The organism is Marivita sp. GX14005 (assembly GCF_023370775.1).
In the GTDB taxonomy this organism is placed as follows: domain Bacteria; phylum Pseudomonadota; class Alphaproteobacteria; order Rhodobacterales; family Rhodobacteraceae; genus Marivita.
This window is the reverse complement of record NZ_JAMCCQ010000001.1, coordinates 836,950-950,626: the sequence shown is the minus strand read 5'-3', so window position 1 is coordinate 950,626 and position 113,677 is coordinate 836,950. Positions and strand designations below refer to the sequence as shown.

Annotated in this window: 102 protein-coding genes and 1 tRNA gene (2 of these 103 running past the window's edge); 51 read left to right on the top strand and 52 right to left on the bottom strand. The window is 62.5% G+C overall.

Annotated elements, in window-relative coordinates:
* The 3 genes from M3465_RS04790 to M3465_RS04780 form a co-directional block, all read left to right on the top strand.
* A protein-coding gene (locus M3465_RS04790) for a ComF family protein (protein WP_249500558.1) crosses the window boundary here: on the top strand, nt 1-600 show its 3' portion. Its footprint begins 129 nt before the window's first position; only the last 600 of its 729 coding nucleotides appear in the window; its start codon lies off the left edge, out of view; it ends in the stop codon at nt 598-600.
* Between the two features lie 30 nt (nt 601-630).
* Entirely contained in the window at nt 631-888 is a 258-nt protein-coding gene (grxC, locus tag M3465_RS04785) for a glutaredoxin 3 (RefSeq protein ID WP_249500557.1), read from the top strand.
* Between the two features lie 75 nt (nt 889-963).
* Nucleotides 964-1,410 (top strand): MarR family winged helix-turn-helix transcriptional regulator, encoded by a 447-nt coding sequence (locus M3465_RS04780; protein ID WP_249500556.1) that lies wholly within the window; start codon nt 964-966, stop codon nt 1,408-1,410.
* Here the strand turns inward: M3465_RS04780 and ubiG are convergent.
* On the bottom strand, nt 1,407-2,150 hold the full coding sequence (gene ubiG / locus M3465_RS04775) for a bifunctional 2-polyprenyl-6-hydroxyphenol methylase/3-demethylubiquinol 3-O-methyltransferase UbiG (RefSeq protein ID WP_249500555.1): 744 nt from the start codon (nt 2,148-2,150) through the stop codon (nt 1,407-1,409). The two genes, M3465_RS04780 and ubiG, sit on opposite strands and share 4 nt — an antisense overlap.
* A gap of 49 nt (nt 2,151-2,199) precedes the next feature.
* Here ubiG and pip point away from each other — a divergent pair, with 49 nt between their 5' ends.
* The gene (pip, locus tag M3465_RS04770; RefSeq protein ID WP_249500554.1) at nt 2,200-3,171 is read left to right on the top strand and encodes a prolyl aminopeptidase; all 972 of its coding nucleotides are present in this window, start codon (nt 2,200-2,202) and stop codon (nt 3,169-3,171) included.
* A 73-nt stretch (nt 3,172-3,244) separates the two neighbouring features.
* Here the strand turns inward: pip and hslU are convergent, their stop codons facing one another.
* From hslU to regB, 10 genes are all read right to left on the bottom strand, one after another.
* Complete coding sequence (hslU, locus tag M3465_RS04765; RefSeq protein ID WP_249500553.1) at nt 3,245-4,555, bottom strand: ATP-dependent protease ATPase subunit HslU; 1,311 nt, start codon at nt 4,553-4,555, stop codon at nt 3,245-3,247.
* 14 nt (nt 4,556-4,569) lie between these two features.
* Nucleotides 4,570-5,127: an ATP-dependent protease subunit HslV gene (hslV, locus tag M3465_RS04760; RefSeq protein ID WP_249500552.1), complete on the bottom strand. Its 558-nt coding sequence runs from the start codon at nt 5,125-5,127 to the stop codon at nt 4,570-4,572.
* Between the two features lie 115 nt (nt 5,128-5,242).
* Nucleotides 5,243-5,563: a thioredoxin gene (gene trxA / locus M3465_RS04755; protein ID WP_249500551.1), complete on the bottom strand. Its 321-nt coding sequence runs from the start codon at nt 5,561-5,563 to the stop codon at nt 5,243-5,245.
* A 47-nt stretch (nt 5,564-5,610) separates the two neighbouring features.
* Nucleotides 5,611-9,000 carry a double-strand break repair helicase AddA gene (gene addA, locus M3465_RS04750; RefSeq protein WP_249500550.1) on the bottom strand — a complete coding sequence of 1,130 codons (3,390 nt, stop codon included), beginning with the start codon at nt 8,998-9,000 and terminating at the stop codon, nt 5,611-5,613.
* On the bottom strand, nt 8,997-11,942 hold the full coding sequence (gene addB, locus M3465_RS04745; protein ID WP_249500549.1) for a double-strand break repair protein AddB: 2,946 nt from the start codon (nt 11,940-11,942) through the stop codon (nt 8,997-8,999). The genes addA and addB overlap by 4 nt, the downstream gene beginning before the upstream one ends.
* Nucleotides 11,935-12,615 (bottom strand): nucleotidyltransferase family protein, encoded by a 681-nt coding sequence (locus M3465_RS04740; RefSeq protein WP_249500548.1) that lies wholly within the window; start codon nt 12,613-12,615, stop codon nt 11,935-11,937. Before M3465_RS04740 ends, addB begins: the two co-directional genes overlap by 8 nt.
* Nucleotides 12,600-13,577 (bottom strand): aminoglycoside phosphotransferase family protein, encoded by a 978-nt coding sequence (locus M3465_RS04735; protein WP_249500547.1) that lies wholly within the window; start codon nt 13,575-13,577, stop codon nt 12,600-12,602. Before M3465_RS04735 ends, M3465_RS04740 begins: the two co-directional genes overlap by 16 nt.
* Nucleotides 13,574-14,047 (bottom strand): tRNA (adenosine(37)-N6)-threonylcarbamoyltransferase complex ATPase subunit type 1 TsaE, encoded by a 474-nt coding sequence (gene tsaE / locus M3465_RS04730; protein WP_249500546.1) that lies wholly within the window; start codon nt 14,045-14,047, stop codon nt 13,574-13,576. Before tsaE ends, M3465_RS04735 begins: the two co-directional genes overlap by 4 nt.
* Before the next feature lie 44 nt (nt 14,048-14,091).
* Entirely contained in the window at nt 14,092-15,594 is a 1,503-nt protein-coding gene (locus M3465_RS04725; protein ID WP_249500545.1) for a PAS-domain containing protein, read from the bottom strand.
* 78 nt (nt 15,595-15,672) lie between these two features.
* Complete coding sequence (regB, locus tag M3465_RS04720; protein ID WP_249500544.1) at nt 15,673-17,058, bottom strand: sensor histidine kinase RegB; 1,386 nt, start codon at nt 17,056-17,058, stop codon at nt 15,673-15,675.
* A gap of 118 nt (nt 17,059-17,176) precedes the next feature.
* Between regB and M3465_RS04715 the strand changes: the two genes are divergently transcribed.
* Both M3465_RS04715 and M3465_RS04710 read left to right on the top strand, forming a co-directional pair.
* The gene (locus M3465_RS04715; protein ID WP_249500543.1) at nt 17,177-17,797 is read left to right on the top strand and encodes an SCO family protein; all 621 of its coding nucleotides are present in this window, start codon (nt 17,177-17,179) and stop codon (nt 17,795-17,797) included.
* A gap of 82 nt (nt 17,798-17,879) precedes the next feature.
* Nucleotides 17,880-18,434 carry an ActR/PrrA/RegA family redox response regulator transcription factor gene (locus tag M3465_RS04710; protein ID WP_249500542.1) on the top strand — a complete coding sequence of 185 codons (555 nt, stop codon included), beginning with the start codon at nt 17,880-17,882 and terminating at the stop codon, nt 18,432-18,434.
* Nucleotides 18,435-18,438: 4 nt separating this feature from the next.
* Here M3465_RS04710 and M3465_RS04705 read toward each other — a convergent pair whose 3' ends face one another.
* Entirely contained in the window at nt 18,439-19,035 is a 597-nt protein-coding gene (locus tag M3465_RS04705) for an HD domain-containing protein (RefSeq protein ID WP_249500541.1), read from the bottom strand.
* 120 nt (nt 19,036-19,155) lie between these two features.
* Between M3465_RS04705 and ahcY the strand changes: the two genes are divergently transcribed.
* Entirely contained in the window at nt 19,156-20,544 is a 1,389-nt protein-coding gene (gene ahcY, locus M3465_RS04700; protein ID WP_249500540.1) for an adenosylhomocysteinase, read from the top strand.
* Nucleotides 20,545-20,718: 174 nt separating this feature from the next.
* Nucleotides 20,719-21,060, top strand: coding sequence for a DUF2853 family protein (locus M3465_RS04695; RefSeq protein WP_249500539.1), 342 nt, complete (start codon nt 20,719-20,721; stop codon nt 21,058-21,060).
* 213 nt (nt 21,061-21,273) lie between these two features.
* Here M3465_RS04695 and M3465_RS04690 read toward each other — a convergent pair whose 3' ends face one another.
* Genes M3465_RS04690 through tsaD form a run of 4 tightly spaced genes read right to left on the bottom strand, consistent with a single transcriptional unit; the run spans nt 21,274 to nt 23,989 of the window.
* Nucleotides 21,274-21,693 carry an EVE domain-containing protein gene (locus M3465_RS04690; protein ID WP_249500538.1) on the bottom strand — a complete coding sequence of 140 codons (420 nt, stop codon included), beginning with the start codon at nt 21,691-21,693 and terminating at the stop codon, nt 21,274-21,276.
* Nucleotides 21,690-21,965, bottom strand: coding sequence for a YciI family protein (locus M3465_RS04685; RefSeq protein ID WP_249500537.1), 276 nt, complete (start codon nt 21,963-21,965; stop codon nt 21,690-21,692). The genes M3465_RS04690 and M3465_RS04685 overlap by 4 nt, the downstream gene beginning before the upstream one ends.
* Complete coding sequence (locus M3465_RS04680) at nt 21,966-22,922, bottom strand: NAD(P)H-dependent glycerol-3-phosphate dehydrogenase (RefSeq protein ID WP_249500536.1); 957 nt, start codon at nt 22,920-22,922, stop codon at nt 21,966-21,968.
* The gene (gene tsaD, locus M3465_RS04675; RefSeq protein WP_249500535.1) at nt 22,919-23,989 is read right to left on the bottom strand and encodes a tRNA (adenosine(37)-N6)-threonylcarbamoyltransferase complex transferase subunit TsaD; all 1,071 of its coding nucleotides are present in this window, start codon (nt 23,987-23,989) and stop codon (nt 22,919-22,921) included. The genes M3465_RS04680 and tsaD overlap by 4 nt, the downstream gene beginning before the upstream one ends.
* A 162-nt stretch (nt 23,990-24,151) precedes the next feature.
* Here tsaD and M3465_RS04670 point away from each other — a divergent pair, with 162 nt between their 5' ends.
* From M3465_RS04670 to M3465_RS04650, 5 genes are all read left to right on the top strand, one after another.
* Nucleotides 24,152-24,796, top strand: a complete 645-nt coding sequence (locus M3465_RS04670) for a uroporphyrinogen-III synthase (protein WP_249500534.1) — start codon at nt 24,152-24,154, stop codon at nt 24,794-24,796.
* A 54-nt stretch (nt 24,797-24,850) separates the two neighbouring features.
* Nucleotides 24,851-26,374 carry a mitofilin family membrane protein gene (locus M3465_RS17135; protein WP_249500533.1) on the top strand — a complete coding sequence of 508 codons (1,524 nt, stop codon included), beginning with the start codon at nt 24,851-24,853 and terminating at the stop codon, nt 26,372-26,374.
* Between the two features lie 10 nt (nt 26,375-26,384).
* Nucleotides 26,385-27,932 carry a heme biosynthesis protein HemY gene (locus tag M3465_RS04660; RefSeq protein WP_249500532.1) on the top strand — a complete coding sequence of 516 codons (1,548 nt, stop codon included), beginning with the start codon at nt 26,385-26,387 and terminating at the stop codon, nt 27,930-27,932.
* Nucleotides 27,933-28,001: 69 nt separating this feature from the next.
* Nucleotides 28,002-28,077: transfer RNA gene (locus tag M3465_RS04655), tRNA-Thr, on the top strand.
* Between the two features lie 85 nt (nt 28,078-28,162).
* Entirely contained in the window at nt 28,163-29,221 is a 1,059-nt protein-coding gene (locus M3465_RS04650) for a glycosyltransferase family 2 protein (protein ID WP_249500531.1), read from the top strand.
* A gap of 8 nt (nt 29,222-29,229) precedes the next feature.
* On the opposite strand, the gene M3465_RS04645 is transcribed toward M3465_RS04650, so the two are convergent.
* Nucleotides 29,230-31,437, bottom strand: a complete 2,208-nt coding sequence (locus M3465_RS04645) for a glycosyltransferase family 32 protein (protein WP_249500530.1) — start codon at nt 31,435-31,437, stop codon at nt 29,230-29,232.
* 217 nt (nt 31,438-31,654) lie between these two features.
* Here M3465_RS04645 and M3465_RS04640 point away from each other — a divergent pair, with 217 nt between their 5' ends.
* Complete coding sequence (locus tag M3465_RS04640) at nt 31,655-32,614, top strand: glycosyltransferase family 2 protein (RefSeq protein ID WP_249500529.1); 960 nt, start codon at nt 31,655-31,657, stop codon at nt 32,612-32,614.
* A gap of 12 nt (nt 32,615-32,626) precedes the next feature.
* On the opposite strand, the gene M3465_RS04635 is transcribed toward M3465_RS04640, so the two are convergent.
* Nucleotides 32,627-34,279 carry a glycosyltransferase family protein gene (locus tag M3465_RS04635; protein ID WP_249500528.1) on the bottom strand — a complete coding sequence of 551 codons (1,653 nt, stop codon included), beginning with the start codon at nt 34,277-34,279 and terminating at the stop codon, nt 32,627-32,629.
* A gap of 332 nt (nt 34,280-34,611) precedes the next feature.
* Here M3465_RS04635 and M3465_RS04630 point away from each other — a divergent pair, with 332 nt between their 5' ends.
* A complete protein-coding gene (locus M3465_RS04630) occupies nt 34,612-36,855 on the top strand; it encodes a glycosyltransferase family 2 protein (protein ID WP_249500527.1) in 2,244 nt (747 codons plus the stop codon).
* 78 nt (nt 36,856-36,933) lie between these two features.
* Here M3465_RS04630 and M3465_RS04625 read toward each other — a convergent pair whose 3' ends face one another.
* Nucleotides 36,934-37,149, bottom strand: coding sequence for a hypothetical protein (locus tag M3465_RS04625; protein ID WP_249500526.1), 216 nt, complete (start codon nt 37,147-37,149; stop codon nt 36,934-36,936).
* 397 nt (nt 37,150-37,546) lie between these two features.
* On the bottom strand, nt 37,547-39,754 hold the full coding sequence (locus M3465_RS04620; RefSeq protein WP_249500525.1) for an NADP-dependent isocitrate dehydrogenase: 2,208 nt from the start codon (nt 39,752-39,754) through the stop codon (nt 37,547-37,549).
* 156 nt (nt 39,755-39,910) lie between these two features.
* On the opposite strand from M3465_RS04620, the gene M3465_RS04615 reads away from it, so the two are divergent.
* Nucleotides 39,911-40,915 carry an NAD-dependent epimerase/dehydratase family protein gene (locus M3465_RS04615; protein ID WP_249500524.1) on the top strand — a complete coding sequence of 335 codons (1,005 nt, stop codon included), beginning with the start codon at nt 39,911-39,913 and terminating at the stop codon, nt 40,913-40,915.
* Nucleotides 40,916-40,918: 3 nt separating this feature from the next.
* On the opposite strand, the gene M3465_RS04610 is transcribed toward M3465_RS04615, so the two are convergent.
* The 5 genes from M3465_RS04610 to M3465_RS04590 all read right to left on the bottom strand — a co-directional run bounded on the left by M3465_RS04610 (nt 40,919) and on the right by M3465_RS04590 (nt 48,359).
* Nucleotides 40,919-41,665 (bottom strand): sulfite exporter TauE/SafE family protein, encoded by a 747-nt coding sequence (locus tag M3465_RS04610; protein WP_249500523.1) that lies wholly within the window; start codon nt 41,663-41,665, stop codon nt 40,919-40,921.
* A gap of 6 nt (nt 41,666-41,671) precedes the next feature.
* Entirely contained in the window at nt 41,672-43,330 is a 1,659-nt protein-coding gene (locus M3465_RS04605) for a Na/Pi cotransporter family protein (protein ID WP_249500522.1), read from the bottom strand.
* 174 nt (nt 43,331-43,504) lie between these two features.
* Nucleotides 43,505-45,529: an SGNH hydrolase domain-containing protein gene (locus M3465_RS04600; protein WP_249500521.1), complete on the bottom strand. Its 2,025-nt coding sequence runs from the start codon at nt 45,527-45,529 to the stop codon at nt 43,505-43,507.
* A gap of 138 nt (nt 45,530-45,667) precedes the next feature.
* A complete protein-coding gene (locus M3465_RS04595; protein WP_249500520.1) occupies nt 45,668-46,963 on the bottom strand; it encodes a glycosyltransferase family 4 protein in 1,296 nt (431 codons plus the stop codon).
* A 1-nt stretch (nt 46,964) separates the two neighbouring features.
* On the bottom strand, nt 46,965-48,359 hold the full coding sequence (locus M3465_RS04590; protein ID WP_249500519.1) for an O-antigen ligase family protein: 1,395 nt from the start codon (nt 48,357-48,359) through the stop codon (nt 46,965-46,967).
* Nucleotides 48,360-48,642: 283 nt separating this feature from the next.
* Between M3465_RS04590 and M3465_RS04585 the strand changes: the two genes are divergently transcribed.
* The 4 genes from M3465_RS04585 (at nt 48,643) to M3465_RS04570 (ending at nt 54,210) form a co-directional block, all read left to right on the top strand.
* Nucleotides 48,643-51,480 carry a molybdopterin oxidoreductase family protein gene (locus M3465_RS04585; RefSeq protein WP_249500518.1) on the top strand — a complete coding sequence of 946 codons (2,838 nt, stop codon included), beginning with the start codon at nt 48,643-48,645 and terminating at the stop codon, nt 51,478-51,480.
* A gap of 67 nt (nt 51,481-51,547) precedes the next feature.
* Nucleotides 51,548-52,351, top strand: a complete 804-nt coding sequence (locus M3465_RS04580) for a 4Fe-4S dicluster domain-containing protein (protein WP_249500517.1) — start codon at nt 51,548-51,550, stop codon at nt 52,349-52,351.
* Nucleotides 52,351-53,223, top strand: a complete 873-nt coding sequence (locus M3465_RS04575) for a dimethyl sulfoxide reductase anchor subunit family protein (RefSeq protein ID WP_249500516.1) — start codon at nt 52,351-52,353, stop codon at nt 53,221-53,223. Before M3465_RS04580 ends, M3465_RS04575 begins: the two co-directional genes overlap by 1 nt.
* A 12-nt stretch (nt 53,224-53,235) precedes the next feature.
* A complete protein-coding gene (locus M3465_RS04570) occupies nt 53,236-54,210 on the top strand; it encodes a nuclear transport factor 2 family protein (RefSeq protein ID WP_249500515.1) in 975 nt (324 codons plus the stop codon).
* 2 nt (nt 54,211-54,212) lie between these two features.
* On the opposite strand, the gene M3465_RS04565 is transcribed toward M3465_RS04570, so the two are convergent.
* The 5 genes from M3465_RS04565 to M3465_RS04545 all read right to left on the bottom strand — a co-directional run bounded on the left by M3465_RS04565 (nt 54,213) and on the right by M3465_RS04545 (nt 57,802).
* Nucleotides 54,213-55,205 (bottom strand): LacI family DNA-binding transcriptional regulator, encoded by a 993-nt coding sequence (locus M3465_RS04565; protein WP_249500514.1) that lies wholly within the window; start codon nt 55,203-55,205, stop codon nt 54,213-54,215.
* Nucleotides 55,202-55,726, bottom strand: a complete 525-nt coding sequence (locus M3465_RS04560) for an ester cyclase (protein ID WP_249500513.1) — start codon at nt 55,724-55,726, stop codon at nt 55,202-55,204. The genes M3465_RS04565 and M3465_RS04560 overlap by 4 nt, the downstream gene beginning before the upstream one ends.
* Nucleotides 55,727-55,793: 67 nt before the next feature.
* The gene (locus M3465_RS04555) at nt 55,794-56,438 is read right to left on the bottom strand and encodes a DUF1523 family protein (protein ID WP_249500512.1); all 645 of its coding nucleotides are present in this window, start codon (nt 56,436-56,438) and stop codon (nt 55,794-55,796) included.
* Between the two features lie 12 nt (nt 56,439-56,450).
* On the bottom strand, nt 56,451-56,717 hold the full coding sequence (locus tag M3465_RS04550) for a hypothetical protein (RefSeq protein ID WP_249500511.1): 267 nt from the start codon (nt 56,715-56,717) through the stop codon (nt 56,451-56,453).
* A gap of 80 nt (nt 56,718-56,797) precedes the next feature.
* Entirely contained in the window at nt 56,798-57,802 is a 1,005-nt protein-coding gene (locus tag M3465_RS04545; RefSeq protein ID WP_249500510.1) for a nuclear transport factor 2 family protein, read from the bottom strand.
* Between the two features lie 199 nt (nt 57,803-58,001).
* On the opposite strand from M3465_RS04545, the gene M3465_RS04540 reads away from it, so the two are divergent.
* Entirely contained in the window at nt 58,002-58,181 is a 180-nt protein-coding gene (locus M3465_RS04540) for a hypothetical protein (protein ID WP_249500509.1), read from the top strand.
* Between the two features lie 5 nt (nt 58,182-58,186).
* A complete protein-coding gene (locus tag M3465_RS04535) occupies nt 58,187-59,950 on the top strand; it encodes a sensor histidine kinase (RefSeq protein WP_249500508.1) in 1,764 nt (587 codons plus the stop codon).
* An 86-nt stretch (nt 59,951-60,036) separates the two neighbouring features.
* On the opposite strand, the gene dps is transcribed toward M3465_RS04535, so the two are convergent.
* From dps to M3465_RS04520, 3 genes are all read right to left on the bottom strand, one after another.
* On the bottom strand, nt 60,037-60,522 hold the full coding sequence (gene dps / locus M3465_RS04530; protein WP_249500507.1) for a DNA starvation/stationary phase protection protein Dps: 486 nt from the start codon (nt 60,520-60,522) through the stop codon (nt 60,037-60,039).
* A 97-nt stretch (nt 60,523-60,619) separates the two neighbouring features.
* A complete protein-coding gene (locus M3465_RS04525) occupies nt 60,620-60,778 on the bottom strand; it encodes a hypothetical protein (RefSeq protein WP_249500506.1) in 159 nt (52 codons plus the stop codon).
* A gap of 58 nt (nt 60,779-60,836) precedes the next feature.
* The gene (locus tag M3465_RS04520; RefSeq protein WP_249500505.1) at nt 60,837-61,643 is read right to left on the bottom strand and encodes a hormone-sensitive lipase; all 807 of its coding nucleotides are present in this window, start codon (nt 61,641-61,643) and stop codon (nt 60,837-60,839) included.
* 83 nt (nt 61,644-61,726) lie between these two features.
* Here M3465_RS04520 and M3465_RS04515 point away from each other — a divergent pair, with 83 nt between their 5' ends.
* A complete protein-coding gene (locus M3465_RS04515) occupies nt 61,727-63,202 on the top strand; it encodes an NAD-dependent succinate-semialdehyde dehydrogenase (RefSeq protein WP_249500504.1) in 1,476 nt (491 codons plus the stop codon).
* Between the two features lie 54 nt (nt 63,203-63,256).
* Here M3465_RS04515 and M3465_RS04510 read toward each other — a convergent pair whose 3' ends face one another.
* The 5 genes from M3465_RS04510 to M3465_RS04490 all read right to left on the bottom strand — a co-directional run bounded on the left by M3465_RS04510 (nt 63,257) and on the right by M3465_RS04490 (nt 68,649).
* Entirely contained in the window at nt 63,257-63,724 is a 468-nt protein-coding gene (locus M3465_RS04510) for an Hsp20 family protein (protein ID WP_249500503.1), read from the bottom strand.
* A gap of 113 nt (nt 63,725-63,837) precedes the next feature.
* Nucleotides 63,838-64,674 carry a trypsin-like serine peptidase gene (locus tag M3465_RS04505; protein WP_249500502.1) on the bottom strand — a complete coding sequence of 279 codons (837 nt, stop codon included), beginning with the start codon at nt 64,672-64,674 and terminating at the stop codon, nt 63,838-63,840.
* Nucleotides 64,675-64,735: 61 nt separating this feature from the next.
* A complete protein-coding gene (glcF, locus tag M3465_RS04500) occupies nt 64,736-66,049 on the bottom strand; it encodes a glycolate oxidase subunit GlcF (protein WP_249500501.1) in 1,314 nt (437 codons plus the stop codon).
* A 4-nt stretch (nt 66,050-66,053) separates the two neighbouring features.
* Nucleotides 66,054-67,148, bottom strand: coding sequence for an FAD-binding protein (locus M3465_RS04495; protein ID WP_249500500.1), 1,095 nt, complete (start codon nt 67,146-67,148; stop codon nt 66,054-66,056).
* A 52-nt stretch (nt 67,149-67,200) separates the two neighbouring features.
* Nucleotides 67,201-68,649: an FAD-linked oxidase C-terminal domain-containing protein gene (locus M3465_RS04490; protein WP_249500499.1), complete on the bottom strand. Its 1,449-nt coding sequence runs from the start codon at nt 68,647-68,649 to the stop codon at nt 67,201-67,203.
* Between the two features lie 120 nt (nt 68,650-68,769).
* On the opposite strand from M3465_RS04490, the gene M3465_RS04485 reads away from it, so the two are divergent.
* Both M3465_RS04485 and M3465_RS04480 read left to right on the top strand, forming a co-directional pair.
* The gene (locus M3465_RS04485) at nt 68,770-69,180 is read left to right on the top strand and encodes a CopD family protein (protein ID WP_249500498.1); all 411 of its coding nucleotides are present in this window, start codon (nt 68,770-68,772) and stop codon (nt 69,178-69,180) included.
* Nucleotides 69,181-69,238: 58 nt separating this feature from the next.
* Entirely contained in the window at nt 69,239-69,568 is a 330-nt protein-coding gene (locus M3465_RS04480) for a hypothetical protein (protein ID WP_249500497.1), read from the top strand.
* Nucleotides 69,569-69,626: 58 nt separating this feature from the next.
* Here M3465_RS04480 and trhO read toward each other — a convergent pair whose 3' ends face one another.
* Nucleotides 69,627-70,547: an oxygen-dependent tRNA uridine(34) hydroxylase TrhO gene (trhO, locus tag M3465_RS04475; RefSeq protein ID WP_249500496.1), complete on the bottom strand. Its 921-nt coding sequence runs from the start codon at nt 70,545-70,547 to the stop codon at nt 69,627-69,629.
* Nucleotides 70,548-70,658: 111 nt separating this feature from the next.
* Between trhO and pncA the strand changes: the two genes are divergently transcribed.
* The 6 genes from pncA to M3465_RS04445 all read left to right on the top strand — a co-directional run bounded on the left by pncA (nt 70,659) and on the right by M3465_RS04445 (nt 75,625).
* Entirely contained in the window at nt 70,659-71,252 is a 594-nt protein-coding gene (pncA, locus tag M3465_RS04470) for a bifunctional nicotinamidase/pyrazinamidase (protein WP_249500495.1), read from the top strand.
* A gap of 48 nt (nt 71,253-71,300) precedes the next feature.
* Nucleotides 71,301-71,756 (top strand): tellurite resistance TerB family protein, encoded by a 456-nt coding sequence (locus M3465_RS04465; protein WP_249500494.1) that lies wholly within the window; start codon nt 71,301-71,303, stop codon nt 71,754-71,756.
* A gap of 58 nt (nt 71,757-71,814) precedes the next feature.
* Nucleotides 71,815-73,107: a nicotinate phosphoribosyltransferase gene (pncB, locus tag M3465_RS04460; protein WP_249500493.1), complete on the top strand. Its 1,293-nt coding sequence runs from the start codon at nt 71,815-71,817 to the stop codon at nt 73,105-73,107.
* Nucleotides 73,108-73,206: 99 nt separating this feature from the next.
* A complete protein-coding gene (locus M3465_RS04455) occupies nt 73,207-73,683 on the top strand; it encodes an ATP-dependent zinc protease family protein (RefSeq protein ID WP_249500492.1) in 477 nt (158 codons plus the stop codon).
* Nucleotides 73,680-74,585: a 30S ribosomal protein S6--L-glutamate ligase gene (gene rimK / locus M3465_RS04450; protein WP_249500491.1), complete on the top strand. Its 906-nt coding sequence runs from the start codon at nt 73,680-73,682 to the stop codon at nt 74,583-74,585. The genes M3465_RS04455 and rimK overlap by 4 nt, the downstream gene beginning before the upstream one ends.
* On the top strand, nt 74,582-75,625 hold the full coding sequence (locus tag M3465_RS04445) for a succinylglutamate desuccinylase/aspartoacylase family protein (RefSeq protein WP_249500490.1): 1,044 nt from the start codon (nt 74,582-74,584) through the stop codon (nt 75,623-75,625). The genes rimK and M3465_RS04445 overlap by 4 nt, the downstream gene beginning before the upstream one ends.
* Here the strand turns inward: M3465_RS04445 and M3465_RS04440 are convergent.
* From M3465_RS04440 to M3465_RS04415, 6 genes are all read right to left on the bottom strand, one after another.
* Nucleotides 75,622-76,845, bottom strand: a complete 1,224-nt coding sequence (locus tag M3465_RS04440) for an MFS transporter (protein ID WP_249500489.1) — start codon at nt 76,843-76,845, stop codon at nt 75,622-75,624. The two genes, M3465_RS04445 and M3465_RS04440, sit on opposite strands and share 4 nt — an antisense overlap.
* Nucleotides 76,842-77,291 carry a PACE efflux transporter gene (locus M3465_RS04435; RefSeq protein ID WP_249500488.1) on the bottom strand — a complete coding sequence of 150 codons (450 nt, stop codon included), beginning with the start codon at nt 77,289-77,291 and terminating at the stop codon, nt 76,842-76,844. Before M3465_RS04435 ends, M3465_RS04440 begins: the two co-directional genes overlap by 4 nt.
* 97 nt (nt 77,292-77,388) lie before the next feature.
* The gene (gene cueR / locus M3465_RS04430) at nt 77,389-77,787 is read right to left on the bottom strand and encodes a Cu(I)-responsive transcriptional regulator (RefSeq protein WP_249500487.1); all 399 of its coding nucleotides are present in this window, start codon (nt 77,785-77,787) and stop codon (nt 77,389-77,391) included.
* Nucleotides 77,784-80,246: a heavy metal translocating P-type ATPase gene (locus M3465_RS04425; RefSeq protein WP_249500486.1), complete on the bottom strand. Its 2,463-nt coding sequence runs from the start codon at nt 80,244-80,246 to the stop codon at nt 77,784-77,786. The genes cueR and M3465_RS04425 overlap by 4 nt, the downstream gene beginning before the upstream one ends.
* A gap of 81 nt (nt 80,247-80,327) precedes the next feature.
* Nucleotides 80,328-80,729 carry a hypothetical protein gene (locus tag M3465_RS04420; RefSeq protein WP_249500485.1) on the bottom strand — a complete coding sequence of 134 codons (402 nt, stop codon included), beginning with the start codon at nt 80,727-80,729 and terminating at the stop codon, nt 80,328-80,330.
* A 99-nt stretch (nt 80,730-80,828) separates the two neighbouring features.
* Complete coding sequence (locus tag M3465_RS04415) at nt 80,829-81,008, bottom strand: heavy-metal-associated domain-containing protein (RefSeq protein WP_249500484.1); 180 nt, start codon at nt 81,006-81,008, stop codon at nt 80,829-80,831.
* 207 nt (nt 81,009-81,215) lie between these two features.
* Here M3465_RS04415 and M3465_RS04410 point away from each other — a divergent pair, with 207 nt between their 5' ends.
* Nucleotides 81,216-81,875: an NYN domain-containing protein gene (locus M3465_RS04410; protein WP_249500483.1), complete on the top strand. Its 660-nt coding sequence runs from the start codon at nt 81,216-81,218 to the stop codon at nt 81,873-81,875.
* Here M3465_RS04410 and rlmN read toward each other — a convergent pair.
* Complete coding sequence (gene rlmN / locus M3465_RS04405) at nt 81,872-83,059, bottom strand: dual-specificity RNA methyltransferase RlmN (protein WP_249500482.1); 1,188 nt, start codon at nt 83,057-83,059, stop codon at nt 81,872-81,874. The genes M3465_RS04410 and rlmN overlap by 4 nt on opposite strands.
* 106 nt (nt 83,060-83,165) lie before the next feature.
* Nucleotides 83,166-83,696, bottom strand: a complete 531-nt coding sequence (locus M3465_RS04400) for an invasion associated locus B family protein (RefSeq protein WP_249500481.1) — start codon at nt 83,694-83,696, stop codon at nt 83,166-83,168.
* Nucleotides 83,697-83,872: 176 nt separating this feature from the next.
* Between M3465_RS04400 and M3465_RS04395 the strand changes: the two genes are divergently transcribed.
* Nucleotides 83,873-84,871: an asparaginase gene (locus tag M3465_RS04395; protein WP_249500480.1), complete on the top strand. Its 999-nt coding sequence runs from the start codon at nt 83,873-83,875 to the stop codon at nt 84,869-84,871.
* Here M3465_RS04395 and serB read toward each other — a convergent pair.
* Nucleotides 84,861-85,733: a phosphoserine phosphatase SerB gene (gene serB, locus M3465_RS04390; RefSeq protein ID WP_249500479.1), complete on the bottom strand. Its 873-nt coding sequence runs from the start codon at nt 85,731-85,733 to the stop codon at nt 84,861-84,863. The two genes, M3465_RS04395 and serB, sit on opposite strands and share 11 nt — an antisense overlap.
* A 197-nt stretch (nt 85,734-85,930) precedes the next feature.
* On the opposite strand from serB, the gene M3465_RS04385 reads away from it, so the two are divergent.
* The 8 genes from M3465_RS04385 to M3465_RS04350 all read left to right on the top strand — a co-directional run bounded on the left by M3465_RS04385 (nt 85,931) and on the right by M3465_RS04350 (nt 94,501).
* Entirely contained in the window at nt 85,931-87,085 is a 1,155-nt protein-coding gene (locus tag M3465_RS04385) for a phosphoserine transaminase (RefSeq protein ID WP_249500478.1), read from the top strand.
* 95 nt (nt 87,086-87,180) lie between these two features.
* On the top strand, nt 87,181-88,776 hold the full coding sequence (gene serA / locus M3465_RS04380) for a phosphoglycerate dehydrogenase (RefSeq protein ID WP_249500477.1): 1,596 nt from the start codon (nt 87,181-87,183) through the stop codon (nt 88,774-88,776).
* Between the two features lie 70 nt (nt 88,777-88,846).
* On the top strand, nt 88,847-89,581 hold the full coding sequence (locus M3465_RS04375; protein ID WP_249500476.1) for a metallophosphoesterase family protein: 735 nt from the start codon (nt 88,847-88,849) through the stop codon (nt 89,579-89,581).
* Between the two features lie 168 nt (nt 89,582-89,749).
* The gene (locus tag M3465_RS04370) at nt 89,750-90,184 is read left to right on the top strand and encodes a universal stress protein (protein ID WP_249500475.1); all 435 of its coding nucleotides are present in this window, start codon (nt 89,750-89,752) and stop codon (nt 90,182-90,184) included.
* Between the two features lie 20 nt (nt 90,185-90,204).
* Nucleotides 90,205-91,749, top strand: coding sequence for an alanine/glycine:cation symporter family protein (locus M3465_RS04365; RefSeq protein WP_249500474.1), 1,545 nt, complete (start codon nt 90,205-90,207; stop codon nt 91,747-91,749).
* A 128-nt stretch (nt 91,750-91,877) separates the two neighbouring features.
* Complete coding sequence (gene smpB, locus M3465_RS04360; protein WP_249500473.1) at nt 91,878-92,351, top strand: SsrA-binding protein SmpB; 474 nt, start codon at nt 91,878-91,880, stop codon at nt 92,349-92,351.
* Nucleotides 92,352-92,460: 109 nt separating this feature from the next.
* On the top strand, nt 92,461-93,324 hold the full coding sequence (gene sseA / locus M3465_RS04355) for a 3-mercaptopyruvate sulfurtransferase (RefSeq protein WP_249500472.1): 864 nt from the start codon (nt 92,461-92,463) through the stop codon (nt 93,322-93,324).
* Nucleotides 93,317-94,501, top strand: a complete 1,185-nt coding sequence (locus M3465_RS04350; protein ID WP_249500471.1) for an amino acid aminotransferase — start codon at nt 93,317-93,319, stop codon at nt 94,499-94,501. Before sseA ends, M3465_RS04350 begins: the two co-directional genes overlap by 8 nt.
* 114 nt (nt 94,502-94,615) lie before the next feature.
* On the opposite strand, the gene M3465_RS04345 is transcribed toward M3465_RS04350, so the two are convergent.
* Together M3465_RS04345 and M3465_RS04340 are read right to left on the bottom strand one after the other, a co-directional pair.
* Entirely contained in the window at nt 94,616-97,507 is a 2,892-nt protein-coding gene (locus M3465_RS04345) for an error-prone DNA polymerase (protein ID WP_249500470.1), read from the bottom strand.
* 54 nt (nt 97,508-97,561) lie between these two features.
* On the bottom strand, nt 97,562-98,290 hold the full coding sequence (locus M3465_RS04340; RefSeq protein ID WP_249500469.1) for a 4'-phosphopantetheinyl transferase family protein: 729 nt from the start codon (nt 98,288-98,290) through the stop codon (nt 97,562-97,564).
* Between the two features lie 53 nt (nt 98,291-98,343).
* Here M3465_RS04340 and M3465_RS04335 point away from each other — a divergent pair, with 53 nt between their 5' ends.
* The 5 genes from M3465_RS04335 (at nt 98,344) to rlmH (ending at nt 103,475) form a co-directional block, all read left to right on the top strand.
* A complete protein-coding gene (locus tag M3465_RS04335) occupies nt 98,344-99,027 on the top strand; it encodes a glycosyltransferase family protein (RefSeq protein WP_249500468.1) in 684 nt (227 codons plus the stop codon).
* Nucleotides 99,028-99,106: 79 nt separating this feature from the next.
* The gene (deoC, locus tag M3465_RS04330) at nt 99,107-100,099 is read left to right on the top strand and encodes a deoxyribose-phosphate aldolase (protein ID WP_249500467.1); all 993 of its coding nucleotides are present in this window, start codon (nt 99,107-99,109) and stop codon (nt 100,097-100,099) included.
* 34 nt (nt 100,100-100,133) lie between these two features.
* Complete coding sequence (locus tag M3465_RS04325; protein ID WP_249500466.1) at nt 100,134-102,482, top strand: aldehyde dehydrogenase family protein; 2,349 nt, start codon at nt 100,134-100,136, stop codon at nt 102,480-102,482.
* Nucleotides 102,483-102,635: 153 nt separating this feature from the next.
* Nucleotides 102,636-103,001 carry a ribosome silencing factor gene (gene rsfS / locus M3465_RS04320; RefSeq protein WP_249500465.1) on the top strand — a complete coding sequence of 122 codons (366 nt, stop codon included), beginning with the start codon at nt 102,636-102,638 and terminating at the stop codon, nt 102,999-103,001.
* Nucleotides 103,002-103,475 carry a 23S rRNA (pseudouridine(1915)-N(3))-methyltransferase RlmH gene (gene rlmH / locus M3465_RS04315; RefSeq protein ID WP_249500464.1) on the top strand — a complete coding sequence of 158 codons (474 nt, stop codon included), beginning with the start codon at nt 103,002-103,004 and terminating at the stop codon, nt 103,473-103,475.
* A 57-nt stretch (nt 103,476-103,532) separates the two neighbouring features.
* On the opposite strand, the gene M3465_RS04310 is transcribed toward rlmH, so the two are convergent.
* Nucleotides 103,533-104,336 carry an undecaprenyl-diphosphate phosphatase gene (locus M3465_RS04310; RefSeq protein ID WP_249500463.1) on the bottom strand — a complete coding sequence of 268 codons (804 nt, stop codon included), beginning with the start codon at nt 104,334-104,336 and terminating at the stop codon, nt 103,533-103,535.
* A gap of 221 nt (nt 104,337-104,557) precedes the next feature.
* Between M3465_RS04310 and M3465_RS04305 the strand changes: the two genes are divergently transcribed.
* The 3 genes from M3465_RS04305 (at nt 104,558) to M3465_RS04295 (ending at nt 112,005) form a co-directional block, all read left to right on the top strand.
* Nucleotides 104,558-105,991 carry an NAD(P)-dependent oxidoreductase gene (locus tag M3465_RS04305; protein WP_249500462.1) on the top strand — a complete coding sequence of 478 codons (1,434 nt, stop codon included), beginning with the start codon at nt 104,558-104,560 and terminating at the stop codon, nt 105,989-105,991.
* A gap of 63 nt (nt 105,992-106,054) precedes the next feature.
* Entirely contained in the window at nt 106,055-110,602 is a 4,548-nt protein-coding gene (gene gltB, locus M3465_RS04300; protein WP_249500461.1) for a glutamate synthase large subunit, read from the top strand.
* Nucleotides 110,603-110,715: 113 nt separating this feature from the next.
* Entirely contained in the window at nt 110,716-112,005 is a 1,290-nt protein-coding gene (locus tag M3465_RS04295) for an NAD(P)H-dependent oxidoreductase (protein WP_249500460.1), read from the top strand.
* Here M3465_RS04295 and M3465_RS04290 read toward each other — a convergent pair.
* Nucleotides 112,002-112,331 (bottom strand): hypothetical protein, encoded by a 330-nt coding sequence (locus tag M3465_RS04290; RefSeq protein WP_249500459.1) that lies wholly within the window; start codon nt 112,329-112,331, stop codon nt 112,002-112,004. The genes M3465_RS04295 and M3465_RS04290 overlap by 4 nt on opposite strands.
* 156 nt (nt 112,332-112,487) lie before the next feature.
* On the opposite strand from M3465_RS04290, the gene mtgA reads away from it, so the two are divergent.
* Together mtgA and fzlA are read left to right on the top strand one after the other, a co-directional pair.
* Nucleotides 112,488-113,273 (top strand): monofunctional biosynthetic peptidoglycan transglycosylase, encoded by a 786-nt coding sequence (gene mtgA / locus M3465_RS04285; RefSeq protein ID WP_283254901.1) that lies wholly within the window; start codon nt 112,488-112,490, stop codon nt 113,271-113,273.
* Between the two features lie 143 nt (nt 113,274-113,416).
* On the top strand, nt 113,417-113,677 hold the start of the coding sequence (gene fzlA / locus M3465_RS04280; protein WP_249500458.1) for an FtsZ-binding protein FzlA. It continues 405 nt past the right edge of the window; the window shows 261 of its 666 coding nt (coding positions 1-261); it begins with the start codon at nt 113,417-113,419; the stop codon falls past the right edge of the window.

Here is a 113,677-nt window from a genome sequence, read left to right as displayed (position 1 = left end):
GGGCTGGTTTGCGATCTGTGCGGTGTGCCGCTGCCGGGTGCGTCGGATGTTGCCGTGCAGTGCGACGCCTGCCTCGCGATGCCGCGACCGTGGGATCAGGGCCGCGCGCCGCTTAGATATGACGGGATCGGGCGCAAACTGGTTTTGGCGCTGAAACATGGCGACCGGCACGAAATCGTCTCCGCCGCCGCCGACTGGATGATCGGCGCGCTTCCTGAACCGCTGGCGGGGAATACGCTCGTCATACCCGTGCCGCTTCATCTGCGGCGGCTGTTGAAGCGCAGGTACAACCAGTCCGCCCTGCTGGCGCAGGCGATGGCGAAGCGGCTCGGGCTGGGCTATTGCCCCGATGCGCTGCAACGGCACCGCCGCACCGAAACGCTCAACGGCAAGAGCCGGGATGCGCGGTTCACGGAAGTTTCCGGCGCGATCCGGGCGAATCCCGCACGGACAGCGCTTTTGCGCGGCCGCCCGGTGCTGCTCGTCGACGATGTGATGACCTCCGGTGCGACGATGGCGGCTTGTGCCGATGCGTGCCGTGCCGCGCAATCGCAAAGGATTTTCGTTTCGGTCATGGCGCGCGTTGCAAAGGAGACCTAAATCTCCGACAAACGCGCAAAGGAAACCGACATGCCGACTATCGAGATTTACACATCCCCGCTTTGCGGATTCTGCCACGCGGCCAAAAGCCTTTTGGACCGCAAGGGCGCCAGCTATACCGAAATCGATGTCTGGGCCAATCCAGGCCGCAAACCCGAAATGGTGCAGCGCGCGAAGGGCAAGACATCCGTTCCGCAGATCTTCATCGGGGAGCGCCATATCGGCGGCTGCGATGAGCTCCACGCGCTGGAGCGTGCGGGCAAGCTCGATCCGCTCTTGAAGGCCTGAACGGATGCGGGCGGGGCGGAGTCGACGCAAATCATCGCGTTCGGCGCAGCGGTGCGAACCGCCGGCGGCCGCCACATGAGCGACAATAGCCCCCTTGCCATCTCGCTCTTCAGCGAGTTGCTGACCGCCGATCAGCTGCTGCGCAATCGCCTGACGCGGGTTCTGCCTGACAGGATGGAAATCTCGCATTTCTCGGTGCTGAACCAGCTTGCCCGCGGTGGTGCGGAGAAAACGCCGGCGCAGCTTGCCAAATCCTTCCACGTCACGCGCGGGGCGATGACGAACACGCTTCGCAAGCTGGAAGTGGCGGGATATGTGCATATCCGGCCAGATTGGGACGACGCGCGCCGCAAGCAGGTATCGATCAGCCCGGCCGGAGCGCGGGCGCGCGATGCGGCGATTGCGGCGATCACCCCGCTCATCACCGAGATGATGGGCGAGCTGGGCGAGGATAAGGTGCGCGCCGCGATCCCCGTTTTGCGGGAATTGCGGGTCAAGCTGGAACCGGACGGTGCCGATTAGGCGGGTTTGGTTGCCGCTGTCACGTAATTGACGCTCAGATCGCGATCCGACAGGCGCCAGGTCCATGTCACCGGGTTGAACTGGAACCCCTTGCGATCCACCGGATCGAGCCCGGCCCTGCGCAGCAGATCGAAAAGCTCGTCCGGCGTGATGAACTTGGACCACTCATGCGTGCCCTTGGGCAGCCAGCGCATGACATATTCGGCCCCGAAGATCGCCATGACATAGCTTTTGGGATTGCGGTTGATAGTCGAACAGATATGCAGCCCGCCGGGTTTCAGAAGCTGCTGACACGCGGTGAGGTAAGCCAACGGATCGGCGACATGCTCGACCACCTCCATGTTGAGCACGGCATCGAACGCTTCGCCCTTTTCGGCCATCGCTTCCGCCGTGGTGTGGCGGTAATCGATCTTTAGCCCCGACTGTTCGGCATGGGTGCGCGCCACGGGAATGTTCCGTTCGGCGGCATCGACGCCGACGACCGTCGCGCCGAGCCGCGCCATCGGTTCGCACAAAAGCCCGCCGCCGCAGCCGATGTCGAGGATGCGCAGCCCCTCGAAGGGGTGCGGCTTGCTCATATCACGCTCGAACTCCGCCGCGATCTGGGTCGTGATGTAATCCAGGCGGCAGGGATTGAGCATGTGGAGAGGCTTGAACTTGCCATCGGGATCCCACCACTCGGCGGCCATCGCTTCGAATTTTGCAATTTCGGAGGGATCGACGGTGCTGGCCCCGGTCATGTAAGTTTCCTCATGGTCTTTTGCGTGTTTCGCGCAATATAGTCTGGTCATGGATAAATTCCCGAGCCAAAAGCGCGCAGTTCAGTTTCTCTATCCTCCCGTCGAGCCGTTCGACCAGCGGATGCTGGATGTCGGCGACGGGCATCGCGTTTATGTCGAACAATGCGGCGCGCCGGACGGGGTTCCCGTGATCGTGCTGCATGGCGGGCCGGGTGGCGGGTGCAGCCCGGCGATGCGGCGGTATTTCGATCCCGAAACCTATCGCATCGTGCTGTTCGATCAGCGCGGCTGCGGGCGGTCGAAACCCCATGCCAGCGTCGAGAGCAACACCACCTGGCATCTGGTCAGGGATATCGAGCTTATCCGCACGACGCTCGGCATCGAGCGGGCCATCGTGTTCGGCGGAAGCTGGGGCGCGACGCTGGCGCTGATCTATGCGATCACGCATCCCGAGAGGGTTCGGCAACTGGTGCTGCGCGGCGTGTTCACCATGACGCAGGCGGAGCTCGATTGGTTCTATGGCGGCGGTGCCGGGCAGTTCTGGCCCGAGACTTGGGCGCGCTTCGTCCAGATGATCCCTGAGGAGGAGCGGGATGATCTTATTGCCGCCTATCACCGCCGCCTGTTCAGCGGGGACCTGCGGAGTGAAACGCATTTCGCGCGGGCCTGGTCGGCATGGGAAAACGCGCTCGCGTCGGTCTATCCCAGCGGGGCGGGCGGCGATGCTCCGGGCGAGTATGCACGGGCCTTCGCACGGCTGGAGAGCCATTATTTCATCAATAACGGGTTCCTCGACGAAGACGGCTGGATCCTGAAGAATGTCAGCCGGCTCCACGGTATTCCGGGCGTGATCGTGCAGGGGCGCTATGACATGATCTGCCCGCCGCAAAGAGCCTGGGATCTGGCGCAAGCCTGGCCCGATTGCGATTTTCGGATGATCCGCAATGCCGGGCACGCCCTGTCGGAGCCAGGGATCAGCGCGGAACTGGTGCGCATCATGGACAGGATCGCGAGGCGGTAATCAATTTCCATGGGCGACTCCCGTCGGCGCTTGTGTCGCCTCCGGCGGGAGTATTTGGAAAGAGAAGATAGGATCAGAGTACGTAGCGGCTCAGATCGGCCGATCGCGTCAGCTCGCCCAGGTGCTTTTCGACAAAATCTGCATCGACGGTGACGCTCTGGCCGGATTTGTCCGGCGCGTCGAAGCTGAGGTCCTCGAAGACGCGCTCCATCACGGTGTAGAGCCGCCGCGCACCGATATTCTCGACGCTCTGGTTCACGTCGGCGGCGATCTTGGCGAGCGCGGCAATGCCGTTTTCGGTGAAATCGACAGTCACCTCCTCCGTCGCCATCAGCGCGGTGTATTGCAGCGTCAGCGCGTTGTCGGTTTCCGTCAGGATGCGTACAAAATCCTCTTCGGTGAGCGCACGCAGGTTGACGCGGATCGGTAGGCGGCCCTGAAGTTCGGGTAGCAGATCGGAGGGTTTGGCGATGTGGAAGGCACCCGAGGCGATGAAAAGGATGTGATCGGTTTTCACCGGCCCGTGTTTGGTGCTGACGGTGGTGCCTTCGATCAGGGGCAGCAGATCGCGCTGCACGCCCTCGCGGCTGACATCGCCGCCGCGCGCTTCCTGCCGCGCAGTGACCTTGTCGATCTCGTCGAGGAATACGATACCGTTCTGTTCAACCGCTTCGAGCGCGGCTTCCTTGACCTGTTCGTCGTCAAGCAGCTTGTCGGCTTCTTCGGCGATCAGAATGTCGTAGCTTTCGGCCACGGTCATGCGCTTGCGCGTGGTGCGTCCGGCGAAGGCCTGGCCGAAAAGATCGCCGAGATTCATCATCCCCGCGCCGCCCATTCCCGGCTGGCCTGGAATATCCATCATCGGAAAGGGGCTCGAATTGTCCTGAAGTTCCAGTTCGATGATCGTGTCATCGAGCAGCCCGTCATTCAGCTTCTTGCGGAACATCTCGCGCGTGCTGTCGCGGGCGCCTTCGCCGGCGATGGCCTCGATCACGCGTTCCTCGGCAGCCTCATGAGCGCGGGATTTCACGTCCTCGCGCATGTGATCGCGAGTCATGGCGATGGCGGAATCCACCAGATCGCGGATGATCTGTTCGACATCGCGGCCGACATAGCCGACTTCGGTGAATTTCGTCGCCTCGACTTTGATGAAGGGCGCGCGCGCGAGCCTGGCCAGCCGGCGGCTGATCTCGGTCTTGCCGACGCCGGTGGGGCCGATCATCAGGATGTTCTTGGGATAGACTTCGTCGCGCAGATCGTCGCTGAGCTGCTTGCGCCGCCAGCGGTTGCGCAGGGCGACGGCGACGGCGCGTTTGGCATCTTTCTGGCCGATGATGAAGCGATCGAGTTCAGAGACGATTTCGCGCGGGGTGAGGTCTGTCATGTGCTGTCCTTTGGTCAGGCGTCGATCGTCTCGACCGTGAGGTTGCCGTTGGTATAGACGCAGATATCGGCGGCGATCTGCATGGCGCGGCGGGCGACGGCTTCGGCGTCCATGTCGCTTTCCATGAGCGCACGCCCTGCGGCGAGGGCGTAATTTCCGCCGGAGCCGATAGCGGCGATGTTGTGTTCGGGCTCCAGCACATCGCCCGCGCCGGTGATGACGTAAAGATCGCGGCCATCGGAGACGATCAGCATCGCTTCGAGCTTTTGCAGGTATTTGTCGGTGCGCCAGTCCTTGGCCAGTTCGACGCTGGCGCGTTGCAACTGGCCGGGGGTCGCTTCCAGCTTGGCTTCGAGCCGTTCGAGCAGGGTGAAAGCATCGGCAGTGGAGCCGGCAAACCCGGCGACCACATCATAGCCGCCCGGCGAAATGCGCCGCACCTTGCGGGCGGTGCCCTTGATGACGGTCTGGCCCAAGCTGACCTGCCCGTCGCCCGCGATCACCACCTTGCCGCCCTTGCGCACGCCGATGATCGTGGTGCCGTGCCAGCCGGGAAACTCTTTGTCGGCCATGTTTTGTCCTTGTTCAGTTCGCTGTCGATATGGGTGGGCCGAGCGAGGCTCACAACCCTGAAACGCGAAACGCCCGGCGATCCCGGCCGGGCGTTCGTTTTGCGTTGTGAGCAAATCAGATGTTTTCGTCGATCCAGCCCTTGAGCGCCGCCTTTGGTGCCGCGCCGGTGCGGTTCGAGACGATCTGGCCGTCCTTGAAGATGAAGAGCGACGGGATGCCCCGCACGCCCATCGCGGCAGCGGTGTTCGGGTTGTTGTCGACATCGACCTTGGCGATCTTTACCTTGTCGCCATATTCGCTGGACAGTTCTTCCAGCGCCGGGCCGATCTGCTTGCAGGGGCCGCACCATTCGGCCCAGAAATCGACCACGACAGGGACGCTGGAATTCTTGACTTCGCTATCGAAAGTGTCATCGGTGACGGCGACGGTGGACATGGTGTTTCTCCTTGCGACTGGGCGCGTGATTGGGTCGGTATACGAGACTATGTATCCCCGCTTGCAGCGTCAAGGTAGGGGCAAGCCGCGAGGGCTTGTGTCGTGAGCGGTTCGGGCAACGGCATGTAGCTGGCGTTTCGGGTCCAGAGGATGCCGGTTTCGATCTCGCGATCGGGGTAGATGACGGCGAGCATCGCGCGGTAGGCGCCCATCTGGCGCAGCAGGCCGTCAGGGGTTTGGGCCGGCGTTTCGGGCACGGTCCGGTTGGACTTGAAGTCTACTGCGATGATCTTGTCGGGGCGGATGAGCAGCCGGTCGATCACACCGCGCAGGACAGCGTTCCGCAAGGCCGGAAGGCGCGCCGTGAGCGGCACTTCGGCGAGGGCTTCCGGCGCGAAGAACGGTTGTAATTCCGGGCTGTCCAGAACGGCGAGCGCTTCGACGATCATGTCATCCGCATGCGGGTGATCCGGAATCAGGCGGCGCGCGATAGCGGCGCGTTCCGGGGCCGGGATCGTGGGTAGGGTTTCAAGCAGAAGATGGATCAGCGTGCCGCGTTCCTTCGCCAGATCGGACAGATCGTTGTCGGCACCGGGCAGCGCCTTCGCGCCGCCGAGATCGGACGGGGTCAGCGCTTCGCGGGCCGGATCGCAGTGCGGCGCGGGGCGAATGAACTCATCGGGCAGCGCGATGTGTTGCGGAGCGGCGGGTTGCGGTGCGGGAGGGAGCGGTTCGGGCCAATCGAGATGCGACAGGCGCAGACCGTCCTTCGGCCCGCCATCGGCGAAACCGAAGCCATGGGGCGCGGCGTCGCAAGTTGCCAAGGTTGCCTTGATGCGGTCGTGCCACGCCTCCGCTTTCGTGTCGGCGGCGCCTGCACCGGCCACGACAAGCCAGCGTTCCGCCCGCGTCAAAGCCACATAGAGCAAGCGGTCCTTCTCCTGCTCCTCGGCGGCGGCGGCGCGTTCGACAGCGGCGTTCTGAAGCGCCGTGCGGGTCGCACCCGTGCCTCGCCAATGCGTGCTGCCGTTCGCCTGCACGAAGCTTTCGCGGCTTGACTGGGATTGTTTCTTGTGTGTGTCGGGCAGGATCACGATGGGCGCTTCAAGACCTTTCGCGCCATGGATCGTCATGACCCTGATACGCGCGCCTGCGCTGTCGACAGTGCGCTTGATCTCGATATCGTCGGTTTCCATCCAGTGCAGAAAGCCCGTGAGGCTGGGGATATCGGTCTGTTCATAGGCGAGCGCCTGGTTGAGCAGAGCGTCGATGCCATCCTCTGCCTCTTCACCGAGCCGCCCGATCAGCTTTTGCCGCCCCTGGTGGCGGATGAGGATCCGTTCGAGAAGATCATAGGGGCGCAGGAAATCGATCTGGCGGCGCAGATCGAAGATCATATCGACGACAGGTGCGAAATCGTCTCTGCGCCGGCGCAATTCTTCCCAGAGATGGGGCGATCTGCGCCGGTGGGCCAGATCGAAGATCGCCTGTTCATCGAGCCCGAAAAGCGGCGAACGCAGCGCGGCGGCAAGCGAGAGGCTGTCCTCGGGCGTGGCGAGAAAGGCCAGAAGCGCACGCAGATCCTGCACCGCGAGTTCGGCCATGACCTTGAGCTTGTCTGCCCCGGCAATCGGCAAGCCGAGCGATTTGCAGCTTTTGAGGATCTCGTGAAAAAGCGCGCCGCGACTGCGCACGAGGATCAGGAAATCGCCGGCATGGACCGGGCGGGAGCCAAGGGCGCCATCCTGCATGACGGGCAGGGCGGTGCCGGTTTTCAGCGTCTCGTCGATGAACCGCGCCACGCGCCGCGCCAGCGTCACGGTATGATGGGTCGGGCTGACGCGATCCACGGGCGTGTCCCAGGGCAGATCGTCCTTCTCGTCCTCCGCCGGTTCGATCAGCGGCCAGAGATCGACCCGACCGGGTAGGGTCTGGTGAAAGGAGATGTGGGTCTGATCCGGGAGAAAACCGGCCGCGTCGCGCCCTTGAAACAGGGTATCGACAAGCCGCAGGATCGGCACGGAGGAGCGGAAAGAATAGCTGAGTTGCCCGTCCTGCAAGGGCGCCTCGGTGGCTTGCAACTGCTCTCCGAAGGCGCTCCGCATATGGTCAAATTCCTGTGGATCGGCGCCTTGGAAGGAATAGATCGACTGTTTCTTGTCGCCGACCACGAAGATCGTGCGCCTCGTGTCCGCGCGTGCCCCGGTCCCTGAGGTCAGTTCGCGCGCGAGTTGATCGATGACCGCCCATTGCGCCGGGCTGGTGTCCTGCGCCTCGTCCACGAGTATGTGATCGATCCCGCCATCGAGCCGGTAGAGCACCCATTCGGCCTGTTTCGCATCGGTCAGAAGCCGTCGGGTGCGGGAGATCAGATCGTCGAAATCGAGCCAGCCGCGCGCCTGTTTCGCGTCCTCGTAGCGGGCCAGGAACGCGCCGGCGAAGCGGTGCAGGATCGCGTCGCGCTCGCAAGCCTCCAGCGCCAGCCGTGTCTCGCGCGCCGCTTCGATGCGGTCGAACAGGTCCTCCAGCCGATTGACCTGCGCCGCGAGCGCGCCTTTTCGCAGGGGCTGGTTCGGCGGTATCTTCTTGCGGCGCTCCCCGCTCTGGGTGAACACGATTGGCTCCATTGCCAGAACCGCCTCCATCCCGCCGCATTGCGCCGCCGTGATCGCATCCGCCAAGCCGTTGTCCGCCTTTGCGCCGCTGCGTAGATCAGGCTCTAACCCTGCGAGAAACGTCAATTCGTCGCCCGGGAAGACAAAACCGGGCAGGCTCTCCGGCGTCTGATGCGGGGCGAGCCCGTATCGGCTGCGCAGCGCCGTCATGTCGAGCGGCGGCGTGAAGCCCTCCCTCTCGCCAACGATTCTGTCGGCAAGCTCGTGCAAGGGGCTGTTGGAGGCGATGCGCGCGATGTCCGCGATCAGGTCGGCCTCGTCCCCCTGTGCCATCTCGTCGAGGATCTGTTCGCGCAACAGCTGTGCGGTGCGGTCGTCGATTTCCTGGTATTGCGGGCTGATCCCGGCTTCCAGCGGAAAGCGGCGCAGGATCGATGCGCAGAAGGCGTGGATCGTCTGGATCCGAAGCCCCCCCGGCGTTTCGATTGCGCGCGCGAACAGCGTGCGCGCACGGGCCAGGAAGTCAGGATCGAGATCGGCGGGATCCTCGCCAAGCTCCGCCAGTTCCTGTTGCAACGCGCGATCGTTCAGCATCGCCCATTTGCCGAGCCGCTTGAACAAACGGTTCTGCATTTCGCTGGCGGCGGCGTTTGTGAAGGTCAGGCAAAGAATATTCTCCGGCCGCGTATGCCCCAACAGCAGCCGCGCGACCCGGTCGGTCAGAACGCGCGTCTTGCCCGACCCGGCATTGGCGCCCAGCCATGTCGAGGCCGACGGATCGGCCGCGCGCACCTGCGCTTCGGTAGCATCGTTGCGGATCATCTCAGAAACACCTTTCGCGCCGGATCGGACGCATCCCATTCGCCGTAGCGCGACAGTTGGTCGTAATCCGATCCGAAGGAATCCTTGTGCATCCTGTTGCGCGCCGTGTAGCCGGTATCGGGGTCGCGATAGGCCGTGATGAGGTTGCGCAACATGCCAAGCGTGCGTTCGGGCGGCGACTCGGCCAGTGGCGCGGCCACTTCCTCGCCCGTGCCGGCGAGCGAGATGTAACGCGCATCCGCCACGCCGCGCGGTGAAATCGCATCGAAGCCCCCCTCACAGAGAAGCGCCGCGATGACGAGCAGCTGCACATCGAACGCCATCTGCTGCTCAGCCTTGGGTGCGGTGCCTGTCTTGTAGTCGTAGACCAGCGCTTCGCCCCTGTCGTTCAGATCGATCCGATCCGCCTTTGCCGTCACGCGGAAGGGCGGGGTCGCAAGGTCGATCTTGCCGGTCGTCTCGAAAAGAACGGGATGCGCATCACGGCGCCGCGCCTTTTCCTGCGCGATGAACCAGTGCGCGACCTTCTCGATCCGAATGCGCCACTGAATACGGTCGGCAGGCCACGGCACTTCAGCATCGAGAAGCCGGCGCGCGGTGTCGATCAGCGCCTCTTCCGAAACCAGATCGACCCTGTCGTGCGTGTTGGAGACGAATGTTTCGAACACCTTGTGAAGGACGGTGCCGCGGTGCATCGGGTTCGGTGCGTGCTGGATCGGATGAAGCGGCCGCAGTCGGAGAATCTTAGAGGCATAGATCGCGTAGGGATCGCGGATGAGCTTTTCGATATTCGTCACCGACAGCTCGCTTGGCCGTGCCATCACCGGCGGAACCGGCGAGGGGCGGGGCGCGCGGGGGGTCTCTATCGGCGCTTCGAGCGCGCGGCCCAGATCGAGCCAGTGGCGGCCCTTGCGCTCCATCTCAACGAGCGCCTGCGGACCGCCCATTGCCGGCAATCCACGCATCAGGTTCGTCAGACGGTTGAGCCAGCGCGACGGCACGGTTTCGGCATCTTCCGACCGCTCTGAACGTGTGAGCCAGACTTCCGCCGCTCCGATGGCCTGCTGGAAATCATGCGCGGCAAGGCCGATCCGGCGTTCCGGCAACAGCAGCCCGGCCTGCTGCCGCATCCGCCGGTTCAGCCACGGATCGGCGGGCGGCATGTCCGGCCAGCTTTGTTCGTTGAGCCCGCCGAGAATGACCAGATCGGCGCCCATCACCCGCGCCTCGATGGTGCCCCATATCAAGATCCGAGGATGCGGCGCGTCGCGGTCGCGCACCTCTTCGGAGCGCAGCAGACCATCAACGAGATCCGCATAGTCACGGGCGGTCATGGCGCCGCCGAACGGAGCATTGCGGGCAAGATCGTCAAAGAGCGCGCGGCATGTCTCGCCCGCCTTGCGGTTCCAGAGTTCCGCCGCATCGGCGCTGCGCGATCCGGCACAAATCGCTTCGGCCTGCGCGATATGCGACTCTATTTGGCTGGTCAGGGTCTGCTTGGCAGGGTTGGCCGGCTGCAACAGCCAGCGGTCGATCCAGCCAAGCCAGTCCTGCGCCTCATCCGCCTTTTTCCACGCCCTCAACTGTTTGAGATCGGGATAGGGCACGCCTTTGGCGCGGATGAAGAGTTCGAGTTCCGATGTCCAAAGCCGGTGCTGCCCCCGGTCCGCGCCGATATGGCAGAGCGGATGCTTGAGGATGGTCAGCAGCGCATCGGCGGTCGGCCCGTTGACGCGCAGTTGCGCGACATGACGCAACAACCGTCCCGGCGCGGTGAGTTGCGCCGGCGTGCCGGCGCTGTCGTCGGGCAGGATGTCCCACCGGTCGAGAAGCGCGCTGACCCGGCGTGTCAGCATCCGGTCGGGTGTGATGAGCGCGGCTGTTTGCCCGTCCTCCGCCGCCTTGCGCAAGCGGAGCGCGATGGCCCGTGCCTCATCGCGCGGGGACGGCGCGTTGACCAGTGTCAGAGACTGAACGGCCTCGTCCAGCGGCGGCAGGTTCGGCCCATCGGACAGCCATTGATCCGTCACCGGCGCGGGCCGCATGGCGAGCGAGACAAGCGCGTTGCGCGCCGGGTTCGGAGGCGGCGTTTCGGTCCACCTCGCCACTTGCCCCGCGCCAATTTCCAATGCTTCCAGCAGGCGCGCAAACCGGAATTGCGGATGATCCTCGCCCTGCATCGCTTCGATGTTGCGAGCATCGGCTTGCAGCGCCGACCAGACCTGCGCCGGCATGTCGAAATCGAAACCGGGCAGGACAACAGCACCCTGCGGAAGACGCGCCGTCGCCTGCATCAATCGAAACGCGGTGCCGCGTGATCCGGTGGAGCCGGCAACGATCACCGGATGGTCGGGCGGGTCGCTGCGCCAGCGTTCGAGTCGCCGCGCCAGCGCCATGCGATTGACGGTTGCCGTGTCGGGGGCGTCTGTGTTCGGATCGAAGTAATGCGTCACGATCTGAAGGAACCGCTGCGCGCGTTCCCAATGGCCGGATTGATCCGTCACGTCGAGCGCTGCGATATCCTCGGGCGTGACGCCTTCGGCCTGCATCTCATCGAGCAATGCGCCAAGAGACGAAGCCAGATCGTAAATGGCAGAACGCGGCGCAAGGCTTGGGTCCGCCTCGATCAGGCGCGCGACCAGTTCTGACAGTTCGAGCTGACGGCGCAGCGCCGGCACCGGGGCCGGCAGCATGGCATGTTCCAGCGGATCGGCAAGCTGGGTGATGAGCCGGATGCGCGGAAGGAAAGATGCGCCATCCTCGGCAAAGATCGTCTCGATCCGCCGCTGCATGCGGTGCGTGTTGAGGATGAGTTCGACCCGCGCAATGGCTTCGGGCGGCTGACCGGCCAGCCGCGTTTTGATGCCTTTCACCAGCTCGTGGCCGAAATCCGCACCGGGCGGCAAGGCAAAGAGGCGGGGGGCGCGGGCTGGCTCAAACATCGGGATCGTCCAACAACGCTTCTGCCAGCGCGATGCCCTCGGGGTGACCGACATCGCACCATTGGCCGGGATAGGCGATAGCGCGCAGCGTGCCGTCAGCTTCGAGATCGTCCCAGATCGCCTTGAGCGAAAAGACGGAGGCTGGATGGTTGGCCACGATATCGGTGCGAATGATCTGAAGGCCGGTAAAAACCGTCTTTGTGCCCCAGACAGCCCGTCCGTCCGGCAGAATATCCAGATCGCCGCGCGCGTCATGCCCGGCAGCGCGTTCGCATGGAACGCAGAGCAGAAGCGCTTTCATATCGTCCTGCCACGCGTCATGGAGCAAGGCAAACGGGTTCGGCCCTTTCCAGATCGCATCGGTGTTCATGGTAAAGACCGCTTCGGCATCGAGGAGCGGCAGCGCGGCCTTCAGCCCGCCGCCGGTATCGAGAATTTTCGGAGATTCGACCAGAACTTCGACCTGCTGCCCCGACAGGTGATCGATAATCTGTTCGGCTCTGTAATGCGCGTTCGTGACGATTTTTCGTGGCGTAATCGCGCGCGCAAGCCTGAGCGCATGGTCAATGAGCGGCGTTCCAGCGACCTCGATCAGGGGTTTGGGACGGTCCTCGGTAAGCGCGCCCATGCGTGTGCCGAACCCGGCGGCGAAAAGCATCACGGTGTCGGGCATGTCGCGGCTTTCTGCAATCGGTCTTGGGTGGGTTCGGGCAGGATCGGACGGGCGAGCGGTGCCAGTTCCACGGCGACGGGGCTGTTCAGACTGGTCTGGACATATGCCCAGACGCGCGGAATCAAGCGGAGATAGGCCGGTTTGTGAGAGGTGCGCGCAAGACGGGCGAAGATTCCCAGAATCCGCAGGTTCCGTTGCAGACCCAGAAGGTGATAGAGAGGCTGGATATCGGCTTCTTCCCTGCCGGTCTGGATCGCGTAGTGCCTGATCGCGGCGCTTTGCGCCTCTGCGGTCACGTCGCGCCGCGCGTCCTGCAGCATGGAGACCAGATCGTAGACCGGCGGCCCGGCGAGCGCGTCCTGGAAATCGAGCAGCCCGACGCGGCGCACTCCTTCGCGCTGGGGCAGCCAGATCATGTTTTCCGCGTGGAAATCCCTCAGGATCAACACGATCTTTTGCGGCAGATGCTTTGCCAGACATTCGGTGAGTGCAGAGGTAAGCGGCTTCGGATCGGCGGCGTTGCCGCCGAGTGCGGGGATGTAGTCGGTAAAAAGCGGTTCGATGAGACCGCCGAGATACTCCGCATCAGCCTCAACGAGCCCTTGCGGCGGTGGCGTGTCGTCGAGATGCGCCAGCACATCGACCGCCGCGCGATAGAGCGGCGTTTCCATCGCGGGCCTTTCTTCCATCGCGCGCGCGAATTGCGCATCGCCGAAATCCTCGATCAGCATCAACCCAGGCGCCTGGGCGATGATGCGCGGGGCGGAGAGGCCTGAGGCGAGCAAGTGATCCGCGATGCGGGCGAAGCGTGCGGTGTCATCGGCGGGATCGACCATCAGGATGGCGCCGGTTTCACCGGAGCGCAGTCTGACATAGCGTCTGGACGACGCATCGCCCGCGAGCGGGTCACGCTGTGCTTGCGCCCAGCCATGCGCCTCGAGAAACGGCTCGATCCCGTTCATCCCATCACATCCGCGATGCGGCCGGTCCATTTCCCGGCGCTCCAGTCCAGATCGATCCGGCGGCTGTCATCCTGAGCGCTGTCGGCAAGACCGATCCGCAGCGCATCCTGTGGGGCGAGATCGCCGAGCCTGTCCGGCCATTCGACAAGGCAGATGGCCGTTTGAAACGCGTCCATCAGTCCCAGTTCGACGATCTGGTCGGGATCGGCCAGGCGGTAGAGATCGGCGTGCCACAATTCGGCATCGGGAAGATCGTATGTCTGCACCAGGGTGAAGGTCGGGGACGGCACATCTTCGGGCTCGGCAAGGCGCGAAAGGATCAGCGCGCGGGCGAAGTGGCTTTTGCCGGCCCCGATCCCGCCGGACAGCAGAAGGCTATCGCCCGCGACAAGACGCGCGCCGAGCCGCCGGGCGAGCCGTGCGGTATCGTCGGGGGAAGAGGATGCAAAGGTCGCGTGGTGATCCGTCATGGCGGCAACTTACCCGCCATGCCAGCGGTCGCAAGGCGGCTTTGTCAGCCGGATACGATTTGCAGCGGCTCGGAGTCCGGGCGGGGCAGGCGGAGGTTCGAGGGCGGGCAGAATCGGATCAGCGTGGCGCCGAAACAGATCGGATCGACCCGGCAGATCACTTCGCGCCCGTCCTTGGCGCGCAGTTCGGTGTCCCAGCTTGCGCGTTCGGTGGCATTGGTGACGAAATCGCGCAATTCGGACCAGACCGGGCTGGGGTGAAAGGCGGCTTTCCAATCTTGCGTGGCATCGCCAATCGTCGCTTCAACGATGCAGCTGTCCGGATCGACGTTCCACATCTGCCGGAAGGCGCTGTTGCAGACCGTCAGGACGCCCTGCTGGTTGAACACGGCAACCGCGTCCTCCATCGCGTCGATCGTCGATTGCATCGTTTCGAGTTCGGTGCGGAAGCCGCGGGTCAGGGAAACCTCTGCGGTGATATCGTTGAACAGGAAGGCGATGGCCCCGTCCGGGTAGGGGCGCCCGGTGACATCGAAGGTCTGACCACCGGCAAGGTTCCATGTCTCGCGGAAACGATCATCGCTTGCAGCGGCGACAAGCTTGGCCATGCGTTCGCGCCAATCGCTGATGTTCTTCGGCTCCGGCATGAACTGACGTTCGCGCAGCTTGTCGAAGAATTCGAACAGGTTCGGCCGCCCGCTCAAGAAATCGACGGGCAAGCCGCTGAGGTCGATAAGTGCCGGGTTGAAAAGCGCCAGACGCCTGTCGCGGTCGAAAATCGCGAGGCCCGTGGTCAGGTTGGCAAAGGTCTTGGACAATGTCTGAACGAAGTTGCGTTGCGCCTCTTCGGCCTGAACCACCGCATCGACGGCGGTTGCGAAATGCAGGATGCCGGTATCGGTCTGGCGCTGGGTCACTTCGAACCAGCGGTCATGCCGCGCGATGCCGTCCGGCAGGCAGACGCGTTCGGCGTTCAGGCCGCGCAGGTCGCCAAGATGCGAGGCGATCTTCGCTGCGCATTGCGCCGGCCCGCCATGCTTGCGCGACAGCTTGTCGAACGCCTCATTGCCCCAAAGAAAGCGGCCGCTGCCATCGAGAGACCAGATCGGGTTCGGTGAGTGATCGAGCGCCGGCTGCGCCTGCCGCGCGGCGATTTCGCGGCGCCGGGCGGTGAACCAATCCTGCTTGCGCGTCGGCGCCGGTGAAAGATCGATGCGCGTTCGCTTGCCGAAACAGGTCATGGAAACGGCCGGCCCGTCCGCTTGCGCATCAGGCGGCGCATCGAGCGACATCGGAAGGCCGGGCGCGATCCCGGCAAGCGTGCTGCGCACGGTGTGCCAATCGGGCGGTTCGGCGTCATCCGGGAGAAGCGGCCAGATCGCATCATCCGCGTCGATCAGCCTGTCGCCGTCGAAAACGAGCGCGATACTCTGCGACAAGTCCGCCATCGGTTCACGACCGGGCCTGCGGGCCGTGAGCAGGACCGCCACCGTCAGGCCGGCGCAGGCCAGACCGATCAAAGCCGAAACCAGAACAAGAGAATCCATCGCGCCACCTGCAAGACAACCGTTCCGCGCAATCAAACACGCTCCGGCTTAACAGTTGGTTAATTTCCGATCGCCGTTTCAGATATCGAAGGGCTGATTCTCACCGATCCCTTCGCCGAGAGCGCGTTCGGGCGGAACGATCGCCTCGCGCGGCCAGGTGACCTCGACCATCGCGCCGCGCGCTTCGGGATGGCTGGCTTCCTTGTAGGCTGCGTTGGAAAAGCCGAGCTGTGCCCCGCTGCGTTCGAGCAACGTCTTGGCGATGAAAAGCCCAAGCCCCATGCCCTCGTATTCCGGGCGGGCGGCCCGGTCGCGGTCGCTGCGGCGTGTGCGCATGAACGGATCGCCGATCCGGCCAAGCATGTTCGTCGGGTAGCCCGGACCGTCATCCATGATGCGGATCGTGATGGCGGTTTCAGTCCAGTTCACATCGATCCACACGGTCGAGCGGGCGAAATCGACGGCGTTCTGGATGAGGTTGCGCAGACCGTGGATGATCTCCGGCACGCGCTGTGCCTCGGGCGCGAGGGCCGTTTCGTTCGGGCCCTTTCCTGCGATCCGCACGTCCTTGCCCCTGTCGATATGGGGCTCGGCGGCTTCGCGGATGAGTTCGAGCAGCGGAGCGCTGCGGATTTGCAGATCCTCTTTGCCCGCCCGACCCATGGAGCGCAGGATATCGCGGCATCGGTCCGCCTGTTCGCGGATCAGGCGCGCATCGTCCTGTTGTTCGGGCCTGTCATCGAGATCCTCGATCAGTTCGGAGCTTGTCAGCTTGATCGTCGCGAGCGGCGTTCCAAGCTCATGCGCGGCAGCGGCCACGACACCGCCCAGGTTGTTGAGCATCTGCGTTCGGCTCAACGCGAGCTGCGCCGCGACCACGGCATCGGCGGTCGCGTTCATCTCATTGGTGATTTTGCGCGCGTAGAGCGACAGGAAGACGACCGCGATGGTGATCGCCACCCATTGGCCGAAGACGAAGAGATCCGGGATCCGCAGGATGAATCCCTGCTCGGTACGCAGGGGCAGGTGAAAGAACACCATCAGCGTAACAAGGGCTAGAGCGACCCCGCCGATGATGATGGTGGAGCGCAGCGTCATGATCGTGGCCGAGACGATCACCGGGCCGAGGATGAGGATCGTGAACGGGTTGTGCAGCCCGCCGGTGAGATAGAGAAGGAAACACAGTTGCAACAGATCGAACAGCACCATCGAGAAATTCTCGGCCTCGTTCAGGCGCTTGTTCTGCGGGAAGCTGAAGGTCGCAACGAGGTTGCCGAGCACCGAGACACCTATGGCGAGGTAGCACAGGCCAAGCTCGAGCCGCAGGTTGTAGAACCACTGGGCCAGCGTGATGGCGGCGAACTGGCCGGTCACGGCCATCCATCTCAGCAGGATCATCGTGCGCAGACGGATGAAGCTGCCGCGCTGCCTTTTCTGGAACTGGCCGAACTCCGTTTGCGTCATCTGCGCCCTTTCGCCGCTTGCGTTCCGAGGTAAAACCCTTACCTCCACAGCAGCGAAGCATAGGCAAGGTGCCTTCGATGAGAAGCGCTTTGTCGGCGATGACAAAAGAGAGGATCGCATGAACCGTTTGGCAATCGCGTCGGGAGCCATTGCGCTGGTCGTTCTGCTCGGGGCTGTCTGGTATGTCGCCGGCCCGTCGAGCGGCGGCGATCAATACGCCGAATGTCGTGCGACGAGCGTTGCCGGGGGCACGGACCAGATCGGCGGACCGTTCACGCTGGTCAATGCCGAGGGCGAAACGGTGACCGACGAGGACGTGATCACCAAACCTTCGCTCGTGTATTTCGGCTATACCTTCTGCCCCGATGTCTGCCCGCTCGACACCGCGCGTAATGCCGAAGCCGTCGATCTTCTGGCCGAGCAGGGCTATGACGTGCGACCGGTGTTCATCTCCGTCGATCCGAAGCGCGACACACCCGAAGTGGTGGGCGATTACGCCGCCAACATGCATGAGGACATGATCGGGCTGACCGGGTCCGAAGAGCAGGTGAAGGCAGCGAGCCAGGCGTATCGCACCTATTTCAGCCGCCAGCCGGGGGATGACGATTACTACCTCGTCGATCACTCGACCTTCTCCTATCTCGTTCTGCCCGAAGAAGGGTTCGTCGAGTTCTTCCGGCGGGATCTGACCCCGGATCAGGTGGCGGAGCGCACGGCCTGCTTTCTTGACGTCGGCTGATTAAGCGCCATTTGTCCTTTGAAGTTCGAAACTTCGCCATTATGAGTGGCGGATAATTCGGTTTTCAAGGAAGGACATCAAGGTGAGCGAGCGCACTGTCGAGGACCTGGGTGAAGACAAAAGCCTCCTTCTTGTCGATGACGATGAACCGTTCCTGCGCCGTTTCGCCAAGGCAATGGAGAAACGCGGCTTCGAGGTCGAGACAGCACAATCCGTGACGGCAGGATCGGCCATCGCGACGGCGCGGCCCCCGGCCTATGCGGTCGTTGACCTGCGGCTGGAGGATGGCAATGGGCTCGACGTTGTCGAAGTGATCCGGGAAAAGCGCCCCGACAGCCGTGTTGTTGTTCTGACCGGCTATGGCGCCATCGCAACGGCCGTGGCTGCGGTGAAGATCGGTGCGGTGGATTACCTGTCCAAGCCCGCGGACGCGACCGATATCACCAATGCGCTTCTCGCCAAGGGAGATGATCTGCCGCCGCCGCCCGAAAACCCGATGAGCGCGGATCGCGTGCGTTGGGAACACATCCAGCGTGTCTATGAGCTTTGCGACCGCAACGTCTCGGAAACCGCGCGGAGGCTGAACATGCATCGGCGCACCTTGCAGCGAATACTGGCGAAACGGTCGCCCCGGTAGCGTCCTAGCCCATCTGCTTGAGCAATGCTTCATGCCGTGCGGTGAAGTCCTGGCGCACCTCCACGGGAGGGCGTAGCACGATCGTTAAATTGGCGATCAGCGCATGGTCGGGCTTGCCGAAGAATTTGTCCGCTTCGGCTTGTGTGAAGCCGGCGATCTGGGTGGCTTCCATCCAGGCGCTTATGCGGTCTGCCTTCTTGATCTGTTTCTTCAGGCGTGCAGGCGTTTCGGCCGCAAGTCCGAAGCGGCGATGAATCGCGGCGGTCAGTCTCTCGTCGAGCGCACCGTAACCGGGGCCAACCGCGGCTTTCACAGGTGAAATCATGTCTCCGATCACGTATTCCGGCGCATCATGCAGCAGGGCTGTCAGCCGCTCGCGCGGTTTGGCCCTGGGGCACAGCCGCGAGAACAGCGTTTCGACCAGAAGCGAATGCTCCGCCACCGTATAGGCGTAATCTCCGAAGGTCTGCCCATTCCAGCGCGCCACAAAGGCAAGGCCGTGGGCGATATCCTCGATCTCGATATCCACCGGGGTCGGGTCGAGCAGATCGAGCCTGCGGCCCGACAGCATCCGTTGCCATGCGCGCGGGGGTTTTGCCATTGTCACCTCGTTTTGCGCTTTGGGTAATCGGCGCCTTGCGGCTTGTAAACCGGGCGCATTGCCGGGGGCGGGCCTGCGTGCTACGTGCCGCAGCCAATGAGTTGACAATCGGAGCCGGGCATGGCCAAGGACTATATCGTTAAAGACATTTCGCTTGCCGAATTCGGGCGCAAGGAACTGGACATCGCCGAAACCGAGATGCCGGGACTGATGGCGCTCCGCGAGGAATATGGCGCGGCGAAGCCGCTGGCCGGCGCGCGTATCGTCGGCTCGCTGCACATGACGATCCAGACCGCCGTGCTGATCGAAACGCTCGTGGCGCTGGGCGCCGATGTGCGCTGGGCGTCGTGCAACATCTTCTCGACCCAGGATCATGCGGCGGCGGCGATTGCCGAAGCGGGTGTGCCGGTCTTCGCGATCAAGGGGCAAAGCCTTGAGGAGCATTGGGATTATCTCGACCGCTCGTTCCAGTTTCCCGAAGGCGCGAACATGATCCTCGACGATGGCGGCGATGCGACGCTTTATATTCTGCTCGGCGCGCGGATGGAGGCGGGCGAAGATGTGCTTTCCGTGCCGCAATCCGAGGAGGAAGAGGTTATCAAGGCGCAGATCAAGAAGCGCATGGCCGAAACCCCCGGCTGGTTCGCCAAGACACGCGACGCGATCAAGGGCGTCAGCGAGGAAACGACGACGGGCGTGCACCGGCTTTACGATTTGCACAAAAAGGGCCAACTGCCTTTCCCGGCGATCAACGTGAACGATTCTGTCACCAAGTCGAAATTCGACAACAAGTATGGCTGCAAGGAAAGCCTCGTCGACGGGATTCGCCGGGCCACCGACACGATGATGGCCGGCAAGGTTGCCGTCGTGTGCGGCTATGGCGATGTGGGCAAAGGCTCGGCTGCATCGCTGCGGGGCGCGGGCGCACGGGTGAAGGTGACAGAGGCTGATCCCATCTGCGCGCTTCAGGCGGCGATGGATGGGTTCGAAGTGGTTCTGCTGGAGGATGTGGTCGGCTCCGCCGACATCTTCATCACCACCACCGGCAACAAGGACGTGATCCGCATCGAGCATATGCGCGAGATGAAGGACATGGCGATTGTCGGCAATATCGGCCATTTCGACAACGAGATTCAGGTCGCGAACCTGCGCAATCACAAATGGACCCGCATCAAGGATCAGGTGGACATGATCGAGATGCCCTCGGGCAATCGCATCATCCTGTTGTCGGAGGGCCGTTTGCTGAACCTCGGCAACGCCACCGGGCATCCGTCCTTCGTCATGTCGGCCAGCTTCACCAATCAGGTGCTGGCGCAGATCGAGTTGTGGAAGAACGGCGATCAGTATGAAAATCAGGTCTACATCCTGCCCAAGCATCTGGACGAAAAGGTCGCGCGTCTGCATCTGGGCCGGATCGGCGTGAAGCTGACGCAGCTTTCGGACGAACAGGCGGCCTATATCGGGGTGACACCCGAAGGCCCGTTCAAGCCCGAACATTACCGCTATTGAGGCATTGGGCGATTGCCGCAAACCCGGTGATTGCTCCCCGTGACCGGAATGCCCGATATGACGCGCCTCTTTTCGAGAGGCGCGTTTTTCGTTGCCCTGCGCAGCCTATTTTGCCACGTTTGCCCCCGTCAGGGGCGCTCGAAAGAGCGAAAACAGTAAGATAAGGGGACAGTCATGGGTAAGAGAGACGATCTGATCTCGCAATATGCCGAGGATCTGAAAAACAAATGCGGCATGGATCCGGACATGGATCTCTTGACGAAAGTGACAATCGGCTGCGGCCCGTCGATCTACGATTCCGATGCCTCGACCGTCGCCGCGACCCAGCCGGGGGAGCTTGAAACGGTCAAGAACAACTTTCTGGTCAAGAAGCTCGGCCTGAGCGATGGGCCGGAGTTGATGGATGCGATCAATTCCGTCATCGACACCTATGGCCGATCCGAGCGCAACAAGTATCGCGCGGTGATCTACTACATGCTGACCAAGCATTTCGGCAAGGAAGCGGCCTATAGCTGAGGGTCCGCCGAACCTGGGGCGTCTTGGCAAGGCGCCCTTGATCTTTCGCGTTTGAAACAAGTTTTCGGCACTTGCAGTTTGCCGCAAACGGTTCGCTGTCGTAGTGTCATGAAGCAGGCCAGTATGGCCGAAACCGAATTCAGTTGACGCGCGTGGTGACTTGGGAGCGCGGGGACGGAGGGTTTCGGCACGGGCCGGAACCCTCCGAACGTTTCAGGCCGGTATCCCGGCCATGTCGCAAATGATGCGCCACTGCCCTTCGGTCACCGGCTGCACCGACAGGCGCGGGTTGTTGACCAGCGGCATATCCGCAAGCCGCTCATCCGCCTTCACCTGATCCAGCGTGACGGGCGTTTCAACCGGCTGGACGGCCTTGATATCGACGCATTCCCAACGCTCGTCCTCGGTGGTGCTGTCGGGATGCGCTTCGGCGATCACCTCCACCACGCCGACAATCGCCTTTTCCTTTTGCGAATGGTAAAAGAGGCCCCGGTCGCCGACGCTCATCTCGCGCATGAAATTGCGCGCCTGGTAGTTGCGCACGCCGTCCCATTCTTCTCCCGCATCGCCCTTGGCGACCTGATCCTCCCAGGACCAATCCGAGGGTTCCGATTTGAAAAGCCAGTATCTCATCGCCGGATCACCCGTTTCCACGGGAACAGATCGACGCTTCGAAAAAGCCCCGCCTTGGCATAAGGATCGTTTTCGGCCCAGTCACGGGCGGTGTCCATGTCCGGCACGTCGAGAATGACGAGAGAGCCGATCATCTCGCCGTCATCATCGAGCAACGGGCCGGCCTGTTCGACAACGCCGGTATCCTCGAGATAGGCCAGATGCGCCGCGCGATTGGCCTTGCGGGTTTCCAGCGCGCCGGGTTTGTCATGGGCGATCAGGGTGATGAGCATCTATTCCTCCTTGAGCGGACGCGTCATCAGCGCGTCTATGGCGTCGGAAATCGTGACCTTGCCGTCAAGCAATTGCGTGACAGTGCGGGTCAGTGGCGCGTCCAGACCGCGCTTTTCCGCGATCGCGGCCATCGCGCGGGCGGTCGCCGCGCCCTCCACCGTGATGCTTGGGTCGAAAGATTCGCCGGTGCCGAGCGACAGGCCGAGCCGGTAATTGCGGGACAGATCGGATGTGCAGGTCAGCGTCAGATCGCCGAGGCCCGAAAGACCCATCATCGTGCCGCGTTCCGCCCCGAAGGCGGCACCGATGCGCTGCATTTCGGCAAAGCCGCGCGTGAGCGTCGCGGCCCGCGCGCTGTCGCCGAGGCCGGCGCCGATCACCGCGCCGCAGGCGATGGCAAACACGTTTTTCAACGCGCCGCCCAGTTCCGCGCCGATGGTGTCTGCGGTGCGATAGAGCCTGAGCGTGCGGGTGGTCAGCATGTCCTGAAGCGTGGCTCCGATCTGCGCATCGGTGCAGGCGAGCGTCAGGGCCGTGGGCCGCCCGATGGCGATATCGGCGGCGAAACTCGGCCCGGTCAGGATCGCGGTCGCGTGCTCCGGCTGGATCTGTGACAGCACACCGGTCGGGCCGAGCCCGGTTTCCAGTTCGATCCCCTTGCAGCAGGCAACCAGGGGAACGGAGGGCAAAACGCGGCCTTCCAAAGCCGGACGCAGCTGTTGCAGCGGGATCGCGACAAACAGGACGGAGCTTTGTTCCAGTTCGGCAAGCCTGGATGTGATCGAGAGCGTGTTTGGAAAGCGCGCGCCGGGAAGATACCGGCTGTTCTCGCGTTCCGTTTGCATCGCTCCGGCCTGTTCGGCCGAGCGCGCATGAAGCGTCACGTCCTGCCCGGCCTTGGCCAGCGCAATCGCCAGCGCCGTCCCAAACGCGCCGGCTCCCATGATGCCGATCATGCCTTCGCCCCTTTCCGGCCGCTGCCAAGGGCGGCCGGCGCGCGCTTGTCGAGGGGCCATCGCGGGCGGGCCGATAGGCCCAGATCGTCACCGCCTCGCTCCGCGAATATCTCTCCGCCAGCATAGGCGATCATCGCCGCGTTGTCGGTGCAAAGCGCGAGCGGCGGGGCGATAAAGGGGATATCGCGGGATGCGCACAAGGCCTTCAACGCGCTGCGCAGTGCGCTGTTCGCAGCCACGCCGCCCGCCACGGCAAAACCGCTGATCCCGTCCGACGCCGAAAGCGCACGGCGCGATTTTTCGACCACGACATCGCGCACCGCTGCCTGAAAACCGGCGCAGAGATCGTTCACATCCTGCGGATGCAGCCCACCCTGATCGGCGATCAGCGCATCGCGCTGGCGCAGAAGCGCGGTTTTGAGGCCCGAGAAGGACAGATCGCACCCGTCCCTGTCGAGAAGCGGGCGCGGGAAGGTAAAACGCGTTTCGTCGCCTTGCGCCGCGTGGTGTTCGACCGAAGGTCCGCCGGGTTGCGGCAGGCCGAGCAGGCGCGCCGTCTTGTCGAAAGCTTCGCCGGGCGCGTCGTCAATCGTGCTGCCAAGGCGTGTGAACTCCGTAGGCCCGTCCACGCGCAGGAACTGGCAATGCCCGCCCGAAACCAGAAGGATCAGATAGGGATACGCCAACCCGTCGCTCAGCCGGGGCGTCAGCGCATGACCGGCAAGATGGTTCACTCCGATCAGCGGCTTGCCTGTCGCGGCGGCAAGCCCCTTGGCCATCATTACGCCCGACAGCACCCCGCCGATCAGCCCCGGCCCGGCGGTTACGGCAATCGCGTCGATGTCGCCAAGTGCCGTGCCGGCCTCCTCCAGCGCCTGCTCGACGCAATGGTCCAGCTTCTCGGCATGGGCGCGCGCAGCGATCTCCGGCACCACCCCGCCATAGGCCGCGTGCAGCGCGGTTTGATCGGCCACGACGGAGGACAGGATGCGCCGCCCGCGCAGCACGGCGGCGGCGGTGTCGTCGCAGCTGCTCTCCAGACCCAGAATGGTGAAATGCCCGTCCATCCGACTTTCCATTGCGCCCTACGGCTCAAGCAGTTACCACCGACGGGCGCTGCTCACAATGATCCGGGATCCATGCCTGCCTCGCGCCCCCTTCTCTTGCTGACAAGGCCAAGGGCCGCATCGGAGGCATTCTGGTCGAGCCTGCCTCAAGAGACCCGCCGCATGGCCGATTGCCTTGTCAATCCGCTCCTTTCCATTCGTGTCACCGGCCCGCTGCCGTCTTTGCATGGAATCGCCGGCCTGATCTTCACATCATCGAATGCGATAGATGCGTTCCGCCGGCTTGGCGGCCAGCCTTCCGATATCTCCACCATTGCCGTAGGCGAGGGAACGGCCAGCGCCGTTCGCGCGTTCGGTTTCCGGGTCGCGACTGCGGGCGGCACGGCCGATGCTGTCGTGAAACACGTGCTAAGCCAGAGGTATGGCGGCCCATTGCTGCATCTGAGAGGAGAAACGGCCATCGGCGATATTGCTCAAAGACTGACAGCGGAAGGTGTGCCGACGCGGGAGGCAGTGCTTTACGATCAGGTGCTTCAGCCGCTTTCCAAAGCGACGCGGGAGGCTTTGTCGCAAGACAGGCCTATCGTCGCGCCGGTATTTTCCCCAAGAACGGCAATGCAATTGGTGCGCGAATCGAAAGATTTGAGGAACATGCGTTTCGCGGCGATCAGCCCGGCTGTGGCGGAGGTTCTCGGCGAAGGCAGAGCGCGGACGGTCGAGGTGGCCGATACGCCCAATCGGCAAGCCATGCTGGATCTTGTCGCGAATATGGTCTCTCGTGCCGGTGAGCCTGCGAGACGGTTTTGATATATGAGGGAAAATCCTGTTCTATAGGGCAGGGGTAACTTGAAGGAACATTCGGTGGCCAAAAGAAAGAACACGAATAAACCCTCGGACACGCCGGTGCAGAACGAGGGAGCGAAGGACGAGAGCGTGGTTGAGCCCTCGGCGCAGGACAGCACCACAGAGGGTGCAGCGGCGCCGGAACCCGATATGGAGACCGCTGAAAAGGCGGTCGATGCGGTCGATACCTACACCGCAACCGATGACGGCGCGGCGGATGACATGCCCGACACGCAGCCGGGCAAAGCTGATGAGACCTCGCCCTCCGATGCGCCTCAGGTCGATGATGCGCCCCAGGTCGATCCGGCCGCCGATACCGTGGAGGCCGCAGGGGATGATGTGACCGGCGATACTTCAGAGGTCGGCCGGCAAGCGGCGGATACCGACCCGGCAGAGCGGCGCGACGAACATCTGACTGAAGACGAGGCGGAGCAGCTCATCACCGATGCTGAAAACACGCAGCCTCATCCAACTGACGAAGGCGCGTCCTCTCATGACGCCCGTCCCGAGGGGCCCGAGAGATTGCCCGTCGCACCGCAGGTGGTCCGTGAAACCACGGTCGAACGCAAGGGAGGCTTCGTTCCCATGGTTCTGGGCGGTGTTGTCGCGGCGGCGGTGGGATATGGCGTTGCGGCCTATGTCTCGCAGGATCTCTGGCCTTTCGCCGTCGAACGGGACAACCTGTTCGAGACGGAGACCCGCGCCGCGATGGAGGCGCAGGATACATCCCTCGCGGATCTCACAACGCGTCTGGAAACGCTGGAAAATACCGAAGTTCCAACCGTCGATCTGACGCCGCTGGAGGAGCAGCTTGCCGCTTTGCAGGATAGCCTTGCAGGCATCACCACGCAGATCGACGATCTGTCGCTCCGCACCGAGGCGCTCGAAAAGCAGCCGATGGAGCAGGCGGTCTCTCCCGAGGCCATCGCGGCCTATGAGCGTGCGCTCGAAGATCTGCAAAAGGAGGTCGATGCGCAGCGCGCCGAAGTTGAACAGATGGCGAAAGAGGCCGTCGCCGCCGAGGAAAGCGCTGATGCCAAATCGCAACTCGCCGCCTCCCGCGCCGCCATGGCCGAGATCACCGCTGCGCTCGAAACCGGAACGGGGTTCGAAGATGCGGTGGATGTTCTCGGTTCCAACGGGGTTGAGGTGCCTGAGCCGCTGACCGCGAATGCCGAAACCGGCGTTGCAACCCAAGGCGCTCTGATCGAGGCGTTTCCCGATGCCGCGCGGGACGCCTTGGCCGAAGCCCGCGCGCTTCAGACCGACGGTGCATCCGGCACGAGCCGCGTGACCAGCTTTCTTGCCAACCAGCTTGGCGCGCGGTCGGTTGAACCGCGAGACGGGGATGATCCCGACGCCGTGCTGTCGCGCGCCGAAGCGGCGGTCCGTGCCGGAAATCTGCAAACCGCTCTGGACGAGATCGCAACGCTGCCCGAAGAGGCGCAAGCCGCCCTTGCGGATTGGGCGGAACGCGCGCAGACACGGCTCGAAACGAAAAACGCTGCGGATACGCTCGTCCAGCGGCTCATGCAGGAATAAGGGGCGCGTGATGCTTTGGTCTCTGCTCAAGATCGTTCTGTTCGTCGTCATCGTCGCCGCGCTGACCTATGGGGCCGTTTTCCTGATGGAAAGCACCGGAGGCGTGCAGATCACCGTTGCCGGGGTCGAATATACGCTCGGCCCGCTTCAATCGGTGATCGCGGCGCTGGTGTTTCTCGTGCTCGCCTATGTCTTCTTCAAGCTGGTCAGTCTTCTGATCGCCACGCTGAAATTCATCAACGGCGATGAAACCGCGATTTCGCGCTATTTCGACCGCAACCGGGAGCGCAAGGGCTATCAGGCGCTGGGCGAGGGGTTGACTGCGCTCGCCGCCGGAGAGGGGCGGCTTGCGATGGCCAAGGCCAACAAGGCGGAAAAATACCTGCACAAGCCCGAGCTTACCAATCTTATCACGGCCCAGGCGGCGGAGATGATGGGCGATCGTAAGAAGGCCGAGGATGTCTACAAGCGGCTCGTCACACATGACGACACGCGCTTTGTCGGTGTGCGCGGCCTGATGAAGCAAAAGCTCGAAGAGGGCGATACGACCACCGCGCTCAAGCTGGCCGAGCGCGCCTTTGCAATCAAGCCCAAGCACGAGGAAGTGCAGGATATCCTGTTGCGCCTGCAAGCACAGACCGCCGATTGGAGCGGGGCGCGCAAGACGCTGAATGCCAAGCTCAAGCATGGTGCCCTGCCGCGTGACGTCTACAAGCGGCGCGACGCCGTGCTGGCCCTGTCCGAGGCGAAGGATGTCCTCGATGATGGGCAGACCATCGAGGCGCAGGAAGCGGCGATCGCCGCGAACAAGTCCTCGCCCGATCTGATACCCGCCGCGGCAATGGCCGCGCGCAGCCATATCGCGCAGGGGCGCAAGAAATACGCGGTGCGTTTGCTCAAGAAAGCATGGCAGGCGCAGCCGCATCCCGATCTCGCCGCTGCCTTTGCCGAGATCGAACCCAGCGAATCTGCCGAAGCGCGGCTCAAGCGCTTCCGGCAGTTGACGTCGATCCGGCCCGAACACCGGGAAACCCGATTGCTCCTGGCGGAACTCAACCTCGCGGCGCAAAATTTCCCCGAAGCGCGCCGGTCGCTTGGAGACCTTGCCGAGACGGAGCCGGACACACGCGTTCTCGCTGTCGTCGCCGCGATCGAACGCGGGGAGGGTGCGCCCGACGCTATCGTTCGCGGTTGGCTTGCGCGCGCTCTGACGGCGCCGCGCGGCCCGCAATGGGTTTGCGAGAACTGCAATACGATCCACAGCGAATGGACCCCGGTTTGCAACAATTGCGAGAGCTTCGATACGCTCAGCTGGACCACGCCGCCGCAAAGCGACACGGTCCTGCCCGCCGGCGCGGAAATGCTGCCGCTCATCGTCGGCTCCATCGAGGACAAGACCGAGCCTGCGATCGAGCCCGATGTGGATTCCGCGCCCGCCGATGTAACCGGCCCCGCGGCCGACCGCACCGAGGAAATCGCAACCGAAACCCCGGCCAGCGAGGATGCCGTGATCGACGCCGGCGTCGAGGCGGAGCCGGAGACTGAGAAAGCAAAATAGGGACTTCCCTCTTTCGGGATGCAATGCTAATTGCCCGCCATCGCGGGCGCAGTCTGCACCCCGATACTGGCCGCTGTAGCTCAGATGGTAGAGCACGTCATTCGTAATGATGGGGTCGGGGGTTCGAGTCCCTTCAGCGGCACCACTTCTCCGCCAGGTCTGCAACCGCGCCCGAACGGCTCGTTATGAGCGGCGGGCCGAAGCGTATCGCAATGCGGGAGGTTATTTGAATGAACATGAAATCCCTGCGCCAAGCGGGTCCGTCCCGGTTCGATCCTTCCGCTTTGCCCGTCGTTGCGCTTGCGCATAACGAGGGCAACATCCTTCCTGAGTTCCTCGCGCATTACCGCGCGCTAGGACCCGTCACGTTCCTGATCGTTGATGATGGCTCAACCGACGATACCGCCGACATTCTCGTCGATGCCTCGGATGTCACCGTCTTTCACCCTGCGGACGGAACGTCTTATTCGGCGGACAAGGCGACATGGCGAAGTGAGCTTCTGGATCTTCATGCAGACGGGCGATGGTGCCTCGTCCCCGATCTGGACGAGCATTTCGTCTTTACGGGCGCGGACACGCTCCGCGGCTATATCGATCAACTCGAAGCTGAGGGCGCGGATGCGGTTGTCACCCTGATGATCGATATGTATGGCGATCTTCCACTTCGCGATCATGTCTACCCGGGCAATAGCGGGCTCCGGCTGTCCGCGCGGTTTCCGCATTTCGACGGCCCCGACCAGTATGCGATGCGCCGGTCGTCGCATGTTTCGCGGAAAACCTATCCGACGCCGCCGGTCGTGTTCCATGGCGGTTTGCGCAGCAGATTGCAGCGCGGCGAGCTTCTTGCCGGCGCTTCGCCCATCGTCGCTTGGGTTCTTTCAAACAGGCTCGGGCTCGACCGACCTTTGAACGGCCCGCCCGGTATTTTGCGGCGACTACTGATCGAGCCCATGGCGCGGCGTCATTTCGCGGGCGATCGCAATCTGACCAAGCTGGGGCTTTTGCGCTGGCAGGCCGGGATGCGGTTCAACGGCGGTGCCCACAAGTTGACGCGGCAGCGGACGGTTTCCGAAAGCATCGCGGGATTTCTCCACTATCCGATTACGCGCGGGGCCGAGGGCGTTCGGTATATCGCCGAGCGCGGCCAACATGCCAGCGGAGGCAAGCAGTACAAGTCATTGCTCACCGAAGGCCGTCTGGATCGCTCGCCGGTTTATCCTGGAACCCGGACATTCCAGACACCCGATGACCTGGGCGGACTTTTGCGGCCCGTTCCCAAGCCGCTCTGACGCGCAGATCAGCCCAGCGCCTCCAGACCGAGTCGAACGGCGCGATTGGGGTTCTGTTCCAATATGAACTGGCCCAGCGTGCGGGCCAGCCGCGTATGGCCTTTTTCCACGGTCCGATTGAACAATTCGCGCTGGTAGCGCGGAAAACTGCGGCGGGTGCGAAGCATCCGGTAATAGGCCTCCCGCGTCAGCGTGCCGTCCAGAGCGCCGAGGATGATCGGGCTTAGGATGCCCATTTGATTGAGCGAACTGCCAAGCCGGTGGCCAAGAAGCGGCGCACGCAGATGGTCGACATTGTCGCCGGTGAAGCGCGCAGCATGTTTCGCATCGAGCGGCTCATAGGGATCGAACAGGATCGACACCCGATTGGCGGCGCGGCTGACCTCGGCCGCATCGCCATAGCGCCCGGTAAAATCGCGATCCCAGACAACCTTATAGCGGGTTTCCCACGGCACGACCGATTTATCGACCGTCGATTGCGGCGAGATCGCCACCACGTCACATCCCGGCGCGGCGGGGGAAAATGCGCAAGCCGCGTAGCCCCCCATCGAGGCGCCATAGAAGACGACACGTTTGAATCGCCCGAAAAACCCCGACGCCTTCAGATCGTCGAACTGCTCGTAGACCCACGGCTCGCGATACCAAGTCCAGCCGCCAGCGAGCACTCCGAGCATCGACCAGCCCTGCGCCTCGATAAAGTTGTAGCCCCAGGGGCGGCGATCCTCGCGTTTGGTCATTGCGATGTCGAGATTGTCGAAGGTCACGACCAGCGTATCGGGATCGCGCGGCACGAAGAGGAAGCTATGGCCGTTTGTGCCGGGTCGATACCACCCGTCGCTCCCGGCAAGCTTCGCGGCGATCTCGTCCCAGTTCTCGTCCCCGTCCGCGGCGGGGGGTGCGGGCGTCACACGGATGCGCGTGATCTGCTTCCCGTTCTCTTTGCGCACCGAGAGCGCTTCGTTGCTGCCATAGGTCTTGAGGAACGGGAACGCGCCCGAGCCCCGCCGCACATCCATGAACACGCGTGTGTCCGAGTGAAGGCAGCGTCGCATGAAAGGTTCGAGAAACGGCACCTTCCACCGATCGCCAAAGCCGTTCAGATTGCACAGCACATCGACAGGTTTCAGCGCCTTTTCCGACCGGATCACCGTGATCCTATCCTCGGGCACCTCGTTTCGGGTGAGGAATTGAATATAATCTGCCAGCCAGGGCTGATCCTCGTCCTTGAACTTCGCCCGCCGGTTCGTGTTGACCAGATGGATGTCGCAATCGAACCTATGATGAAGCGCCAGAACGAAGCTGCGCGCGGTTCCGGCGATATCGGCCACGCTGCTCACCTCCGCAAGATCGAGATCGTCGATCAGACCGCCCTCGAATTGCCTGCTGCCGCGACCCTTGAGAGGTGCCGATACGGGGCTGATCCCATGATGCTTCACCAGCTTGTCGAGGTAGGAGCCAGGGGGCGGCAGCCCGTCATGTCTCTTGCCAAGCTCGCGCTTGTTCGAGGCCCAGAGATGAAGCGCGGTGGTTTCGGGCGTCAGAAGCCCCTCCACGATCTCGGACCGGCGCAGGAATCTCAGCCGTTCGCGGAAGGTGATCGGGTAGAACGCGTTGAGCGGCTGCACCTTGTCCTCCAGCCCGAGCGCATGGACGTAATGCGTCACCATCATCGGCCCCCACACGCCCCAGGGTTGCCCGGAGACATGCACCGGCTTGCCTTTCGCGGCCATGCGGCGCATCTCCGCCTGTCTCTTCTTCGGCAAGAAAGGCGCGATGGAATAACGATCCTCGGTGAACGCGAGCATCTGCAACAGCATCTCGCTGTCTGCCGGCAGGCCGAGAACAGCGTTGTTCACGCGGTGTTCGCCCGGCAACTCGTAGCCCATGACATAGTCGCTGTCATAGCTCATCGGGCGATGACAATAGACATCCGTATCGATCCAGATCATGCCCGGATTGCGGTGAATCATGTGCAGGCGAAACCAGTCGGCGAAGAGTGCGTAACTGTTCTTCTGCTCGTATTTGATGAAATCGTCGGTATCGATCACCTCGCGCCCATCGCGGCGGATCACGCCACCGGGCACGTTGGGAATGTCCTCATAGCTGAACAGCGTGATCCTTTGACCCGCATCGACAAAGGACTTCAGGCAAAGCTGCTCCATCCAGCTAAGCGGCCCCCCGATCCAGAGCGTTCCAACCTCGCGCTCGCGCGCCATGCGCTATCCCTCGCTCGCGCCGGCCTCTTGGCGGACGGCGTTTTCCATAATTGATACGCGTGATGCATCGAATTTCGATGGCCTGCGTGAAATCGGGCGCAGTTTTCCCGTCATTCGTGCCTTTGCTGCCATCCCGCTTGCATGCCAATGGGCCGAGCCGCTAGGTTTTCGCAGAACACGACACGTCCGGGCAACGCGGTTCGGCAATGAGGCAGGCATGAGTTACACCGTCGTTTCCACGATGAAGAACGAGGGGCCATATATCCTGGATTGGGTCGCGCATTACAAAACGCTTGGCTTCGATCACATTCTCGTCTGCACCAATGATTGCACGGACCCGACGGTCGATATCCTGCTGCGGCTGCAGGAAATGGGGCTGGTGACGCAGCACAACACCATCGTGCGCAAGGCGGGCATCCACCGCAGCGCGTTGCGACAGGCCAGCCGACGCTATGATATCGTGATGGATGCCAAATGGGTCTTCGTTTGTGATGTGGATGAATATCTGAATATCCACATGGGCGACGGATCGGTTCAGGCACTGGTCGATGGCTCGGGCGAGGACGTTGACGTGATCTCCGTGCCGTGGCGGGTGTTCGGGCCGGATGGCGTTGAAAAGTTCGCGGACAAACCCGTCACGCAACAGTTCAGGATGGGCGAGTATGAATGGGACGCGAAAGAGCGGCCCCAGACAGGCAAGTTCGTCAAATCGATCTACACCAACCAACACAAGTTCCAGCGCATGGGTCTGCATGCGCCGGTGTCCCTAGACGAGCATGTGAACGACACACTGCGCGTTCTGCCGGGCGGCGCGCCCTATATCGTCAACGGCGAACGCACAGACAACCCGCCGCTCTTCACACATGCGCAGGTCAACCACTACGCCTTGCGCTCGATGGACAGTTTCCTCGTCAAACGCGCACGGGGCCGCGCCAACCATTCGCACCACGTGCTTGGCCTAAACTATTGGGAGCGGTTCAACCTGAACGACCAAGAGGACACGTCGATCGACCGTTACAAGGCCAAGGCGGGCAAACTGGCACGCGAGCTGAAATCCGATCCGGTTCTGAAAGGCCTCCACGCCCGCGCCGTTGAATGGCACAAGCGCAAGGCCGCGTCATTGCGGATGGACCCGGAGATGGATGAATTGGTGGATGGGATCAAAGCGTCGCTTTGACCTCGCCAAAGATCATTCGGCCGCCCATTTGCGATCCTTATTGATGGATGCCGCAACGTCCAGAATACACCGCGCCCGGGCATCGAAGGAATGCGCTTTGGCCAATGCCTTGGCAAATGCAACGCGCTTTTTACGTTTGGTTGCGGTTTCGGAACGCGCTTTCTTGATTGCGGTTTCAAAACTCTCTTGATCGTGAAAGGTGTAGACAAATTCCGCGATATCATCAGGCAGAAAGCCGACATCTTCCGAAACGGGAATGGCACCGCACGCAAGGGCATCAAAAACCCGGTTGGACAGCAAGCCACGAGACTGCATGACAGGCGTGTGATCGTTGAGAACGATCTCGGCCGTCTGATAGATCGCGGGCAGATCGGCGTTGGCAACGGCATCGTCGACCACGTAGCTTGCATACGGCCCGTCGCGCCAGCCCGGCCCCCAGATTTTGACTTCTTCGTTGGCCTGTTTCGCGTATTTGATCGCCTTGCGCTCTTCTCCGGCGCGGACCCGACCGACAAAGACAATCCCGCGTCTGGTTTTCGCGTCGCCGGGATTCATAAGGTCGGCATCGAAGGCTTGGGGCAGAAAGGTTGAAATGCCCTTCGCACGGCCCTTCATGCCCTCTTGCATTTCCGTGGGTGAGGCCCAGAAAACATGATCGGCTTCGTCATAATTCATGTCGCGCATCCCCTTCGAGATGCACCAGAACAGCGTTTTCCGACCGGGAATGCGAGACACCTGGGCACGCCCACGCAGCACTAGGTCGATACCGCCCGGTGCAGTGTGCGCATTCCAGTTTTCCTTGGATGCAATTGTGGTCCGGTGCCCTTGCCGGGAAAAGGCTCGCGCCAGACCACGGGCAAAATGATAATCGCCCCAGTTTTCGACCTTGGCTTGCGAAGGTGCCGCGATTTTGATGCAAATATCTGGGTTATTTTCCCACCCGGCACTAAGACCGAACGGATATTCAGACATCCAGCGCGAGGTTTGTGCATCCTGGATCGGGAACGATGAGAAATACCTGTCCACCCCATAGCTGTCGAGTTCCACATCAAGGAACTCTTCCAATATCGCGTCGTAGTTCTTTTCAAGTGCGCGATTCTTCGGATCAAGACTGCTCACAATGACCAGTCCGGTTGGAGCCGCGTCAACGATTTCGAGTGACAGATCTGGTCGATACTTTTGCAGGATCGGAACCATCTTCCAAACGTCCCCTGTCCAGGATGACGTTTTGGTCTGCCCTCGCTTCCTTGATGTCATCGCCACATTCCATGGCAGGCAATCATGAAGCAGGATTATGCCATCTTTGGAGGCGTGTTTTTCCGTCCCGATAAAGTCGCGCAACAGATATTCAAACAGGTGCATGCCGTCCAGAAACGCCATATCGACGCGTGCGCCCAGCGTTTTGAGCCTGTCAGCCTCAAAGAACGCATCACTTGTTTCCTGAAACGCATATAGCGCGGGCTTTTGCCCCACGACCTCTTGCCGCAAGCGGTAGACGGGATCGACCGAGATCGACTTGGCGGAACTCAATGCGAGGCTGGCCCCGGTCTGGGTGCCAATCTCAAGATACCAGTCTGGCTCTACCGTCTGATGAAGCCGCTCGAAAAATGACAAATACTGAAGGCCAGTCGCAAGGTGACACCCATCTTCTGCGATACGTTTCATGCTGTGCGCCTCTTGCGATTTCCTGTTTTCCGGCATCTACGACCCGACGTGACTGTCCCGCCTGACAGATTGATGTATTTCACTGTCTCGACCAATCGCGCAGCGAGGGTGTCGAGCAAGGCCATGTTTGAAGTCTCTGCCCAACTCAGCCTCTTTTGCAGTATGGTGTGAGGACATTGCGGATCTGTAAAGAAAAGTCGCGCCAAAGCGTCTGAACAGCGGCTGGGTTGTGATGCAATTGCCATTCGCCTCGGCAGCGTGGTCCCGAATGGGTGACACGCTTTCACTACATACCATAGGCTTGCACTCAACGAGATACACGCAAGGAAGCCATGTCCCAGATTGTCGAACGACGCATGACAGGGGTCCGTCTTGGGGCGGTTACAGTGTTGGATGCCGTGCAAGATGTGATCGAAGGCGCATCTTGCGTCACGCTGTTTCTTGCGGCGGGCAGCGATATTTCCCGGCTTGAGGTTAATCACGGGGCTGAAGCCATTTCGCAGATCAGCGTGGGCGGCGCCGTTTCTGCGACCTATGCAGTGCCCCCGAACGATTTAGTGACGTTGCAGGTTAATGACGCCAAGACCGAGATTGCTCCGGTTGCCGCGGAACACAGGTTGTTCGAAGGGCGGAACATCCTCGCCGCCGTGCGAAACGGTGAGGATGCGGCGACTGTGGCCGCATGGCTGCGTTACCACGTCGAAACCCAAGATGCACAGGGTGCCGTGATCGTCGATCGGGCGCGGTCAGGGGCGCAGCCGCGTTTTGCGGAAACCTTGGACCGCGCACTTGCGGAGCGCGGCGTGGATTGCCCGGTCGTTCTGATGTCAAGCGACCTGCCTTTGGGCAAACCCGATATGCCGCCCGAGGCGCATCCGTTCAACGTTCCCGAAGCACCGGGAAAGGACAGGATGAAGGTGCCGCCGCCGTCGCCCTGGGATGCGCCATTGGGGGTGATGTCGCTTTACGAAATCTTGCGAGCGCGGTTTCTTGGCGATGCGCGGGCGGTGGCCAATCTGGATGTGCACGATCTCCTGCCGTCCGGTGCGCCAAATATCTTTGACAGCGCGGTCGAGGCGAATGGCGGGGTGATCGCGCTTGTCGGCCGGCATTGCTACCCGTGGCGCGTGCGGAAGGGTGAAGGACCCCGGTTTGGCGATCACATCTGCGTTCAGTTCGACGCGCAAGGTGGTCGTCAGCGCTGGTGCATCGCGCCGGCCAAGGCACCAAAGAACGCGATCTGGCGGCTGATCCGCATCGGCAACGCCCCGCCGGATCGCAGCCGGACGCAGCTTTTCTACCGCCATATGGCGCTGCGTCACCCCGCGCCGTCCATCTCGAAAATCGTGCCGAAAACATCGCTGATCGAACATCCGCCGTTGATAACGATGGCCGAACAATACTGGAGCCACAAGCCCGTCAGGATGCCCGAGCTTGCACCCGATCCGGTGCCGGAAAAGGGTCGGCGCGCCATTGTCACCACGATGAAGAACGAAGGCCCATTCATCCTCGAATGGCTGGCCTATCATCGCGCCATAGGGTTCGACGATGTGCTGGTCTATACCAACGACTGCACCGACGGCACCGACACGATGCTCGACCTACTGCAAGCCAAGGGGTTGGTGCAGCACCGGGACAACCCGTTCCGCGACAGCGGGCTGAAGCCGCAGCACGCGGCCTTGCAGGCGTCGGAGGACGAGCCTGTCATCAGGAATGCCAAATGGGCGACCTGTATCGACGTGGATGAATTCATCAACATCAAGACCGGCGACGGCACGCTCGACGCATTGTTCGACGCGGTGCCGGATGCCAACATGATCGCTATGACATGGCGGCTCTTTGGCAATGGCGATGTGCATGAATACGCGGATTGCCCGATCACCGAGCAATTCCAGCGCTGCGCGCCGGAGTTCGCGCGCAAGCCGCATCAGGCTTGGGGTTTCAAGACCCTGTTCCAGAATATCGGCCTTTTCAAGAAACTCGGCGTGCATCGCCCCAAGGGGCTTAACCCGCAGCTTTGGGAGGAGATCAACTGGGTCAACGGCTCCGGTCAGCCCCTGCCGCGAGAGATGTATCGCAATGGCTGGCGGTCGACGACCGACACCTACGGTTATGATCTGGTGCAGCTGAACCATTACGCCGTGCGCTCCGCCGAGAGCTTTCTGGTCAAGCGGGATCGCGGGCGGGTCAACCATGTGGATCGCGATCAGGGGCTGGCTTACTGGTTCCGCATGAACAACAATGCCGAGGAAGATCGCTCCATCCAGCCGCGCCTTGCGATGATGCGAAACGAGTTGGATCGGCTCCTGTCCGACCCCGAGATTCGCGCGGCGCATGATGCGGCGGTCCGCGCGCATCGCGACAAGATCGCGGCGCTCAAGGCAACGGAAAGCTACGCTGCCTTTTATGCGGAGCTGACCGGCGACCGGCTGCAGAAGCTTTCACGCCTGCACCGCCATTTCGGCTCGAACGTGTTTCTGGCTGGGCCGGGCGTCGTGCCGGATGAGGTGCTTTTGCGCGATCCGGACGGCGATTGGTTCTTTACGGTCGATGAGGTGGAAGAAACGGCGCATTGAAGCGGTGCGGCGACGCATTGCGGTTCATGCCGAAGCGGACCGAACGCGTAGGCCCGGTCCGCGATGCGCAATCCGAAGTCAGCGGTTCACGATGGCCTGAACGCGAAGACGCTTTTCGCTTTCGCTGTCGCCGGAATGAATGACAGACAGGATCGTATTGACCTGCGCTTCGCTCAGCGCGGATACATTTGCCTGCGGCGCATATTGCTTGATTGCGGACGTGTCCGGCATGGCAGAGGCGGCGCCTGTAAATGCAACGAGGGCGAGGGCGGTTGTGGCGATGAGAGATTTCATTACGTCAATCCTTGTTTTGAAATGGGTCGGTGTTTCCGAAAGGCCGGGACCTTACCCAAATCAAGTTAGGATGCGCTTGGCATTGCGGGAACGCACGGTTTGCGCACGCCGGCTCTCCGAAACGTGGGATTGACGGATATTCGTGTGATCCAGAGCCTGTGCATGTTCGCACATGAAAGATGCGCTCCAGGGTATTCAGATGGATATGCGCAATGATCGATAACACGGCACGCACTGCGCCGTGAACCGCGACGAGCGGATGGTCACGGCGCAGGACATATCAAGAAAATGTGCAGCGCGCAGGTGGTGTCGTTGTTTCAATAAGATGACCGAAACGCGAGCCGAAGCCACCGGTTTCGTGAATGAAAAGGGCCGGGCATGTGCCCGGCCCGAGCCCTTATCCGATGATGGAATTGAGCGTTTCGGAAGGCCGCATCACTTTCGCCGTTTTCTCGGCGTTCGTATGATAATAACCGCCGAGATCGACCGCTTTGCCCTGCGCTGCGGCGAGTTCGGAGGTGATTGCCTCCTCTTTTTCAGCCAGTTCCCTGGCGATGGGCGCGAAATGATCGGCCAGATCGGCATCGTCCGACTGCGCCGCCAGAGCCTCGGCCCAATAGCGGGCGAACCAGTAATGGCTGTCGCGGTTGTCCGGCTCGCCGACCTTACGCGAGGGGGAGCGGCCATGGTCGAGGATGCCCTGCGTTGCGGCATCCACCGCCTTGCCCAGCACGCGCGCCTTTTCGTTGCCGCGCGCATCTGCGAGGAATTGCAGGCTTTCGCCTAGCGCGCAGAATTCGCCGAGGCTGTCCCAGCGCAGATGGTTTTCCTCCATCAACTGCTGCACATGCTTGGGGGCCGACCCGCCCGCGCCGGTCTCGAACAGACCGCCGCCATTCATCAGCTTGACGATGGACAGCATCTTGGCGCTGGTCGCCAATTCGAGGATCGGGAAAAGATCGGTCAGGTAATCGCGCAGCACGTTGCCGGTGATGGCGATGGAGGTCTTGCCGTTGCGGATCGTCTCCAGCGTCGCGCGGGTCGCCTCGCGCGGGGCCATGATCTTGAACTTGTCCGCGACGCCCTTCTCTTCGAGGATCGGCTTGACGTATGCAATCAGCTCAGCGTCATGCGCGCGGTTCTCGTCGAGCCAGAAGATCGCCTCGCAATCCTCGGCCTTCTGACGGTCGATGGCGAGCTGCACCCAATCTTCGATCGGTGCCTTGCGGGCCGAGGCGGAGCGCCAGATATCGCCGGCCTGAACCTCGTGTTCATGTAGAACCGTACCGTCGGCCAGAACCATCCGTACGGTCCCGTCATGCGGGATCTCGAAAGTGGTGGGATGCGAGCCGTATTCCTCGGCCTTCTGGGCCATCAACCCGATATTCTGCACCGTGCCAGCCGTCGCCGGGTCGAGTTTGCCGGTGTCTTTGAAGTAGTTGATGGTCTCGTCATAGACCGGCGCATAGGAGCTATCGGGAATAACGCATGTCGCATCGTGCTCCTTGCCATCCGGGCCCCAGCCTTTGCCACCGGCCTTGATCAGCGCCGGCATCGACGCGTCGATGATCACATCGGACGGCACATGCAGGTTGGTGATGCCGCGGTCGGAATCGACCATATACATCGGCGGACGCTCGCCCATGACCTTCTCGATCTCCGCCTTGATCTTGGGCTTGTCCTTCACCCGCTCCAGCAGATCGCCGAGGCCGGAATTGGGATCGACGCCGGCTGCTTTCATTTCCTCGCCGTATTTGTCGAAGACCGGCTTGAGGAATGCCTTGACGGCATGGCCGAAGATGATCGGATCGGAGACCTTCATCATCGTCGCTTTCATGTGCAGCGAAAAGAGCGTGCCCTCATCTTTCGTCTTTGCAATCTCGTCTTCGAGAAACGCATCGAGCGCTTTGGCCGACATGAAGGTCGCATCAACCACGGTGCCCGCCGGATAGCTGAGCCCGTCCTTCAGCACGGTTTCGGACCCGTCCTTGCCCACCAGCACGATCTTCGCCTCGGCCTCTCTGTCCAGCGTCGCGGAAGTCTCGTTCGAGAAGAAATCGCCGCTGCTCATGGTGGCAACGCGCGTCTTGCTGTCCTTTGTCCACTCACCCATCCGGTGGGGGTTGTTCTGCGCATAAGCCTTGACCGGCTTGGCCGCGCGGCGATCGGAGTTGCCCTCGCGCAGGACAGGGTTCACGGCGGAGCCCTTGATCGTGTCATACTTGGCGCGCACCGCCTTTTCCTCGTCGGTCGAGGGGTTTTCGGGGTAATCGGGCAGCGCGTAGCCTTGGCTCTGAAGCTCTTTGATCGCGGCGACAAGCTGCGGCACCGAGGCCGAGATATTGGGCAGCTTGATGACATTCGCCTCCGGCGTTTTGACCAGCTTGCCAAGCTCCGCCAGATCGTCGGACTGGCGCTGGTCTTCGTTCAGTGCCTCGGGGAAGGTGGCGATGATGCGGCCGGCGAGGGAAATGTCCTTCGTGCCGACATCGACGCCGGCGGCGCGGGCGAATTTCTGGATGATCGGAAGGAAGGAGGCCGAGGCCAGCTCGGGCGCTTCATCGACCTTGGTGTAAATGATGTCTGGGGTGTTCGTTTCAGCCATTTTATCGAGCCTTTCTTGCGTTTCCCCTGCCATAGGGGAAAGCGGGCGAGTCGTAAACCGCATACAGTGGTATACATCGCCGCAATACGCCGCTCTGGCGATGGTGCAAGGGCCATGCTAGGCCGGTTCCTGCCGCTATTCGCAAAAGATCGCCCTATGAAACGCATTCTCATCACCGGCACGGCCGGATTCATCGGCTACCACCTCGCCAGGCTCCTGCTGGATGAGGGGTTCATCGTGCATGGCTATGACGCGATGACGGATTATTACGACGTGCGGCTGAAGGAACGGCGCAACCAGATGCTACTGCAACGCGCGGGCTACAGCTTCACCCAGGCGCTCCTCGAAGAGGACGACACGTTCGAACATGTCGCCGCGGATTTCGCGCCGGATGTGATCGTTCACCTCGCCGGGCAGGCGGGGGTGCGCTATTCCCTGGAGAACCCGCGCGCCTATCTCGACAGCAATCTTGTCGGCACGTTCAACGTGATGGAAGCAGCCCGAAAGCAGAAGGTGGCGCATCTGCTCATGGCCTCCACCTCCTCTGTCTACGGGGCCAACGAGGATATGCCGTTTTGCGAAACGGACAAGGCCGACATGCCTTTGACATTCTATGCCGCGACCAAGAAGGCGAACGAGGCGATGGCGCACAGCTATGCGCATTTGTGGCAAATTCCGACAACGATGTTTCGGTTCTTCACCGTTTACGGCCCCTGGGGGCGGCCCGACATGGCGCTTTTCAAGTTCACCAAGGGGATCTTCGATGGCGCGCCCATCGACATCTACAATCACGGAGACATGTATCGCGATTTCACCTATGTCGGCGATCTGGTGCGCGGCATCCGCCTGTTGATGGAGGCAGTGCCGGGCGGCCTAGAGACGGCGGTGGAGGGGGATACGCTCAGCCCGGCAGCGCCCTACCGGGTGGTCAATATCGGCAACTCGGAGAAGGTGCGCCTTCTGGATTTCGTCGATGCGATCGAGGCGGAAACGGGTCTGAGCGCCAAGCGCAATTACATGGATATGCAAAAGGGCGATGTTTTCGCGACATGGGCGGATGCGTCGCTGTTGCAGGCGTTGACCGGCTACGCCCCGCAGACCGGCATCTGCGAGGGCGTGGCGGAATTCGTGGCATGGTATAGAGACTATTACGCTGTCTAGACCCTAAAACAAACGTCCGAAGAACACCGCGCTCATGCCGAATCCGACAATGGCTACGATGGCGCGCACGACATTTTGTGGAATGGCCTTGGCGGCGCGTGCGCCTGCATAGCCGCCCAGCACCGAGAACGCCATCATCAACAGCGCCGCCTTCCACGCGACGATGCCCGCCACCGCGAAGGTGGCGACCGAAATCGCCGACAGCGCAAAGGACAGCCACGTCTTGAGCCCGTTCATCAGGTGGATGTTCTGCCATCCCCAAAGCGCAAAGAGCGCCAGAAGGACGATCCCGAGGCCGCCGTTGAAATATCCTCCATAAAGACTGACAAGAAAAAGCCCGACCGCGCCTTCGGGCGCGATGCCGGCGCTGCGTTCGGCGGCCCATCGGCGCAACCTGGGGCCGAAGAGAAACATCAGCGTTGCGAACAGCAGAAGGAACGGGACGATGACGTTGAACGCCTCGTTCGAGGTGACGAGGAGCAGGAGCGAGCCGGCGAGCCCGCCAAGCAGCGTAACGGCCGTTAGCCGGATGAGCGAGGCGCGGGTCATCTGGCGCAGTTCCTCGTGATACCCCGCCGCGCCTCCCAAATAGCCGGGGAACACCGCCACGGTGCTTGTCGCGTTGGCCGAGATCGGCGGCACGCCCGACAGCACGAGCGCGGGAAAGGTCAGGAACGTGCCGCCCCCCGCGATCGTGTTGAGCACCCCCGCGCCGAACGCGGCCACCGACAAGAGCAGGATTTCCAGCATCGCTCGCTAAGCCTTCGCGCCATCGGCCAGACGGCTTTCCAGAAGCTGCCCTTCGCGCACCAGGATCGGATGCGCGACCGTCACCACCCAGGAATGCATCTCCTTCAAGGTATAGGCGGTTTCGATGTGAATATCGCTTGAGCTGAAACTCCTGTCGTTCCCGGCGCTCAGCCGCTTGAGATGCGCCTTGCGTGTCTTGCGTTCCAGACGGGCCATCTCGGCCTTCTCCTCGATCAACTGCCGTGCGCCGATCAGATCGTTGCTGACCAGAACGCTGGATGCGGTGGCGAGGTTCTGGCTCAACCGGCTATGAAGGACTGTCAGTTCGGCATAGCCTTCATCGGAAAATTCCAGGGCGCGATCCGATTTCTCCTTGGCCAGATCGAGCAGTCGCTTGACGAGAAGATCACCGGCGGCTTCAAGCGCGATGGCGTAATCAACAAGTGCCCGCAACTCGCGTTTCTGGTCTTTCGGCATGGCATGCTGCGGCATCTCCGCAACGAAAATGCGGATGTCGTCGAGCGCCTTGTTCAACACCGCATCCTCGTCAAAGATCGCCGCGGCGCGCACGGGATCGTAATTCTGGTAAAGCTCCATCAGCGGGGCGAGCATCTCCGACAGCACATCCGCCATTCGAATGACTTCGCGCCGCAGGCTGGCAAGGGCGCGCACGGGAACATCGGTGGTTCCGGGATCGAGATGCGATTTGTGCAGCGGTTTGGCCTCATGATCCAGCGGCGCGTCAGGAATGGCCTTGCGCAACAGCGCCTCCAGCGGAGTGGCGAGAACGATCAGCACGAGAACCCCGAAGTTGAACGCGATATGCAGCGCGACGAGCGTTCCGCTCTCGCCCAATGTGTAGGGCAGCGTGGGCAGGCCGAGCGCATCGATGGCGGTCGCGCAGATGAATGCCGCGCTGCCTCTGAGCATTAAATTGGCAAGGGGGATCCGCCGCGCCGCCGGTTCCGAATGCCGGGTCAGCCAGACCGGAATGACCGTGGAGCCGAGGTTGGCGCCCAGCACGATCGAGATTCCGGCAGCCAAGGGGATAGCGCCGAGCCCGACGACCGCGACTGTCATCAGGATGGTGGCGACGGAACTGTGCATGATGAAGGCAAGCGCCGCTCCGGCGAGAAAAGCGGTGACGAAATCGCGTTCCAGATAGGCCGCTAGCGCGGGCAGGACGGCACTGTCGCGGATCGGCTCGACGGCCTCGCGAAGGTAGCGCAGGGCGATCAATATGAGCGCGATGCCGACGAGGATGCGGCCGGCCTGTTTCCATCTCGAGGTGTTCGCGCGAAGGAAGATCAGCCCGCCCAGCGTCAGAAGCAGCGGAACCAGCGCTTCGAGATGGAAGGAAAACAGCATGATGAGGATCGCAGATCCCAGATCGCCGCCCAGAACCATGGCGAGCCCGGGGGCGAAGCCTATCCCGCCCGAGGCCGCGAACCCCGCCACCAGCAGGGCGACGGCCGCCGAGCTTTGCAGCACCATCGCCATGAGCAGCCCCGACGCCATCATCGGAAGCGGCGAGCGCGTCTTTCCGACGGCGCGGTGCAGGCGCGGGCCGGTCGCGCGTTCGATGCCGGTGCGCACCATGCGCACGGCGAACAGCAGAAGCAGTACGGCGCCGGACAGTTGGACGAGAAAGTAGAGAATTTGCATAGCCTTACCAGCCTGTCACGATAGAGCGCGCCGCGCTGAGCCGCAAGCGGCCTCGCTTGGGCGGGGCCCGCGCGCCGGGTGAGCGACGCCTTCAACGGTGAGGGCTTGATGGCTTTCGCCGCACTTGTCCAGAAGGTTCAGCCGGAAACGCAGCTTTCGCCGCGTCGCGAGGTATCAGCTTTCGAAGGAGCCGCGTATCGGGCTATGCGTCCAAGCGCGATCGAAATCCTCGGCCAGCAGGGGGCTCAGTGCAAGGGCGCCGCTTGGGCTGAGATGGGTCGAAGTCAGATAGTCGCTCGACAATCCGCCCCGGACACCGCAGGTTTGGCGGCTGCAGAATCTCGGCCAGGTATCCAGATAGCGGAGTTTCCCGGTTGCAGCGATCTGCCGGAAGATCGTGTCCACATCCGAATGGCGGCGTTGGGCATCGTCCTTGTGAATCGAGACGCTTAGCGGCCGCCCCGATCTATAGAGCCAATAGCCCGGCGCTGCGGCCCGTGCTGCCGTTTCGGCATCGAAGCCAGGCTGCGCCGGCGCTTGCCGCAAAACAGAGAGCCGGATGCCACGCTCGGCCAGTGCATCGGCCATCCGCGCAGCGGCGGTGGCTACATAGTCGATCTGACGGTCGGCGTTGATGGGCGAGCCATCCATCGGGCCGAGCCGGACCGCTCCGCGAGGGATGTATGTGGCATCGGTGCGGCCCGTGTAGCGCACCCAATCGGCCACCAGTGTCACTTGGCGGATGGTGCCGAGATGCGGCAAGGCCTGCAACACCTGCGCGGTTTGCTGGTCGCACGGGCGGCCCGCGTCAGCTGCTTCTTCGGACCGCAGCGTTTGCAGCCCGCCCAGCGGGATGCAGTCGTCAGAGGCGACGATCAGGGCTGAAACTCCGGCACGGCGCGCGGCTTCCGATACGCCGGGTTGCAATGCGGACAGGTGATCGTCACCCCAGACGAGTACGGAAGGCGGCCCCTTGGCCCCGACCTCGCAGACAGGCAACCCGGCGAGCGGGCCTTCTTGCCTCACCGGGCAGGTCGGCTTCACCAGGGAGGAATCGACCGCGTGGATATAGGCTTGCGCATCCTCGGAGAACCGAACCGGGACGCCGTTCGCTGCCGCGCCAAAGACGCCGGTCAAAGTCAGCACCGCTGCAATGGTGGCGGAGGGCAGAAACCGGGGAGAGAGCCATGTGTTCTCGATGCGTTGCCACAAGAGCCACGATAGCACCGACAGTAGCAAACACGGCACGACAAGCCCGCTATAGGAAGGTTCGTTCGGCTCGAGGATGTCGAGCGCTGAAACCACATGGATCAGCGGTACCGTCCAGAGGAAGATATGAAGCGCGAGGCCAAACCAGCCTCGCCGCCGCCGCGTGTCTGTTCGGGTGGAGCTGTGCGGCCGGCTACCGAGATACAGAAAGGACACTCCAAGCACCAGAATGCCGCGGGCGAAAGCCGCATCGCCAATGGCGGTGATCGTCAGAACGCCCATGAGCAGAATGACGATCCCGAAGATGAGCGCCTGTCGTAGGATGGGATATCGGTTTGCCGCAATGAAGGGCACCGCGCCGCAGAGGAAGATCCAGAATTGCCCGACAGGCAGGTAGTTCACCGCGTCCGATCCGTGGAGCGAAGCAACAAATGAGGCAGCGCCGAGAACGGCCAGCGTCAAAAGGAGACGCGGCATGTTCCGGTGCAAGGCGCGGAATGTCAGTGCGAGGACCGTACAGAACTGCACCATCAGGGCGGGTAGCCAGAAATGATCGAACAGCCCCTCGAACCGCAGCGCCGGCGCATCGCCCGTGAAGGCGAGATCGACATTGGTCGTGAACGTCGCGGCGAAGATGATCGAACGTGCAAAGGACGCGTATTCGGAGGGAAGGAATACGAGCCAGCCGACGGCGAGAAGGGCCAAGGACAGGCAAAGCAGCCCGGCAAAATACGCCTGAAAGACGCAGATCGCCTGTTCGCGGAAGATCGCGAAGCCCCGGATCAGCTGGTTCGCGCACCACGCTCCGCAAAGCGCCAATGCGATCTGCGAAGCAAAGGCCGTCGGCCCCGCATCGTTCGCGCCGAGAACCGAAAGGGTGAAGGCCAATGCGGCCAGAACGAGCAGAAATTGCCGAACCTCGACCCGCGCCGCCGGGTTCGGGGAGACTTGCAGCAATGTCGCCGGATTCTGATCGGTCTGCGCTTGCACTGGTTTCGTATACTCCTGGTTTCGGCCCATACCGCTAAGGCCAAATACCTAAGGAACAATGAAAAAATCAATGAAGATCGGGGAAACAGTCTGTCCGGGAACCATCGCGGCGAACAGCGGATTCTTGCTCTTGTCTCCCTAAGGTTGCGGCGGTTTTCGGCGCATCAGCAGATCATCATAAAGGCTGCGTATCTGTTCGGCCTTTCGCTGCCAGAGAAATCGTTCCTGAACTTCCGCCCGCGCCGCGCGTGCTTTCGCGCTCAGTTGCGAGGGATCCTGCGCGATCCTGTTCAGGCAGGATCGCAGATCGGCGATGATCTCGGTGCGTGTGCCACAGGGAATCCTGTAGCCCGTTTCCTCCGACACCAGCTCGCCCGGCCCGGCATAATCCACGACAACCGGAACGACACCAAGCGCCATTGCTTCGAGCACCACACCGCCGCCGAATTCCCGGATCGACGGAAAGCTGAGGATATGCGACCGGCCCAGAATGGCCTGAACGTCCTCGTGCGGCACCCATCTGTGAAACTGCACGCCGCGGGCGCAATCGAGCTGGCGTGCCTGCTCGGTCAGTTGCGCCAACATCGGCCCGTCGCCAACGATATCGAGCATCATGCGCCCCTCGCGCAGTAGCTCCGCTGCCGCCGCAAGCAGCATGTCCGCGCCCTTGTAGGGGACCAATCGGCCAACGAAACAGGCTCTCAACACGCCGTTTTGCGCATAAGCGGGGCGGTTGAACCGGGATGGATCGATCCCGTTCTCGGGGATGTAGACCGTCTTGGCCTGCGCGCGCTCCGGCAGCTCGCCCTGCGTATGGCGCGATCCGACGATGATTGCGCTTGCATGGGCCAGCGTGCTGTTGCGCCCGGGCAGATGTTTGTAGGCGCGCCTGACATAGCTCAGCCACTCTTTTTCGGCCCGGCGTTCGGCATCGAATCCCGGCGGCCATGGCACGCCGCCGTTTAGAGGTCCGAGGATGAACGGCACACCCGCACGCGCCACCTTTCGGGCGATGGGCGACGCAATGGTCGGGCTGAGTGGCGTGATACGGTGGACGATGTCGTAATCGCCCGAGGTGATCGCCGTGCCGAAGTGTTTCCAGACCAGATGCTCGAACCACGGATAGATCAGCGCATTCGCGGCCTGAAGCGTCGTCCATCCCTTTCCCTCGCCCATGCGTAGCTTTTCGGCCAGTGCCCAGAGCGGGGCGGCGATGGCTTCCGAGTCGATGGCGGTGAAGTCGCGGCTTTCGACCAGACCGGCGCGCAAGATCGCGTCACGGTTGCGCACTTGTGTCACGAGATGCACATCCGCAACATCGCGCAGCGCCTTCGCGAGCGACCAGCCGACAAGCGGAACGCTGACCCATTCGGGATTCGCGGCTTCGGCAATCGCCAGCACGCGCGGGCGCGACGGTGAAGGTGCAAGGTTCATGTCACAGCACCGGGCGCCAGTTCAGGCGTTGCGCGGAAAGATAGATGTCGCGGCTTTGCCGCAGGGTTTCGGCATATCCCGTCAGGGCGCCGGCGATCAGCCAGGTCAGCGGCGTCAGGGTCGCGTTGGGCAGCATGTCGAAGACGTTGACCGCCAGGATGAGCGAAAGAGGCACGATCAGCGGTGAGTAGCTTTCCGCCGACCGGTATCGGGTTTCTCGCCATAGAAAGAGCACGGGAAGCACCAGAAGCCCGAACTCCGCCAAGAAGCCCATCCACCCGAACTGGCCGATCAGGATCACCCAGCGCCCGTCGGTCACCGTCTCGACCTCGCCGGTCCCCGGATCGATGACCTGGTTGCGGTTGTAGCTGCCCCAGCCGAAAAGCGGCTTCTCCTGCGCGCGTTCGAGCAGGCGGTTCTCATTCCCGAAGCGAAACTCCATCGAGGCCGCGCGCTCCTCGTCGATCAGGGCGATGGCATCGAGGATGCGATCCTGCGGCAATACGTTTATCCCCTTGAGCGCGGGATAAGCGACGGCAAAAGCCACGATCACGACCGCCAGCCGCATTTGCCATCGCGCGGCCAGCACGATGAAGGCCGGCACCAGAACCGCCGCGAAAAGCCAGGCGCCAAGGGATTTCGAGAGGATCAGGACGGCGATGAGATAGAGCGCAGCGGCAAGCAGCTTCCATCGGTCGCTACCCTCCCGCGTCCGCCACAGGGCCAGAGCCGAAAGCAGGGCCATCAGCGTGAAGAACGCCACCCAGATGCCGTGATAGAGAAACACGATCGGGCGGAAGCCGCCGAAGCGCATCGTCTGCGCGAAATCGTGTTGATAGTAGCCATAGACCCAGAGGTTCAGTTGTGGGGATAGGCGGATCTCGATCAGCATCGGAATCGAGTAGATCAGCCCGCCGATCATGAAAGCGGTCAGAAGATCGCGTTGGTCATCGGGGCTGGACAGAAAGCGCCGTGCCAGAAGGAACGGGATCACGAGCAGGATTTGCCGGATCACCAGCGCGAGCGCGTCCTTCAACGCCATGCCTTGAATATGAAAAGCGCCCCAGTGGATCTCTTCGATGTTCAGCAGCGTCGTGACGACCGGCGAGGCGACAAAGAGCGCGAGCAGCACGTTGACGGCTGCGGAGCGCGGCAAAAACCGCCCTTCGTGACCGCGCAGAAGGACGCACATTACCAAGGCGCTCAGGGCCGGGATCACATGTTTGTCGAGCGGCGGGATAAGCGGGAAATCGAAACCGGCGGGTGGCTCGGGAAGGAACAGATAGCCCACCAGCAACGAGGCGATCACCGCGCGACCGGTAGGCAGCGCGAGAAACAGAACCAGCGTCACAAGCGGCCATGCCGCCAGAGACAATGTCGCCAGAGCGTTGGGCATCAGCTCTCCTGCCTTGGCCCGGTTCGGACAAGGATGATGGAACGACGCGATCGCCTGTCATTCCGCCTGCACCATAGTGAATCGAGACAATGGCACAAATGGATCGAGATTGGAGCAAATAGATGATCCCCGTATCGGCATCGCCCCGCGCGTCACCCCTTGGTCGGATGCGGCGGCCCTGTTGTTCCTTGTAAGCGCGAATGGATGATGGTTTCTTTCCGCAAGGCGGTTTCGGAAGCGCAAGCGCCCGAGCCAGCCAGTGCCGCATTGCGAGGGGGAGAGCATGGGCCAGCCACGGATCGATACATCGCCCGCCGTCTCGGACGAGGTGCGCAAGACGACCTGCTATATGTGCGCGTGCCGCTGCGGGATCGACGTGCATATGAAAGTCGGCCCCGATGGCGAGAAACGCGTCGCCTATATCGAGGGCAACCGTGACCACCCGGTGAATCGCGGCGTTCTTTGCGCAAAGGGCAGTGCCGGGATCATGCAGCACAACGCACCTTCCCGCTTGCGCGCCCCGCTAAAGCGCGTCGGCCCGCGCGGGTCGGGCGAGTTCGAGGAGATCAGCTGGGACGAGGCGATGCAGATTGCCACGGACTGGCTGGAGCCGCTGCGCGAAACAGCGCCGGAAAAGCTGGCCTTCTTCACCGGGCGCGATCAATCGCAGAGTTTCACCAGCTTCTGGGCGCAGAATTTCGGCACGCCGAATTATGCTGCACATGGCGGGTTCTGTTCGGTGAACATGGCCGCCGCCGGCATCTACACGATGGGCGGTGCCTTTTGGGAATTCGGCCAGCCCGACTGGGACCATACCAAACTCTTCATGATCTTCGGGGTCGCCGAGGATCACGACAGCAACCCGATCAAGATGGGGCTCGGCAAGATCAAGGCGCGCGGGGCCAAGGTGATCGGCGTCAATCCGATCCGCACCGGTTATAACGCCATTGCCGACGATTGGGTCGGCATCACCCCAGGCACCGATGGTCTGTTCATCCTGTCTTTGGTGCATGAACTTTTGCGCGCGGGTAAGATCGATCTCGACTACCTCGCCCGCTACACCAACGCACCGGTGCTGGTGAATGGCGATCCCAAATTGCCCGAACACGGTCTGTTCCTGCGGAACGAGTCCGACAAGCCACTGGTGATGGACCGCGATACAGGCAAGCTGACGCCCTTCGATCAGCCTGGCGTGAAGCCTGACCTCGCCGCCACCTACCGCCGCGCCGGAAACACGCATCGCACCGTCATGCATCATCTAGCGGAGCGCTACCTCGATAGCCGCTATGCGCCCGACGCGGTCGCGAAAACCTGCGGCGTCCCTGCGGCCAAGATTCGCCGCATCGCTGCCGAGATCGCGCATGTCGCCTTCGAGCAGGCGATCGAGATAGATCAGCCCTGGACCGATTTCCGCGGTGAACGCCACGAGACGATGAAGGGCCGCCCGGTCAGCTTCCACGCCATGCGCGGCATCAGCGCCCATTCCAACGGCTTCCAGACCGCGCGCGCACTGCATGTGCTGCAAATCTTGCTCGGATCGGTCGAAACGCCCGGCGGCTTCCGGTTCAAGCCGCCCTATCCCAAACCCGCGACCGCGCATCCCAAACCGCATTGCAAGGTCACGCCCGGCAAACCGCTCGACGGTCCGCATCTGGGCTTCGTGCAGGGCCCGGACGATCTGGCGCTGCGCGACGATGGGACACCCGCGCGGATCGACAAGGCGTTCACCTGGGAAAACCCGATGAGCGCGCATGGGCTGATGCATATGGTCATTTCCAACGCCCATGCCGGTGATCCCTACAGGATCGACACGCTTTTCATGTATATGGCGAACATGGCGTGGAATTCCTCGATGAACACGCGGGGCGTCATGGAGATGCTGACCGATACCGATGCAAGCGGCAATTACGTGATACCGAGGATCATCTACTCGGATGCCTACAGTTCGGAAATGGTGGCTTATGCGGATCTTGTTTTGCCCGATACGACCTATCTCGAACGGCACGACTGCATCTCCCTGCTCGACCGCCCGATCAGCGAGGCGGACGCCGCCGCCGATGCGATCCGCTGGCCGGTGGTGGAGCCCGACCGCGATGTGCGCTGCTTCCAATTGGTGCTTTGCGATCTGGGGGCGCGGCTCTGCCTGCCGGGTTTCGTGAACGAGGACGGCAGCCAAAAATACGCCGACTACGCCGATTACATCACCCATCACGAACGCCGCCCCGGCATCGGTCCGCTGGCCGGCTGGCGCATGGGCGAGACGGGGCTGACCGGCGGTCGCGGCGGGGTGAACGAGGCGCAGATCGACAGCTACATTGCCAATGGCGGCTTCTGGACAGCGCATATCCCCGAGGAAGGGCAGTATTACAAACCCTGGAACACCGCCTATCAGGACTGGGCGGTCGAGATCGGCCTCTATGATGCCCCCGCGCCCTACCTCTTCCAACTCTATGTCGAGCCGCTGCGCCGGTTCCAGCTTGCGGCCGAAGGCCATGGCCAAAGGCAGCCGCCCGATTATCTGCGCGAGAGGATCAAGGCCACGCTCGATCCGCTGCCGATCTGGTACGCCCCGCTGGAGGACGGCCATGTCGATCCCGAAGCCTTTCCGGTTCACGCGCTGACTCAGCGGCCGATGGCGATGTATCACAGCTGGGGCTCGCAAAACGCATGGCTGCGCCAGATTCACGGCCACAATCCGCTCTATCTGCCGACGAATCTCTGGCAGCGGCATGGCTTTGCCGAAGGAGACTGGGCGCGCGTCACTTCCGCGCATGGGGAAATCACCGTTCCCGTGGCCCATATGGCCGCGCTCAATGAAAACACCGTCTGGACATGGAACGCCATCGGTAAGCGCAAAGGCGCGTGGGCGCTGGACAAGGACGCGCCGGAGGCGACCAAGGGGTTCCTGCTCAACCACCTGATACACGAGCTTTTGCCGCCCAAGGGCGACGGCCTGCGCTGGGCCAATTCCGATCCCATCACGGGCCAGGCGGCGTGGTTCGACCTGCGCGTGAAGATCGAAAAGGCCGCCGCTCCGGACGAAGCGCATCCGGTCTTTCAGCCGCAAATCTCGCCGGTCGGCGAGGGGCCGGACGAGCTGCGCTGGAAGATCGGCTCATGATTGTCCGTTTCTTCTCTTTCCAAATACTCATCTGCAACGCTGCCACAGGCACCGCAGGAGGCACTTCATGACCCAGCTTCCCGAAAGCACCGAACGCAAGCTCGGGTTGGTGATCGATCTCGACACCTGCGTCGGCTGCCATGCTTGCGTCATCGCCTGCAAGGGCTGGAACACCGAGCATTACGGCGCCCCGCTCAGCGATCAGGATCCCTACGGCGCAGAGCCGTCCGGCACCTTTCTCAACCGCATCCATTCCTACGAGGTGCAGCCCGAAACCGGACCGGCGCAGCTGGTGCACTTTCCGAAATCCTGCCTGCATTGCGAGGATGCGCCCTGCGTCACCGTCTGCCCTACCGGTGCCAGCTACAAGCGCACCGAGGACGGGATTGTGCTGGTGAACGAAACCGATTGCATCGGCTGCGGCCTATGCGCCTGGGCCTGCCCTTATGGCGCGCGGGAGATGGACCGGGCGGAAGGCGTCATGAAGAAATGCACGCTCTGCGTCGATCGCATCTATAACGAGAACCTTCCCGAGATCGACCGCACCCCGGCCTGCGTGCGCACCTGCCCGGCCGGTGCGCGGCATTTCGGCGATCTGGGCGATCCTCGGAGCGATGTGAGCCGCCTCGTCGCCGAGCGTGGCGGGATGGATCTGATGCCTGAGCAGGGCACAAAGCCCGTCAATAAATATCTGCCGCCGCGCCCGAAGGATCGGCTCGATCAGGAGACCGACATCCTCGCACCGCTGCTTGCCCCAGTGGCCGAAGATGCCAAGGGCTTTCTCGGCTGGCTCGACCGGACGCTGGAGCGTCTTCCGGGGCCGGCAAACCGGCCATCCGAGCCGCGCCGCGACAAACGCGGGGAACGCTGATGCATCCGGCCCCGTCCATCATCGCCTTCAGCACGTTTTCGGGCCTCGGCCTTGGGCTGCTCTTCTGGCTTGGTATCGATCCCGATCCGCCGACAGGCTGGGTCGCGTTCACCTTTTTCGTCATCGCCTATGTTCTGGCGGTCGGGGGGCTTGTCTCATCGACCTTCCATCTCGGCCGCCCGGAACGCGCGATCAAGGCGTTCACGCAATGGCGCAGCAGCTGGCTCAGCCGTGAAGCCTGGGCCTCCGTCGCCGCGTTGGTTGTGATGGCGCTCTACGGGCTGGGACTGGTGTTCTTCGACGCGAACTGGACGATCCTCGGCTGGCTCGGGGCTGCATTGGCGATGCTGACGGTGCTGACCACGTCGATGATCTATACCCAGATGAAGACTGTGCCACGCTGGAACATGTGGCTGACGCCGGTGCTCTTCATCGCGCTGTCGCTGGCCGGCGGCGCGCTTCTGTCAGGGCGGGTGACGATCGCGATATGGTTGCTCGCACTTGCCGGGGCGGTGCAGCTTGGCTGGTGGGTCGTGGGCGATACGCGTCTGGTGCAAAGCGGCACCACGATGGAAACCGCCACCGGGCTCGGGCCGATGGGCACGGTGCGCTCCTTCGAGCCGCCGCATACCGGCACCAATTACCTGCTCGATGAAATGGTCCATGTCGTCGGCCGCCGCCATGCGCAGAAACTGCGGCTGATCGCGTTCGGGCTGATGATCGTCCTGCCGATCCTGTTGTTGTTGCTGCCCTTTCCGCATATCTTCGGCATACTGGCCTTGCTGAGCCATGCCGCCGGTGTGCTGGCTTCGCGCTGGCTTTTTTTCGCCGAAGCCGAGCATGTCGTCGGCCTTTACTACGGGATGCGCTGACAGATGCCCTTCATGCCGGATTTCGATGACCGCTGGGCGGATGCGCCTGATTTCGTTCTGGGGATCACCAAGGACATCTGGGAAGATCGCGGCATCGACACCTTGCTGCGCTATTACGGGCCGGACCTTGTCGTGCGCTCGCCCGCCTCGGTCATCAAGGGCAATGCCGGGATCATCGCCGCCACCAAGGCGACGCTGGCCGAGTTTCCCGACCGCGAACTTCTGGGCGAGGATGTGATCTGGTGCCAGACCGGGGAGGGCAGCTTCCTCTCTTCGCACCGGCTCTACTGCACCGCCACGCATGAGGGCGCGGGCATGTATGGCGCGCCGACGGGTCGCAGGCTGGCTTACCGCATCCTCGCGGATTGCTGGTGCGCGGCGAACGGGGTGCATGATGAATGGCTGGTACGCGATCAGGGTGCGATCGTGCGCCAGATGGGGCAGCAGCCGGAGGATTGGACCCGTGCGCTCATCGCGCGCGAGGGCGGGCCGGAGCATTGCGTCAAGCCGATGACACCGGCGACCGACATGCCTGGTCCCTATCGCGGCTGGGGCCATGACAATTCCTGGGGCTATCAGCTTGCGGAACTTCTGACTCGCATCGCGCAGGCGGAATTTTCCTGCATTCCTGCGCATTACGACCGCGCCGCCGAACTTGCCTATCCAGGGCATGTCGATGCCAATGGGCATGACGGCGCGGACAGGTTCTGGATGGCGCTGCACGCGGCGTTCCCCGATGCGACCTTCGAGATCGATCACGTGATGGGCATGAACGAGCCGCTATCGCCGCCGCGCGCGGCGGTGCGGTGGTCGATGCTGGGCAAACATGCCGGCTGGGGCATGTTCGGCACGCCGAGCGGGGCGGAGGTTTATATCATAGGGATCACCCATGCGGAATTCGGCCCGCGCGGGCTGCGCCGGGAATGGACGCTGATCGACGAGACGGCGATCTGGAAGCAGATCCTCCTGGCGACGGGCCGCGTCTAGCGTCAAGCGGTCCTGCGCCGGACCAGCGTGACGGGCAGCGGATCGGGCGGGTGCGCGATACCGCCGCCGATTTCGGTCACGAGCGCAGACACGGTCGCGGCGACCATGGCTTCCGGGTCTTGCCTAATCGTGGTGAGGGCGTAGGCCGGCCATGCCGCGCTTGGCACGTCGTCAAAGCCGATCACCGCCACATCGCCGGGCACGCTCAGGCCCAACTCGGCGCGCAGAACGTCGATCACGCCGAAGGCCATGTAGTCGTTTGCGACGAACACTCCATCGGGACGAGGGGTTTGTCGGAACATGCGCCGCGCAGCCTCCTTGGCACGCGCGAAGCGAAAATCGCCGACCTCGCGCGCGAAAAGCCGCATTCCGGCGTTTTCCAGCCCCTCCAGGAAACCGGCCTCCCGGTCTTTTTGCGTGCTCGCGCCGTCCCATCCGGCGATATGCCCGATGCGTGCACAGCCGATGCCGATCAGATGCTCGGCCGCCATCCGGCCGCCGGCATGAGAGTCGGAAACGACGGCGAGTTGACCGTCTGCCTCGATCCGGCGGTTGAAAAGCACTACGGGCACCCCCGAAGCGCGGCACCGCTCCGCGAGATCCGAGCGCAGCCCAACCGAGCCCAGAACGAGTCCATCGACCTGATAATCGAGAATCTGCTCGACAACGGTATCGACATCTTCGGAATCCCGCCCGGCCATGAAGACCAGCACATGATATCCCTCGCGCTCCAGCGCGCAGGACAGCAATTCGAGGATCGTCGGGTAGAAATGATTGTCGAGATAGGCGACCACCAGACCGATGATCTTGCTGCGCCCGGTCAGCATTGCGCGGGCGAGCGCGTTCGGGCGATAACCCAGCGCCTCGGCGGCTTCGCGAACCTTGGCGGCAGTCTTGGCGCTGACCGATGCGCCGGGCGTGAATACACGGCTTACGGCGGACCGGCTCACGCCGGCACGTTTGGCAACGTCGAGCGATGTGACCTTGCCGGTCACGGCGCGGGCGGGGTTTTCTCCCCCCGGTCGAAGGCTTCCCAGCCCTCGCCTTTGAACACGTCGACACCCAGCTGCGCCAGGACATGCGGAAAATCGACCATCACGTAATTGTCGACGATCTTGCCATCGACGACTTTCCAGAAATCCATGTATCGGATCTCGACCCTCTTGCCGGTCGGGGCCACGCCCATGAACGGGCCGGAATGCACCGCCTCCTGCCGCCCGAAGGCGGCAGCCCATTCGCCCATATAGAGCCGTGCCTCATCGATGCAGACCTTGTCCGAAAAGGCCGCCTGAAACGGCTTTTGCCAATTGTCCTGGAATTCGCGCAGGCCGGTCTTGGTGCCGCAGCCGGTATTGCCCATCCAGCGAAAACCCTCAGCAAAGAACTCTCCGATATCGGCGATGCGGTGATCGTTCAGTCCGTCGACCATGCTTTCGATCACCCGGCGCGTCTCATCGGTCTTGGACAGATCGGTGTCGCGGCTCAGGAGAGCCTGTTCGGGTCGCGCTCCGGTCATGACAATCTCCTTTGCATGCGTTTGCACGACTTTGGGGTCAAGCGGTGCGTGTTGGCAAGCCCTCGCGCTATCCGCTCTTTCGGCGGTGCCACCAGCGGCGGAGCCGCCCGCGCTTGAGCGCGATATCATCACCCACGGATTCGAACCCCTGGCCGACATCGGTGAGAACCGGATCGATCCGCGCCCGGCGGAAGCGGCGCCAGCGGACATAGATCGCCCAGAAGGCCGCGATAAGAAGGATCAGGACGATGATCGTCGTCCATGGAATGATGCGCACATCCGGGCCAGCGACCGGGCGCATGCTGATCGCGTTGGGAAAGATCGACAGGAATTCGTTGCGCCAGCCGTAATGCTTGATCGCGACCCATTGCGGGTTTTCCGCCGTGCTGCGCAGATCGACGGCCTCGGCCTGCAGATTGGCGGTATCGAACTTGAAATAGGGCGGCCAGCCCCAGCCGGTATCCTCGTTGCGATAAACCATGACATCGCCGCCGGCCCGGCGGGTCTGGATAAAAAAGACATCGCGATTGATGACGGCACCGTCCTTGTCCGTTTCCGGGCTCGCCCAAAAAAGGCTGTTGGCGCCCGGATCGATGCGGCGTTCATAGGAATCGGTGATGCGCACGATATCGTGCTGCGGCAGCGTGTAATGCAGTAACGCCGCAAGCACGATCCAGAAGGTCAGGATGAACGCCCATTTGATGTAACCCAAAGCCTAACCCTTTCAGTGAAAATTGGTGAAATAGACGATCGCACACATAAGCGCGAAAGGAACGACATACACCCCCAGAAGCAGCTTGCGGCGCAGCGACTTGTCGTATTCGCGCATACCGCTTTCGACATAGGTGTCTCGATTTCCCTGGCCGATTTCCTCCTCCCACTCCGCCTCCAGCGCTTCGCGTCGGGCAGCGCGCGAATAGAGCATGAGGCACACGTAGACCACGCTCAGAGCCAGGAATCCGACGAGCATCAATCGCCCCAATGCGAACATGTCCGTGCCTCTCTTGCGTTGAACCGGGGGTAAAGTTTCGCAAATGGCCGGGCAAAAGGAAAGCGATGCGCCGCGGCACCTCAGCCTATTGCGGTGCTGCGCGCCAGGATATCCACGCCCTGCGAGTTCCAGACATGCAGCAGATCGATGAACACCCAGTTTTCGGCCAGCTTGTCACCACGCCTGCGATAGAAATCGATCACGCGAAACTCGACCGGGCCCCTGGTGGCCGGCATGCCCATGAACCCGCCAAGATGTTCAGCGGTGAAGTTCGGCCATCCGAAGAAGCCGCCGTAATGCCCTTCGGCCATGCGGCAGATATGGCCTGTCCTGCTGCGATTGGTGAAGCTGGCGCGGAATGGTGCGGAATGTTGCTCGGCATATCGGGGGATCGTGTAGCTCGCGCCGATCCCGGCGGGGCCCCACCAGATCATGTCCTCATGCCAGGTGCGCCGCAATTCATCGACCAGCGGCAGACCCAGCTTCCATTCGCCAAGATCGCCCACCATTGCATTGATCGCCGCCAGCGTCGCCGCGCCCTCCTGGCGGGGGGCATCCTGATAGAGCAGACCGTCATGCGTCACCGGACCGGGTTGCACCACGTGCGCGCCGGTCTGGGGCGGGAACGGGTTCTGCCCGGCCTGCGTCATCAAATGCGGCAAATCGAAGAACATCGCCTCTTCGGCGATCTTGCCATTCTCGACCTTGTGAAACGCGCCGTAGCGCAGCATGGCAATCTTGCCGGTCGGACGGATGCCCCAGAGCGGCGCGTCGAAGAGCCCCATCAAATGCCCCATCGAAGCAACCCAGACGGCGCCGTCCTTTGCGTTGTGGTTGCGCCCGGCGAAGAACAGATCGGTGCGCCGCCGAAGCGCGGTCATCGCGCCGTGCAGAGGTTTCCAGAAACCGTTGGCCACCGCGTCCGGCCCGGTTAGCAGCCCGACAGGGTGATAGCCGCGCCAGATCAGATCGGGCGCACAATAGCGCGCGAGACTCTCGCTAGGGTCTGCTGACGGCCCTGCGGTCAACGCGTCGTAATAGTCCCGAACCAGCTGTTTCTCGTTTAGAAAGCCTGTCGCACGCACGTTTCACAATCCTGTGCAGTTTCCGCTCAACATGGCTGACTGACGCAAAAGGGCAAGATCGTTTCCACGCGCGAAACCGTGCCGCCGAAATGTCCTCGCGTTTGCGCAATCTTTACGCACGGCTATGTAGACTTGCCCAAGCCGCGTTTTGCTGCGCTGCGGCTGTGGCAAAATTCCCGCAATTTTAGGAGAACCTTGAATGATCCGTTCAAACTTTGATCAGACACTCGGGCTAAGCGGAACGAGTTTGATCTATAAGCGTTTGAACATGACATCACCGGGCATAGAAGCAGGCAGCCAGACCATGACAGAACATGCGGTATCGAGCGCGCGTATAAGGGATTTTGGAGACAGCGCTCTCGGCAGCGTCGCGCGCTAGGTCGCATGTCGCCGGACGAAAATAAGCGCTGGTCGGCCACGCCTGACGATCACGAGCATCGCCGTTTCGGCCGTAGTCTCGTCTTTCGTATTGCCGTGCTGCTTTCCGTTGCGCTTTTGCCGATCGGGCTGGTCGCGCTGGTTCAAAGCTGGCGCGCGCTCGACGCGGCGAACGACAATCTCGAAGCGTCGCTTCATGCGCGCACCAGCGTACTCATCGAACAGGAGCAGCGCGAGTTGCTCACCAAGCGCGGTGTGGCCCGAGGACTTGCGGATGCGCTCGGCGCGATCGATCTCGACCCGGCGCGATGCAGCGACATCATGCGGCGCATTTCCATCAACGAGAACGTCGCTTTCGTTGGGGTGGTCGAACAGGGCTCGCGATCCATCTGCAACAGCGCGGGGCAGTCAATCGAATTTCCGGAGGGCGAACGCGCGCAAACGCTCTTTGCCAACCCCGAACCCTTCATCGGGTTCAGCGCGCGGGGCTTCGTTTCGCAAACCCCGGTGACGATCATCTCGCATCCGATATTCGACGCCGAAGACGGCTTTCGCGGTTTTCTGACCCTGTCTTTCGCGGCTCAGCCGCTTGAACAGACGCAGGAGCGGGTCGAGGCTGCCGGCGATGTCGCGCTTGCCATGTTCAACAAGTATGGCGAAATCCTGTCGCAGTTTACCCCGGAGGGTGAGATCGAAAGCTACCTGCCTGGCGATCTCGCTCTGGACGGGTTCGTGAACCGCGACGGATCGTTCTTCACCGCGACAAGCCTTGGCGGGCAGCGCCGGTTGATTTCCGTTGTTCCGATCCTGCCGGGCGAGGTCTACGCGCTCAGCAGTTGGGGGCGCGATACCTTGCGGGAGCTGTCATCGCCCTGGTTCGCGGGCACGACGTTGCTCTTTCCCTTCCTGATGTGGGCCGTTGGCATCGTCGTTGCGGTGATCTCTCTGAACCGTCTGGTGCTGCGGCACATCAACGATCTGAACCGTCGTATGAGGGCGTTTGCCGCGCGGCGCACCATGAAAACCTCGCAGAACATCGACGAGGCTCCGAGCGAGCTTCAGACCATCAATGAGACATTCGAAGGCATGGCCGCGCAGCTACTGCGCGATGAGGCCGATCTGCAGAACGCGATCTTCGAAAGGGAGGTTTTGCTGAAGGAGGTGTATCATCGCGTCAAGAACAACCTTCAGCTTATCTCCTCGATCATCAACATGCAGGTCCGGCAAGTGAGCAGCCCCGAGGGTGTCGCCGCGCTGCGGCAGTTCCAGGACCGTGTGAACAGCCTCGCGTCGGTGCATCGCGCGCTTTATCAGGAACCGTCGCTGACAAAACTGCGGGTGGATGTGCTGATCGGGGATCTGGTGCAGCAGATCGCCAATATCGGTGCCGGATCGAAAAGCGCAGTCAGGATCGCGAAGAAACTCGATCCGGTCACGCTCGCGCCCGACCATGCCAGCCCGCTAGCCATGGCGGCGACAGAGATGCTGTCAAACGTATTTAAATATGGCGCACCCGGGCAGGATGGCGTGTTTCGGCTCGATGTCGGTTTGAGAATGCTGGATCTTGAGGGCGCGGATCACGTCCGCCTGAGCATCCGCAATTCGACGGATCCATCGGAGCCGACGGCCGAAGGCACCGGCCTTGGCAAGCGCCTGATCGCCGCGTTTTCCAGTCAGCTTGAGGCAAAGATCGCGGAGACGGTCGGGGACGATTGGTATGAGGTATCGATCACCTTCCCCTATCAGCCCTTCAAGCCGGAGGATGTCTGAGCCGGGCGGCACCAAATCGTCAAAAAAAAGCGGCGCGACCGGGGGGGGCCGCGCCGATGGGCGATCGTCTGAACTGAACCCGTGTGTCAGGCGGCATCGGGTGCGTTGGCACCGATAAACCAGGCATCCTTGTCGATGGCGCGGCTGACTTCCGTAAAGAGATCGGCCGTATCTTCATCGCCGGCATCCCCAGCCTTCTGAGCGGCGGCGCGAACGGATTCGCCAACTTCGAGGAAACGCTCTTTCAACGCCTCGATATGCTCCGCGATGTCGGTCGTTTCCACCGGATAGGCGCTCATGCGGGTTTCCTTGGAGGTCACCTCGACCGTCCCGCGCGCGATACCGCCCAGGATCACCGCACGTTCGGCCATGAGGTCGGCCCCGTCGCGCAGGCGCGCGGCCACATCGTCGAGAAGTTCGTGCACGCCGATAAAGCCGCGCCCCTTGAGGTTCCAATGAGCCTGCTTGACGGCGAGCGTGAGCGAAATCGTATCGACCAGGTTGGCGTTGAGCAGTTCGACCATTTCGCTGCGGGTGTCTTGATTGAGTCCAGCGGCAAAATTCGTGGGCATGGTATTCTCCATGATGAGTGGTGTGGGATTCAAACGTATCAACGCACGCCGAAACCGTGGCGTGCGTTACAGGCGAAGGCGCGCGCGGCGCGTCGCGTCAAAATTTCGGAATGTGACGGAATGAGGCCGAGCGGGCGTCATCGGCGCCGGGGCGAGTCGCGGCAATCCGCGCGGTCTCGTGGCGAGGCCGTTCGGAAAGGGCGAACACGGCGTATCCAACCATCGCCAGAACCGTCAATGTGATCAGCACAGTCATGAGCGTCTCCTTTCACTCAGGACAACGCCGGGTGTCGGTGACGGTTCCCGCCCTCGCCTTAATTTTGCCGCAATGTCCTTCCGAGGATCGTGCTCACCAAATCGCTGTCGGGATCGGTCAGCGGGTCGATCACGTCGAAATGGTGCTTGCCCGGCGCGATCGTCAGCCCACAGTTCCACGCATCGGCAAGCAGACGTGCCTGATCGCGAAAGACCGGACGTTCCTCGGCGCCGACCCAGACCGTCACGGGTTTCGAGGGCGGCGCCATCAGTGCAGGGCTTTCCGCCGCGGCGCTGTGCTTGTCGAGCTTGAAATCGGCGTTCATTGCGGTGTTCATCAATGGCCGCAGATCAGCGAGCGGGGAAATCGGAACGACATGCGCGATGCGCGTGAAAACGTCGTCTGGAAGCATATCGGGCGCCAGCATCCGCGCAACCAGATGGCCGCCGGCCGAATGGCCTGAAAGGCAGATCGGACCGCCGAATTCATGCGCGCTCGCGCTGATGGCCTGCGCGACCTGCCGCGTGATATCGGCGATGCGCACACGCGGGCATAGATCATAGGTCGGGATCGCCACCGCCCAGCCGCGCTCCACGAAACCGCGCGCCAGATGTGACCAAAGCGTGCCGTCGAATTGCCGCCAATAGCCGCCATGAACGAAAACGAAGAGGCCGGCAGGCTCCCCGTGCGGAATAAAGAGATCCAAAGTCTCGCGTGAGCCGTGACCATACATTACCCCGAGCCGCGCCCGGTTGAGCACCGACATTTGCCTGCGGAACGTATCTGCCTGCGCGCGCCATCTGTCGGGGAAACCCGCGCCATCGGGAATATATGGCGCATTGGCGTAGGCGTCGTCGAGGTTCACCGGAAAACTCCTAAAATATCGAATTTTGCCTAGCCATTTAACAAATGCTCCACCAATGTCAGCACGAAAAACAGGAGGAACCCATGCGCGATCAGACAACCAATCTTTCAAACCTCTTGAACGATCCGTCGCTGCTCGAAACGCGCGCCTATGTGAATGGCGAATGGATCGATGGCGATGACGGCACGTTCGCCGTCGACAATCCGGCAAGGGGCGACACGATCGCCGAGGTTGCCGATCTGTCGCGCGCGCAGGTCGGCAAGGCCATTTCCGCCGCCGAGAGCGCACAGAAGGATTGGGCGAACTGGACGGGCAAGGAACGCGGTGCGGTGCTGCGCAAATGGTTCGAACTGATGATGCAGCATCAGGACGATCTCGCCACGATCCTGACCGCCGAGCAGGGCAAGCCGCTGACCGAAGCCAAGGGCGAGATCGCCTATGGCGCGTCCTTCATCGAGTTTTTCGCCGAAGAGGCCAAGCGCATCTATGGCGAGACGATCCCCGGCCATCAGCGCGACAAACGCATCATGGTCATCAAGCAGCCCATCGGTGTCGTCGGTTCGATCACGCCGTGGAATTTCCCCAATGCGATGATCACCCGAAAGGCTGGCCCCGCCCTTGCCGCCGGTTGCAGCTTCGTCGCCCGCCCCGCTGCAGAGACGCCGCTTTCGGCAATCGTTCTTGGCGTTCTTGCAGACCGCGCGGGAATTCCGGCGGGTGTGTTCAACGTGGTCCCGTCCTCCTCCTCCTCCGAGGTGGGTAAAGAAATGTGCGAGAACCCGGCGGTGCGCAAGATCACCTTCACCGGCTCCACCGAGGTTGGCCGTATCCTGCTTCGGCAGGCCGCCGATCAGGTGATGAAATGCTCCATGGAGCTTGGCGGCAACGCGCCGTTCATCGTGTTCGACGATGCCGATCTCAATGCCGCCGTCGATGGCGCGATCATGTGCAAGTTCCGCAATAACGGGCAAACCTGCGTCTGCGCGAACCGCATCTATGTGCAGGCCGGCGTTTATGACGCGTTCGCCGAAAAGCTGAAGGACCGGGTCAGCCAGATGAAAGTCGGCGACGGGCTCGAAGAGGGCACCGATCTCGGCCCGCTGATCAACCGCGATGCGCTGGACAAGGTACAGGAACATATCGCCGACGCCAAATTCAAGGGCGCCGATGTGATCCTCGGCGAAGAGGGACAGAACATGGACGGCAATTTCTTCGCCCCTGTCATCGTCACCGGCGCCACGAAGGACATGGCCTTTGCCACCGAGGAAACCTTCGGCCCGCTCGCACCACTCTTCAAATTCGAGACGGAAGACGACGTGATCGCGCTCGCCAATGACACGATCTTCGGGCTTGCCAGCTATTTCTACGCCAAGGACCTGAGCCGCGTCTACAAGGTGGCCGAAGCGCTGGAATACGGGATCGTCGGCGTGAACACCGGCATCATCTCGACCGAGGTTGCGCCCTTCGGCGGTGTGAAGCAATCCGGCCTTGGCCGCGAGGGCAGCCATCACGGGATCGAGGAATTCGTGGAGATGAAATATATCTGCTTGTCGGTCTGACGCCAAAAGGCCCGGCGCTTTGCCGGGCCCCGATGCTCTGGCTTACGAAAAAGCTCAGTTCACCGCTTTTGCGTCCACCACGTCTTTCTCGATGGCGTCCGTCTTTGCGATCTCGATCCGCCGGGGCTTCAGCGCCTCGGGGATCTCGCGCACGAGGTCGATATGCAGCATGCCGTTCTCGTGGCTGGCGCCGGTCACGCGCACATGATCGGCAAGGTGGAACCGGCGCTGGAACGCGCGGGTGGCGATCCCGCGATGCAGATAGGTGCGGTCCTCGTCCTCGTTCACCTTGTCGGCCGAGACGTGCAGCGCGCCGTCCTTCACCTCGACGGTCAGATCCTCATCGGAGAACCCGGCCACCGCGATGGAGATGCGGTAGGCATCGTCAGCGGTCTTCTCGATGTTGTAAGGCGGGTAGGTTGCGTTCGATCCGTCATTGGACGTCACGCGATCAAGCATGTCGGCAATTTGATCAAAGCCGACGGTTGCGCGGTAAAGCGGTGCGAAATCAAGTCCTCGCATAGGTCATCCTCCATTGAGCGATACCAGTGTTTCAGGCCTTCCGGCACGGACAGGCCCGGTATGAATGCCGGGCCCCGATACGGGCATCCCGGCATGGCAAAGATGGGGGTGGTCTACCGGCGGTTCAAGAGGTCGCCGCGCGCTTCCGGGCGGACGAATTTGGCCCCCGCAGCCGGCCGCGCCTCGTTCCCCACTCGCAGTGGCCTGAAGCCCGTTCCTTCGGCGAATCCCGCGCCGCCCCGCATCAGGGCCTCGATTACCTCGATCTGCCCGGCGAGCGGAGCGCCAAGGGAAACGGCAACATCATCGCTCTTGCCTTTCGAAGACACGACCGACACGATTTTCGGCACGTCCCCGTCGAGCGTGAAAACCGGCGAGCCCGAACTGCCGAAATCGACCGAACAGGACAGGACAAGCAGATCCTCCTGTTCGGACAGGATCTCGCAATCGTCCTGCATCGAGGGGGCCTCCGACCGGTCATGCGCATAGGACACGACGGCCACGCGCGTGCCGGCGCCCGGACGATCATCCGTGGCAAAAGGCATGATCGTGGTGTTGCGCACCGGATGTTGCAACTCGATCAGCGCGATGTCGCGATAGACGCGATCCGCGCCGGGAGCGGCGAAGAAATCGTATTCGGGATGCACGACGGCCCGCCGCACACGGCGATAGGCGGCCGCCCGCCCGTTTCTCCAGCCGGCGAGGAATTGCACGTCACCCGGTTCGAGCAGAGCGCCAGTCTCATCGTAGAGGCAATGCGCCGCCGTCAGAACGAGATCGGGCGCGATGAGCGATCCGGTGCAAAAGGCTCGCCCGGCAAGCTCAAGCCGCCCGACCGCCTCCCATGCGCGCCCGTCCTGACGGCTCTCCATGGAGAACAACCCGCCTGTCTGCGCCCCGGCCAGACCGGGCAACAGGATGGACAACAGCCCGAGAATTAGAAGGCGCACGCGTTCACTCCGCTTTGGTCGGTCCTTGTGCGACCATTCGGGCGAAACTATGGCGAAGCCGTCACATCCGTTCCGGATCGAGCGCCGCCGGCTTCGGCCCACCGGTCGCCCAGTCGAGCAACTCCACGGTATGCACGACGGGCACCTCGGTTCCAGACCCGATTTGTATCATGCAGCCGATATTGCCCGCCGCGATGATCTGCGGCTGCCTGGCTTCCAGCGTTTCGACCTTGCGCGCCTTGATCTGGCCGGAAATCTCCGGTTGCATCAGATTGTAAGTGCCGGCCGATCCGCAACACAAGTGGCTGTCCGCAGGCTCCACCACGTCGAAACCGGCGGCTTTGAGCAGCGCCTTGGGATGCGTCTTGATCTGCTGACCGTGCTGCAGGCTGCAGGCGGCATGATAGGCCACGCGCGGCGTGCCGTGAATGGTCCGTGCCTCCGATAGGCTGGCCTCGTCCACAAGCTCGACGAGCACTTCGCTGACATCCCTCGCGATGGCAGAGACCCGCGCGGCATCACCGGCCAGCGCATCCTCGCGGAACATATGGCCGTAATCCTTGACGGTGGTGCCGCAACCGCTGGTGTTGATGACGATGGCATCGAGCCCCGCGCCGTCCATCTCCGCCGCCCAGGCGCGGATATTGGCTGCCGCGGATGCGTGGCTCTCGTCCACTTTCCCCATGTGATGCGTCAGTGCCCCGCAGCATCCCGCGCCCTCGGCCACCACGACCTCGCAACCAAGCCGCGTCAGAAGCCGGATGGTGGCATCGTTGATATCGGTGTTCAGCGCCTTCTGCGCACAGCCCGTCATCAGCGCCACGCGCTTGCGGCGCGGCCCCTCCGGCGCAAAGCTTTGCGGATCGTCATTGCGGCTCACCGGCGGAATCCGCTTCGGCGCCATCGCCAGCATCGCGCGGAGCCGCGCATCGGGAATGAGCGGCGCGAAGGGTTTGCCGAGTTTCGCCGCGATCAAGGCGGCCCGGAACCGCATCGGATAGGGCAGGATACGCGCCAGCATCCAGCGCAGCGCGCGATCATGCCAAGGCCGCTTGTAATGCTCCTCGATATAGGCGCGTGCGTGATCGACCAGATGCATGTAATGCACCCCGGAAGGGCAGGTCGTCATGCAGGCGAGGCAGGACAGGCAACGGTCGATATGCTTGACCGTCCTGTCATCCGGTACACGCTCGTTCTCCAGCATGTCCTTGATGAGGTAAATCCTCCCGCGCGGGCTGTCGAGCTCGTCGCCGAGCACCTGATAGGTCGGACAGGTCGCGGTGCAGAAGCCGCAATGCACACAGGCCCGCAATATCTCGTTCGAGCGCGCGAAAGCGGGATCTTCAAGCTGCTTTTCGGTGAATGTCGTCTGCATCGCGCTACCCCATCAGCCCGGCGTTCAGGATACCCTTCGGATCGAAGCGCGCGCGCAATCCATTCGACAACGCGGCGATCTCCGGCGTCTCCGGCTGAAACTTCGGCTGGCCGCTGCCGCGCACCAGCGTTGCATGCCCGTCGAACGCTCCGAGACGCGCCCGCAGGTCGGTCCCTTTCGGCACCCGCACCCAGATCAGCCCGCCGCCCCAGTCATAGAACACCGCATCGGCCTGCATCCTCCCGGCAAGCTCCGGCGCGTCCGAAGGCGTGCAGGACACCCGCCAGACGTCCCCCGGCGCGCCATGGAACGGCGCAACATCGCGTATCTCGCGCCAGATGTCGGCAACGCGCGCGCCATCCTCCTCTATCCGCACCGCCATGTCCGGAAACAACTCCGCAACCCGTTTCGCGCGATAGGCGACCGATCCGGCAAAGCCCTCGATCCGCAACATGGTCACCGGCAGCTCGCCCGGAAGATGCGCCGCGCCGGAAACCTCGAAAGGCGATCCCAGCGCCCGCGCCATCGCGCCCACGGCGTCGCCGTCCTCAAGCCCCTCGATCACCACCGAAGCCGCGGTTTCCGGGCGCGGCAGCACTTTCAGGCTGACCTCTGTCAGCACCCCCAATGTGCCCCAGGATCCGGTCATCAGCTTCACCAGATCATAGCCGGTCACGTTCTTCATCACGCGCCCGCCATTCTTGATCACCTGACCGGCCCCATCGACGAACCGCACCCCTAGCATGAAATCGCGACACGCCCCCACGGCGACCCGGCGCGGCCCGCTGACATTGGCCGCGACAACCCCGCCAATGGTCGGCTCGCCCTTGGTGCCGAGAAGATCGCGATGATCCATCGGCTCGAACGGCAGCCTCTGCCCCTCCGCCTCAAGCGCCGCCTCGATTTCGGCCAAAGGCGTGCCCGCGCGCGCAACCAGCGTCAGCGATCCCGGTTCGTAAAGCGTGATCCCCGACAGACCGCCGGTTTCCACCACCTCGCCATTCACCTCGGCACCCCGCGTGCCGCCGCCGCGCAGGCATAGCGGCCCGTCGGCCCCGGCGATCAGTTCGGCCAGGTCTGCTTCCGTCTCTGCTCTCATGGTTTCTTTGGGCCTCAAATACCTCGGGGGTTTGGGGGCTGGCCCCCAATCGTCACTCTGCCGCCAACGCCATGCTGCGGCGGGCGTCCGACGCGGCCAGCGGGAACACCTTGGCCGGGTTCAAAAGCCATTCTGGATCGAACACGTCCTTCACCGCCATCTGCGCCTCCAGATCCGCCGGATCGAACTGATCTACCATCAGATCGCGCTTCTCGATGCCGACGCCGTGCTCGCCCGTCAGACATCCGCCGACCTCGACGCAAAGCCGCAGGATATCCGCGCCGAACGCCTCGCAAAGCTCCAGATCGCCTTCCTTGTTCGCATCGAAAAGGATCAGCGGATGCATGTTGCCGTCGCCGGCATGGAACACATTGGCCACATCGAGCCCGTAGTCCTTCGACATCTCCCCGATCCGGCGCAGCACATAGGGCAGCTCCGACACCGGGATCGTCCCGTCCAGACACATGTAATCGTTGATCTGTCCCATCGCGCCGAAAGCCGACTTGCGGCCGAGCCAGATCCGCGCGGCTTCCTCGGCATCCTTCGCCTCGCGCAGCTCCACCGGATCATGCCGCCGCGCGATATCGAGAATGACGGCAAGCTGCTCGTCGATTTCCTCGGCGCTGCCTTCGACCTCCACGATCAAAAGCGCCTCGCACATCGGATAGCCGGCTTTGGCGAACCGCTCTGTCGCCTCGATGCAAGGGCGGTCCATGAATTCAATGGCAACCGGCAAAACGCCCGCACGGATGATATCGGCGACGCAGGCGCCCGCGACCTCGTTGCTGTCGAACCCCATCAGAACCGGGCGCGCGCCTTCGGGTTTCGGCAGGATGCGCAGGGTCGCTTCGGTCACCACGCCAAGCTGGCCTTCCGATCCGCAAATCAATCCAAGCAAATCGTAGCCGCCGGCATCCATATGCTTGCCGCCAAGCTCGATCACCGTGCCGTCCATCTTCACCATCGTGACACCCAGCAGATTGTTCGTCGTCACGCCGTATTTCAGGCAATGCGCGCCGCCGGAATTCATCGCGATATTGCCTGCGATGGCGCAGGCCAGCTGGCTAGATGGGTCGGGCGCGTAGAAGAACCCGTCCTCCTCGATCGCGCCGGTCACGCTGAGATTGGTGCGCCCGGTCTGCACGCGGATGCAGCGGTTCTCGTAATCGGTCTCGATCACATCGGCCATCCGCGCCACACCGAGCAGCACGCAATCGGCGGTAGGCAAAGCGCCGCCCGCCAGCGACGTGCCGGACCCGCGCGGCACGACCGGCACACCCATCGCGTGACAGGTTTTCAGAACCTCCGATACTTCCTGCGTCGTCGACGGTAGCACGACCGCCATCGGCGGGCATTTATAGGCTGTCAGCGCATCGCATTCATAGGCGCGCGTTTCGCGTTCGTCGAAAATCACCGCGCCCTCCGGCAGGACGGCTTTCAAGCGATCCACGATCTGCGCCTTGCGGGAAATCACGCTGGCATCGGGCTCTGGCATCTGCATGGGGGGTTCCTCCGAATTGGTAAGATTATATAACCAATTCTGCGCTCAGAACCAGAAGTTTCTCAGAGAAATGGCGTTCGGGCTCTTGCGTTCCCCGCACGCCGGGGTCACGAGACAAACATGGACTGGATCAAGATCATACATCTGCTGTGCGTGATGGGCTGGATGACCTCCATCTTCGCCGTGCCGCGAGCGATGATCTATTGGAAGCGCGAGCATGAAAGGCTCGGTGAATTCGGCCCCTTGGGCGATCTGACAGTCCGGCTTTATCGGTTTTCCGCCGGTCTGGGCGTGATCGCCCTCATCACGGGGCTTTGGCTCGGCGGGCTCTGGGGCATGCCGGCATGGGTCTGGCTCAAGCTGGGTCTGGTTCTGTTGCTGACGATCCATTACATCTGGACCGGGCGCATGGTGTTGCGGGGGCGCAAGGGCGTGTTCACCGAATCCGATGTCTATCTTCGCGTCTTCAACGAGATCAGCGTGATCGGCGTGATCGCGATCCTTTGGGTGGTGGTGGTCAAACCCTTCTGACGGCATTGCCGGGAAAAAAACGTCCCAAAAGAGGCGCGGCGCGTGTTACGCTGCGGACATGCGCCGCTTCATCAGCATCACCCTGCTCAGCGCAAGCCCGCTCCTCGCCGATCCGCCGGTGATCGAGGCGGCCAGCCATGATGGCGGCCGCGTTGCTGTCACGCTGTCGCATCCCGACACGGGCTGGGATCACTACGCCGATGGCTGGCGGATCGAAACGGCGCAGGGCGAGGCGATCGCGACACGCGAGTTGCTGCACCCTCATGTCGAGGAACAACCTTTTACCCGCAGCCTTTTTGCCGCCGATCTGCCGGAGGAGGCGCTTTTCATCCGGGCGAAATGCTCGGTCGATGGATGGAACGAGGATACCGTGCCACTCGTGCGATAGGTCAGGCGTTCTGCCCCAATGTTTCGCATGCGAAACATCGGGTCCGGTTCGGCCCTATTTACGTTTCGTCAACGATATCGGCGTGCAGGTGCCGCTCGCCCCGCGCTTCGGCAAGGCGGATCTGCTTCTGGCGCTCGCGAAAGCGCGTCTTGTCGGCCTCGGAGGTTTCTTCGGCGCAAAGATGACAGGCGACGCCGTGCTCGTATTCCGGCCTTTCGCGATCTTCCGGCAGGATCGGGCGGCGGCAAGCATGGCATAGCAGGTGCGGCCCCTCGGCCAGCCCGTGCCCGACCGACACGCGCCCGTCGAAGACGAAACACTCGCCGTTCCAGGTGCTGTCCTCCTGCGGCACGTCCTCCAGATATTTCAGGATGCCTCCCTTGAGGTGATAGACGTCTTCGACCCCTTGGCTCAGCAGGTAGTTCGTCGATTTTTCGCAGCGGATACCGCCGGTGCAGAACATGGCGATACGCTTGTTGTGGAAGCGGTCCTTGTTCTGTTTCCACCATTCGGGAAATTCGCGGAAACTGTCGGTTTCCGGATCGACCGCGCCTTCGAAAGTGCCGATGGCGACCTCGTAATCGTTACGCGTGTCGATCACGGCGACATCGGGGCTCAGGATCAGATCGTTCCAGTCCTTCGGTTCGACGTAGTGGCCCACCTTTGCGAGCGGATCGACATCCGGCACGCCCATGGTCACGATCTCTTTCTTGAGCCGCACCTTCATCCGCGCGAAGGGGCGCTCGGCGGCGGTGGAGAGTTTCCACTCCAGATCGGCGCAGCCCGGAAGGCCGCGCAGATAAGTTAACAAAGTGTCAATGCCCGCCTCCGGCCCGGCAACGGTGCCGTTGATCCCCTCGCGTGCCAGCAGCAATGTGCCGGTGATCTTTTGCGCAAGGCAAAGATCGCGCAGAGGCTGTCGCATGCCGGCGGGATCGTCGAAACGGGTGAAGTGGTAAAGGGCGCAAACAGTAAACATGAGCGCGGAATTATGCCCGGACCGGCCATTCCGCAAGGCCCGAGATTGCCGCAACCCTTGACCGCTGCGAGCAGGGTTCCTAACCAAGAGACAGCAACAGGAGACTGCCCCATGACCGCGCTGATCGTCATCGACATGCAAAACGATTTCTGCCCCGGCGGCGCGCTGGCCGTTGCGGAGGGCGATAGCATCGTTTCCGGGATCAACGCGCTGATGAAGAGCAGCAACGCGGTGATCCTGACGCAGGATTGGCACCCGGCGGATCACAGTTCCTTCGCCTCGCAGCACGAGGCGCAGGCGCCTTACGAGATGATCGATATGCCATACGGGCCGCAGGTGCTTTGGCCCGATCATTGCGTGATCGGATCGCAGGGCGCGGCGTTTCATCCTGAGCTTGACGTGAACCGCGCCGATATGGTGATCCGCAAGGGCTTCCGCCGCGAGATCGACAGTTATTCGGCGTTTTTCGAGAATGACCATACAACGCCGACCGGGCTTGAGGGCTATCTTCGCACGCGCAAGATCAGCTCGCTTCTTCTGGCGGGGCTGGCGACGGACTTCTGCGTCGCCTATTCGGCGATCGATGCAGCGAAACTGGGCTTCGATGTCACGGTCTGCATGGATTTGTGCCGCGGCATCGATCTCGATGGATCGCTGGAAGCGGCCAAGGCGCAGATGCAGGACGCCGGCGTTTCGCTCGCCTGAACGGCCGTTCCGTTTCCTCTAAAGGTCTCCTAAAGAAAGGCCGGTTTCATGTTCTCCCGTATCCTCGCCCTGTTCGACGCATCGGTTCCGCGCACCGAGTTGCCGCCCGCCGATGCCAAATACGCGCTGGGCGCGCTCATGGTGCGCACCGCGATGGTGGACAATACCTATCTTTTCCAGGAGATCGAGGAGATCGACCGCGTTCTGGGCAAGCTTTACGATCTCGGTCCTGTCGAGGCGGCGAAGATGCGCGCGCAATGCGAGGTGCTGGAGCAGGAGCTTCCGAGAAACGAGGATCTGACGGAAATCCTGATGCGGAACATCAATGCCGAAAAGCGCGAACGGACGGTTCGCGCGCTTTGGGACGTGGTTTACGCGGATGGCACGCGCGATCCCGAGCAGACGGCGCTTTTGCGCGAGATCGCGGCGCTGATCGGCATCGACGAGCAAAGCTGCGAAAGGTTGCGGCTCGAACAGAAGGCCCGGCATCTGGCAGCGCGCTGACGCTGGACAAGCCGCGCTCCGCTTGGTCTAAAGCGGCACGCCCCTGTCGGAGCCTGTCATGGTCGATATCGCCACTCGCGTCTGGAACCACAAATGGAAGATCGACCCCATCGTGCGGTCGCTCATCGATACCGATTTCTACAAGCTTCTGATGTGCCAGTCGGTGTTCCGCAACAAGCGCGACACGCAGGTCACGTTCAGCCTGATCAACCGGTCGGACGATGTGCCGCTGGCCAAGCTGATCGACGAGGGCGAGCTGCGCGAACAGCTCGATCACATCCGGTCGCTGTCGCTGCGGCGCAACGAAAGCACGTGGCTGCGCGGCAATACGTTCTACGGCAAGCGGCAGATGTTTCGCCCCGATTTCATGGAGTGGTTCGAGACCCTGCGCCTTCCGGCCTATCACCTCGAACGGGTGGGCGATCAGTATGAGCTGACCTTCGAAGGGAAGTGGCCGGAGGTGATGCTGTGGGAGATCCCGGCGCTGGCCGTGCTCATGGAGCTGCGCGGGCGGGCGGTTCTGAACGATATGGGCCGGTTCGAGCTTCAGGTGCTTTACGCCCGCGCGATGACGAAACTCTGGGAAAAGATCGAACGGCTGCGCGAGGTGCCGGAGTTGCGGATCGCCGATTTCGGCACGCGGCGCCGCCATTCGTTTCTTTGGCAGGATTGGTGCGTTCAAGCCATGGTCGAGGGGCTTGGCGAGAGTTTCGTCGGCACGTCGAACTGTCTGATTGCAAAGCATCGCGATCTGGAGGCGATCGGTACGAACGCGCATGAATTGCCTATGGTCTATGCTGCGCTGGCCGAGGATGATGTGGCGCTCAAACAGGCGCCCTATGACGTGCTGGCCGATTGGCACGAGGAACATGACGGCAATTTGCGGGTGATCCTGCCCGACACCTATGGAACCGAAGGGTTCCTGCGCGATGCGCCCGATTGGCTCGCCGGCTGGACCGGCATTCGCATCGATTCCGGTGATCCCGCGCAGGGGGCCGAAACGGCGATCCGCTGGTGGAAGGAACGCGGAGAGGATCCGAGGCGCAAGCTGGTGATCTTCTCGGATGGGCTGGACGTGAACAAGATCCTCGAATTGCAGGCACAATTCGGCGGCCGCGTTCGGGTGTCTTTCGGCTGGGGCACGCTGCTGACCAATGATTTTCGCGGGTTGACGCCGGATGACCGACTCGCGCCGTTCAGCCTTGTCTGCAAGGCGGTGGAGGCGAATGGCCGTCCGACGGTCAAGCTTTCGGACAATCCGCGCAAGGCGATGGGGCCCGATGCCCAGATCGCGCGCTACAAGCGCGTTTTCGACGTTGGCGCGCAGGTTGCGCAGGACGTTCTGGTCTGAGCGAAAAGACTTGCGCGGGCGCGTTTTGTCAGTAAATGCGCAAAACGCTTCGGACCCATGGCGCCGGAACGGGCGTTGATATCATGAGGAACGTGGCGAATGGCGAAATCTGACCCTTTGGATATCGATAAGCTGACGGTGATCGGCTGGCATGAATGTATCAGCCTTCCCGAGCTTGCGCTCAAGGATTTTGCCGTGAAGGTGGATACCGGCGCCAAGACGACGGCGCTTCACGCCGACGAGATCGAGACCTTCGAGCAAGGCGACGAGACGTGGGTGCGGTTCCTCGCGCCCGACATTCCCGGCCTGCCGCGCAAGAGATGCGAGTTTCCGGTGCATACCGAGCGTGATATCACCAACACCAGCGGCATGCCGGAATCGCGGATCGTCATTCGCACGCCGATGGTGCTGGCCGGGAGGAAATGGAAGATCGACATTTCATTGACCGACCGAGGCACGATGCGCTTCCCTCTCATTCTGGGCCGTCGCGCGCTGCGGCGACGGGATATCGTTGTCCATCCGGGCCGATCCTACCTCGTGAGCAGCAAACCCCATTTCGGAGGACCGAAACCATGAAGATCGCGATGCTTGCCAGAAATCCCAACCTTTATTCGCACAAACGTCTGAAGGAGGCGGCGGAGGCGCGTGGGCACGAGTTGCAGATCGTCAACACGCTGCGCTGTTACATGAACATCGCGTCGCGGAGGCCTGAGATTTTCTACAATGGCGAAAAGCTGGAAGGGTTCGACGCTGTGATTCCGCGCATCGGCGCGTCGGTCACGTTCTATGGGCTCGCGGTGCTTCGGCAATTTGAGATGCAGGGGGTCTACCCGCTCAACGAAAGCGTGGCCATCGGTCGCTCACGCGACAAGCTGCGCTCCATGCAGCTTTTGGCGCGGGCGGGGATCGGGCTGCCGGTGACGACCTTCGCACATGATCCCAAGCAGACCGAGGAGGTGCTGGAGCTTGCCGGCGGCGCGCCCGTGGTCATCAAGCTGCTGGAGGGCACGCAAGGTATCGGTGTGGTTCTGGCAGATACCAACCGGTCCGCCAAATCGGTGTTCGAGGCGTTTCGCGGGGCGGGCGTGAATATCCTGCTTCAGGAGTTCATCAAGGAAGCTGGGGGCACCGATATCCGCGCTATCGTGGTGGGCGGCAAGGTTGTCGCCGCGATGAAGCGAACCGGCGCGGCGGGGGAGTTCCGTTCCAACCTGCATCGCGGCGGGTCAGCGCAGATCATCAAGCTGTCGCCGGAGGAGCGCTCGACCGCGGTGAGATCGGCCAAGGTGATGGGGCTGAATGTCTGCGGCGTGGATATGCTGCGCTCCAACCACGGGCCGGTGGTGATGGAGGTCAACTCCTCGCCCGGTATCGAGGGGGTGGAGAAAGCCACCGGCCTCGATATCGCGTCGAAGATCATCGAGCATATCGAGAAAACCGCCAAGCCGCATGCGACCAAGACCAAGGGAAGCGGATGATCAAGCGCGCGGCGTTCGAGATCGGCGGCCATACCGTTGAGGCGGGGAGCCGCCGGACGGTCGATCTTCCGGTCAGCACCCTGTCGGATCACACGCCGGTCACGCTGTCGGCGCATGTGATCCACGGGCGCAATGACGGGCCGACCGTGTTCGTCAGCGCGGGGATCCACGGCGACGAGGTGATCGGGGTCGAGATCGTGCGGCGTCTGCTGCGTGCGCGGAACCTCAAATCGGTGCGCGGCACACTGATCGTGGTGCCGATCGTCAACACGTTCGGGTTCCTGAACCATTCGCGCTACCTGCCCGACCGTCGCGATCTGAACCGAAGCTTTCCCGGGTCCAGCAACGGATCTCTGGCCTCCCGGCTGGCGCATCTCTTCATGTCCGAGATCGTCGGTCGCTGCTCGCTTGGGATCGATCTTCATTCGGCGGCGGTGCACCGGATGAACCTGCCGCAGATCCGGGTGTCGGCGAACAATCCCGTGACGATGAAACTTGCCCTGGCCTTCGGCGCGCCGGTGATCCTGACCAGCGCGCTACGCGAGGGCAGTTTGCGGCAGGAAGCCAAGGCGCGGGGCGTTGAGGTTCTGCTCTACGAGGCTGGTGAAGGAATGCGATTCGACGAAATGTCGGTGCGCGCCGGGGTCGCGGGGATTTTGCGCGTGCTGCATCAGGTCGGCATGTTACCGGCCGCCGGCATCGCCAAGCCGCGCGCCAAGCCTTTGCTCTGTTCCGACAGCAATTGGACCCGTGCCCCGGCGGGCGGGCTATTGCGGATGTTCCGGGCCGAGGGCGATGTGGTGGATGAAGGTGACGTGATCGCGGCCATCTCGGATCCGTTCGGGGATGGCGAGATCGAGGTCACGGCGCGGCAGGGCGGGATCATCGTCGGTCGTGCCGTCATGCCGGTGGTGCATGAGGGCGACGCGCTGTTTCACATCGCTGCGGTCAAATCGGCCGATCTGGCGGAGGCCGCTGTCGGCGATCTGGCAACGCAGCTCGAAGAGGCGCCTTTGTTCGACGAGGACGAGATCATCTAGGCTGCCGCTGTCCGCAGCTTGCGCGGCCCCTGGCTGCGCATCAGGATGACGATCATGATCGCGATGTTCAGCCCGTTCCAGACGATGCCGTTGACGAAGGCCCATTGATAGGATCCGGTGACGTCGTAGATCACCCCCGACAGCCAGCCGCCGACCGCCATTCCGGTGATCGTCATCATCAGGACGAACCCGACCCGCGCGCCCGCTTCGCGGCTGGGCATGTATTCGCGCACGATGACGGCATAGCTTGGCACGATGCCGCTTTGGCTCAGCCCGAAGATCAGGCTGACGGTGTAAAGCGAGACGAGACCGCCTGCCGGAAGGTAGAGAAAGAGCGCGATGGCCTGCAGGCTCGATCCGATGAGCAGCGTCGGGATGCCGCCGATCCGGTCAGCCAGCGTGCCCGAGACGAGCCGCGAGACGACGCCGCCCATCAGCATCAGTGACAGCATCTCCGCCCCCACCGCCGCGCCGAAGCCGTAATCGACGCAAAGCGCCACGATATGCACCTGCGGCATCGACATGGCGACGCAGCAGGCGATCCCGGCCGCGCCAAGCATCCATTGTAACTGGCGCGGGGTGAAGCCGGTCGCGCGGGTGCGGCTGGCTGATTGCGTGTCGGCGGCGGCAATCGCTTCGAGCGGAACGCGCCGGCGCAGCATCAAGGCCAGCGGTGGCACGATGACCAGTGTGAGGATACCGAGCGCCGTATAGCTCCAGCGCCAGCTTTCCCCGCCGCCGAGACTGCCGAGGAGCAGTGGCCAGATCGCGCCGGACAGGTAATTGCCCGAAGCGGTGATCGCCACGGCGATACCGCGCCGTTTGAGGAACCATTGCGAGACATCCGCGATCAGCGGCCCGAAGCTGCAGGCGGTGGCGAAACCTATGACGAGTTGCAGCGCCGACAGGATCAGCAGCGACGGGCTGAGCGCGGCGAGGATATAACAGGTGGTCAGCGTCAGCGCGCAGGCAATGAGCGCCTTGGCGACGCCGAACCGGTCCACCGCCCGCCCGACGAAGAAATTGCCGAGCGCGAACCCGACCATCGTGAGCGTGTAGGCCAAGGACACTTCGCCCCGCCCCGCACCGAATTCGGATTGCACTTCGGGCAGAACGACGATGATCGCCCACATGCCGACATTTCCCATCACCGCGATCAAAAGCGTGATGCCGAGGCGCAGCCACGAATACCGGCTGTCGAGCATGGACGGCTCGCTCATGCCCGATCCTCTGTCGCCGCGCGGCGCTCGGACCATTCGGGCAAGGGAAAGAGCAGATCGTAGGCCCAATTGAAGCAAAACGCGTAGACGACGTAGAAGGCCGCGAAGGAGACATCCATCACGAAGGCCTGCCAGAGCGAGATCTGCAAATACCACGCAAAAACCGGCAGCAGCAGGCCGAGCAGGCCGATTTCGAACAGCACGGCGTGGGCCACGCGCAGAAGCGGGGTCTTGAGGGTCGATCCGGTCGCGCGGCGCAGGGCGAGATCGAAGACGAAATTATACGCCATGTTGTAGAGCGTCGCGATTGTCGCGCTGATGACGGTGACGATGCCGATATCCTGCATCGGCTTGTCGAAAACCAGCGCGCCCAGCGGAATGACGATCAGAAGCGCCAAAAGCTCGAAGCTGATGGCATGACGCAAACGATCGAGTGGAGAGCGCATGGCGACCTCGCGACAAGGGTCGGGCCGTCCCGACGAAACTACCGGTATGGGGAGGTCGTCCTCGCCGTCCGAGAGGTCGCACAATCCGCGTGCGGCTTCAAGCCGGGCTGCCGCGCGCTGCGAGATCCTTCAGGATCGGACAATCCGGACGGTCGTCCCCGGCGCAGCTCTGAACGAGCTCCGACAGCGTATCGCGCATGGATTGAAGCTGGGCGATCTTGTCCTCGATCTTGTGCAGATGGGCGCTGGCAAGCTCCTTCACATCGGCGCTGGCGCGGGTCTTGTCCTCGTAAAGCGTCAGGAGGGTGCGGCAGTCCTCGATCGTGAAACCAAGCGCGCGGGCGCGACTCAGGAAAGCGAGCTTGTGAACATCGCTCTCGCGGAAGGCGCGGTAACCGTTGGTGTCGCGCGGCGGTTTGACGAGGCCGATCTCTTCGTAATAGCGGATTGTCTTGGCCGGCAGCCCGGCGCGTTTGGCGACATCGGAAATGTTCATGCATGTGCCTCCCGAAAAGCAGGTTCGGGCGCGTCGGCCTGCGCCGGGGCGACGCGGCGCAGGCGCAGGGCATTGGACAGAACGAACACCGACGACAGCGCCATCGCGCCGGCGCCCAGCATCGGCGACAGTTGCACGCCGAAAGCCGGAGAAAGCACGCCGGCGGCCACCGGGATGAGCGCGGTGTTGTAGGCGAAGGCCCAGAAGAGGTTTTGCCGGATGTTGCGCATCGTCCGGTTGGAGATTTCCACCGCGTTCACCACGCCGGCAACGCGGCCCGAGGACAGGACGATATCCGCCGCCTCGATGGCGACATCGGTGCCGGTGCCGATGGCCAGGCCGATCTCGGCCTCCGCCAGCGCGGGCGCGTCATTGATCCCGTCGCCGACAAAGGCGACCGGGCCGAACGCGTCGCGCAGCGCCTTCACCGCATCGACCTTGCCATCGGGCAACACGCCTGCGGTGACGTGATCGATTCCGAGCCTGCCTGCGATGGCATGCGCGGCGGCGGGGCTGTCGCCCGACACCATCGCGACCTTCAGGCCTTGTTCGTGCAGCGCGTCGACGGCGGCTTTGGCGCCGGGCTTGATCTGGTCGGCAACGGCAAAGACCGCAGCCGCCTCCCCATCGATGGACAGGCAAACGAGCGAATGCCCCTTGTCCGAAAAACGGTCGATCGCGTTCTGTATCGGGGTTGCATCGACCCCGTGTTCCGTCAGCAGGCGCGGGGAGCCGACGAGCAGCGTCTTGCCGTCGACGTTCGCGCGCAGACCGTAGCCGGGAATCGTTTCGCTGCTCTCCGGCGCGGGGAGCGGCGCGGTGTTCGCCACCATGATCGCTTGTGCAATGGGATGATCGGAGGATTGCTCGACCGCCGCAGTCAGGCGCAGTGCGTCCTCCGGGCCAATCCCGCCCGCTGTGAACTGATCCACAAGGCTCGGGCGGCCTTCGGTCAGGGTGCCGGTCTTGTCGAAGGCGATGACGGCCGCGCTGTCCAGACGTTGCAGCGCATCGCCCTTGCGAAAGAGCACGCCCATTTCAGCCGCGCGGCCCGTGCCGACCATGATCGAGGTGGGCGTAGCAAGCCCCATCGCGCAAGGGCAGGCGATGATGAGCACGGCCACGCCAGCGACAAGCGCGTGACTGAGCGCCGGATCGGGCCCGACGGCAAGCCATACCGCGACCGTCACCGCAGCAATGGCCAGAACCACCGGCACGAAGACACGCACGACCTTGTCGGCCAGCGCCTGAATGGGCAGCTTCGCGCCTTGCGCCGTTTGCACCATGTCGATGATCCGCGCCAGAACGGTGTCGGAGCCGACGGCGGTGGCCCTGTAGGTCAGCGGGCTTTGTCCGTTGATCGTACCGCCGGTCACTTCGCTGCCTTCGGATTTGGCGACCGGCGCAGGCTCGCCGGTGATCATTGCCTCATCGACAAAGGATTGGCCGGTCAGCACGACGCCATCGACGGCGATGCGCGCGCCGGGGCGGGCTTCGACGATATCGCCCGTCTCGACCTCGGATAGCGGAATTTCGGTGAAGACGCCGTCGCGCTCGACGCGCACCCTGTCGGGGCGCAGACCGATCAGGCGCTTGATGGCAGCGCCGGTACGACCTTTCGCGCGCGCCTCCATCCAGCGGCCGGCAAGGATCAGCGTCACGATCACGCCCGCCGCTTCGAAATAGACGGCGCGGGTGCCTTCGGGCAAAAGACCGGGCGCGAAGGTGGCGATGGTCGAATAGCCCCAAGCCGCCAAGGTGCCGAGCGCGACGAGGCTGTTCATGTCGGGGCTGCCCTTGACCAGTAGCGGCAGGCCGATGCGGAAGAAGCGGCGTCCGGGCCATGCCAAAACCAGCGTGATCAGCAGGAATTGCAGAACCCAGAAGGTCTGTATCCCTATGCTATCCATGATTGCGTGATGCAGCGGTGGGAAGATATGCCCGCCCATTTCGGTGATGAACACCGGAAGCGTCAGCGCGCCCGCAATCAGCGTGTCGCGTTTGAGAGGGGCGGTTTCGCTGGCCGGTTCGACCGGCGTGTCCTCTCCCATCGGGGTGGCCGGGTAACCCGTTTCGGTGACGGTCTTCGCAAGCTCACCGACATCGACCGCGCCATCGAGAACGCGCACCTCAGCGGTTTCGGTGGCCAGATTCACATGCGCAGAAAGCACACCGGGAACCTCCTGCAAGGCGCGTTCGACGCGGCCTGTGCAAGATGCGCAACTCATGCCGGTGATGGAGAGGCGATGCACGCTTTCCGCTGCCGGGTAACCGGCCCGCGCAAGCGCGTCTCGGAGGTTCGCGCTATCAGCGGTTCCGGTGACCTGCGCCATTTTGTTGGCGATGTTCACACTTGCCTGCCGCACACCGGGCGTATCGGCCAGCGCCCGCTCCGCCCGCCCTGCGCATCCGGCGCAGCTTAGGTTTGTCACTGCAAAACGGAACGTCTGATCGGTCATCTGCACACCTTTGGAATCGTGGTCAGAGTTCAGATAAGGGTTCCTGTCACTGGAAGGTCAAGGGGGCGGGTTTGACGTCTTTCAATGCAGAGTCACCGCAAGCGGTGCGCATTCCTGCGATTGTGCCCGGGATGTGTGGGCGCGCTTCGCCGACATAAGCGGCAGACCGACGCGGGATGCAGCGCAGAGGAAGGGAAGAAGGACTTGCGGCGATACAAGAAAGCTTGCTTCGGCCAGCGCGACTTCGCGGCGCTGTTCGGCGGCGGCGAGGACGAAGCGGGCGAGAGAGAGTTCATCCTCCGAATAGCCTCGGGCGTCAGGGGCGAGGATCAAGGGAGCGTGCCAGCCATGCGCCTTGAGAAGGCTCAACATCTGTTCGAAAGCCTGAAGGCAAGCGCGGGCGCGGGGATGGCCGATGGCAACGCAAAGATCGTTCCAGACCGCGACCTGCGCATCCGGTCCTGTCGGCCAAGCGCGTAGCATTCGGATAAACCGGCGTTCGGCCGACCGCAGTGGCGCGTTTTCGAGCGAATCAGGAGAGAAATGCATGGCATCACCACATTCGAAACGAATGATGACTGTCTAGCAGCTATTCCCGACAAAAACAATCAGACTCTTTTCGAGACGCTCAACCAGCGCAGTGTGATTGGCGATGTTGACCGGATCTTCAAAGACGCCGTTTACGCCGTGTAACGCACGCTCGGCACGGCCCGCGCAGCCTGCGCAGCTGAGGATATCGACGGTGAAACGAAACGTGGTCATGGGACTGGTCCTTCTGGTTCCAGCCTCACATAAGGGTTCCAGTCACCAGAGGGACAAGGGGGGCGAGAGATTCCTGCCGAGGTGCGTTTCGCGCCCCATCCGGTTGAAACAGAAAGAGCCAGATAAACGGCACATTGTTATTTGACGGTCAAATTGTCGCCGAATTGATGTTGGACATTATCGTCGGGCAATGAGGAACGTCTTGATATGTCGAAATCAACGGCTGTTTTTGTGGACGGGGACAACCTTTCAGCAAAGTTTGCAGGACAGATTTTGCGATGTGCCTCGTCCTTCGGCCTTGCGACTGTTGCACGTGTGTATGGCAATGAGACTGCACTCGCGTGTTGGAAAGACGCGACATCTTTTCAGTTTGTCTATTCTGGAAGCGGAAAAAACGCGACCGATGTTCTGCTGGCGATTGAGGCGGTCGATCATGTGCTTTCACAAACTGTGGACACTGTCTGTTTGTGCAGCTCTGATGCGGATTTTCAGCACCTTGCGCGGTTCATCCGTGCACGCAATGTGCAAGTTATCGGGATGGGAGAGGAGAAAACGACGCCTTCTTTGCGGCGGGCCTGTTCAGAATTTCAGCTGTTGGGGGACATGCCCAGTCGGAAAATCGCGCGTTTGCCGGCGTCGGACCTTGATCACAAGATCAAGTCCGTGATTGCCGCGCATAGCACCGAAGGCCGAGGAATGCGGGTGGCGGACCTCAATCCCGTGATGCGGCGGCTGCATGGTACGTCGATCAGCAAGACGCCAGACAAGAATTGGCGGGCCTATTTTTCAAAACGCGACACGCTTTTCGAACTAGACCCAAGGGGACCGGACGCGCATGTGCGGTTCAAGCGAGACGCCTTCGTTTAGCCGATACCTGTTTCCGCTGCGATCTGAGCGCGGGATTTGCGGGCGCGTTCGGTGGCGGATTTCAACTGGCCGCAGGCGGCCATGATGTCTTCGCCGCGCGGGGTACGGATGGGGGAGGCGTAGCCGGCCTTGTAGATGATATCGGCGAAGGCTTCGATCCGCGCCCAGTCGGAGCGTTGATAGGGCGCGCCGGGCCATTCGTTGAACGGGATCAGGTTGATTTTGGCGGGGATACCCTTGATCAGGTTGACGAGACGGCGCGCGTCCTCGTCTGAATCGTTCACATCCTTGAGCATCACATATTCGAAGGTGATGCGTTCGGAATTGGATTTCTTTGGATACTCGCGCAGCGCGTCGAGCAGCGTTTCGATGTTCCAGCGCTTGTTGATCGGCACCAGTCTGTCGCGCACCTCATCGGTAGTGGCGTGGAAGGACACTGCCAACAGGCAACCGATCTCCTCGGCCGTCTTGGCAATTTCGGGCACGACGCCCGACGTGCTGAGCGTGATGCGGCGGCGCGACAGGGCAATGCCTTCGCCGTCCATCGCGATCTTCATCGCGTCGCGCACGTTGTCGAAATTGTAAAGCGGCTCGCCCATTCCCATCAGCACGATATTCGACAAAAGGCGCGGGCCGTTTTCGCCGGTGCCGACACCCGGTTCGGGCCATTCGCCCAGATCGTCACGCGCCAACATGACCTGGCCGATGATTTCCCCGGCGGTCAGGTTGCGGACAAGTTTCTGCGTGCCGGTGTGACAGAAAGAACAGGTCAGCGTGCAGCCGACCTGGGACGAGATGCAAAGCGTGCCGCGATCGGTCTCGGGGATATAGACGACCTCGACCTCGTGCCCGCCGGCGATGCGAACGAGGTATTTCCGCGTACCATCGGCAGAGACATTCTTCGAGACCATCTTGGGCACCGCAATCTCGAACACTTCGCCAAGCTGGGCGCGATAGCCCTTGGCAAGATTGGTCATCGCATGAAAATCGCGCACGCCCCATTGGTAGACCCACTGCCAGATCTGGTTCACGCGCATCTTGGCCTGTTTTTCGGGCGTTCCCATCGCGATCAAAGCGTCGCGCAGCGCGGGGCGCGTGAGGCCGACGATATTCGCCTTGCCCCCCTCCGGCGCCTTGCGCGGAATGGTCAGAACGTCTTGAGTGATCGGAGCGGAGCCGGTCATGGGCTGTGCCTTTTCGAAAGAAGATGGCTCACATATAGGATTCGCAGCCAAAAGCAAAACCGCCGCGCTGGGACAGGCGGCGGTTCGTTTCGCAATACCGCGACGCTTACGAGGAGCAGCGCTTCTCCGCATCCTCGACTGCCGCCGTGAACCCCAAAAGCGAGAACGTGTCTTTGGTCGTCGTGCCGCGCGCCGAACGTGCGGTAACGATCGCGTTCGCGCCGCGCTTCATCGCGGTGACGATCTTGGAATCGTCCTGCGGCGTTGCCGGCCAGGCCCATTCGCCCTCGGTGAACAACTCGAATTCGTTGCCGCTGATGTTGACATTGACCGTCGAGCCGGGCGCGAACGGATAGCCGCCGGTGAAGGCAAGCTGACCCTGCACTTCTGCCCCCGGGCGGTAGAACACCATAAGCAGGATTTCCCCGCGCGTCACGGCGACGACGCGGCCATCCTTGGTATTCACGCTTTCCTTGTAAGTCGTGACAGCCCAGCATTCACGCGGATCGGTGCCCTCGAACACGCTCCAGTCCGTGATCGCGTTCACGCGATTGCTGCTCGTTTCCTGCGCCACAGATGCACTGGCCGATACCAGCGCCACCGCGCCGATGATCGCTCCGCCAATCCATGATTTCATGCGTCCAGCCTCCAGACCGTCCATTGCCCTAGGTAAAATGATATGTCGCAGATCGGGGGTGTTGTCTATTTATGCCGCTGCAACTTTCGTCTCGACGTCGCGAGACTAGACTGAAATACCTGCGCGATTAAAGCCCGATTGGCAGAAATTCGCCCATTTGTGAGGGAGCGTCAGCGATGACAGAAGCCGCCGTTTTGACAGAGATTTGGCGCGGGCCGTTCATGGAAAGCGTGCATCACGGCCATGCCGTTATTTGCGACGGTTCCGGCGATATCGTCGCCGCGTGGGGGGATCCCGATGCGGTGGTGCTGCCGCGCAGCTCGGCCAAGATGATCCAGGCCTTGCCGCTAATCACCTCTGGCGCGGCGGATGCGCGCGGGTTGTCGGTGGAGCAACTCGCGCTGGCCTGCGCGTCGCATCAGGGCGCGCCGGAGCATGTGGACCGGGTGAACCGCTGGCTGGCCGATCTGGGCCTGGACGACGATGCGCTCCTGTGCGGTCCGCAGGTGAGCCGGGACACGGAGCTGAAGCTGGCGATGATTCGCGCCTATGAAAGCCCGTGTCGGGTGCACAACAACTGTTCGGGCAAACATGCCGGGTTCCTGACGCTGGCGCAGCATCTCGGCGCCGGGCCGGACTACGTGGATCCCGACCATCCGGTGCAGCGCGACTGCCTCGATGCGTTCGAAACGGTGACGGGAAGGGAAAGCCCCGGCTTCGGCATCGACGGCTGCTCCGCCCCGAATTTTGCCACCACGATGCACGGAATGGCCCGCGCGATGGCGTGGTTTGCCACGGCAGGCGAGCGGTCGGACAGCATGAGCAATGCCGCCGCGCGGCTGACCGAAGCGATGTATGCGCACCCGCATCTCGTCGCCGGAGAAGGGCGTGCCTGCACGCGTTTGATGCGCGCGGCGAAAGAGCCGGTGGCGCTCAAGACGGGGGCGGAGGGGTATTTCATCGCCATTCTGCCGAAGCGCGGGATGGGCATTGCCGTCAAGGCCGCCGATGGCGCGACGCGCGCTGCCGAATGTGCGATTGCGGCGCTGCTGGTCCGGCTCGATGTGCTGGACGCTGAGCATCCCGACGTGATCGCGTTTCTCAACCCGCCGATCCGCAACTGGGACGGGCTGGAGACGGGCCAGATCAAGCCGTCGCCGGGGCTTATGGCGTGACGAACGCGTCCCGGCTGTAGCCTTGCAGGTATAGCAGCGCGGTAAGATCGCCGTGATCGATGCGCAGCTTCGCCTCGGCCTGAACGCTGGGTTTCGCGTGCAGCGCGACACCGGCGCCGGCGCGTTGCAGCATGCCCAGATCGTTGGCTCCATCGCCGACGGCGATCACATCGTCAGCGCTGATCCCCAGCCGTGTGGTGATCTCGCCCAGCGCCGCGACCTTCGCGTCGCGTCCGAGAATCGGGCGGGCGACATCGCCGGTCAGCGTGCCGGCCTCGATCAGCAGCGTATTCGCGCGGTTCTCATCGAAGCCGAGCCGCTGCGCGACATGCGCGGTGAAGGCGGTGAAGCCGCCGGAGACCAGCGCGGTATGCGCGCCGTTCGCCTTCATCGTTGCCAGCAAGACGTCGCCGCCGGGCATGAAGGTGATGCGCTCGGCCAAGACCGTGTCGATCATCGCTTCCGGCAGATCGCGCAGCAGGCCGACACGCTCCAGCAGCGCGCCTTCGAAATCCAGCTCACCATTCATCGCGCGGGCGGTGATGTGTTTGACCTGCGCCCCGACGCCTGCAACCTCGGCCAGCTCGTCGATACATTCCTGCTCGATCATGGTGCTATCCATGTCGGCCAGAAGCATCTTCTTGCGTCTTCCTTCTAGGCGCTGGATCGCAAGATCGACGCCCTGCGCCTGCAAGTCGCGCCACGCGCTTTCGGCGGTGTCCGGAAGGGTCGCAAACGCGAACTCGGCAGCTTCGTCAGGCGACAGCCAGACCAGATCGCCGCCGCCCCAAGCGTTGCGCAAAGCGTTGGCCAGCGCGGGATCGAGCGAGCCGGGTTTGGCGATCAGCGTGGCAACGAACATGCGTCAGTCCTTCGCAGTAATTTTATTGCGCTCTTATGCCGGACGGCGGCGCTTGAAAAGTGCTTTGGGCGAAGGGTCTTTTCGAAAACGTCGTTTGCCATCGCTTTTGCGACTTGCGCAAAGGCCGGAGCGCGCGTATCCCGGTCCGTGGGACACCCCTCCCCAACGAGGGGCGCTTATCTGGAAGGATAGCATTGATGGCTATTGCACAACCGGCAGCGCGGCCGGCCAATCCGCGTTTTTCCTCTGGCCCGTGCGCCAAACCCCCCGTTTTCCAATTGCAGAACCTCGCCGACGCGCCTTTGGGCCGGTCGCACCGTGCTGCAGTCGGCAAGGCCAAGCTGAAAGCCGCGATCGAAGAAACACGCGACCTGCTGGGCGTGCCGGAAGATTACCGGATCGGGATCGTGCCGGCGTCCGACACGGGCGCGGTCGAGATTGCGATGTGGTCGCTGCTGGGCGCGCGCAAGGCCACGATGGTGGCCTGGGAAAGCTTCGGCGCAGGCTGGGTCACGGATGTGGTCAAGCAGCTCAAGATCGACGCCGAGGTGAAAACGGCTGATTACGGTGAGATCGTGGATATGGCCGCGCTGGACTACGACACGGATGTCGTGTTCACCTGGAACGGCACAACCTCGGGCGTGCGCGTTCCCTCGGGCGATGCGATCCCGGCGGATCGCGGCGGCTTGACCATTTGCGACGCAACCAGCGCCGCCTTCGCGCAGGATTTACCTTGGGACAAGCTCGATGTGGCAACCTTCTCCTGGCAAAAGGTGCTGGGCGGAGAGGCGGCGCACGGCATGCTGATCCTGAGCCCCCGCGCGGTAGAGCGTCTGGAAAGCTATACGCCCGCATGGCCGCTGCCCAAGATTTTCCGCCTGACCAAGGGCGGCAAACTGATCGAGGGCATTTTCGAAGGTGCGACGATCAACACGCCGTCGATGCTATGTGTCGAGGATTACTTGCAGGCGCTCGATTGGGCGCGATCGGTCGGCGGGCTGAAAGGTCTGATCGCGCGCGCGGATGCCAACGCGCACGCGGTCTGGGCGTTCTGCGATGCGAATGACTGGATCGCCAATCTCGCAAACGATCCGGCAACGCGGTCGAACACCTCGGTATGTCTCAAGTTCACCGATGAGCGCATCGCCGATGGGGCAGCCTTTGCAAAGGCCGTGGCCAAGCGGCTTGAAACGGAAGGTGTGGCCTTCGATATCGGCGCCTATCGCGACGCGCCAGCGGGCCTGCGCATCTGGTGCGGCGGCACTGTCGAGACCTCTGACATAGAAGCGCTCTTGCCGTGGATCGACTGGGCGTTTCACGCCGAGATCGACGCGCTGGCGAAAGCTGCCTGATACGCATACCGGCGCTCATCATTCCTTGACGGCTTGCCTCGCGAGGGCAGGCCCAAGCCCGGATGAGCGCGCCATCCACGAAAAGGACCTATCCAATGGCCCCCAAAGTTCTCATTTCCGACAAACTCTCCGACGCTGCCGTGCAGATTTTCCGCGATCGCGGCATCGATGTCGATTTCCAGCCCGATCTGGGCAAGGACAAGGAAAAGCTGGCCGAGGTGATCGGCCAGTATGACGGCCTCGCCATCCGCTCTGCCACCAAGGTGACGCCGACCATCCTTGCCAAGGCGGACAAGCTCAAGGTGATCGGCCGCGCTGGGATCGGCACCGACAATATCGACAAGGACGCCGCGTCGAAGAAGGGCGTGATCGTGATGAATACGCCTTTCGGCAACATGATCACCACCGCCGAGCACGCCATTGCGATGATGTTCGCGGTGGCGCGGCAGATCCCCGAGGCGAGCGCCTCTACCCATGCGGGCATGTGGGAGAAGTCGAAATTCATGGGCGTCGAGCTGACCGGCAAGACGCTCGGCGTGATCGGGGCCGGCAATATCGGCGGTATCGTGTGCGACCGTGCACGCGGGCTCAAGATGAAGGTGCTGGCTTTCGATCCCTATCTGGGCGCCGAGAAAGCCGCGCAGATGCAGGTCGAGAAGGTGGAACTTGACGATCTGCTCTCGCGTGCCGATTTCATCACGCTGCATGTTCCGCTTACCGATCAGACGCGCAACATCCTGTCAGCCGAAAACCTTGCCAAGACGAAAAAGGGCGTGCGGATCATCAACTGCGCGCGCGGCGGTCTTGTGGACGAGGCTGCCTTGGCCGAACTCTTGAAGTCGGGCCATGTCGCCGGTGCGGGCTTTGATGTGTTCAGCGAGGAGCCTGCGAAGGACAACCCGCTTTTCGGCCTTCCGAATGTCGTCTGCACTCCGCATCTGGGTGCAGCGACGAGCGAGGCACAAGAGAATGTCGCGCTGCAGGTGGCCGAGCAGATGTCGAATTACCTGCTGACGGGTGCGGTCGAGAACGCGCTCAACATGCCGTCGGTGACGGCCGAGGAAGCCAAGATCATGGGCCCGTGGATCAAGCTGGCCGATCATCTCGGCAGCTTCATCGGGCAGATGACGGACGAGCCGATCAAGGCGATCAACATCCTTTACGATGGCTCGGTGTCGGAGATGAACCTCGAGGCGCTGAACTGCGCGGCGATCTCGGGGATCATGAAGCGGGTCAACCCGGATGTGAACATGGTCAGTGCCCCTCTGATCGCCAAGGAGCGTGGCATCAAGATCTCGACCACCAACCAGGCGCAGTCCGGCGCGTTCGAAGGCTATGTCAAGCTGACCGTGGTGACCGATACGCGCGAACGGTCGATCGCCGGGACGGTGTTCAGCGACGGGAAGCCTCGGTTCATCCAGATCAAGGGCATCAATATCGACGCCGCCATCGGCTCGCACATGGTCTACACCACCAATGAGGATGTGCCGGGCATCATCGGCACGCTGGGCATGACAATGGGGCAAAACGGCGTGAACATCGCCAACTTCACGCTTGGCCGATCCGAGGAGAAGGGCGAGGCGATTGCGCTTTTGTATGTCGATGAGCCGGTGCCGGCCAATGTGGTGAGCAAGCTCAAGGAGACAGGCATGTTCAAGCAGGTCAAGCCGCTGCAATTCGACGTCGCCTGACCCTGGCGTTTTCCGGAGCGGTGTTCCGCTCCGGATTGCGCAAGTTCCTCCGAGATGCGAGCCTTGCGGCATGACGGGTCTTTACGCAATCGGCGATATCCACGGCCAGAAGGACATGCTCGACGCGGCGCTGTGCCGGATCGAGGCGGATGGAGGGCGCGACGCGCGGGTCGTATTCCTCGGGGATTATTCCGATCGGGGGCCGGATGTTCGTGGCGTGATCGAAACGCTGGTGCAGGGCCGGGCGGAGGGGCGCGATTGGGTCTTTATCAAGGGCAACCATGACCGGTTCTTCGAACTCTATCTTGACCCGGAAGGCCCGCGCGCCGATCCGCATTTGATGATCGGCTATCATTGGCTGCACCCCGATGTGGGCGGAATAGAAACCGTCGCCTCTTATGGGCTCAGCGTGCCCGAGCGTATCCGCGCGAGCGAAATGGCGGCGCGGCTTCACGAGGCCGTGCCGGAGTCGCATAAGGCGTTCCTGCGCGAGCTGAAGCTGAGCCATCGGCAAGACGGCTATTTCTTCGCCCATGCCGGCATCCGGCCGGGTATCCCTCTCGATGAGCAGAGCGCGCAGGATTTGCTCTGGATCAGAAAGCCGTTCCATGAGGATCGTCGGGATCATGGAGCCGTCATCGTGCATGGCCATACGCCCGTCAGCGAGCCGCAGCGCTACGTGAACCGCATCAACCTCGATACCGGGGCGGGGCACGGCCGCAAATTGACCGTGGCCGCGTTCGAAAACGGCAAGGTATATCACCTGACCGCAAATGGGCGCGTCCTGTTGCCCGTCAGAGACTGATTTCGGCCGGTATGCCCGGATCGGATCAAATTCAACAAATTTCCTGATAATTCTGGTAACTTTGTTTCAGCTTCCCCGCGGTTTGGGCAATTTCAGGACAATTGGCCGGGCAGAGGGTGATAGCGTGACCCATCCGACGTCAAGTCGGAGATACCGAAGGGGAGCAAGATGACTGAAGTGATCGTCGTCGGTTATGACGGCAGTGACGTGGCCAAGCGGGCAATCGATTTCGCCGTGCGGCAAGCCACCGCGCAAAGCGGCGCGGTGCTCGTCGTTCATGTGCTGGAATGGTCAGCCTACTCGTTCCTGACGCCGCAGGAGCTCGAAGAGCGGCATGGACGGCGCAAGGAAGAGATCGAACGGGCCGAAACGGCGCTCATGGCGCCGCTCAAGCAGACGATCGCGGCGGCGGGTGTGCCTGTCGAAACGATGATCAGATATGGCCATGTCGCCAAGACGCTTTGCGATATCGCCAAGAAACAGGGCGCGACGCAAATGGTCGTCGGGCGCGATGGCAGCGGCGGGTTGAGTTCGCGGGTCTTCGGATCGGTGGCCGGCTCGCTCGTCCAGATGGCGCCGGTGCCCTGCACCATCGTCCCATGAGCGCAGAGGAATTTCCCATTATGAAACGTATTTTTTCTTCCGCGGCTCTTGCCGTGGGCTTTGGTTTTTTCGCGGCGGCATCGGCTTCTGCGCAATCCTTCGATGAAACGATCAACAACGCATTCGCCAGTTCGACCGGCTGGTTCGTCACCCTGATTTTCAGCAATTTTCCTGGCACGTCCTTTCCATGGATCGTCGGTTGGCTGGTTGTCGCCGCCGTTGTCTTCACGGTTTATTTCGGTCTCATCCAGTTTCGCGCCTTCGGTCATGCCATCTCGCTGGTGAAGGGGGATTACTCCGATCCGAACGATGCCGGCGAAGTCAGCCATTTCCAGGCGCTTGCGACGGCGCTGTCCGGAACGGTCGGGCTCGGCAATATCGCCGGCGTTGCGGTTGCTGTCGGCATCGGCGGGCCGGGCGCGACCTTCTGGATGATCTTGGCCGGGCTTCTGGGCATGGCGACCAAGTTCACCGAATGCACGCTTGGGGTCAAATATCGGAACGAGTATCCGAACGGCAAGGTATCGGGCGGACCGATGTATTACCTGACCAAGGGATTTGCGGAGGTCGGCAAACCGGGGGGCAAGATCCTCGCCGTGATGTTCGCGATCTTCTGTATTCTTGGCTCTCTTGGCGGCGGCAACATGTTCCAGGCCAATCAAGCCCATGCGCAGCTTACAAATGTGTTCGGGCCGTATCCGGGATGGATCACCGGAGTTATCTTCGCCTTCATCGTCTTTATCGTGATCGTGGGCGGCGTGAAATCCATCGCTCGGGTCACGGAAAAGATCGTGCCATTCATGGGTATTCTCTATGTCGGAACGGCGCTGATCATCCTGTTGATGAATTTCGACCGCATCGGCTGGGCGTTCGGGCAAATCTTCGCAGGCGCGTTCACCGGGCTCGGCGTCGCCGGCGGCTTTGTCGGCGCGCTGATCCAGGGGTTCCGCCGGGCGGCGTTCTCGAACGAGGCGGGCGTCGGATCGGCCGCGATCGCCCATTCGGCCGTTCGCACGTCGGAGCCGATCACCGAAGGGTTCGTGTCGCTGCTCGAGCCGCTGATCGACACGGTGATCGTCTGCACGATGACAGCGCTGGTCATCACAATCACCGGTCAGCTGATTTCCGATCCGGCGACAGGCAATTACGTGCTTAACGAAGCGGGAACGGCCATTCAGACAGTGGGCGACGTTTCGGGCGTTGCGCTGACTTCAGCGGCCTTCTCGGCCTCCTTCGGCGGGTTCCAGTATGTGCTGGCGATCGCGGTGGTTCTGTTCGCATTTTCGACGATGCTGTCGTGGTCCTATTATGGGCTTAAAGCCTGGACCTATTTGCTGGGCGAGGGAAAGGCGCAGGAGCTGATCTTCAAGTCGATCTTCTGTCTCTTTGTCATCATCGGCGCAGCCGCGAGCCTCGGCCCGGTCATCGACTTCTCTGATGCGGCGATCTTCGCAATGGCGGTGGTCAACATCATCGGGCTCTATGTGCTCATGCCCGTGGTGAAGCGCGAGCTCAACAGCTATTGGTCGCGCTTGAAATCGGGGGAAATTCGCAAGTTCGTCTAGGGCGGGGTAGTGGTGTAACGAGTGACGGCGGGCCTTGCGGCCCGCCTTTTGCGTTCGCCCGCCGAAAACCGGTTTCAAAACGCCACTCGATTCCTATATCAGTCGCCTTCGCGAAGGAGACCGCAGCAATGGCAAAGCCGAAGGACAATCCGAACTACAAGGTGATCGCCGAGAACCGGCGTGCCCGGTTCGATTATGCGATCGAGGACGATCTCGAAGTCGGAATCGTGCTGCAGGGATCCGAGGTCAAGGCGCTGCGTGAGAAAAGCGCCAACATCGCCGAAAGCTATGCCGCGGTCGAGGATGGCGAGCTTTGGCTCGTCAATTCCTATATCGCGCCCTATGAGAAGGCGATGTTCAAGCACGAGGAGCGGCGGCGCCGCAAGCTGCTGGTGTCGCGCAAGGAATTGTCGCGGCTTTGGAACGAGACGCAGCGCAAGGGCATGACGCTGGTTCCGCTGGTGCTGTATTTCAACCACAAGGGCATCGCGAAGATGAAGATCGGGATCGCCAAGGGCAAGAAGCACCACGACAAACGCGAAACCTCTGCCAAGCGCGACTGGAGCCGTCAGAAGCAGCGTCTGCTGAAGAACGCCGGTTGAACGGAGCGGCTTTCCGTTGACGGAAAGCCCAGGATGCGGGGACGCATCCTTGCGTGTGGCCGGCACGGGTTCTATGCAGGGTCAACCCGAAGCAGATGCGGCGAGGATCATGGCCCAGGACGACCCCAAGACCCTTGTATCGACACAATGGCTGGCCGCGCATATGCGCGACCCGGATTTGCGTATTCTGGATGGATCGTGGCACATGCCCGATACCGGGCGCAATGCGAAGGCCGAATACGAGGCCGGCCACATTCCCGGCGCGCGGTTCTTCGATATCGACGATATCGCCGATAGCCGGTCGGATCTGCCGCATATGGTGCCGCCGGTCGAGAAGTTCATGTCGCGGATGCGCGCGATGGGTGTGGGCGATGGACATCAGATCGTCGTCTATGACGGCGCGGGGCTGTTCTCCGCCGCGCGCGTGTGGTGGATGTTCAAGCTGATGGGGCACAGGGATGTCGCCGTTCTGGATGGTGGTTTTCCCAAATGGGTTGCCGAAGGACGCGAGATCGAGGACATGCCGCCGATCGTGCGCGACCGTCACATGACGGTGCGCCGGCAGGCCCATCTGGTGCGCGACGTGACGCAAGTGTCGGCCGCGGCAAAGCTGCGCGATCACGAGATCATCGACGCGCGTTCCCCCGGCCGGTTCCGGGGCGAGGATCCCGAGCCGCGCGAGGGATTGCGCGCCGGACATATTCCGGGGTCGAGGAACGTGCATTATGCCAGTCTGTTGAATGACGATCATACCCTGAAAGCGCCCGAAGAAACGCGCGCTATCTTCGAAGCGGCCGGGGTGGACCTGTCCCGGCCGGCGATCACCACTTGCGGATCGGGCGTCACCGCCGCGATCCTGTCGCTTGCCCTGGCGCGTATGGGCAAGGACGACCATTCCCTTTACGACGGCTCCTGGACGGAATGGGGAATGTTCCCCACCCTGCCCATAGCCACTGGAGATGCCGATGTTTGAGACCCTGAAAGAGCAACCCGCCGATAAGATCCTGGCCCTCGTCCAGACCTACCTCGACGATCCGCGTGAGACGAAAATCGATCTGGGGGTCGGTGTCTACAAGGACGCGGATGGCAAGACGCCGATCATGCGTGCCGTAAAGGACGCGGAGAAGCGGCTCTGGGAGACGGAAACCACCAAATCCTATACCAAGCTGGCCGGGGAGCCGGCCTTTCTCGATGCGATGATCGGGCTGGTGCTGGGCGATGCGGTCCCGCGTGACACTGTGGCGGCAGCGGCGACGCCGGGCGGCACCGGCGCGATCCGGCAGGCTTTCGAACTGGCGCGCATGGCCAATCCCGATGTGCGGGTATTCGTCAGCGATCCGACATGGCCGAACCATTTGTCGATCCTCAAGCATATGGGTATCGCGGCCGTGCCCTATCGCTACTTCGACGACGAGAGCCGGGGCGTGGATTTCGACGGTATGATGGAGGATCTGGCGCAGGCCAAAAAGGGCGACGTGGTGCTGGTACACGGCTGCTGCCACAATCCGACGGGCGCCAATCCGAACATGACCGAGTGGCAGGCGATTGTCGATCTGCTGTTGGAGACCGGCGCTGTTCCGATGGTGGATATCGCCTATCAGGGCTTCGGTGACGGGCTGGACAAGGATGCCGAACCGACACGTCTGATCGCCTCTTCGGTGCCGGAGACGATCATTGCCGCAAGCTGTTCCAAGAATCTCGGGATCTATCGCGAGAGAACGGGCGTTGTGATGGCGGTGTCGCAAAAGGCGTCTGCGCAGAAGCTTAACCAGGGGACGCTGGCCTATCTCAATCGGCAGCTCTATTCCTTCCCTCCCGATCACGGCGCGCGGCTGGTGACGACGGTTCTGACCGATGACGCGCTGCGCGCCGATTGGCGGGCTGAGCTGGAAAAGATGCGCACCGGCATGCTCGCGCTTCGCGAACAACTGGCAGCGGAGTTGCAAAGGCTGTCTGGATCGGACCGGTTCGGGTTCATCGCGCAGCATCGGGGCATGTTCTCGCGCCTTGGCGCGACGCCGGAGCAGGTGGATCAATTGCGCGATGCGCATGGGGTTTATCTCGTGGGCGATTCCCGGCTCAATATCGCGGGGCTGAACGAAAAGTCCGTGCCGATCCTCGCGAAGGCGATCATCGACGTCGGCATCTGAAGCAAAGGGGGCCGTTCGGCCCCCTGATCTTGTGACACGCAGCGCGTTTGGGATGCGGCGTTCCGGGTGGCCGGCGCTGCTTTCGAGTATTTGGAAAGAGAAGAAAGACCCGGTTCAGGGCGTCAGGATGTGGCGCAGCAGGGCGACCGGGTGGCGGCGGAGCGTGAGGCGCATGGCGACGTAATCCTCGACCACTTCTTCGCCTTCGGTCATGTCCGGCAGCAAGGCGGCCGGTTCGGCGATCAGCTCGTCTTCCAGCGAATTTGCGAAAAGCGGCAGCGGCTTACGCGCGCTCAGCGCCTTGGCATCCCAGAGCGCCTGGCGGCGGCTGATCGCGGTGCCCTGGAATACATCCGCTTCGGCCAGTCGCGCGATGGTGGCCGGATCGAGCCCCGCGCGGCGCCAGAGGTCGTGGACGCTGTGATAGCCGTTGCCGCGTCCGGCGGCGATCCAGGTGGCGTCTTCCTCGGAGATGCCCTTGATCTGGCGAAAGCCGAGCCGCAGAGCGAGGCCGCCCTCCTCGTCCGGTTCCATCACATTGTCCCAGAAGCTTGTGTTGATGCAGATGGGGCGGACGGTCACGCCATGTTCACGCGCATCGCGGACGATCTGGGCGGGGGCGTAAAAGCCCATCGGCTGCGAGTTCAGGAGCGCGCACGCGAAGATGCCCGGATGGTGATGCTTGATCCACGCGGAGGCATAGACCAGCAGCGCGAAGCTGGCGGCGTGGCTTTCGGGAAAGCCGTAGGAGCCGAAGCCCTCGATCTGGGAAAAGCAGCGTTCGGCGAAATCCTCGTCATAGCCGTTGTTGCGCATCCCGCGCATGAAGAGCGTGCGGAATTCGCTGACATTACCGTGTTTCTTGAACGTCGCCAGTGACCGGCGCAGGCGGTCGGCCTGTTCGGGGGTGAAGCCCGCACCGACGATGGCGATCTGCATCGCCTGTTCCTGAAAGAGCGGCACGCCCAGCGTCTTGCCCAGCACCGCGCCCAACTCGTCGGAGGGGAAGTTCACCTCCTCCTCCTCGCCGTTGCGGCGGCGGATATAGGGGTGGACCATGTCGCCCTGGATCGGGCCGGGGCGGATGATGGCGACCTCGATCACCAGATCGTAGAAGCAGCGCGGTTTCATGCGCGGCAGGAAGTTCATCTGCGCGCGAGATTCGACCTGGAACACGCCGATACTGTCAGCGCGGCAGAGCATGTCATAGGTGCCCGCATCCTCGGGGGGCAGCGTGGCGAGGCTGTGACGCTCACCGTGATGCTGCGCGATCAGATCGAGACCCTTGCGAATGCAGGTAAGCATGCCGAGCGACAGCACATCGACCTTGAGGATGCCGAGCGCGTCGATATCGTCCTTGTCCCAGCAGATGACGGTGCGGTTCTCCATCGTGGCGTTTTCGATGGGGACCAGTTCATCGAGCCGGCCTTCGGTGATGATGAAGCCGCCGACATGTTGTGAGAGATGCCGGGGAAAGCCGATGATCTCGAAGATGAGATCCATCGTCTGCGTCAGGCGGTGATCGTCGGGGTCGAGGCCGATTTCCTGCATCCGTTGCCGCTCTAGCCCGTTCGAGGAGAAGAAGCCCCAAAGCTGCGAGGAGAGCGCGCCGATGGTGTCCTGGCTCAGCCCCATCGCCGCGCCGACCTCGCGAATGGCGCGTTTGCCGCGGTAGTGAATCACGGTGGCGCAAAGCCCGGCGCGGTGGCGGCCATAGCGGTCATAGATGTGCTGGATCACCTCCTCGCGGCGTTCATGTTCGAAATCGACGTCGATGTCGGGCGGCTCGTCGCGGGCTTCGGAGACGAAACGTTCGAAGACCATCGTGCCGACTTCCGGCGAAACGGAGGTGACGCCAAGGCAGTAGCAAACGACCGAATTGGCCGCCGAGCCGCGCCCCTGGCAGAGGATGCCGCGTTCGCGCGCGAAGGCGACGATGTCGCGCACGGTGAGGAAATAGGGTTCGTATTTCAGCCTGGCGATCAGATCCAGTTCATGCGCCAGCAGCCGTTTCACCTTGTCCGGAGCGCCGTAAGGATAGCGCCATTTCAGCCCCTCATGGGCGAGCCGGGCAAGGCGTTCGGTTGCGGTTTCGCGCCCGGTGATCTCGCTGGGGTATTCGTAGCGCAGCTGGCCCAGATCGAAGGTGCACCGCTCGGCCAGTTGCGCGGCGCGGTCCATTGCGGGGGCGTGTGGGCCGAGCAGACGGCGCATATCCGTCTCGCTGCGCAGTCGCTGTTCGGCATTGGCCAGCGCCTGCGTGCCAAGCTCATCGACGCGGCAGCCTTGGCGAATGGCGCAGAGCACATCGGCCATGCGGCGGCGGCGGCCCTGGTGCATGATCGGGGTAGCAGAGGCGAGGGTGGGCAGGTCCAGCCTGTCGGCCAGTTCGGCGGTCCGGTCGAAATGCGCCATGTCCTGCCCGTCATATTGCGGAGCCATCAGCAGGTGCATTTGCCCGGCAAAGCGGCGCGTCAGGCGCCGGGCCTGTGTCAGCCATTCATCCGCGCCGCGCGGCATCGTCGGGGCGGGAGGGTGAAGGAGCAGTTCGAGACCGTCCGCACCTGTCATCAGATCGTCCAGCGTCAGATGGCAGCTTCCCTTCGGAGCGCGGCGGCGACCGGTGGTGAGCAAGCGGCAAAGCGTGGCCCATCCCTGCCGCGTGCGGGCCAGTGCGGTGAGGTTCAGCCCGTCGCTCAGGGCCAGTTTGGCTGCCGGAACAAGCCGCGGCACATCCGTCAGGATATGCGCGCGCCGGTGGTTCAGATGATCCGGCGCTGGCGGGCCGATGGGGCCGTTCCTCGCCTCCAGACCGGCCCGTTCGCGCAGCTGGCGCCGGATCGTTTCCCCCTCGGTCCAGGCGCGGACGATGCCGGCGACGGTGTTGGTATCGGCAATGGCGATGGCAGAAAGGCCCAGCGTGGCGGCACGATCCATGTATTCCTCGGGGTGGGACGCTCCGGTGAGGAAGGTGAAGTTGGACGTGATCGAGAGCTCGGCGAACATGCCCTCTTTTATGTTCTTATTTTGTTCGAATTCTAGTGATTCGATTTTTCCCTGTTAAGTCACTGGAAGGGTTTGGGAAATAGAAACGGAAAGCCATGTCAGGATATGACTGTCAGTTGTCTCGTGATGAATCAGGAAGGGTTGGTTCTTGGAAAAAGTATTGGACAAATCTGCCGTCAGGCGAAGACGAAGGGTATTTTTACCCGGCGGTTCGGCCAGTTCTGCAGCGTCGAAGCCGAAGAAACGACCGATAAGGGGGTGAAGCGCCTTGAACAGGGTTTCCTTTGCGGAGAAGACCAATGTCGCATCGCGGGCGGTTTCGGTTTTCGAAAGCAGCGCCTTATCGTGATCAGACAGGGTTTGTGACAGGATCGCCTTCAGGCTGTCGCCTTGGGCAATCTGTTCAGTGTCTATTCCGTAGCTCGATCCCGTGTCGGTGGAGATCAGCACGCCGCAGCGCCCGCGCGCATGGGTGATCGAGCCACTGCTGCCCTTCGGCCAGATAGGCGCGCGGGTGTCGGCGGTGCCGATGGTGTCCGGCGCGAGGTTCAGCGCCTCTTGTCCGTGCCGCACGAGAAGCCGCCCGGCAAGGAACTCCGCCTGCCGCTTCGGGACCGATCTTGCGATATGCAGCGGAAGGGGCATGCCGTTGGTATGAAAAAGCTCGGGCGTGAAGCGATCGGGGTGATATCGCGCGGTCAAAAGGAGGCCGGTTTCCTCCAGGGGCCGGATCGCAAGGCCGGTCAGAAAATCGCAATGCTCTGGCTGTATCGCGCGCAACATGCTGATAGTGCAGACACGACGCGCGGTGACGCGTCAAGCGGCAGAGGGTGACGATGACAAAAGATCAAGCGCGGCGCGGGGTGGTTTACGTGGCCTGGGGCAAGACGCATGTCGATGTTGCGCGGCGGTCGGCGGCGTCGGTGAAAAAGCACAACCCGGATCTGCCCTGCGCGATCTGGTGCGCGGCGGAGGACGACACAACGGGCTTCGATCAGGCCTTCGTTATTCCCGATGGGTTGAAACGTCCCAAGACGGCCGTTCTGCAGGACAGCCCTTTTGACGAAACGCTGTTTCTGGACAATGACACGATCATTCGGGCCGATTTGTCCTCGCTTTTCGATCTGTTGCAGAATTTCGACCTGTGCGGCGCGCATGTGGTGTTGTGGCACCGGCCACGGCACCTGAAGGTGTGGCGCAAGGAATTGCCGGAGACGTTTCCCGAGATCAATACGGGCGTCCTGCTCTACCGAAAGAATGCGAAGACGCACGCGTTCTTCAAAAGCTGGGGCGCCGCGTTCGAGGAGGCAGGGTTCCGGGTCGATCAGGTGACGTTCCGCGAGCTTTTGTGGGATGCCGATCTGCGCTTCTATGTCTTGCCGCCGCAATTCAACAAGCGTGTGTTCGAGGCGTCCGAGCTGATCTATTCCGACCAGCCCAAGCCGCGTATCCTGCATTTGCCCATCCTGAGACCCCAGAAAAACGCGCTCAAGCGGTGGTTTTCGGATTTGATCCGGTGAACGTGCTGTCGTCGCGTTGCCCCTTGCCGTTGTGCAGGCTGCGTGTCAGCATCGTGGAACGCTACGGGATATACTGCGCATGACGGCAACCGATACGGAAACAGACCAAAGGCATCTGCCGCAGACCGTGGAGCGCCGCAATTTCGGGATGGCGCTCGATCTCGATTGGGTGATGCGCGCGCGTGCGAACCGTTCCGCGATCGAGCGGCGGGCGGCCGGATTGCCTGGGCGGCGGTCCATCAAGAAGGACCATCAGGCGGCATGGCTGTGCCGGGCGATCTCCTGCATGGATCTGACGACGCTGGCCGGTGACGATACCGTGGGCCGGGTGCAGCGGCTTTGCGCCAAGGCGCGGCAGCCTGTGCGCGCCGATCTTCTGGAGGCGCTGGGAATGGAAGGTCTGACCGTTGCGGCGGTCTGTGTCTATCACGACATGATCGCGCCAGCGGTATCGGCATTGCATGGCTCGGGCATCCCGGTGGCGGCGGTCAGCACCGGTTTTCCGGCCGGGCTGTCGCCGTTCCATCTGCGCGTGGCCGAGATCGAGGAAAGCGTGAAAGCCGGCGCGTCGGAGATCGATATCGTAATTTCACGCCGCCACGTCCTGACCGGGGACTGGCAGGTGCTTTATGACGAGATGCGCGCCTTTCGTGCCGCCTGCGGCGAGGCGCATGTGAAGGCGATCCTGGCGACCGGCGAATTGGGCACGTTGCAGAATGTCGCGCGCGCGTCGCTCGTGTGCATGATGGCGGGCGCCGATTTCATCAAGACCTCGACCGGCAAGGAAAGCGTCAACGCAACCTTGCCGGTGTCGCTCGTCATGATCCGGGCCATTCGGGACTATTTCGACCAGACGGGCATCAGGGTCGGTTACAAGCCGGCGGGCGGGATTTCGAAGGCGAAGGACGCGCTCGTCTATCTGGCGCTGATGAAGGAAGAGCTTGGCGACCGCTGGCTGCGCAACGATCTGTTCCGTTTCGGAGCCTCTTCGCTGCTGGGGGATATAGAACGCCAGCTGGAGCATCATGTGACAGGGGCCTATTCCGCATCCTGGCGGCACGCGTCCGGGTAGCGCCGGATTTGAGTATTTGGAAAGAGAAGAAGCCATGACGGTGCGAGAGATTTTCGAGACCATGGATTACGGCGACGCACCGGAAAGCGCGGCGGACGCGCTCGCATGGCTTGTCGATCAGGGAGACCGCTTCGGCCATTTCATCGACGGCGCGATGACCGAACCCGGTGAGGTCTTCGAGAGCCGCAATCCGGCCACGGGGGAGGTGCTTGCGCATGTGACGCAAGCCTCGAGCGCCGATGTCGACCTTGCGGTTGCCGCGGCGCGCAAGGCGCAACGCGGTTGGGAGCGGCTCGGCGGGGCGGGGCGGGCGCGCTACCTCTATGCGCTGGCGCGACTTTTGCAGAAACACAGCCGGCTTTTCGCCGTGCTGGAGACGCTGGACAACGGCAAGCCGATCCGGGAGAGCCGCGATATCGACATTCCGCTCGCGCAGCGGCATTTCTATTACCACGCAGGTCAGGCGCAGCTTTTCGAGCGTGAACAGGCAGGGCGCGTGGCGCAAGGTGTCTGCGGACAGGTGGTGCCGTGGAATTTCCCCCTGCTGATGCTGTCCTGGAAGGTCGCACCGGCGCTTGCGGCGGGCAATACGGTTGTTCTGAAACCGGCCGAATACACGTCTTTGACGGCGCTTCTGTTCGCCGAAATGTGCCGGCAAGCCGGGCTGCCGAAAGGTGTCGTCAATATCGTGACGGGCGATGGCGCGGTGGGCGAGATGATCGTGACGCATCCCGATGTCGATAAGGTGGCGTTCACCGGGTCGACCAGCGTCGGTCGCCGGATTCGCGAGGCGACCGCGGGATCGGGGAAGGCGCTGACGCTCGAGCTAGGGGGGAAATCGCCTTACATCGTATTCGAGGATGCCGATCTCGACAGTGCGGTTGAAGGGTTGGTGGACGCAATCTGGTTCAACCAGGGTCAGGTCTGCTGCGCGGGATCGCGCCTTCTGGTGCAGGAGGGGATCGCGGAGCGGTTCCACGACAAGCTGCGCACGCGGATGGACAAGCTGCGCGTTGGATCGCCGCTCGACAAATCGGTGGATGTGGGGGCGATCGTCGATCCGAAGCAGCTCGATACGATCATCCGGTTGGTCGAGGGCAACAGCGCCGGCCGGACGTATCGCGCGAATTGCGAGATGCCCGAGAGCGGATGTTTCTACCCGCCGACCCTGATCACCGGGCTGAGCGCCGCCGATCCGTTGATGCAGGAGGAAATCTTCGGTCCGGTTCTTGTCGGAACCACGTTCCGCACGCCGCAAGAGGCGTTGGAATTGGCGAATAACACGCGCTACGGTCTGGCAGCGACGGTCTGGAGCGAGAATATCAATGTCGCGCTGGATATCGCGCCGAAGCTGGCTGCGGGGATCGTGTGGATCAACGGCACGAACATGTTCGACGCCGCAGCGCCCTTCGGTGGCGTTCGCGAAAGCGGTTTCGGACGGGAAGGCGGCCCCGAAGGGATGCGCGCCTATACGAAGCCGGGCGGGACGCTCAAGCCGCTTCACAGGATCGAGCCGTTCGGGCACGGGCCGGATACTGAGCCGCAGGCGGTCGACCGGACGGCGAAGCTTTATATCGGCGGCAAGCAGGCGCGGCCTGACGGCGGGTATTCCCACGAGGTTTTCGCCAAATCGGGTAAGTTGATCGGGCAAGCACCGCTTGCCAATCGCAAGGATGTGCGCAACGCCGTCGAGGCGGCGCGCGGTGCGGCCGGATGGGCCGGTGCCACCGCACATCAGCGGGCGCAGGTGCTCTACTACATTGCCGAGAACCTGGCGGCCCGCAAGGACGAGTTCGCCGCGCGGATCGATGCAATGACGGCGGCGCGGTCGGGCGCCAAGGAAGTGGATGCGGCGGTGGACCGGCTCTTTACCTATGCCGCCTGGGCTGACAAGTTCGATGGCCGCGTGGCGCAAGCCCCCCTGCGTGGCGTGGCCTTGGCGATGCGGGAGCCTTGCGGAGTGATCGGGGCGTTCTGCCCGGACGATCATCCGCTTCTCGGGCTCGTTTCCGTCATGGCGCCGGCGGTGGCGATGGGCAATCGGATTGTGCTGGTCGCGTCCGAGCCCTATCCGCTCGCCGCTACGGATTTCTACCAGGTGCTCGATACGTCTGATGTGCCGCCGGGGGTCGTCAATGTTCTGACCGGGCGTCATGCCGACCTTGCGCCGGTGCTCTCCAGTCACATGGATGTGGATGCGGTCTGGTCGTTCTCGTCGTCCGATCTGGCCGCGATGATCGAACGGGGGGCGGCGCTCAATCTCAAGCGAAGCTGGGTCAACAATGGCCATGCGCGGGACTGGACGGGCGCGGATGGCGAGGGGGTGGCGTTCCTCGATGCCGCGACGGAGGTTAAGACGGTATGGGTGCCTTATGGCGCATGACGGTCCCATTTTGTCGCAGTCATTGAGAAATGCGGTGTCCGATGTTACCTTGGGACCACCCGGTGCCGGGGCTGTTGCGGCGCGACTGACTAGGAGGACGATGTCCTGTCTCTACACACCGATGTGGCAGATGCCACTCACGGGGATGCGCGAATGAGCGATGCGTCCCGAACCGGATCGGCCAGCGAAGCGTTGCTCGCGGCGATCCTTGCGGAACTCGATGACAGCAAGGCCGAGGAAATCGTGCAGATCGATCTGCGCGGCAAGACGGAAATGGGCGATTACATGGTGATCTGTTCCGGCCGTTCGACCCGTCAGGTCTCGGCCATCGCGGAAAAGCTGATCGATACGCTCAAGGCCGATCTCGGCGTCCTGTCGAAGGTCGAGGGCAAGGAAACCGGCGATTGGGTTCTGATCGATACGGGCGACGTGATCGTTCATGTCTTCCGGCCCGAGGTGCGGGAATTCTACCAGTTGGAAAAGATGTGGCTGCCGAACGGGGCGGTTCAGGCGAACTAGATGCGCGTGCATCTTTGCGCGGTGGGGCGGCTCGCGAGCCGCTCTCACGAGCGCGCGCTCGTCAATGACTATCTGGCGCGCTTCGGTCAGGTCGGCCGTGGCCTTGGATGGCGGTTCGGTGGCGAAACAGAGGTCGAAGACAAGAAGGGCGGCGGGCCTGCTGGCGAAGCGGGTCTTCTGCAGGCGGCGCTTCCACCGGGCGGCGTGACGGTGTGTCTCGACGAGCGGGGCGCCGATCTGTCCTCCCCTGAATTTGCGGCCCGGCTGTCACGCTGGGCGGATCAAGGGCGCGGGGACGTGGCTTTCGTGATCGGCGGGGCGGACGGGATCGATCCGTCCTTGCGAAACGCGGCGGATCTGTCGATCTGCTTCGGCAAGATGGTCTGGCCGCACAAACTGGTTCGCGTGATGCTGGCCGAGCAGCTTTATCGTGCCGCAACGATCCAGGCCGGATTGCCCTATCATCGGCTATAGGGGGCACGATACGTCGACGCATCGTCGCTTTCCATCGATGGAAAGCGCGCCCGGCTTTCAGCTATAGGCGATGATCAGGAGGATCACGCCCAGTATGATCCGATAGATGACATAGGGCGTGAAACTCACCGATTTCAGCAGTCGCATCATGAGCGAAAGAGCGCCCAGCGCGGCGACGAAAGCGAGCGCAGCGGCGATCGCACCGTCTCGGGCGGTGGCGAGATCGGCCTCCTGCGCAACATCCATCCCCAGCAGTACGCCGGATGCGAGGATCGTCGGGATCGACATCAGCATGGCAAGCCGGGCGGCGCTTTCGCGGTCGTAGCCGAGCCCGCGCCCCGCGGTGATCGTGATGCCCGACCGCGAGGTGCCCGGAATGAGCGCGATGGCCTGCGCACACCCCATGATGAGCGCATCGCGCAGCGCCCAGTCGCTCGCGTGCCGTGATGTCGATGCTTTTTGGTCGACCCAGTAGAGAACGATGCCGAAGACCAGCATCGCCCAACCGATCACCGCGATCGAGCGCAGCGCCTGCGTCAGTCCTAGTGCGTGCAGCGCATATCCGGCGGCGATGACCGGCAGCGTCGCGACTATCAGGTTGAGCGCCCAGACTGCGCCCTGCGTGTCGAGCTTTCCGCGCGCGAGGCGGCTCAGACCGGCCCCCGCGAGTTTCACATCGCTTCGGAAATAGATCACCACGGCCAGCAAGGTGCCGACATGGACGGCCACGTCCAGCGTTTGTCCCTGATCTTGGAGCCCCGTCAGATGCGGCAGGAGGATGAGATGCCCGGAGGACGAGACCGGCAAAAACTCGGTGATCCCCTGAATCAGCGCAAGGATAAGCAAATGTGACAGGGCCATTTTGAACCGTTCTGAGCCGATGGATCGCGCCGGGTATACCTGTCCGGGGCGAAGGAGGAAGCAATAAATTGGGTCCGAAGCGGACATAAATTTAATAGATACGAATGGAGCTTAGATGCTTAGGCGGTGAATCGAGAAAAAATAGGTCAACACTTTTTACTTTTCTGACGTTTCGCCTTGGTGTAGTGAAGCCGAACCAGACCGGAGGGAGACCCACGCCAATGGCCAATCAGCCGATGTTGAAATTCGTGAAAATCGGGCGGGACATGCCGCAGAAGCGTGATGCCGGGGCGCGGCGAGAGGATTTCCACGAGATTTACGCCGAATATGCCGATGCCAAGGCGAAGGAGCAGGCCAGCCGCTGTTCACAATGCGGCGTGCCGTATTGCCAGTCGCACTGTCCGCTGCACAACAACATTCCCGACTGGCTGCGCCTGACTGCCGAGGGGCGGTTGCAGGAAGCCTATGAGATCAGCCAGGCGACCAACACCTTTCCAGAGATCTGCGGCCGCATCTGCCCGCAAGACCGGCTTTGCGAAGGCAATTGCGTGATCGAACAATCCGGTCATGGCACTGTCACCATTGGCGCGGTCGAGAAATACATCACCGACAACGCATGGGAAGAAGGCTGGGTTCAGCCGATCGCACCGGCACAGGAGCGGTCCGAAAGTGTCGGGATCATTGGGGCCGGGCCGGGCGGTTTGGCGGCTGCGGATGTGCTGCGGCGGGCTGGCGTGCAGGTGACGGTCTATGACCGCTACGATCGCGCGGGCGGTTTGCTGACCTACGGGATTCCGGGCTTCAAGCTGGAAAAGCCGGTGGTTATGCGCCGTAATGAGCAATTGGAGGCGGGCGGCGTGACGTTCCGGCTCAATTGCGTTGTCGGCGAGGATATTTCCTTTGCCGATCTGCGCGCGCAGCACGATGCGGTTATCATTGCTACCGGCGTTTACAAATCGCGCGATCTGGGCGGTCCGGGTGCCGGGGCGCGAGGCATCGTCAAGGCGCTCGATTACCTTACCGCGTCGAACCGCAAGAGCTTTGGTGACGCGGTGCCGGAATTCGAGAACGGCACGCTGAACGCCGAAAGCAAGCGGGTCGTCGTGATCGGCGGCGGTGATACCGCGATGGATTGCGTGCGCACCGCGATCCGGCAGGGTGCCAGGAGTGTGAAATGCCTCTACCGCCGCGACCGTGCCAATATGCCGGGCTCACAGCGCGAGGTGCAGAATGCCGAGGAAGAAGGCGTGCAGTTCGAGTGGCTCACCGCGCCCAAGGGATTCAGCGGCGATCCGGTGGAAGGCGTTCTGGTGCAGCGAATGCGCCTCGGCGCGCCGGATGCGACCGGCCGTCAGATGCCCGAGTTGATCGAAGGGTCCGACTATGTCGAGCAGGCCGATCTGGTCATCAAGGCGCTGGGTTTCGAGCCCGATGCGCTGCCCGCGCTCTGGGATGAGCCGGGGCTGGAAGTGACGCGCTGGGGCACGATCAAGGCCGAATTCACCACCGGCGCGACAGCGCTCCCGCGCGTCTATGCGGTGGGTGATATCGTGCGGGGCGCATCGCTCGTCGTCTGGGCGATCCGTGATGGGCGCGACTGCGCCGAAGCCGTGTTGCAGCAACTGAACGGCGCCGACGCCGTGGCAGCGGAATAACGAAATGACAACGACGCTCGCGTGCGACATTCGCGGCGCTGAGCCCCGGAGGAGGGACATCGAATGACACGATATGATGCAGACTGGGCGCGCGCCGAAGAGGCGAAGCGTCAATGGATGGCTCGGAACGGGCTTTACTCCGAGGAGGATGAGCATTCGTCATGCGGTGTCGGTCTCGTCGTCAACCTCGATGGCAAGCCGTCACGCAAGGTGGTCGAAGCCGGGATCGATGCGCTCAAGGCGATCTGGCATCGCGGCGCGGTCGATGCCGATGGAAAGACCGGCGATGGCGCCGGTATCCATGTTCAGATCCCCGTGTCCTTTTTCCATGACCAGATCACCCGCACGGGCCATACGCCGCGACAGAACGAGTTGATCGCGGTCGGCCAGGTGTTCCTGCCCCGCATCGATCTGGGCGGGCAGGAGGTGTGCCGAACCATCGTGGAAACCGAGGTTCTGCGCATGGGATATTCGATCTATGGCTGGAGGCACGTTCCGGTCAACATTTCCTGCCTTGGCGAGAAGGCCAACGCGACGCGGCCCGAAATCGAGCAGATCCTGATTTCCAATGCCAAGGGGGTGGACGAGGAAACCTTCGAGCGCGAGCTTTACGTCATTCGCCGCCGGATAGAGAAGGCGGCGGCCGCTGCAGGTGTCACGGGCAATGGCGGGCTTTACATCGCGTCGCTGTCCTGCCGGTCGATCATCTACAAGGGCATGATGCTGGCCGAGCAGGTGGCCGAGTTCTATCCCGACCTTCAGGACGAACGGTTCGAGAGCGCCTTTGCGATCTATCACCAGCGCTATTCGACCAATACATTCCCGCAATGGTGGCTGGCGCAGCCCTTCCGGATGCTCGCCCATAACGGCGAGATCAACACGCTCAAGGGCAATATCAACTGGATGAAGAGCCACGAGATCCGCATGGCCTCCAGCGCCTTCGGAGACATGGCCGAGGATATCAAACCGATCATCGCCCACGGTGCGTCGGATTCAGCGGCGCTCGACGCGGTGTTTGAAGTGCTGGTGCGAGCGGGCCGGAATGCGCCGATGGCCAAGACGATGCTGGTGCCGGAATCCTGGTCCAAGCAGGCGGTGGAGTTGCCGCAGTCGTGGCGGGACATGTATTCCTATTGCAACTCGGTGATGGAGCCGTGGGACGGCCCCGCCGCGCTGGCGATGACCGATGGCCGTTGGGTTTGCGCCGGGCTGGACCGGAACGGATTACGCCCGATGCGCTATGTGGTGACGGGCGACGGGATGCTGATCGCCGGGTCCGAGGCGGGCATGGTGCCGATCGACGAATCGACGGTGCGTGAGAAGGGTGCGCTTGGTCCGGGGCAGATGCTGGCCGTCGATATGGAAGAGGGCGCGCTTTATCGCGACGCGGAGATCAAGGACAAGCTCGCCGCGAGCCGCCCGTTCGGCGAATGGGTCGGCAAGATCAGCGAGTTGGACAGCAAGCTGGCAGAGGTTGCCGAGGCTGCCGATTTCTCGGGCGCCGATCTGCGCCGCCGCCAGATCGCGGCAGGCTTCACCATCGAGGAGCTGGAACAGGTGCTCGCCCCGATGGCCGAGGATGGCAAGGAAGCGCTGGCCTCGATGGGTGACGATACGCCTTCGGCGGTGCTGTCGCGGACATACCGCCCTCTGTCGCATTACTTCCGGCAGAACTTCAGCCAGGTGACGAACCCGCCTATCGACAGCCTGCGCGAATACCGGGTGATGAGTCTCAAGACCCGGTTCGGCAACCTCAACAACGTGCTCGACGAGAGCAGCGCGCAAACGGAGATCATCGTGCTCGACAGCCCGTTTGTCGGCAATGCGCAGTTTCGCGCCCTGATCGCGCAGTTCCATCGTTCGCTGGGAGAGATCGACTGCACATTCCCCGCCGGCGGCGATCAGGGCGCACTTCAGGCCGCTCTGGAAAGGATACGGTCCGAAGCGGAAGATGCCGTGCGCTCGGGCGCGGGGCATATCATCCTGACGGACGAGCATTGCGGGCCTGACAAGGTGGCGATTCCGATGATCCTCGCCACGAGCGCGGTGCATAGCCACCTGACGCGTCGGGGGCTGCGGACCTTCTGTTCGCTTAACGTGCGGTCGGCCGAGTGCATCGATCCGCATTACTTCGCCGTTCTGATCGGCGCGGGCGCCACGGTGGTCAACGCCTATCTCGCCGAGGATTCGCTGGCCGACCGTATCGAGCGCGGTTTGCTCGACATGAGCCTGACCGAAGCGGTTGCGAAATATCGCGAGGCCATCGATCAGGGTTTGCTCAAGATCATGTCCAAGATGGGCATTTCGGTCATCTCCTCCTACCGCGGAGGGCTGAATTTCGAAGCGGTCGGCCTCAGCCGCGCGATGTGCGCCGAGTATTTCCCCGGCATCCTGTCGCGGATCTCTGGCATCGGACTGAATGGCCTGCAACGCAAGGCAGAGGACGTTCACGCGCTCGGCTTCCGAAGCGGGCAGGACATTCTGCCCATCGGCGGGTTCTACAAGGCCCGCAAGTCGGGCGAGACGCATGCCTGGGGCGCGCAGGTGATGCACCTGATGCAGATGGCTTGCAACAAAGCGTCCTACGAGCTGTGGCAGACCTATTCCAAGGCGATGCAAGCGAACCCGCCGATCCATCTGCGCGATCTTCTGGCGATCAAGCCGATGGGCCAGCCCGTGCCGCTCGAAGAAGTCGAGAGCATTACCTCCATTCGCAAACGGTTCGTCACGCCCGGCATGAGCCTTGGTGCGCTGTCGCCCGAGGCGCACAAGACGCTGAACGTGGCGATGAACCGGATCGGGGCCAAATCCGACAGCGGCGAAGGCGGCGAGGACCCGGCGCATTTCGTTCCCGAGCCGAATGGCGACAACCCGTCGGCGAAGATCAAGCAGGTGGCGTCGGGTCGCTTCGGAGTGACGGCGGAATACCTGAACCAGTGCGAAGAGCTTGAAATCAAGGTCGCGCAAGGCGCCAAGCCGGGCGAGGGTGGCCAGCTTCCGGGGATGAAGGTGACGGACCTGATCGCCCGCCTGCGTCATTCGACCAAGGGCGTGACGCTGATTTCTCCGCCGCCGCATCACGACATCTATTCGATCGAGGATCTGGCGCAGCTGATCTATGATCTGAAACAGATCAACCCGCGCGCGAAGGTGACGGTCAAGCTGGTGGCTTCAAGCGGTGTCGGCACGATTGCCGCCGGCGTAGCCAAGGCCAAAGCGGATGTGATCCTGATTTCGGGCCATAACGGCGGCACAGGTGCCTCGCCCGCGACCTCGATCAAGCATGCCGGCCTGCCCTGGGAAATGGGCCTTACCGAGGCGCACCAGGTCCTTTCGATGAACAAGCTGCGCGACCGCGTGACGTTGCGCACCGATGGCGGCCTGCGCACCGGGCGCGACATCGTCATCGCCGCGATGCTGGGGGCCGAGGAATACGGCATTGGAACCGCCGCGCTGATTGCGATGGGCTGCATCATGGTGCGCCAGTGCCAGTCCAACACCTGTCCGGTCGGCGTCTGCACGCAGGACGAAGACCTGCGCGCGAAATTTACCGGCACCGCGGACAAGGTGGTGAACCTCATCACGTTTTACGCGCAGGAAGTCCGCGAGATCCTCGCCTCCATCGGCGCGCGGTCGCTCGAAGACGTTGTCGGCCGTGCCGATCTGCTCAGCCAGGTCAGTCGCGGGTCCGATCACCTTGACGATCTTGATCTGAACCCGCTCCTGATCCGTGTCGATGGGTCGGACGACATCGTCTATGACAGGGACCGCCCGCGCAACGCGGTGCTGGACACGCTGGATGCGGAAATCGTGCGCGATGCGGCGCGGTTCCTTGAGGAGGGTGAGAAGATGCAGCTGTCTTACGCGATCCAGAACACGCATCGCACCGTCGGCACGCGCATCTCCAGCCATATCGTCAAGCGGTTCGGGATGCGCAACGCGCTGCAGCCCGATCACCTAACGGTCAAGCTGACCGGCTCGGCGGGCCAATCGCTCGGTGCATTCGCCGCGCCGGGGCTGAAGCTCGAAGTGTCGGGCGATGCCAACGACTATGTCGGCAAGGGGCTGTCGGGCGGCACCATCGTGGTGCGGCCGCCGATGATGTCGCCTTTGCAGGCGTCGGAGAACACCATTATCGGCAACACCGTGCTTTATGGCGCGACCGATGGCTACCTCTTCGCCGCCGGGCGGGCAGGCGAGCGCTTCGCCGTGCGCAACTCGGGTGCGAAGGTCGTCGTCGAAGGGTGCGGGTCGAACGGGTGTGAATACATGACCGGCGGAGTTGCCGTGATCCTGGGCGAGATCGGCGCCAATTTCGGTGCGGGCATGACCGGCGGGATGGCCTATCTCTACGATCCGCGTGGCACGGCGGCGCTGCTGATGAACCTCGAAAGCCTCGTGACCTGCCCCGTCACCGTGCCGCATTGGGAGGCCCAGCTGAAAGACCTGATCGCCCGGCACGAAGCGGAAACCGGCAGCAGCAAAGCACAGGACATCCTGCAGAACTGGGATCTGGAACTGGGCAATTTCATTCAGGTCTGTCCAAAGGAAATGCTGGACAAGATCGCGCATCCGCTCACGGTAGAGGACAGGGCCGTTCCGGCGGAGTAACGCAGACCCTTTCGAAAAGCCCGGCCCACGCCGGGCTTTTTCATGTGTCCCTCTGGACTTGCTCGATCATCACAGCCTTACTGCCGCGGCAATGGGCAAGGAAAGGACACGCGATGAACCTGGCAAGATTGGCGGCAGAGGCCAAGGAACGCGGCGCGCCGGTGCGGGCCGGATTGATCGGAGCGGGAAAGTTCGGATCGATGTTCCTCAGCCAAGTGCCGACGATCGCCGGGCTGAAGGTGACGGCGATTGCGGATCTTGATATCGGGCGTGCGCAGACGGCGTGCCGGGCCGTAGGCTGGGATGAGGACCGGATCGCCTCCGTCGTTTTTGTAGAGGACGGATCGGAATTGGCTGCGCGGGGTGATGTCGATGTGGTGATCGAGGCCACCGGCCATCCGCGCGCCGGGATCGCCCATGCGCGCGCCGCGATTGCGGCGGGCAAGCATGTCGTCATGGTGAATGTCGAAGCGGATGCGCTTGTCGGCCCCACCCTTGCCGCACAGGCGCGGTCTGCCGGTGTTGTCTATTCCATGGCCTATGGCGATCAGCCTGCGCTGGTGGCCGAAATGGTCGATTGGGCCCGCGCGACGGGGTTCAAGGTGGCGGCGGCTGGCAAGGGCACCAAATACCTGCCGTCCTATCACCGTGTCACACCCGATGACGTGTGGTCCCATTACGGGCTGACAGCGCAGGAGGCGAAGGCAGCGGGTATGAATCCGCAGATGTTCAATTCGTTCCTCGACGGCACCAAGAGCGCGATTGAGATGGTGGCGATCGCCAATGCCTGCGGGTTGGACGTGCCGGCGGCCGGGCTCGGTTTTCCGCCATGCGGTGTGGACGATCTTGCGCATGTCCTGCGCCCGCGAACTATCGGGGGCCAGCTTGACGGAAGCGGCATGGTCGAGACCGTCTCGTCTCTGGAACGCGATGGCAGGCCGGTGTTCCGCGACCTGCGCTGGGGCGTTTATGTCGTTCTCGAAGCGCCGAACGATTACGCCGCCGCTTGTTTCCGCCAGTACGGGCTGCCGACCGATTCGACCGGGCGTTTCGCGTCGATGTATAAGCCGTTCCACCTTATCGGGTTGGAGCTCTCCATCTCGGTTCTGAGTGCCGCGCTGCGCCGTGAGCCGACCGGGCAGGCGCGCGAAATGCGCGGCACGGTTGCCTCCGTTGCGAAGCGGGATCTCAAGCGCGGCGACAGGCTGGATGGCGAGGGCGGCTATACCGTTTACGGAAAGGCCCTGCCGCTCAGCAGCGCGGGCGACGCGCTGCCCATCGGGCTTGCGCAGGGGATCGAGCTGACCCGCGACCTGCCGGCGGGCGAGATGGTGAGCTTTGCGGATGTCGCCCTGGATGGAGATCCGGTTGCCGCGCTCTATCGTGAAACGGCAGGGCTCTAGCGCCAGATCAGCAGGGCAAGCATTCCAAGCGGAAGGATGGCTGCTGCAAATCGGGCGCGCCATTTTCCCGCGCTTCGACGCATCAGCCATCCCGCCAGAAGCCCGAGGCCGATCATCAGCGCCGGAAGCGCGATCGTCCCGATCATTGCGATGGCCAGCCATGGTTCGATCAACGCCGTGCGCGCCAGCAGCCAAAGCGTGAGCCCGGCGCTCAACCCGGCCGCCGATATGCCGGAGCCGATGACGAACGCCTGGCGGGGCAAATTGAGCGCGCGGCCCATGGCGAGGCCGAACAGATAAAAAGCAAGATATAAAATCAGGATCATTCGCCCAATGGGCGCGACTCGCAAGCTTTTGTAAACGGTTCGATTGCACGCTCTCGCCATCGATGGGCCATTTCAGGGCCGAGTTTTCCCAATACGGAGCAATTGCAGATGTGATGGATGTTTTCTTGGACGATGCCAGCGCCTAGAGTGCCTGCGATGGCAGGTGGCAGATCACAACAAACCGAACCGCAGGAACCGAGGCTCGACAAGCCAAGGCGATCCCGCAAGCGAAAGGCCGCAGCTCCGTCGCTCGTGGACCGTATTCTCGCGCCGTATCGCTGGCTGATACGCTGGGGGCTTCGAGCGGTGATCGCCGCGGCGGTGCTGGCTATTCTCGCGGTTGCAATGTTCGGCGTGGTGAACCCGCCCACAACGCATACGATCTGGACCGAAGGGCGGCGGATCGGGAAACCGGCGGCGCAGGAATGGGTGCCGGCGGACCGGATCGCGCCGGTGATGATGCGTTCGGCTGTCGCGGCAGAGGATGCCAATTTCTGTATGCATTGGGGCTTCGATGTCGAGGCGATTCAGGCGGCGATCGAAGCGGGCGGCGCGCGCGGTGCCTCCACCATCACACAGCAGGTGGTGAAGAACGTCTTTCTCTGGCAGGACAGGTCATGGCTGCGCAAGGCGCTGGAGGCGGGGCTGACCCCGCTGGTGGAGGCGATGTGGTCCAAGCGGCGTATCCTTGAGGTCTATCTCAACGTGGCTGAGTTCGACGAGGGCGTGTTCGGCGTGCAGGCTGCGGCGCGCCATTACTTCGGTGTCGATGCGCGCGATCTGACGGCCACGCAGGCGGCGCGCCTCGCCGCCATCCTGCCCTCACCGAAAAAGCGTTCGGCGTCGAATCCCAGCCATTTTGTCAAACGCCGCGCCGGCTCGATCCGTGCGGGGGCCGAAACGATCCGGGCGGATGGCAGGGCAAGCTGTTTCCAGGGATAGCCCGCGCTGACAGAAATCTGCCGTGAGATGAAAACCGCGCGCAAGGCCGTTATCCGGCGCGGGGCCATTGAACTGCGTGCCGCTTCGCTGCAAGTAGGTGGGGTTCCGTCACGATTTTCGACTCCCATCAGGACTTGCCCGGCATGGCCAAACTCTATCACGTTCCGCTTTCCCCTTTCTGCCGCAAGGTGCGGCTGAGTCTGGCCGAAAAGAAGATCGAATGTGAATTGATCGAGGAGCGGTATTGGGAAAAGGATCCCGATTTCCTGCGTCGCAACCCCGCCGCCAAGGTGCCGGTGCTCAAGATAGACGGCCGCACAATGTCCGAAAGCGCCGCGATCTGCGAATATCTAGAAGAGAAATACCCCGAGCCCGCACTCATGCCGCGCTCCGCCGATGCGCGT

Excerpts from the sequence above, each read along its gene's own strand:
- grxC (WP_249500557.1), top strand. The coding sequence starts at position 631 with ATGCCGACTATCGAGATTTACACATCCCCGCTTTGCGGATTCTGCCAC.
- M3465_RS04780 (WP_249500556.1), top strand. The coding sequence starts at position 964 with ATGAGCGACAATAGCCCCCTTGCCATCTCGCTCTTCAGCGAGTTGCTG.
- ubiG (WP_249500555.1), bottom strand. The coding sequence starts at position 2,150 with ATGACCGGGGCCAGCACCGTCGATCCCTCCGAAATTGCAAAATTCGAA.
- pip (WP_249500554.1), top strand. The coding sequence starts at position 2,200 with ATGGATAAATTCCCGAGCCAAAAGCGCGCAGTTCAGTTTCTCTATCCT.
- hslU (WP_249500553.1), bottom strand. The coding sequence starts at position 4,555 with ATGACAGACCTCACCCCGCGCGAAATCGTCTCTGAACTCGATCGCTTC.
- hslV (WP_249500552.1), bottom strand. The coding sequence starts at position 5,127 with ATGGCCGACAAAGAGTTTCCCGGCTGGCACGGCACCACGATCATCGGC.
- trxA (WP_249500551.1), bottom strand. The coding sequence starts at position 5,563 with ATGTCCACCGTCGCCGTCACCGATGACACTTTCGATAGCGAAGTCAAG.
- addA (WP_249500550.1), bottom strand. The coding sequence starts at position 9,000 with ATGATCCGCAACGATGCTACCGAAGCGCAGGTGCGCGCGGCCGATCCG.
- addB (WP_249500549.1), bottom strand. The coding sequence starts at position 11,942 with ATGTTTGAGCCAGCCCGCGCCCCCCGCCTCTTTGCCTTGCCGCCCGGT.
- M3465_RS04740 (WP_249500548.1), bottom strand. The coding sequence starts at position 12,615 with ATGCCCGACACCGTGATGCTTTTCGCCGCCGGGTTCGGCACACGCATG.
- M3465_RS04735 (WP_249500547.1), bottom strand. The coding sequence starts at position 13,577 with ATGAACGGGATCGAGCCGTTTCTCGAGGCGCATGGCTGGGCGCAAGCA.
- tsaE (WP_249500546.1), bottom strand. The coding sequence starts at position 14,047 with ATGACGGATCACCACGCGACCTTTGCATCCTCTTCCCCCGACGATACC.
- M3465_RS04725 (WP_249500545.1), bottom strand. The coding sequence starts at position 15,594 with ATGGATTCTCTTGTTCTGGTTTCGGCTTTGATCGGTCTGGCCTGCGCC.
- regB (WP_249500544.1), bottom strand. The coding sequence starts at position 17,058 with ATGACGCAAACGGAGTTCGGCCAGTTCCAGAAAAGGCAGCGCGGCAGC.
- M3465_RS04715 (WP_249500543.1), top strand. The coding sequence starts at position 17,177 with ATGAACCGTTTGGCAATCGCGTCGGGAGCCATTGCGCTGGTCGTTCTG.
- M3465_RS04705 (WP_249500541.1), bottom strand. The coding sequence starts at position 19,035 with ATGGCAAAACCCCCGCGCGCATGGCAACGGATGCTGTCGGGCCGCAGG.
- ahcY (WP_249500540.1), top strand. The coding sequence starts at position 19,156 with ATGGCCAAGGACTATATCGTTAAAGACATTTCGCTTGCCGAATTCGGG.
- M3465_RS04695 (WP_249500539.1), top strand. The coding sequence starts at position 20,719 with ATGGGTAAGAGAGACGATCTGATCTCGCAATATGCCGAGGATCTGAAA.
- M3465_RS04690 (WP_249500538.1), bottom strand. The coding sequence starts at position 21,693 with ATGAGATACTGGCTTTTCAAATCGGAACCCTCGGATTGGTCCTGGGAG.
- M3465_RS04685 (WP_249500537.1), bottom strand. The coding sequence starts at position 21,965 with ATGCTCATCACCCTGATCGCCCATGACAAACCCGGCGCGCTGGAAACC.
- M3465_RS04680 (WP_249500536.1), bottom strand. The coding sequence starts at position 22,922 with ATGATCGGCATCATGGGAGCCGGCGCGTTTGGGACGGCGCTGGCGATT.
- tsaD (WP_249500535.1), bottom strand. The coding sequence starts at position 23,989 with ATGGACGGGCATTTCACCATTCTGGGTCTGGAGAGCAGCTGCGACGAC.
- M3465_RS04670 (WP_249500534.1), top strand. The coding sequence starts at position 24,152 with ATGGCCGATTGCCTTGTCAATCCGCTCCTTTCCATTCGTGTCACCGGC.
- M3465_RS04660 (WP_249500532.1), top strand. The coding sequence starts at position 26,385 with ATGCTTTGGTCTCTGCTCAAGATCGTTCTGTTCGTCGTCATCGTCGCC.
- M3465_RS04650 (WP_249500531.1), top strand. The coding sequence starts at position 28,163 with ATGAACATGAAATCCCTGCGCCAAGCGGGTCCGTCCCGGTTCGATCCT.
- M3465_RS04645 (WP_249500530.1), bottom strand. The coding sequence starts at position 31,437 with ATGGCGCGCGAGCGCGAGGTTGGAACGCTCTGGATCGGGGGGCCGCTT.
- M3465_RS04640 (WP_249500529.1), top strand. The coding sequence starts at position 31,655 with ATGAGTTACACCGTCGTTTCCACGATGAAGAACGAGGGGCCATATATC.
- M3465_RS04635 (WP_249500528.1), bottom strand. The coding sequence starts at position 34,279 with ATGAAACGTATCGCAGAAGATGGGTGTCACCTTGCGACTGGCCTTCAG.
- M3465_RS04630 (WP_249500527.1), top strand. The coding sequence starts at position 34,612 with ATGTCCCAGATTGTCGAACGACGCATGACAGGGGTCCGTCTTGGGGCG.
- M3465_RS04625 (WP_249500526.1), bottom strand. The coding sequence starts at position 37,149 with ATGAAATCTCTCATCGCCACAACCGCCCTCGCCCTCGTTGCATTTACA.
- M3465_RS04620 (WP_249500525.1), bottom strand. The coding sequence starts at position 39,754 with ATGGCTGAAACGAACACCCCAGACATCATTTACACCAAGGTCGATGAA.
- M3465_RS04615 (WP_249500524.1), top strand. The coding sequence starts at position 39,911 with ATGAAACGCATTCTCATCACCGGCACGGCCGGATTCATCGGCTACCAC.
- M3465_RS04610 (WP_249500523.1), bottom strand. The coding sequence starts at position 41,665 with ATGCTGGAAATCCTGCTCTTGTCGGTGGCCGCGTTCGGCGCGGGGGTG.
- M3465_RS04605 (WP_249500522.1), bottom strand. The coding sequence starts at position 43,330 with ATGCAAATTCTCTACTTTCTCGTCCAACTGTCCGGCGCCGTACTGCTT.
- M3465_RS04595 (WP_249500520.1), bottom strand. The coding sequence starts at position 46,963 with ATGAACCTTGCACCTTCACCGTCGCGCCCGCGCGTGCTGGCGATTGCC.
- M3465_RS04590 (WP_249500519.1), bottom strand. The coding sequence starts at position 48,359 with ATGCCCAACGCTCTGGCGACATTGTCTCTGGCGGCATGGCCGCTTGTG.
- M3465_RS04585 (WP_249500518.1), top strand. The coding sequence starts at position 48,643 with ATGGGCCAGCCACGGATCGATACATCGCCCGCCGTCTCGGACGAGGTG.
- M3465_RS04580 (WP_249500517.1), top strand. The coding sequence starts at position 51,548 with ATGACCCAGCTTCCCGAAAGCACCGAACGCAAGCTCGGGTTGGTGATC.
- M3465_RS04575 (WP_249500516.1), top strand. The coding sequence starts at position 52,351 with ATGCATCCGGCCCCGTCCATCATCGCCTTCAGCACGTTTTCGGGCCTC.
- M3465_RS04570 (WP_249500515.1), top strand. The coding sequence starts at position 53,236 with ATGCCGGATTTCGATGACCGCTGGGCGGATGCGCCTGATTTCGTTCTG.
- M3465_RS04560 (WP_249500513.1), bottom strand. The coding sequence starts at position 55,726 with ATGACCGGAGCGCGACCCGAACAGGCTCTCCTGAGCCGCGACACCGAT.
- M3465_RS04550 (WP_249500511.1), bottom strand. The coding sequence starts at position 56,717 with ATGTTCGCATTGGGGCGATTGATGCTCGTCGGATTCCTGGCTCTGAGC.
- M3465_RS04540 (WP_249500509.1), top strand. The coding sequence starts at position 58,002 with ATGATCCGTTCAAACTTTGATCAGACACTCGGGCTAAGCGGAACGAGT.
- M3465_RS04535 (WP_249500508.1), top strand. The coding sequence starts at position 58,187 with ATGTCGCCGGACGAAAATAAGCGCTGGTCGGCCACGCCTGACGATCAC.
- dps (WP_249500507.1), bottom strand. The coding sequence starts at position 60,522 with ATGCCCACGAATTTTGCCGCTGGACTCAATCAAGACACCCGCAGCGAA.
- M3465_RS04525 (WP_249500506.1), bottom strand. The coding sequence starts at position 60,778 with ATGACTGTGCTGATCACATTGACGGTTCTGGCGATGGTTGGATACGCC.
- M3465_RS04515 (WP_249500504.1), top strand. The coding sequence starts at position 61,727 with ATGCGCGATCAGACAACCAATCTTTCAAACCTCTTGAACGATCCGTCG.
- M3465_RS04510 (WP_249500503.1), bottom strand. The coding sequence starts at position 63,724 with ATGCGAGGACTTGATTTCGCACCGCTTTACCGCGCAACCGTCGGCTTT.
- glcF (WP_249500501.1), bottom strand. The coding sequence starts at position 66,049 with ATGCAGACGACATTCACCGAAAAGCAGCTTGAAGATCCCGCTTTCGCG.
- M3465_RS04495 (WP_249500500.1), bottom strand. The coding sequence starts at position 67,148 with ATGAGAGCAGAGACGGAAGCAGACCTGGCCGAACTGATCGCCGGGGCC.
- M3465_RS04490 (WP_249500499.1), bottom strand. The coding sequence starts at position 68,649 with ATGCAGATGCCAGAGCCCGATGCCAGCGTGATTTCCCGCAAGGCGCAG.
- M3465_RS04485 (WP_249500498.1), top strand. The coding sequence starts at position 68,770 with ATGGACTGGATCAAGATCATACATCTGCTGTGCGTGATGGGCTGGATG.
- M3465_RS04480 (WP_249500497.1), top strand. The coding sequence starts at position 69,239 with ATGCGCCGCTTCATCAGCATCACCCTGCTCAGCGCAAGCCCGCTCCTC.
- trhO (WP_249500496.1), bottom strand. The coding sequence starts at position 70,547 with ATGTTTACTGTTTGCGCCCTTTACCACTTCACCCGTTTCGACGATCCC.
- pncA (WP_249500495.1), top strand. The coding sequence starts at position 70,659 with ATGACCGCGCTGATCGTCATCGACATGCAAAACGATTTCTGCCCCGGC.
- M3465_RS04465 (WP_249500494.1), top strand. The coding sequence starts at position 71,301 with ATGTTCTCCCGTATCCTCGCCCTGTTCGACGCATCGGTTCCGCGCACC.
- pncB (WP_249500493.1), top strand. The coding sequence starts at position 71,815 with ATGGTCGATATCGCCACTCGCGTCTGGAACCACAAATGGAAGATCGAC.
- M3465_RS04455 (WP_249500492.1), top strand. The coding sequence starts at position 73,207 with ATGGCGAAATCTGACCCTTTGGATATCGATAAGCTGACGGTGATCGGC.
- rimK (WP_249500491.1), top strand. The coding sequence starts at position 73,680 with ATGAAGATCGCGATGCTTGCCAGAAATCCCAACCTTTATTCGCACAAA.
- M3465_RS04445 (WP_249500490.1), top strand. The coding sequence starts at position 74,582 with ATGATCAAGCGCGCGGCGTTCGAGATCGGCGGCCATACCGTTGAGGCG.
- M3465_RS04440 (WP_249500489.1), bottom strand. The coding sequence starts at position 76,845 with ATGAGCGAGCCGTCCATGCTCGACAGCCGGTATTCGTGGCTGCGCCTC.
- M3465_RS04435 (WP_249500488.1), bottom strand. The coding sequence starts at position 77,291 with ATGCGCTCTCCACTCGATCGTTTGCGTCATGCCATCAGCTTCGAGCTT.
- cueR (WP_249500487.1), bottom strand. The coding sequence starts at position 77,787 with ATGAACATTTCCGATGTCGCCAAACGCGCCGGGCTGCCGGCCAAGACA.
- M3465_RS04425 (WP_249500486.1), bottom strand. The coding sequence starts at position 80,246 with ATGACCGATCAGACGTTCCGTTTTGCAGTGACAAACCTAAGCTGCGCC.
- M3465_RS04420 (WP_249500485.1), bottom strand. The coding sequence starts at position 80,729 with ATGCTACGCGCTTGGCCGACAGGACCGGATGCGCAGGTCGCGGTCTGG.
- M3465_RS04415 (WP_249500484.1), bottom strand. The coding sequence starts at position 81,008 with ATGACCACGTTTCGTTTCACCGTCGATATCCTCAGCTGCGCAGGCTGC.
- M3465_RS04410 (WP_249500483.1), top strand. The coding sequence starts at position 81,216 with ATGTCGAAATCAACGGCTGTTTTTGTGGACGGGGACAACCTTTCAGCA.
- rlmN (WP_249500482.1), bottom strand. The coding sequence starts at position 83,059 with ATGACCGGCTCCGCTCCGATCACTCAAGACGTTCTGACCATTCCGCGC.
- M3465_RS04400 (WP_249500481.1), bottom strand. The coding sequence starts at position 83,696 with ATGAAATCATGGATTGGCGGAGCGATCATCGGCGCGGTGGCGCTGGTA.
- M3465_RS04395 (WP_249500480.1), top strand. The coding sequence starts at position 83,873 with ATGACAGAAGCCGCCGTTTTGACAGAGATTTGGCGCGGGCCGTTCATG.
- serB (WP_249500479.1), bottom strand. The coding sequence starts at position 85,733 with ATGTTCGTTGCCACGCTGATCGCCAAACCCGGCTCGCTCGATCCCGCG.
- M3465_RS04385 (WP_249500478.1), top strand. The coding sequence starts at position 85,931 with ATGGCTATTGCACAACCGGCAGCGCGGCCGGCCAATCCGCGTTTTTCC.
- serA (WP_249500477.1), top strand. The coding sequence starts at position 87,181 with ATGGCCCCCAAAGTTCTCATTTCCGACAAACTCTCCGACGCTGCCGTG.
- M3465_RS04375 (WP_249500476.1), top strand. The coding sequence starts at position 88,847 with ATGACGGGTCTTTACGCAATCGGCGATATCCACGGCCAGAAGGACATG.
- M3465_RS04370 (WP_249500475.1), top strand. The coding sequence starts at position 89,750 with ATGACTGAAGTGATCGTCGTCGGTTATGACGGCAGTGACGTGGCCAAG.
- M3465_RS04365 (WP_249500474.1), top strand. The coding sequence starts at position 90,205 with ATGAAACGTATTTTTTCTTCCGCGGCTCTTGCCGTGGGCTTTGGTTTT.
- smpB (WP_249500473.1), top strand. The coding sequence starts at position 91,878 with ATGGCAAAGCCGAAGGACAATCCGAACTACAAGGTGATCGCCGAGAAC.
- sseA (WP_249500472.1), top strand. The coding sequence starts at position 92,461 with ATGGCCCAGGACGACCCCAAGACCCTTGTATCGACACAATGGCTGGCC.
- M3465_RS04350 (WP_249500471.1), top strand. The coding sequence starts at position 93,317 with ATGTTTGAGACCCTGAAAGAGCAACCCGCCGATAAGATCCTGGCCCTC.
- M3465_RS04345 (WP_249500470.1), bottom strand. The coding sequence starts at position 97,507 with ATGTTCGCCGAGCTCTCGATCACGTCCAACTTCACCTTCCTCACCGGA.
- M3465_RS04340 (WP_249500469.1), bottom strand. The coding sequence starts at position 98,290 with ATGTTGCGCGCGATACAGCCAGAGCATTGCGATTTTCTGACCGGCCTT.
- M3465_RS04335 (WP_249500468.1), top strand. The coding sequence starts at position 98,344 with ATGACAAAAGATCAAGCGCGGCGCGGGGTGGTTTACGTGGCCTGGGGC.
- deoC (WP_249500467.1), top strand. The coding sequence starts at position 99,107 with ATGACGGCAACCGATACGGAAACAGACCAAAGGCATCTGCCGCAGACC.
- M3465_RS04325 (WP_249500466.1), top strand. The coding sequence starts at position 100,134 with ATGACGGTGCGAGAGATTTTCGAGACCATGGATTACGGCGACGCACCG.
- rsfS (WP_249500465.1), top strand. The coding sequence starts at position 102,636 with ATGAGCGATGCGTCCCGAACCGGATCGGCCAGCGAAGCGTTGCTCGCG.
- rlmH (WP_249500464.1), top strand. The coding sequence starts at position 103,002 with ATGCGCGTGCATCTTTGCGCGGTGGGGCGGCTCGCGAGCCGCTCTCAC.
- M3465_RS04310 (WP_249500463.1), bottom strand. The coding sequence starts at position 104,336 with ATGGCCCTGTCACATTTGCTTATCCTTGCGCTGATTCAGGGGATCACC.
- M3465_RS04305 (WP_249500462.1), top strand. The coding sequence starts at position 104,558 with ATGGCCAATCAGCCGATGTTGAAATTCGTGAAAATCGGGCGGGACATG.
- gltB (WP_249500461.1), top strand. The coding sequence starts at position 106,055 with ATGACACGATATGATGCAGACTGGGCGCGCGCCGAAGAGGCGAAGCGT.
- M3465_RS04295 (WP_249500460.1), top strand. The coding sequence starts at position 110,716 with ATGAACCTGGCAAGATTGGCGGCAGAGGCCAAGGAACGCGGCGCGCCG.
- M3465_RS04290 (WP_249500459.1), bottom strand. The coding sequence starts at position 112,331 with ATGATCCTGATTTTATATCTTGCTTTTTATCTGTTCGGCCTCGCCATG.
- mtgA (WP_283254901.1), top strand. The coding sequence starts at position 112,488 with ATGGCAGGTGGCAGATCACAACAAACCGAACCGCAGGAACCGAGGCTC.